Genomic DNA, 94,316 nt, shown 5'->3' on the forward strand with positions numbered 1-94,316 from the left:
GTGTCTGCGTGCCATGATTCGTGAATTTCCTCCTGTGCCCATTCTCGGACACGAAACTCACACAAACACTGGACTCCTTACCGGGGACCCAACCACCTGCCCAACTCCTCCCGGACCTGGACCCATAAGTCAGATGCACCCCGTGGATCATTCCGTGGGTATCCCGCCAGTTCGCGAAGAGAGGGAGAGTCATAGCCTTCAACAAGCAAATCAGCTGCTACATCCGGATACTTCTCGCTGGGTACCAACCCCACTTGGTCGCGCAAAAACATCAGGCGCACATTTCCGGTTTCCTGTTCCATGGAAAAACCCTAGTCCCGGCGTCGACCATCCCTCACCTCCGCAACGGACGTGCCACAGGGTGATCCTTTACCGGGAACTCAGAGGCGCGCGGTTGCTCAACTCCTATTTGATCCGCGATTTACAGTTGCCCGCCCCGAACGGTCCCTATTCGCCCGTCCGAGCCGCGCCAATGCTCCAGACGGTGGTCCTAAATCAAGCCGTCATGGTGGCCCTGAATCAGGTTGACATATTCACGCGGTGGTGGCTTGCTTGAAATGCCGCGGTTCTTAGCTCCTCTCCGCAAATGCTCCTGGCGTCGGCAGATTCGACTGCTGGTAATTCCGCTGCCCTGATGCTGGCCCAGCCGCAATGGCGCCGGGAAAAGGGCGGACCATGGGGCGGCGTTTCAGAGCTCAGCGCAGCCAGCTTGGGCCTGCAGCGGGGACGATGCGTAACCTGTCGAAGCCGTGGACAGCTGCCGTGGAGCGATGGGAGCCGGGCGCGCCCTGGCCGCCATGGGCGCGCCAGGGCGGCTCGGGCTACGATCCTCGCGCAGGCTCTGCGTCAAACTCCCCGGCCTGCCGCATCCTCTCAGCTGCAGTGCCCTCGCCGGCTGATGTCGAGGCCTGGCTATCGTCATGGGTCCCCGAGCTGGCCACACCGACGACCTCGGTCGTTGTCGAGAATGTGGACCAACTGTCCGCGTGGGCGGCGCAGGAGCTGCCAATCCAGGCCCTTCGGGCCCTGCGGTCGTTGCCCGGGAAGAATGCTGATGAGCAGGCACGACCCGTTTAGGGCCGTGAACTTGAATCCATCCCGCAACCCCTGGCAGGGATGATCGACACCCTGGTGTGTGTCCCGGCCCTGCGGGAACGAGGTGACGATGTCTTGAAGTTGGCCCGATACGCAGCAGCCAGAGCCCCTTTCAGGAAATTAGCCTCACAACCGCCGCGGAAAAGGCACTGATGGCCCATAGTTGGCTGGAGAATCTCGACGAGTTATTCACCGTGATCCACGCTGCGGCTGCGCGGACTGAAACCATTGACCTCAGCCAGCTCCCCGCCCTCCTCGTAGGCGCAGGAGCAGCGGCAGCTAAGCCGCACCAGGCCTTGGAACGGAACGAAATTGTCCGGCGCCTTTCCATCCCTGGATGACAGTAAGTGTGGCCGCAGAGCAGAACTTGGGATCAGTCGGCGACTATTTAGCGCCGAATGGCTCGGCTGGGGATCGCTTTTCCTAAGTAGTCTGCCCATTCGGAGGAGAGGGTGTGCCTGGCGGTAACAGCTCTGGTGTCTGCCGTTCGTTTTCTTGCTCTCTGAATCGAGCCGCCTCACGCACGCGCGGGGCCACGGTACCCCTGTCCGTGGAGACTGCGAGCCCGGAGCGCGGGGGCGAAGCAACCTCTCTCCCCCGCCCTGGCGCATCATCTGTATGCATTCCCGCAGTATCACCGGCGTTGCGGCTGCCCCGTGGAACCGCGTTACCAGGGCATTTGAATGTTTCCGGCAAGCACTTGAAGCGGGACGCCCAATGGTGTTAGATAAATCACAACCTGCATTTGTGATTTGCATTTGCACATAAGTGCAGATAGTTCCGGACAGGATCGTTCCGATTCACCCGGCTATTTTGATCCTCCATCTGTAGACGATGACGTCACTACGAAAGGAATACCGTGGGGATACAACTTCTGGCTCTCCAGGCCGCTAACGACCCGACACCCCCGCCCCCAGCCTCAGACAATCCAGTCCTTCAAGGGATGGAATGGGCAGCTTCGCACTTCATTGGTTACTTTGAGGCCGCCGGCAAGAACTTCACCGGTCTCATTACCGGAATCCTCCCGACCCTGATCGTCCTTCTGACGGCCATGTATGCCATTACCACCTGGATCGGGGAGGAACGCGTCACCAGGGCAGTTCAATGGTCGGGCAGGTATGCCATTACCCGCTATACCGTGATGCCCGTGTTGGCAGTGATCATGCTGACCAACCCCATGTGTTATTCGTTCGGCAAATTCCTTCCGGAGCGCCAAAAGCCCGCCTTCTACGACTCCGCGGTCTCCTTTGTGCATCCCGTCACTTCCTTCTTTCCACAGGCAAATGCGGGCGAGCTCTTCGTCTGGGTAGGGGTCTCGGCTGGTGTTCTGAAGGCAGCTCCTGAAAAGTATCCGCTCCTGGCGCTTCTCTATTTCCTGGTCGGCATTGTGGTGATCTTCCTGCGCGGAGTGACGACGGAGTGGATCACGAACATCATGATCAAGCGGACCGGCCAGGACGCTGTCTTTGACGAGTACGACAGGGCGTTCAAGGAAACCGGAACGCACGGGCACAAGTCGGGCAAAGCCGTTGCAGGAGGGGTGGCATAACCATGAGTCAGAAACAGTACAACGCGGTACGTGTCAGCGCAGGTAATGGAGGATGGGGCCCGGGCTTCGTGCTCACTCCTACTGACGAGAAGAACGTCGTCCTCTCGGTTACAGGTGGCGGAATACATCCTGTGGCTGCCCGGATTGCAGAGCTTACAGGGGCAGAAGCAGTCGATGGATTCGTGAACCACATGGATGACAGCCGCGTTCTTGCCGCTGTTATTAATTGCGGGGGGACTGCCCGCATCGGGGTGTATCCGCGCAAGAAGATCAGTACCGTGGACGTCTTTGCGGGGGAGCCCGGCGGCCCGCTGGCTCAATTCATCACCGAGGACCTGTTCGTGTCTGCAGTGGGTGTGCGGAACGTAGAGCTTGTGGGAGAGACGGCATCAGTGCAAGCCACCTCCGCAGCCGCAGAAGGGTCTGCTGGGGCGGCAGTGGAAGCAGGCGGTGCGGCTGCCTACGGATCCCGGGGTCACGGAAAACCTGCGGCCGGCTCGAGTCCGGCTGCTGGAGAGCGGGAGCGTGGTGCCGAGTCACGCCGCCCAGGAATTCTTGGTGCTTTCTCCAACATTGTCGTCAAATTCGGTGCTGCCATCGGGCACCTGATTACTACCCTCCTGTCGTCTGGTCGCCAGGCCGTCAACCTGACCATCTCGACGATCCTGCCGTTCATGGCGTATGTCAGTCTCCTGGTTGGATTCGTGACATACACCGGCATCTCGCAGTGGATCGCAGCGGGTGTCCAGCCGCTGGCCTCAAACCCGTTGGGTCTGATCCTTTTGGGAGTTATCACAGGCATACCGGTTCTTTCGCCCATTCTCGGCCCGGGCGCCGCAATCGCCCAGGTTGTAGGAGTGCTCATGGGCACGCAAATCGCTGCCGGGTCCCTGCCCATCCAGTACGCGCTTCCCACGCTTTTCGCCATCGACGGGCAGGTTGGCTGCGACTTCATCCCCGTGGGGCTCTCGCTGGGTGAGGCAAAACCGGAGACGGTTGCAGTAGGAACTCCCGCAGTCCTCTTCTCGAGACTCATCACCTCGCCGCTGGCAGTGGCAATCGCCTGGCTGGCCAGCTTCCTCCTGGTATGACCAGCCGTCTCACCGCGTGACTGACAGAAAGAACTACAAAAGGTGAATTCAACGTTGAATACCCAGACCCAAACGTATTTCCGCACCGAGGTCACTGCCGTGGCCGACGAAGCCAGGGACATGATCGAAGGTGGCGTGATGATTCTCTTCTCGCCACCCTGTCCTCCTGCGCTGGGCGACATTAGCGTTCTCCATAAGCCCGTCCAACCACTTGAACGGACGCCGCAGGTAGGTGACGTGCTGAAGGTTGGCGCCGAATCTGCCGAACTCGTCTCCGTAGGAGAAATTGCCGGCGACAACCTCAAAGAACTTGGTCACGTCGTGGTCTATTTCAACAAGGCCCCCGGGGACAAGATTCTCCCCGGCGCCCTCCATGTGGGAGTAGCTTTGACCGCTCCCGCTCCCGGGGATGTCATCGAACTGGTTCATGCCTCGGATATTGGTTCGCGGTGAACACGGAGTTCGCCCTCCTTCTCGGCGGAGCCTTAGTGCTCGGTGCGCTGTTGAGCTGGGTACAGCAAAAGGCATATGCAAGGACGGTCCGCCGTATGGCTGACCAGTACAGCGGGCAGCCGGTGGCACTTGTGTCCGGCCGAGGCAAGGGGTTCGGCCGTGGGGCAATTGTTGTACTCGCCGTTGATGAACGGTCCAAGCGTGTCGTCGCTGCACAGGCAATGAAGGGGTCGACCGTCTTTGCCCGGTTCCGGTCTCGCCCGGACCTGTTGGGCCCCCTCTCGAATGCCCCTTCCCGTGCCCACTCTGCCCTTATGGGCAAGGCATTGCAGGAAGCCCAGAAGCAATACAAGCAACTCAGCTCCAAGCCCTTGCCTCAGAAGACGGCTTAGGCGATACTTAAACACAAATGTGATTCTAGTTTGCACAAAAATGCAAACAGTGACTTGAGCAGAATTTGGAAAGGTTGGTATTCCAGATGGGATACGTAAAGAAACTGCAGGAGCGCGAACTTGCCGCAGGACGACCTGTTCGCGTCGGCCTGGTCGGTGCAGGACAAATGGGAACCGGCTTCGTGGCCCAGATTGCTCGTCAGAAGGGTGTGGACATCACGGTTATTGCTGATGTCCAGCTTGAGCGTGCTGTGAAGGCATTCAAGAACGCCGGCATCGAGGACGTCAGCCAGGCAGACGACGTCGCCGGGCTTTCAGCTGTCATCAATTCCGGCGGCCGCGCGGCAGTCAACGACGCACTCATTCTCCCGAAATTGCCCATCGACCTGGTCATTGAGTGTTCGGGGGTACCGGAGGTCGCGGCAAAGGTTGCGTTGGCGTCGCTGCTCGGCGGCAAGGACGTGGCACTGATGACTGTTGAAGCGGACGTCACCGTTGGTCTGCTTCTGGCCAAGATCGCCGCCCAGACGGGCCGGGTCTACACGGTTTGCCGCGGTGATGAGCCTGTCGAATGCCTCAAGCTTGTCGAATATGTCCAGGACATCGGCCTCGAGGTGGTATGCGCGGGCAAGGGAAAGAATAATCCGCTGAACCACGATGCCACACCGGACACCCTGAGCGACGAGGCGGCTTCCAAGGGGATGAACCCCCGCATGCTCTGCAGCTTTGTGGATGGAACGAAGACGATGATCGAGATGGCCGCACTGTCCAATGCCACTGGACTGCCGTTGTCACAGCGGTCCATGATCGGCGCGCCGAGCACGGTGCCTGAACTGCACGACACCTTCCGCCCCGAGTCTGTAGGCGGCGTTCTGCCCAAGGAAGGCGTCGTTGACTACGCCACCGGCCCGGTTGCCCCGGGCGTTTTCGTTGTGGGAAAGACCAACGACCCGGTTGTCAGGGAAGAACTCGAGTACCTCAAATTCGGTGAAGGACCCTACTACTCCTTCTACCGCCCCTACCACTTGGCAAGCATCGAGGCCGTCTTGTCGATCGGTGAGGCCGTTATTGACCGGACTCCCTCACTGGCCCCCGTCTGCTGGGAGGCAGAAGTCGTGGCGACGGCGAAGAAGGATCTGAAAGCCGGTGAAACCATCGATGGCATCGGCGGTTTCACCGTGTACGGCGATGCAGTGGCAGCTGAAACGGCCAGCGCGAATGGCGAATTGCCTATTGGGCTGGCTTACGGCGCAGTGCTCCGCCGCGACGTTCCCAAAGGCGCGGCCCTGACCTACGAGGACGTTGTTCTGGACGAACGCAAAACCATCGTCGCCTTGCGCCGCATGCAGGACGTCCTGCTCACCGAAGGAACCCTGGCCGGCGAGCTCCTCACAGCCCTGTGACGACCACAGCCTGCCCACCCCAGCTATCCGTTTCACCAGACGAGGGAAAATGACTGAAATAGCGAGCGATCCCACCCAGGCACGCGAAGTTCTCAGCACAATGTGGAAGATCCGCCGATTCGAAGAGGGCGTGGACGATCTTTTCGGCCGAGGACTGATGCACGGCACGATGCACCTGTCCATCGGACAGGAAGCCGTGCCAACCGCTGCCTGCCTTTCCCTTAACCGCGACGACTACATCACCTCCACCCACCGGGGCCACGGTCACTGCATCGCCAAGGGTGCCGACCTGGAAAAGATGATGGCCGAGCTGCTGGCCAAGGAAACCGGCTACTGCCGGGGACGGGGTGGGTCAATGCATATCGCAGACACCACCACCGGCAACCTCGGCGCGAACGGCATCGTCGCCGGCGGCGTACCCATCGCAGCCGGCGCAGCGCTCTCAGCGAAGATGAGAGGCACCTCGCAGGTTGCGGTCTGTTTTCACGGAGACGGTGCCATGGGTGAAGGCGCATGGCATGAAGGCGTTATTCTTGCCGCGATGTGGGATCTTCCGGTCATCTTCATCTGCGAAAACAACAAGTACGGCATGTCGATGAATTCAGAAGAAGCCTTCCGGCTCGAACAGCTCTCGGACCGGGCCAAGGGCTACGGAATCCCCGGCTACACCGTAGACGGCAATGACGTCCAGGCCGTATTCGAGGTCGTGAACGAGGCTGTCAAGCGGGCCCGCGCCGGGAACGGCCCCACATTCATTGAAGCGAAAACCTACCGCTGGAAAGGTCACTCCAAGAGCGACAAAAACCTGTACCGCACACGCGAAGAAATCGCCGAGTGGCGCGAGCGGGACCCCATCCTGGCGTTCGAACAGCAAGCTCTGGCAGCCGGCAGCCTTACCACCCAGGACATCGAGCAGGTCCGCAACGAAGCCCGCGACGAACTCCGCGACGCCGTGCAAAAAGCAAACGCAGCACCGGACGCATCCGCCGACGAGCTGCTTTCCGCCGTATACGCGAGCTGACAGAAAGTATGGAATAGCAGTGGCTAACGAAGCAGTAGAACAACACGACCAACAAGTCCAGACAATGACGTACGCCGAAGCGATCCGAAGTGCGCTCGGACAGGCCATGGACGAAGACCCCACTGTCTTCATGATGGGTGAAGACATCGGAGTGTACGGCGGTGCGTTCGGTGTTACCGGAGAGCTCATCAAGAAGGTCGGAAAAGAGCGCATACGAGACACCACCATCAGCGAGCTGGGTGCTGTGGGCGCCGGTGTCGGTGCGGCCATGACCGGTATGAAACCCATCGTTGAAATTCAATTCTCGGACTTCACGGCCCAGGCCATGGACCAGATCGCCAACCAGGCCGCGAAGATCCACTTCATGCTTGGGGGCGCGGTCAACGTGCCACTGGTCATCCGGGCGCCGGGCGGGTCGGGCACCGGCGCTGCAGCTCAGCACTCGCAAAGCCTTGAAGCGTGGTTCGCTCACATTCCTGGTCTCAAAGTGGCCATGCCGTCCACGCCGGCTGAGGCGAAGGGCCTGCTCCTGTCAGCGATTGACGACCCCAACCCGGTCATCATTATCGAACACAAACTGCTGTACCGGACCAGCGGGCCGGTGCCTGTCGCGGCAGAACGGGTCCCGCTGGGCGTCGCCAAAGTCCGCCGTCATGGTGCTGACCTCACAATCGTCGCAACCGGCATTGAAGTATCACGCGCCCTTGAGGCAGCGGAAGAACTTGCCGCCGCCGGCATCGAAGCGACCGTCATCGATCCCAGGACTCTGAAACCCCTTGATGAAGGCACCATTCTGAAGTCGGTTATGGAGACCGGACGTGTCCTCCTGGTCCAGGAAGCAGTACGGACGCTGGGTTTCATGTCCGAAGTCGCTGCCATCATTTCCGAGTCGGAAGCGTTCGTCCATCTCCGGGCACCCATCAAGAGACTCGCCGGACTGGACATCCCCATCCCTTACGCCCCACAGCTTGAAAAGGCGTCGGTGCCCCAAACCGACGACATCGTCAAGGCGGCGCTCCAGATGGTAAAGGAGTGGTGAAATGGCCGAGATGCCACTGACCATGCCCAAGATGTCCATGACCATGGAAGAAGGCATCATGGTCGCATGGTTCAAAGGTGCCGGGGATACCGTCGCCGCCGGGGAGCCCGTATGCGAAGTCACCACAGACAAGGTGGAGATGGAGGTTGAAAGCCCGGTAGACGGAACCCTAAGCCGGATCGTCGCCTCGCCCGAAGACGTCATCAAGGTCGGCGACCCGATCGCCTTTATCAACACCGAGGCCGAAGACTTGTTCGGAGACCTCCTGCGCGGCGAGCCAGAACCGACGGACTCAACTGATGCGGCTGACGCGGCTGACGGAGGGACTGTTCCAGACGCAGCCCCGGCACCAGTCCCCCAGCCCATGCCGGAAAACACGCCGGAGTCCGTCTCCCGCCCAACTGCCGTTCCCCTTGCCCGCCGGCTGGCTGAGCAGGACCGCCTTGATCTCTCGGCTGTAAAAGGTACCGGTCCTTGGGGCGCGGTCCGCGTCCAGGACGTCGAACAACTTACTGCTGACACGGTACAGCCACAGCAGGTCCAGCCCGCCGTGCCGGCGCGCCCAGCAAAGGAAGTTGTTTCGGTCTCGCAGATCGCTACTTCCGGGGTCGACCAAGGCTGGTTGAGGATGCGCACCCAGGTGGCGAAGGTAATGTCGGCGTCGGCCTTGATTCCCCAGTTCACGGCCTACGCGGATGTTGACCTCAGCAAATTGGCCAAGGTTCGCAAGACTGCCCTTGGTGGGGCAAGTTGGACGACTATCCTCATCAAGGCCCAGGCTCTCGCCCTGCGCACCCACCATCATCTGAATGACTACTGGGAAGACTCGAACGTTGTACGGAATCCGCATATCGGCATCGGCCTGGCCGTCGATTCCGAACGGGGCCTTCTGGCGCCAGTCCTTCACAATCCGGATCTGGTCCCGCTCTTGGAGCTGAACGAGCAAGTGCGCGCCACGGCCCAGGCAGTGCGAGAAGGAAAAACAAGCTTGGCCGCCCTGTCGGGAGGGACCGCTGTGTTCTCGAACCTGGGATCATACGGCGTCGATTCTTTCAACGCACTGCTAACCCCCCGGCAATCCAGTGCCATTTCCTGTGGCGCCGTTGGACCGAAAGTCATGGCCACAGGTGAGGACACTTTCGGTGTCCGAACCGGCTGCACAGTCGGGCTGACTGTCGACCATCGAATCGCCGACGGCGCCGACGCAGCCCGCTACCTAAACACGCTGCGCGAGATTCTGTCCGATCCAAGTCGGCTCGGCGCAATCAAGTAGCGACAACTGAGGGCCTCATGCTGGCCCATGAATGCTCTGTTTCCCTTCCGTATGAGACCGGACCAAGGGAAGGAAGATGGTGCACGTGACGCGGGGGCGCCATGTGCACCATCATCCGGAACAGAATCAACAGCTACTTGAATCCCGCACCCTGCTTCAAGCCCTCACGCAGTTCGACGGCTCAGCCTCGAACGTTCGAAACCGGAAAATGCGCAAAGAGGTAAGTAATTTGAACACCCAGACACAAAATCCGCCAAGCACTCGTGGACGGGCCACAGCGATCTCCCGCGGAAGACAGCCAGTAAGGGATTGGTCAAAAATCCCCCGGTCAACCCAAATTGCTCTGATCCACGGATACCAGCCGGTCGCAGCAGGGTGGATGGATGCCGTGATGCCCGATGGCAGCGGAATCTGGCTGGTCTGCAGTGAGGACGGTCAACGGCGGTTTTTCCTTCGCGAGAAGGGACTCTACGCCGTCCGCTGGGAGAGTGCATGATCAGCCGGACAGGCGTGCACCACGAGATCCTGGCAACAATGCGGCGCGTCGCAACCCGCGCGCGTCCTGAGGCCAGCTATCGACTTCACTCAGTGGTACCAACCACGTCCTATATCTCTAGGAGGATCTTCAATTGACTCGATTGATCAACGACGGCTGGCCGCCGCTGACAGGAGAACTTAGGGAATACCTCCAGAAGTGGCCCGGGGACCCGTCCTTGGCAGTAGTCGGTCAAGAAGGCCCTATCGCCGGCCACGACACCGGACAGACATATCGACTTGCCTCCGTCACCAAGCTCCTGACGGCACTCACTATCCTGGACGCCGCTGAGAGCGGTGAAATTTCACTACACGACCAGTCCGGGCCGAAGGGGGCCACCGTCCTCCACCTGTTGGCACACGCCTCTGGTATCAACTTCGAGGACGGGCGCGTGAAAGCACCGGTCGGTTCACGGAGGATCTACTCCAATGCCGGCATTGACCTTGCCGCCGAGCACCTCACCGCCGCGACAGGAAAGGACTTCAAAGACGAGATGCGGGACCGAGTGCTGGAGCCCCTGGGCATGCTGCATACAACGCTGCGCGGCGCCCCTTCCAAAGGCGCGGAAGGGACAATCACTGATATCGCGCTATTGGCACACGAACTGCTGCGCCCCAAGTTGTTTGCCGGACCCGTCGAGAAACTTGCAACCCTGGCCTACCCCAACTTATCCGGCTTCCTGCCCGGCTTCGGACACCACCTGAACAACGACTGGGGCGCAGGAGCGGAGATCCGCGGAACCAAATCGCCGCACTGGACCAGCCCAAATAACTCACCGGGAACCTTTGGGCATTTCGGCGTCAGTGGCAGCTTTTTATGGGTGGACCGTCAGGCGGGCATAGCCTGCGCAGCACTATCGACCGTAGATTTTGATGAATGGGCAACCCGCATGTGGCCCGAAACCTCAACTGTTGTGTTGAGCTCGTACTCCGGCCCCGGAGGTAAGCGCCCCGAAACTACAGGTACGGTCACACAAGCTCATGACCTGGTCGAAGCTGCGCCCTCGGGGGCAACTACTCAATTTGTCCCCGGAGCATGAAGTGAGCGTGGTGCCAGAAGGCCGGCGTCTGCTTCGCGTGGAAGCGCGAAATGCCGCAACACCCGTCGAACGAAAACCTGTATGGCTCAGGAGCAGAGTTCAAACCGGACCCAACTTCATAGAACTAAAAAAGCTCGTGAAAGAGGACGGCCTGAATACTGTCTGCGAAGAAGCGGGCTGCCCCAACATTTTCGAGTGCTGGGAGGACAAGGAAGCAACCTTCCTGATCGGCGGCGCACAGTGCACCAGACGTTGCGACTTTTGCCAAATTGATACCGGAAAGCCCGACCTGGTCGACATTACGGAACCCGTCAAAGTCGCCGAATCCGTGCAGGCCATGGGCCTGCGGTACGCCACAGTCACCGGAGTAGCGCGGGACGATCAAGAAGACGGAGGAGCCTGGCTATATGCAGAAACGGTGCGACAAATCCACATGTTGAACCCAGGAACGGGAGTAGAAATCCTCATCCCCGACTTCAACGGACAACAGCAGCTCGTCCAACAAGTCATCGATGCCAGCCCCGAGGTTTTCGCGCACAACCTGGAAACAGTGCCGAGGATCTTCAAGTCAATACGTCCCGGTTTCCGTTATGAACGCTCGCTCAACGTTATAAGCCAAGGGCGGGAAAACAACATGGTCACAAAATCCAACCTGATGTTAGGCATGGGCGAGACGCGGCAAGAAATCTCCACCGCTCTCAGGCATTTGCACGACGCGGGGTGCGATCTAGTCACCATCAACCAATACCTTCGCCCGAGCCCCAGGCACCATCCTGTTGACCGATGGGTCAAACCACAGGAATTTGTCGATCTTCAAAGAGAAGCCGAAGAGATCGGATTCTTAGGCGTCATGAGCGGTCCCTTGGTTCGCTCTTCCTACCGCGCCAGCAGGCTTTGGTCAGAAGCAGTGGCCAAGAAGAGCCAAAGAGCTTCTCCCCAACTTTCCGATCTTCCCGCGTAGCACAAACCAAACCAGCTGGCACCTGATACTGCGGACTCGAGTGGCATCGCTTCCAGGTGCGACTCACACCGGTGCCAGCCAGCACAAGCACATCGATCAATAAGGGCCCTAGCAATGACCGATACCATGACGGATCAGACTCCGAGTACCAACGATCAGCAGGCGCTCAACCTGAAATCGGCAGGCCACGTCATCGTCGACACACTTGTCACCCATGGAGTTAAAAGAGCTCATGTGGTGCCCGGGGAAAGCTTCCTGGACGTCCTCGATGGGCTCCACGATTCGAGGATCGAGACGATCGTCTGCCGGCACGAAGGCGGAGCAAGCTACATGGCTGAGGCTGACGGCAAGATGAACCAGCTTCCGGGCATTGCGATGGTCACCCGGGGTCCTGGAGCAGCCAACGCACATGTAGGACTCCATACAGCCTGGCAGGACTCCACTCCCATGGTTCTTTTCGTAGGGCTTATCCCCTTCGCCCACCGTGACCGAGAAGCATTCCAGGAATTTGATATTAAGGCTTGGTTCGATTCCGGCGCCAAGCGCGTGATGGTCCTTGACCACGCTGAGCGTGCTTCCGAAATCGTGGCCGAAGCTTTGTTTGCCGCCATGAGCGGACGACCGGGGCCTGTCATTGTCGGCCTACCTGAAGACGTCATCCGCCAGCAGATCCCAGCTACCCTGCATCCTCCTATTCCGGTAGCAACCGGCGGCATGACTGCCACGGATGCTGCCGCAATGGCTACAGCCCTCGCTGCTTCCACCAAACCGCTGTTCGTCACCGGCGGGAATGACTGGACGCAGGAAGGCGCCGACCAGCTGACCGCCTGGCTGGAGAGGCACTCTATTCCTGCCGCGGCAGAGTGGAGGACCGAGGGGACCGTCCCCTTCGATTCGCCTTCCTATGTTGGCCCCATCGGCTACGGACGCCCTCGCCCCACCTACGATCTGCTGGAAGAAACCGACCTGCTGGTGTTCGTGGGCACCGTGCCGGGCGATGTCATCACCGACGGGTTTCTCTGCCGCCAGGACTGGAGCAAGAAGAATTTCCTGATCACCATCGATCCGTCGCTCCGGGGCCGATCTGGTCCCGTCTCCTACCACATCGTGGCCAAACCCGACGTGTTCATCCGGGACCTCGCCAAGATCGAGCTCCCCGTAAAGAAAGAGTGGAAGGCCTGGACGGCCAAGATGCGCGGCGAGCAGGAAGCCTTTTCCGCACTCCCGCCAGCCACCCCGTCGGACGGCCCCGCACGCATGGATACGCTGATGGCCAACCTCGTGCCCACCCTGCCCGAAGACGCGATGGTCACCCTCGGCGCCGGCGAGCACACCAACTGGGCCCACCGCTATTTCCCCACCCAGCGCTATGCATCCATGATCAGCGCCCGCAACGGTTCCATGGGCTACTCCATTCCGTCGGCCGTCGCCGCCTCCCTGGAGTACCCGGGCCGGCGCGTGGTGACGATCGCCGGCGACGGGGAATTCCTCATGAATGGCCAGGAACTAGCCACCGCCGCCCAGTACGGCGCCACTCCCCTCATCGTCGTGATGGACAACCAGGAATACGGCACCATCCGAACACACCAGGAACGCCACTACCCACAACGAATCTCAGGAACCCAGCTAAAGAACCCGGAGTTCGCACTCATGGCGCAAGCCTTCGGCGGCTTCGGCATCAAGGTGGAACGCGATGCCGACATTCCCGCCGCCCTCACCGCAGCACTCAAAGCCATCGACGATGAGCACGTTTTCGCGCTCATCCACCTCGTGGTCGAGCAAAGGGTCAAAGCCTATTAACCCTGGGATTACACCGCTAATAACCGAGCAACTTCAAAATCACGGCGATTGAGCCTGCCGAAATCTCTGACACCCATAGGACTTGTAATGACCACTTCGCAAATTGCCCCTGCCGTCTCTTCCGAACGCGAAACCTCCCTGCTCGCATCTGTGCCGACCGGTCTGCTGATTAATGGTGAGTGGCGGGACGCGTCCGATGGCGGCACGTTCGATGTGCACGATCCCGCCACCGGACATGTACTAGCTACCCTCGCGTCCGCAACGAGCGAGGACGCGGTCGCCGCGCTCGACGCGGCCGATGCCGTCCAGTCCTCCTGGGCCCGCACCGCGCCACGGGTGCGGGCGGAGATCCTGCGCCGCGCCTTCGACCTGGTCACCGAACGTGCGGAGGACTTCGCCCTGCTCATGACGTTGGAGATGGGAAAACCGTTGGCCGAGGCCCGCGGCGAAGTCACCTACGGGGCGGAGTTCCTGCGCTGGTTCGCCGAGGAAACCGTCCGCGACTACGGCCGCTACCTCACCACCCCCGAGGGCAAAAACAAGATCCTGGTCCAGCACAAACCCGTGGGACCCTGCCTGCTCATCACCCCGTGGAACTTCCCGCTCGCGATGGCCACCCGCAAGGTCGCCCCCGCCATCGCCGCCGGCTGCACCATGGTCCTCAAACCCGCCAAACTCACCCCGCTTACCGCCCAGTACTTCGCCCAGACCATTCTCGACGCCGGACTCCCGCCCGGGGTCCTGAACGTCGTTGCCTCCTCCTCCGCCTCCGGGATCTCCGGGCCGCTGCTGCAGGACTCCCGGCTGCGGAAGGTCTCCTTCACCGGCTCCACCCCGGTGGGCAAGCGGCTGATGGCCGACGCGGCACAGAACGTGCTGCGGACCTCGATGGAACTCGGCGGGAACGCCCCCTTCATCGTCTTCGAAGACGCCGACCTCGACGCCGCCGTCGAGGGTGCGATGGCGGCGAAAATGCGGAACATGGGGGAGGCCTGCACTGCCGCCAACCGCTTCCTGGTCCACGAGTCCGTGGCCCAGGAATTTACCCGTAAGTTCGCCGCCGTCATGGGTGCGCTGACCACCGGGCGCGGCACCGACCCCGCGACCAAGGTGGGACCTTTGATTGACGGTGGTGCGCGGGATGACGTGCATGCCCTGGTGGCTGCCGCCGTCGATGCCGGTGCCGTTGCCGTGACCGGTGGCGCTCCCGTGGAAGGGCCCGGCTACTTTTACCAGCCCACGGTTCTGGGCAACGTACCGAACAACGCGGCGATCCTGGGCCAGGAAATCTTCGGCCCCGTCGCCCCCATCACTACCTTCGCGACCGAGCAAGAGGCCATCAAACTGGCCAACGCGAGTGAGTACGGCCTGGCGTCCTATCTCTACAGCCGTGACTTCAACCGCCTCCTGCGCGTCGCGGAACAGATTGAGTTCGGCATGGTCGGGTTCAACGCGGGCGTCATTTCCAACGCAGCCGCACCCTTCGGCGGCGTCAAACAATCGGGCCTCGGCCGCGAAGGCGGCTCCGAAGGCATCGCCGAATACACCACCACCCAATACATCGGTATCACCAACCCCTACGCGGGCTAGTCCGGAAGTTCTCCTTCTTCCGCCGGCCCAGTTCTAGCCGCTGCTAGGCTGGCGGATGCCCTTCACCCGTTCCTCTTCCAACTTTTACGGGTGAGGGGCCGGTGGGGAATGGCGACCTCTGAACCCGCCATTCCCCACCACTCCTTCGCGCCAGCGAGAGGTACACCCCAACCTGCCAGCAAGGGCTTTGTCGGCAATTTCGTTGACGGCACTTTGGGGTTGACCTTTGTCTAGCGCGAGGTTCAGTCATCAATGTCTACTTTTTTGCTGGTTCAGCGGTTCAGATGTCCGGTCGCTTTCAGGACCGAATCGAGCCATGAGACCCTGTTGGTGAATCGTGCGGCCTTGTGTGGCACTGTCCACTTGCAGGCCTCATGTTCCCAATCCAGGGACAGTCGTCGCTTTGAGGTGACTGCGGTGAAGGTATGGACTGTCCAGGTGGCTCCGGACTCGTCGTGGAGTATCAGTTTTTCGCCTGGCCCTAGCTCGAGGAGGTCGCCGTCGGTAAGGCCGGTTTCCTCGGCCAGTTCCAGCAAGGCTTGCTCCCGGGGTGATGCACCTGACTCGAGGTAGCCGGTGACACAGTGCCAGCGCCCGCGGTCGTGGCCCACACTGCGGCTTCGTTTTAGCATCGCGATTTTTCCATGCCGCTTGATGACAACAGCGACAACGCTGTGGCATGAAGACGATTTCCGCACCATGTTCACGTGGTCGTGCTCCTCGTCATAGGTTTTGTGCATTCTTTCGTGTTCGTGCCCGCGCCCCGGTTAGACCAGGGGTTTTAGCGACTTGAGGGCGGTGGAGTTCCGGACGGCGGCGGCGAGCTCCCACAGGGCTGCGCCGTGCGTCCGGCACTGCTCGACGGCGTCGGCGACCGTATTCCCTTCGCTGTCGAAATGCAGCGGGTGGAAGAACAGGCTGGGCGCCAGCACCTGGGTTCCGAAAAAGCCCCGCAGCACCCCTGCCAGGTCCTCCGTCCCGAGGAAATGCGCCATTGAACCTCCCGTCATCACCACAGCTGCGGGCGTGGCGAGCAGCGGCGCGTTTGCCCCGTCCCTGTCGATTTTTTCCAGCAGGACGCGTAGTGCCGAACTGTGTGAGGCCCGGTAGGTGGGGCTGCCGAAGACCACCGCATCAGCTTCGGCAATCCGGTTCACCGCATCAGGTGCCCCGCAGGTGATGAGATCGACGGCAGCCCCTTGCGACGCCGCGCCTTCCAGCACGTGGCCCACGACTTTCGCCGTCTTGCCGGGCCCGTGGGGGCTGCCGTCGATCCCGAGGATTTTCACCTGGCCAGTTCCATCATGGTGGCGTAGGAGCCCTTGAAGAAGAGCAGCGGCTCTGCATCGGAACGGGCTTGCATGGCCTTCACCAGGCCGAGCACGATGGTGTGGTCCCCACCGTCGTATTCCTCGTGAAGCTCGCAGTCGATCCACGCGAGGGCTTTGTCCAGGATCGGGTTTCCCAGCGGTGAGGTGTGGTGGTCCACGCCCTCGAATTTGTCCGTCCCGGAACGGGCGAACTTGTTGGACAGTGCCTGATGTTCGGCCGGGAGGATATTGACGCAGAAGCGTCCCACGTCGCGAAGGGCCGGCCAGGTGCTGGAGGTGCGGGCGGGGTTGAACGAGATCAGTGGCGGCTCCAGCGACAAGGAGGTGAATGACTGGCAGGTGAAACCGGCCGGCCCGTTTTCCGTTGCTGCGGTGATGACCGTCAGTCCCGAGCAGAAGTGGCCGAGGATTTCGCGCATGCGCTGGGGGGTGACTTCGTGGGCAGTGTTCATTGTGGTGTCCTTTCGATTTCAGACAGCGGTGGGGATGGATGCGTAGGTAAAGCCGATGCGCGGCGCGCACTTGCTGAGGGCGGAGTTGAGGCTGCGCCCCAGGAAGCCGGAGACCAGGGAGCCGGCGGCCGCCAGCTCCTCAAGGTCCAGTCCCGTGGAGACGCCGATGTCCTCCAGGAAATTGACCAGGTCTTCGGTGGCCAGGTTGCCGCTGGCTCCCGGGGCGAAGGGGCAGCCGCCCAGGCCGCCAACGGCGGCGTCGAAGTCAGTGACGCCGACCAGCAGCGCGGCCAGGACGTTCGCCATCGCGGTGTCGCGGGTGTTGTGCAGGTGGAGTCCGACGGCGGCTTCCGGGCAGAGCGGGCGCACCGTTTGGACCAGTGCCAGGACGCGGTCCGGGGTGGCTGTGCCGATGGTGTCCGCCAGGGTCAGGCGGTCGGCACCGGCGCCGAACAGTTTGGCGGTAATGCCGGCAACGGCTTCTGGCGGGGTGGGCCCGTCGAACGGGCAGTCAAAGGCCGTGGCGATGATCACTTCGCAGATACCGCCGGCGGCGTGGACCAGCTCGATAATCGCCTTGCCCGCTTCCACTGATTCCTGCACGCTCTTTCCGGCGTTGGCCCGGGCATGGCCCTCGGAGGCGGAGATGACGTACTGGAGGTGGTTGACTCCGGCGGCGAGTGCTCTTTTGGCCCCACCGTAGCCGGCCACCAGTGCGCAGAATTCGATTTCCGGCCAGCGGCGCAGTTCCCGGGCCAGTTCGGGGGCGTCCGCGAGGGCCGGGACGGCCGAGGGTGAGACGAAGCTGGTGACCTCGATCCGTTTTACCCCGGTCCTGGCCAGGGCGTCGATGAACTCGATCTTCTGCTGCAGGGTCAGGGGCTGCTCGAGTTGTAGGCCATCACGTGGGCCTACCTCCCGGATGTCCACGGCCCGCGGGAACTCATGTCCGGCGCTGGCGGCCAGTGATTCGAGGGTGATCATGGGTGTGGTTTCTTCTCTTCCTGTAATTCGCGGGGGGCTTGCTGGCTGCGGCTTAGATGATCCGCTGGCCGGCGAGGTTACTCAGGGCTTCGGGGTTCAGATCCAGCAGCTCGCCGTACACGTCGTCGTTGTCGTAACCGGGAGTTGCCCGGCCGGCCCAGCGGACACTCCCCGGTGAGCCGGCGAACTTGGGCACGACACCGGGTCCCAGGACGCTGCGGCCCAGCCGCTCGTCGTCGTGCTCCACGAACATGCGCCGGTGCCGCAACTGCGGGTCCTTGACCACCTCGGCGATGGTGTTGACGGGTCCGTTGACCACACCGGCTTCGTCGAGGAACTTCAAGAGATCGGCGGCGTCATAGGTGCGGGCCCAATCGCCGACCAGCTCGTCCAGGCTGTCTTGGTTAATCCCGCGGGAAACGTGGTCCACATAGCGCGGATCGGTAGCCAACTCGGGGCAGTTCATGGCCTGGCAGAGGCGCGCGAACAGCGTGTCCTGGTTGGCAGCAATGATCACCGGCAGCCCGTCCCGGCTCATGTAGACGTTGGATGGTGCGATCCCATCCAGCCGGGTCCCCGAGGGCTGCCGCACGACGCCGGCGCAGTCGTAATCGGGGATCGTGGACTCCAGGAGGGCAAGGCATGATTCCGTCAATGCCACATCAACGATGTCGCCATGGCCGCTCTCCTGGCGACGCACCAACGCTGCCAGGACACCCTGCACGGCGAACATGCCGGCAAACGAGTCACCAAGGGACAGTGCGATGCGTGGCGGCAGCTGGCCCGGGTAGCCGTTGAGCGCACGGAACCCGCTGATGCCCTCCGCGACGGAGGCGTATCCGGGTTTATGGGCATCCGGCCCGTCCTGCCCATACCCGGACACCCTCGCAATGACAAGGCGCGGATTGACTTCCTGCAGCACCGTGGGGCCTATCCCCCACTTCTCCAAGGTGCCGGGCTTGAAGTTCTCCACGATCACATCCGACTTCGCGGCCAGTTCCTTCAGCAGTTCCACGCCCTGAGGCGTTCGCAGGTTCAGCGTGATGCACTTCTTGTTCCGTGCATGCACGGTCCAGAACAACCGGTGCCCGTCCACCTCGCCCTGTCCCCAGGTGCGAAGGGGATCAGGCCGGTCCGGCGTCTCGATCTTGATGACCTCGGCGCCCATGTCGGCCAGGAGCCGGCCTGCAAAAGGACCGGCAACCAAGGTCCCCAGTTCCAGGACCCGGACGCCGGCCAGGGGCCCTCGGGCGGCTTCCGGGTCCTCATGCTCGTGGTGAATGTTTGGCATGTCTACTCCATCTCCCCGCCTGTGACGGGCTTCACATCTGATCTCGAGGCTCAACGCTAGGTGCCGGAAACAGGGTGCGGCCAGCCTCTGACGGCAGCCCGATAGCCAAAAAAAGCAGGAAGTGAAACGGTCCTCAGAGTCTGCAGTGAACGGATATCCGCGCGGCACTCAGCGGCTAGTGTGAGCTGGGCCATAGTTTGTAGTGTCTTTCATCAGCGCCGCCAAAGACGGTGGCAAACGCACTGAGAAAGGCACTTCATGTCAACCACTGCGCGGGAACAGTTTCCCCTATATATCGACGGCGAATTCCGCGAAGGCGCTGGCGGACAGACCTTCGAGACCGTCAACCCCTACACCGGACAGGTATGGGCCGACGTGGCCGAGGGTACGGTGGAGGACATCGACGCCGCCGTCGCCAGCGCACGCGCTGCACTGTCCGGCCCCTGGGGCCAGATGACAGGAAACCAGCGCAGTGCGCTCCTGCGCCGCCTCGGCGACCTCGTCGCCGAACACGCCGAAGAGCTCGCGACGCTTGAGGTCAACGACTCCGGCAAGCTCTATAAGGAAATGGTCGGCCAGACCCGTTTCCTGCCGCACTGGTACTACTACTTCGCCGGGCTGGCAGACAAGGTGGAGGGCCGTCAGATCCCCACCTCCAACCCCAACTACCTTGTCTACACGCGCCGCGAACCCGTAGGCGTGGTCGGCGCCATTACGCCCTGGAACTCCCCCCTGCTGCTGCTGACCTTCAAACTCGCACCGGCACTGGCCGCAGGCTGCACCTTCGTGGTCAAGCCCAGCGAGCACTCCCCCGCGTCCACGGCATACTTCGCCCGCCTGCTGGACGAGGCCGGCTTCCCCGCCGGCGTCTTCAATGTGGTCACCGGGGAAAGCCGGGAACTCGGCAAGGCACTCGCGGCCCACCCGGGAGTGGACAAAGTAGCCTTCACCGGCTCCACAGCCACCGGGGCGCGCGTGGCACAGGCCGCCGGTGCCAACATCAACAAAGTCACCCTTGAATTGGGCGGCAAGAGCCCGCAGGTGGTGTTCCCCGACGCCGACCTCAACGCAGCTGCCAACGGACTGCTGGCCGGCGTCTTCGCTGCCACCGGCCAGACCTGCATGGCCGGGTCCCGCCTGATCGTGCACGAATCAGTCCACGATGAACTCGTGGAACTGGTAGTCCAGCGCGCCAACAACATCAAGCTCGGCGACCCCACCGATCCGGAGACCCAAATGGGCCCGGTGGCCAACGGCCCGCAGTACGACAAGGTGATGGGCTACCTCAAGATCGCCCGCGACGAGGGCGGCACCATCGCCTGCGGCGGCGAAACCCCCGAGGACCTGGGCGGCTACTTCATCCGCCCCACGGTCATCACCGGCGTGAACAAGGACTCCACCGTCGTCAAGGAAGAAGTCTTTGGCCCGGTGCTGTCCGTCTACACCTTCAAGGACGAGGCAGAGGCCGTCGCCCTGGCCAACGACACCGAATACGGTCTCGCCGGGGCTGTCTGGACCAAGGACATCCACCGCGGCCACCGCGTCGCCGGCGCCATCAAAGCAGGCACCGTCTGGATCAACGCCTACCGCGTGGTGGCGCCGGAGGTTCCGTTCGGCGGCTTCGGCTCCTCCGGCGTCGGACGCGAAAACGGCATTGACGCCGTGAACGAATACACCGAATCAAAAGCCGTGTGGGTTGAACTCACAGGCGGCACCCGCGATCCCTTCAAGCTCGGCTAAACCACAAAGGAAACCATCATGACTGCAACCGCTGAACGCATAAAGAACGAAGAGGGCCTCTTCCCCACGGCCCCGCGGCCCGACTCCGAAACGAAGCCGGTGGCGGACCGCACTACCACCAACCCCATTTTCAACAATCAGAAACTCAAGCTGGGCCTCTTCGGCACCAACTGCTCCCACGGTCTGACCATCTCCCACGTGGAAACCACCTACGAAACCTCCTGGGAACACACCAAGGCCATCGCCCAGCAGGCCGACCGGATGGGATTCGAAGCCCTGGTCCCGATTGCCCGCTGGCGCGGATTCGGCGGCACCACCAACTTCAACGGCAACAGCTTCGAAACCTACACCTGGGCGGCCGGCCTGGCCGAGGCCACCAAGAACATCGGTGTCTTCGCCACGAGCCACCTTCCCACCGTGCACCCGGTGATGGCCGCCAAGATGGCCACCACCATCGACCGGATCTCCGGTGGCCGGTTCGGCGTCAACCTTGTGATGGGCTGGTTCGCCCCTGAAATGGAGATGTTCGGCCAGAAGCAGGGCGAGCACGACGACAAGTACCGCCAGGGCCAGGAGTGGGTGGACTTCGCCAAGAAGGCCTGGACCGAACCCGGCCTGTTCGACTTCGAAGGCGATTTTTACAACTCCCAGCGTGTGGAGTCCTACCCCAAACCGCACCAGGGCCCCTACCCGGCCCTGATCAACGCCGGGAACTCGTCCGCGGGCATGGCCTTCTCGGCCCGGAACGTGGACGTCAACTTCGCAGCGCTCGACACGATCGAGAACATGAAGAGCTACAGCGACGAGATTCGTGGCATGGCGCGCGAGGAGTTCAACCGGTCCCTGGACGTCATGACCTATGGACTGGTGGTGGTCCGGGACACCGAGAAGGAAGCCAAGGCGGCGTTCCAGGAGGTCCTCGACAAGGGCGACTACGATGCCGCGGAGAACGTCACCTCCCTCATGGGCATGCAGAGCCAGTCCTTCCGCGCCCAGATCGAACAGTTCAAGGAACGCTTCGTGGCAGGCTGGGCCGGCTACCCGATCGTCGGAACCCCCGACCAGGTCACCGAGCAGCTGGCGGCGGTTAACGACGCCGGCATGGGCGGCTTCATCATGGGAATGATCGATTACAACGAGGAACTGAAGTACTTCGATGAGAACGTCATGCCCCTGCTGAAGGAAGCCGGCCTGCGCCACTGAGCCTGTTGTGTCCGGGCTGCCCGGTTCGCCGGCAGCCCGGACCTTGCAGCAGGCCTCCCGATTACCCCGCCCATCCGCTTAAAATGGACCCGCAGCGCTCCCATCGAGCAACAGTGTCAATGAGGCCACTATGAACGCAACCTCCAAACCGCTGAACAACTTCCCCGTCCTCCACACCCGGGACCTTGATCAGGCCCGGGAAGCGGTCAGCGACGTCTACCTTCCGCATCAACTCACCCGCGCCTCCGCCGGACCCATGGAGATGACGCTGAACGCCTGCGGAAACCGTGGCGTGACGATCGGATACCTGACGTACCAGGCGGAAACGACTCTGCGTATGCCGGCGCCGGAAGAGTTCTACCACCTGAACCTGACGACGGCGGGCCACACCTTCGGAGCCCGCGAAGACGGCCGCCGCGCCGAGACAGGCGCCGGAGCAAGCGGTTTGCTGCTGATGCCGGACCGGGACTGCACCGTCACATGGTCTCCCGACGCTGAACAACTTATCCTGCGTTTTTCCCGGACACGGCTGGAAAACCATGCCGCGGACCTGCTGGGCCAGAATATTGGAGAACCTGTGGAATTCGACTTCGGCGTCGACCTCACAACGGCCCGCGGCCGAAGCCTGCTGGCCTCGGCCGAATTCATGGCGGCGGAGATGAACCGGGTCGGCGGGATCGCGGACAACCCGCTCATCGTCGAACAGCTGGAATCCTTTGTCATGAGCAACCTGCTGCTGGCGGTGCCAAACACCTACACGAACACCCTTGATGCGCCGGCCCCCACAGTGAACCTGGGAAGGCTGAAACCCGTGGTGGACTTCATGGAAGCCAACGCTGACGAGGCCATCAGCCCCGCCGAGCTGGCGCGCGTGGGGCACATGAGCATCCGCACCCTGCACGCCTCCTTCCAACAGGTGCTGCAAACCACCCCTATGGACTACCTCCGCAGGATACGCATGGAACGGGTACGCACCGAACTTATTTCCAACCCCGATCCCGAGCTGAAAATCACCGATCTTGCCGCCCGCTGGGGCTTCTACCACCCCAGCCGGTTCGCTGCCCGCTACCGCGAAACCTACGGCGAACTCCCCAGCGAAACCGTGCTCCGCCACCGGTAACCCACCTCCCCTCACCCGAAAGCGACATTAATGGGATACACCCTTGCCCAAAAAGTCTGGAACCGGCACATCGTCCGTCAGGAAGACGGAGCGCCGGACCTTCTCTACATCGACCTGCACCTGGTCAACGAGGTCACCAGCCCGCAGGCCTTCGAGGGCCTGCGCCTGTCCGGGCGCACGGTCCGGCGGCCCGACCTCACCCTGGCCATGGAAGACCACAACATCCCCACCACCGACCTCCTGAAACCCATCGCCGATCCGGTATCCGCTCTGCAGATCCAGACCCTCCGGCAGAACTGCCAGGAATTCGGCGTCCGGCTCTTCACCATGGGCCACCGGGAACAGGGCATCGTCCACGTGGTCGGGCCGCAGCTCGGACTGACCCAGCCAGGCATGACCATCGTCTGCGGCGACTCGCACACCTCCACCCACGGCGCCTTCGGAGCGTTGGCCTTCGGCATCGGAACCAGCGAAGCGGAACACGTCCTTGCCACGCAGACGCTTTCCGCCAAGCCGTTCAGGACCATGGCCGTAAACATCGACGGCGAACTCGCTCCAGGGGTCAGCTCCAAGGACGTGATCCTGGCCCTCATCGCACAGATCGGAACCGGTGGGGGCCAGGGCTACGTCCTGGAATACCGCGGTTCGGCCGTGGCCGCGATGTCCATGGAAGCCCGCATGACCATGTGCAACATGTCGATCGAAGCAGGGGCACGGGCCGGACTTATAGCCCCCGACCAGGTCACGCTGGACTATGTCCGGGGCCGCAAGCACGCCCCCGCCGGGCAGGACTGGGAAGAGGCCTCAGCCTACTGGCTCAGTCTGGCCAGTGATGCGGACGCCCGCTACGACGCGGAAGTGACCCTCCGGGCCGCGGACATCGCCCCCTTCGTCACGTGGGGCACAAACCCCGCCCAAGGGACACCCGTCTCCGGCTCGGTCCCCTTCCCCGAGAATTTCACCGATGCCAAGGAACAGGCGGCAGCCGAACGCGCCCTGGCCTACATGGGGCTCGAACCCGGAACGCTGATGCGGGACATCACGGTCGACTCCGTCTTCCTCGGCTCCTGCACCAACGGACGCATCGAAGACCTGCGCGCGGCGGCGGAAGTTCTTCGCGGGCGAAGCGTCAAGAGCGGGTTGCGGATGCTCGTGGTACCCGGCTCCATGAGGGTCAAGGTCCAGGCCGAAGCGGAAGGACTGGACCGGATCTTCCTGGATGCCGGCGCCGAATGGAGGTTCGCGGGCTGCTCCATGTGCCTGGGCATGAACCCTGACCAAGTGGGGCCGGGACAGCGCTGCGCGTCAACGTCCAACCGGAACTTCGAAGGCCGCCAAGGCCAGGGCAGCCGGACACACCTGGTGTCCCCTGTGGTTGCGGCAGCCACGGCAATCCGGGGAACCATATCCACCCCCGCCGACCTCAACTAAAGGACACCCGTGCAGAAGTTTTCAACACACACCGGGACCGGAATCCCGTTGCGCCGGACGAACGTGGACACCGACCAGATCATCCCCTCGACGTTCCTGAAGAGGATCACCCGAACCGGGTTTGAAGATGCCCTCTTCGCCCAATGGCGGAAAGACCCTTCCTTTGTCCTCAACCGGCCCGCCTACCGGTCAGGATCGGTCCTGGTGGCCGGAGCCGACTTCGGAACCGGATCATCCCGGGAGCACGCGGTCTGGGCTCTCCTGGACTACGGCATCAGGGTGGTCGTTTCTTCCCGGTTCGCGGATATCTTCCGCGGAAACTCGGGCAAGGCGGGGCTGCTGGCTGCCCAGGTGTCCGAAGCGGACCTTGCTCTTCTCTGGGATGCGCTGGAATCGTACCCCGGCGCGGAAGTCCGCGTGGACCTGCCGGACCAGCGCATCAACTGCGCGCACCTGACAGTCCCGTTCGACGTCGACCCTTATGTGAAGTGGCGGCTCGAAAGGGGCTATGACGACATCAGCCTGACCGAACAGCATTCCAGTCTCATCACGGCCTTCGAAACATCCCGCCCCAGTTTCATGCCCACCTGTTCGAGCTGAACACCATCCAAACCAACCAAACGACGGAGACCCCATAATGACCATGGCCGCCCATGAACTCGACACCTTCGGCAAGGGAGCCGTTGCCCTCGAGTCAACCCCCATAATGAATGACCAAAAGATGAAGCTCGGCCTGTTCGCCTTCAACTGCAGCGGCGGGATGGTGATGAGCAACGCGCCCACGACCTTTCGGGTGACGTGGGAGCAGCAAAAGAAAATCGCCCAACTCGCGGACCGTATCGGTTTCGAAGCACTGGTGCCGGTTGCACGCTGGCGCGGCTTTGGCGGGGAGACGAACTTCAACGGCGTCTGCTACGAAACGTTCACGTGGGCGGCGGGCCTTGCCGAAGCCACCGAAAACATCCAGATCTTCACCACCACCCACGTCCCGACCGTGCACCCCATCGTCGGGGCCAAGATGGCCACCACCATTGACCACATTTCCGAGGGCAGGTACGGCATCAACGTGGTCATGGGCTGGTTCCCGCCGGAAATGGAGATGTTTGGCGGCAAGCAGCGCGAGCACGACGACCGCTACCGCTTCGGCAGTGAGTGGCTTGATTTCGCCCAGGAACTGTGGACCAAGGATGGCTCGTTCGATTTCGAGGGCGAGTACTTCCAGGCGAACCGCGTGGAAGCCTACCCCAAGCCGTTGAGCGGCCCGCGCCCAGCGCTGATCAACGCCGGATCTTCGCCTGCCGGTCTGGAGTTTTCCGCAAAGTACGTGGATGTGAACCTTACCGCGCTGGACAGCCTCGAGAGCATGAAGGAACACTCGGACAAGATCAAGGGCGTCGCCCGGGACAAGTACAACCGCAACATCCAAGTGATGACCTATGCCCTGGTGGTGTGCCGCGATACCGAAGAAGAAGCCAAGGCCGTGCACCGGCGCATCATCGATGAAGGTGACTGGGACGGTGCCCGCAACGTCATGAGCGCTCTGGGAATGGAGAGCCAGTCATTCCAGGCGCAGATCGAGAAGTTCCAGGAACGGTTCATCGCAGGATGGGGCGGGATCAACATCGTGGGCACCCCGGAGCAGGTGGTTCAGCAGTTCCAGGAACTCTCCGATGCGGGCATGGACGGGGCGATCCTCGGCTTCCTCGACTACGCCGAGGAACTTGAGCACTTCAACGAGAAGGTCATGCCGCTGCTGCGCGAAGCAGGCCTCCGATACTAGCCGGCCTCCGCCTACACGCAGATGGGAAGGCCGCTCCGTCATGGAGTTGCCTTCCCATCTCTCAACTCACCAGAAAGGACCACTGATCCCCGCTAAGTCGTTATGAATCTCGGCCGTTGCCCCCGTATTGGTTCCCACTCCGAGACATATTTCGCCAGCCCTCTCGCGCAACCAGCTGCTTGTTAGAGAGCACCTCAGCTATCGGGAGGCTGAACTACAGCCCCAGCTGACACACGGCTTTCTTGCCTGGTCCTCGGAACAACGGGACGTATCTATCTCTGAAGGAGAAGTCAGGTCCGCAATTTTCATTGGTTATCCGCCGAGGCTGCTGCCAGGGGCCAACCCAGCCGCTCCCAATTTCGGCCGGGGATGACCTGAATTGACCCGAACCCTGGACGGATCATAGGCGCCCTAAGCTCCGATCGCCTGGCCAGCAAATATGGTCTTGTTCGGTTTGGGCGACGGCAGTGATGCGTCTCTGGCTCTGAGTGACGACGGGGTCTACGGCCTGGTCTCGAAGTCAGTGGGACAACGTGGATCGCCGATAGCGCCTTTTACTCTCTGCCGTCCTCGAGCGGGATAAGCATAGTGCGGAACGGACCGTCGACGGTGTGGAGGTCCCAAATGCGATCGGCGACGTCGCCGATGCCATTGACGAGCTGAAGCTTGGGAATGCCCCCGGGGATCACGAGTTGCGCCACACGTATGCCCTCAGCCTCGAGTGCGTCGTGGAGCATCTCACCGTAGGCGCTTTCGGCCGGGAACGCGATGGATGTGCCTGCGAAGTCGGGGCGCGCCTGCACCGAGGTTCCGCCGTTGATCAGGATGATGCTGCCGCGTCCTGCTTCGCGCATCGCTGGTAGCACTGTACGTACTGCGTGAATGAGTCCGAGGGCCGAGAACCGCACTGCTTCCAGCGCAAGCTCGGGAGTGATGTTGAGTACCGGCTTCAGGTAATCGCGCGACGGGAGTGGGCTGTATTGCAGCGTGGTGATGGGGCCAAGCTCTGCCGCCGCGCGTGCAAGGGCATCCTCAAGGGCTTCCGGTACCAACACGTCCGCGGCGTAACCACGCGCGTTCAAACCGCTGGCATTGAGCTCTGCAGCCATAGCGTCAAGTTTCGACTGGTTCCTCGAGATAAGTGCTATGGCGAAACCTTCGCGCCCAAACCGTCGCGCAACTGCCGCTCCGAGTCCGGGTCCCGCTCCGACGATAGCTATAACAGACACGGTGAGTTCCTTCGCTTGATTGATTATCTTAAGACTGGGGCCGCCAGGTCGCCCACCCCTTGTCGGCATCATCACACCCGACCCCTGTGACTCTAGTTCACGCCTTCACTGCTCGCGGGCGGCGTCCTCGGCCGTTGATGACTCGTTCGGCGGACAGGGCGCCTCGGCCTGCTAGTTTTGGGCGTTGACCCTGATAAGGGGAACCGGGCAGGCCGCTGCCCGGATGGGGTCGAGGGTGTCGTCAGTGATACCAGCAGTGAAGTCTTCGAATCCGAAGACTTTGAAGAGGGCTTCGCGGCCAAATTTGGTGCTGTCAGCAACGAAAAAGGCCTGTGCGGCGATGGACTTCATTTTGCGTTTGAGCTCGACTTGGTAGCTGGACATCGCGTATATGCCATCGTCGGAGACACCTTCTGCACCAAAGATTGCCACATTCACACGCAGGTTTTCGATCTGCTGCAAGGAGGTGGGTCCCCACATGGAGGTGGTTGCGGGTAGCAGTTCTCCGCCAACGAAGACGAGATTGACGTCCGGGTTCCCGGCCAGTTCGATCCCAACCCTAAGATCATGCGTTACGACAGTCAGTCGCATTCGTCGAAGGTGTCGGGCAACTTCGATGCAAGTTGTTCCGCCATCGAGTAGGACGGTCTGGTTCTCGTGCAGACGCTGTGCCATTGCTGCCCCGATGGCTCGCTTCTCCGCCAGATGAGACGCGCTGCCCGCTGGCTCCCTCTGCATCGCCCCGAAAGGTGCGGCCCCTCCGTGGGTACGCATTACCAAGCCTTTCGCTGCAAGGCGCTCCAGGTCGCGACGGATGGTTGAAGCGTCGACGTCAAACATGCCGGCCAAGCTCGCCACGCTTTGGAAGCCATGTTCTTCAACGAGTTCGACGATTCGTTCCCGACGCGTCATCACGTCCCCTTCTATTGGTTGATCCACAGATTAGCATTAGTTGCTGCACGCTATCGAGCAATCGGTTGCGCGTTTTATGCATGATTATGTGAGATGCACTCGACATCGTGTATCTGTAGGTGCTTAGATGTGCATCGGATCACACGAACGTGCATCCCAACGATTTCTCCGATCACAAGGAAGTGGCCATGAATTTCAAGCGGACCTCGACAGCGGTGGCGGCGTGTATGTCGATAGTGCTTCTCTCAGCGTGTGGCTCTGTTAACGGCGGCAGCTCTGCCACGGCGGGGGCCGGGTCAAAGGACCTGAAGCCTTCGGACATGAGCATGGTGACGGTTGTGAAGCTAAAGGGCATCGCCTGGTTCGACCGAATGGAAACAGGCGTCAAGGACTACGCGAAGCGCACCGGTATTGATGCACGCGAAGAAGGCGCAAGCGACGTCAGCCCGGAAAAGCAGATCCAGATCGTCCAGGACCTGATCGCGCAGAAGCCCACGGCCATCACGGTGGTGCCTAACTCCCCGGAAGCACTGTCCAATGTCCTCGCCGAGGCCAAAGCAAAAGGTATCGTCACCGTTTCCCACGAGGCCACCGGCATCAAGAACGTCGACGCGGACATTGAAGCGTTCGATAACGCCGCATACGGCCAGAAGATCATGAAGAGCCTGGGCGAGTGCATGAAGGGCCAGGGCGAATACGTACAGTTCGTCGGCGGCCTGACAGCTAAAACCCACATGGAATGGGTCGGTGCAGCGCACGACGTCCAGGTGAAGGACTTCCCCGACATGAAGAGGGTCGAGGATCCTATTGAGAGCACCGATAACGAAAACGCCGCCTACCAGAAGGCTAAGGAAGTCCTCGCCAAGCACCCTAACATCAAGGGATTCGAGGGTTCAGCCGGCAATGACGTACCCGGTATTGCGCGCGCCGTTGAGGAAGCCGGTTTGACCGGCAAGGTGTGCGTCATGGGCACTTCCATCCCGTCTGCTGCCGCCAAGTATCTGGCCAACGGCAGCATCCAGAAGATCTTCTTCTGGGACCCGGCTCTCGCCGGTCAGGCTCAGCTTGAGACTGCCCGTATCATCGCCACGGGCGGAAAGATCCAGGAAGGCACAGACCTGGGCATCGAGGGATACCACCACCTGACCAAGCTCAAGGGCTACGACAACGTCTACCTCGGTGACGCTGCCATCGAAGCCGATGCCCAGAGCGCGAAGCAATACAATTTCTGATCTCCGCGGTGTGGGCGGCACCACCGCCCACACCTCATGGAAAGGAACGAGTGCTTTGAACGCAGCAAAACCAGATCAACGCGTCCCCATCCTCTCGGTGCGTGACATCGTGAAGACCTTCGGCGGCGTGAAGGCTCTGGACAAGGTGTCGCTCGAGGTTTATCCGGGCGAAGTTCTCTGCCTGGCGGGTGAAAACGGGTGCGGCAAGTCCACACTCATCAAAATCATCTCCGGCGCCGAACGCCCTGATTCCGGCAGCATCACCATCGACGGGGTAACCCACACGGCTATGGACACGACCAATGCCATCAAACAGGGAATCCAGGTCATCTATCAGGACTTTTCGCTCTTCCCAAGCCTGAGCGTGGCTGAGAACATCGCGATAACGTCCTCCGTCGCCGGCCGGCGGAGGACCTTCAGCCCCCGGCAAGCACGTGAGGCTGCCGCGGCAGTCACAAACGATCTCGGCTTGGATATTGATCTGGACGCAACAGTTGACGAACTCTCCGTCGCTGACAAGCAACTCACAGCGATCTGCCGCGCCCTGAACAGCAACGCTCGCCTCCTCATCATGGATGAGCCCACGACGGCGCTGACGCACACTGAGGTTAACAGGCTGCTCGACGTTGTAGAGCGGTTGCGCGCGCGTCAGGTAGGGCTCATCTTTGTGTCGCACAAACTCGACGAGGTACTCCAGGTCTCTCAACGCGTCACGATCCTGCGGTCGGGCAAGCATGTGATTACTGCCCCGGCCGTAGGTCTGACACCCCGAGTCATTGCAGAACACATGACGGGACGGGAACTGGATGAGACGCGGAACGTCACCGAGCTGGACCCTGCTGCGGAAAGGGTCCTGGAAGTCGAGGGCCTCGAACTCGCGGGGGCATACACCTCCGTTTCGTTCTCGGTACGACGGGGTGAAATACTCGGTCTGACCGGTCTGCTGGGTTCAGGGCGCACCGAGATCGCCGAATCCCTCTTTGGAGCGCTTCCACCTGACGCCGGCACGGTGAAGGTGGCGGGAAAGCTGATACGCCTGCGCCGTATCCAGGATGCGATTACGGCAGGTATCGGTTACGTCCCAGAAGACCGCCTGACACAGGGTCTTTTCCTCGACAAGCCGATCGCCGACAACATCATCGCCAGTTCACCGGACCTTCACGTAAACCGGGGTCGACTACTGAACCGCCGCGCGGTCAAGGAGACGATCGACGGATTGTTCGCTCGGCTGCGGGTCAAGGCACCCAACGTCCAGGCACCCGTGAGAACACTGTCCGGAGGAAACGCCCAACGCGTCGTCCTGGCCAAATGGCTTGCCAGACAACCCCAGGTGCTCATCCTCAACGGACCGACCGTCGGAGTCGATGTGGGATCGAAAGCAGAAATCCTCAGCATCCTCCGGGCCGAGGCAGCCTCAGGGAAGGGAATCATGCTGATCTCCGATGACGCACCGGAGCTGGTAGCCAGCTGCCATCGTGTTCTGGTTGTTCGGCATGGCCGGATCACCGACGTCCTCGACGGCGACGCTGTCAGCATCGAATCGATCAGGGAGAAGGTAGCAGCGTGAACCCGGTCATCAGTTCCCTGCGGCGGCTCAGAGGAGCGAACAACGAGGGAATCCTCGCCCTCGTACTAATGGCCCTTGTTATCGGCATGTCCATAGCCAACGGAACCTTTTTTACACTTCCCACCGCTTTCGCCATCCTGCGCGGATCCATCGTTCCCTTGGTCTTTGCCCTCGGCGTCCTGGTGGTCATCATCTCCGGCGGCATCGACGTGTCATTCGCTGCCGTTGCTGTTTTCGCGGCCTATAGCACCACACGCATCCTGGCGAATGGGTTTGACGCGGCAGGCGTCATTGCTGCCTTCGGAATTGCGCTTCTGATCGGCGCAGTGCTGGGGGCGGTGAATGGAGTGGTCATCTCGCGGTTCCGGCTGCCAACACTGATCGTGACCCTCGGCACTCAAGGAATTTTTAAGGGAGCCCTGCTGACCTTTATTGGCTCCCAGTACATCGCGGACCTGCCATCCTCAATGGCAGCTCTGTCCACCACAAATGTGGCTGAAGTCAGCGCGCAAAACGGTCAAGCCTACCTGCACCTTTTCATTGTCCCCGCGCTTGCATTAGCACTCCTGCTCTCGTGGATCTTGCGTCGAACCATGTTTGGACGGGCCGTCTTCGCCGTCGGCGACGACGTCGAAGCGGCTCATAGGGCCGGGTTCCGGGTAGCCCGGACCCAAATGATTGTCTATGTGCTCGTGGGGGCGATGGCCGCCCTTGGCGGTATGTTTTACGTGATCATGGGCCGCAGCGCGAGCCCCCAGCTGCTGGTTGGCAGCGAACTCGATACTATCGCGGCGGTCATGCTTGGCGGCGCGTCTATCTTTGGAGGCAGAGGGTCCGTGCTGGGCACGGTTCTGGGTGTCCTCCTGGTGCAGGTCATCAATAACAGTCTCATTCTCGCTGGCGTTCCCAGTGCCTGGCAGCGCACAGCTGTCGGCCTGCTTCTGGTACTAGGTGTTGGCGTTCAAGCGGTGGCAGCACGCCGTCGCCGGTCGCGTCGCCCCCTCAGTGCACAACCGGTTCTCTCGGAGGCAATCGCATGATCACCAACGACACTCGCGCATCGTTGCAGGAAGCTAACGCAGCGGTCGGCTCCCGATGGAGTCAGCTGCTGCAGCAGACCCGTGTCGAATCCAGTGTGGGCCGGATGGTGATGCTCCTGGTCCTCGCATTCATTATTTTTGCGGCGCTGAAACCGGCCGTTTTCCTTAGCGGAACGAACCTGCAGAACCTCGCCCTCTCATCACCCGAGGTCGGGGTGATCGCCGTCGCTATGACCCTCGCGATGCTCACCGGGGGAATTGACCTGTCCGTGGTCGCAGTCGCCAACCTCAGTGCCATCACGATCTCCACCGCTTATACCGCGCTGGGTTCCCAAGGCGAACCGCTGATACCAGTCCTTGTGGTGCTCGGCCTTCTGGTAGGGGTGGCAGGAGGAGCAGTGAACGGGCTCCTGGTCTCCAGGGTCGGAATCACGCCTATCCTCGCAACGCTCGGAACCATGCAGATCTATAACGGCCTCGCGGTCGCCTGGACCGGCGGAAAAACCCTTTACGGGTCCCCGTCAGCCCTGACGGCACTCGGCGCAGCCACCGTCAGCGGCATCCCTGTATTGTTTCTGGCCTTCCTTGCCGTGGCAGCCGTTATGGGAATCCTGCTGACCCGCACCCCGCTGGGCCTTCGTATCCAGCTTCTTGGATCCAATCCGGTGGCGGCGCGGTACTCCGGCGTGCGATCCGCACGCGTATTGATGAGCACTTACTTGATCACCGGCGCGCTCGGAGGCATTGCGGGCTTGCTCTTCATCTCCCGCAATCCCACAGCATCGGCTGATTACGGCGCCTCTTACGTCTTGCTCGTCATCGTCATCGCCGTGCTTGGAGGAACCAACCCGAATGGCGGGTTTGCCACCATCTGGGGTGTGGTCCTCGCTACGCTGACTCTCCAGGTCGTCTCAAGCGGTTTCACTGCCATTCGACTTTCATCCTACGAGTACGCAATCGCCCAAGGCCTAATCCTCATCGCTGTCATGGTCCTCGGGAACAGCAAACTCAATCTAGGCCGGTACCTTCGCCGCCGCGCCCCGTTCAACCCGCTCAAAAGGAGCTGATGAAGTGAAGAAAATCATCAATCAGCCAGAGAACTTCGTCAACGAAATGATCGAAGGAATTCTGCTGGCACACCCTGACAAAGTACGCACCCCGGGCGATGACCCGCGGATTCTGGTCCGAGCGGATGCGCCAGTCAGCGGCAAGGTCGGTATCGTCACCGGTGGTGGGTCCGGTCACCTTCCGCTGTTCAAGGGGTACGTAGGGACCGGCCTCTGTTCTGCCGTGGCGATCGGGAACGTATTCAGCTCGCCAAGCTCCCAGCAGTGCTTCGAAGCCACCAAGGCCGTCGACGGAGGTGTGGGCGTGCTCTACCTTTACGGCAACTACGGCGGCGACGTCTTCAACTTCGATCTTGCCTCCGACCTCGCCGAACTCGACGACATTGAGACGCGCACCGTGCTCGGCCGTGACGACATCGCAAGCCAACCCAAGGAACGCAAGGAAGACCGACGCGGAGTGGCGGGCATTATCTTCGCCTACAAAGCTGCAGGCGCCGCAGCCGAACGCGGCGATACCCTCGACCAGGTGGCAACCGTTGCTGAAGACGTCGTCGAAAACACGGCAACGATGGGAATCGGAATCTCCCCCACGATCCTGCCGACCACCGGGGAAGAAAGCTTCACACTCAATGACGGCGAAATGGAAATCGGGATCGGTATCCACGGCGAACCTGGCGTGCACCGGGGGGAACTGGAAACAGCCGACCAAATTACCGACCGGATCGTTGACGCCCTCGCCCAGGATCTCGATCTGGCCGCGGGCGACCAGGTAGCCGTTCTCGTCAACGGGATGGGCGCCACCCCCCTTGAAGAGCTTTACGTCATGTACCGGCGCGTTCACCAGATCCTGACCGAACGGTCCATTGACATCGCCAAAAACTACGTCGGCGAATACGCAACAAGCCTCGAAATGGCGGGAGCCTCGATCTCCCTGCTGAAGCTGAACGATGAAAGGCTCGGGCTGCTTAACGCACCCGCGTCGTCCCCCTTCTTCTTGGAGCCCTGATCATATGCATTCCGAACTCATCAGCACCATCCAGAATTCCCTCAGGGAACTCACCACCTACGCAGACGAACTACGCGATCTTGACCAGGCACTCGGTGACGGTGACCTCGGAATCACCGTCACCCTCGGCGCGAATGCCGTCATCGAAGCCCTCGACGAGCTGCCGGAAGGAACCTCACCGGCCGACATCGCCCGGGCCTGTGCCAAAGCATTCGCCAACGCCAACCCCTCCACGATGGCCGCGCTCGTCGCAGGCGGCCTGCTGGCAGGCTCCAAAGCTTGGGCAACCGTCGAAACGGTGGACGTCCGAGCCGCGGCACGGTTCCTCGAAACAGCAGGCGCAAATATAGCCCAACGAGGCAAGACCCAGATCGGGGACAAGACGATTGTCGATGCAATCGTCCCCGCAGCGGAAGCCCTCGCCAACGCCGACAATGCCCGAACCGGACTCGACGCCGCCATCGAAGCTGCAGAAAAAGCAGTAGTCGACACGCGCGCACTGCAATCCAGGAGAGGCCGGGCAGCCTGGTTGCAGGAACGCAGCATCGGCCTGCAGGACCCCGGAGCCACAGCCATGTTGCGTTTCCTGCAGTCCTGGGCCAAAGCGAGCGTGACGGCATGACCCGGGTCAGCATCCTCGGAACCGGCACCATGGGCGCTGGAATGGCAACCAACATCGTTGCAGCGGGCCACGACCTCACCGTCTGGAACCGCACGCCGCGCCCGGAAGCAGTCCCGTCCGGCGCGAAAACCGCGACCTCGATCCTCAATGCGGTCAAGGACAGCGACGTCGTCATGTACTGCCTCAGTGACGATTCGGCAGTCGAACAGGTCGCGTTCGGTCCCGGCGGTGTGCTCCAAACCGTGGGAAAGGATACGGTCGTCATTGACCTGTCGACGATCTCAGTTGACCTCTCGCGCAGGGAACGCGACGCCTACGAACGACAGGGAGTCCGGTTCCTCGACGCACCCGTCTTCGGGTCGAAGGCAGAGGCAGCGGGGGGCGGGCTGTGGACCGTTGTCGGTGGCGAACACGATGTCTTTGATCACGTCCGGCCCGTCCTGGAAGCTATCAGCGAAAGCGTCCACTACATGGGCCCGGGCGGGTCCGGTATCAGGATGAAGCTCGTCGGAAACCTGCTCGTCGCAGCACAACTGCTTTCCCTCGCCGAAGCAATGAGTTTGGCTGCCGCAAGCGGCCTGGACCTGGACAAGATGCTTGAGGTCGTTGCCGTAACCGATTTCCGTACGCCTATATACAGCGGGGTGGGTGCAGCCATCCGCCAGGACGACTTCACCCCTTCCTTTGCTCTGAAGCTCATGCACAAAGATGCTGGCCTGATCCGCCAACTCTCTACCGAGGTCGGCGCCTCCATCCCGGGCACAGAGACCGCGGCAGACATTCTCGATGAAGCACTCGAGAAAGGCCTCGGCGACCTGAACGCCTCCGCACTGGCCCGCATCCTCGCTCAGCGAGCCGGCGTCAACCTCCACGCCTAAGTACGAGAGCCGCGCAGCGGCGGTAGCGGCCGCTCAAAGAGCCTGCGCTACCGCCGATGCCCGAATTCCAGCCCGGGCAACGACGATCTGAATCAGGAGGACCAATGGGCTCACCAGTCTATCTGGGGTTCGACGTAGGGACCTCCAGCAGCAAAGGAGTGCTCGTCAACGGCGACGGAACCGTTGTGCGCACGGCTATTCGCGAACACAACGTCCTTAGGCCTCGTCCGGGTCACGTTGAGATGCACGGCGAGATCTGGTGGGAAGAGTTCACCCAGGTCGCAGCAGAACTCACCTCACATGGCGATGGGGAGGTAGTCGCAGTCGGGGTCAGCGGCATGGGTCCCTGCGTACTCCTCACGGATACCCACGGGTCGCCGTTACGCCCTGCCATCCTCTACGGGGTCGACACCCGCTCAACAGAACAAATTGACGAACTCACCACCGAATTCGGAGCGGAGGAAATCCTCAGTCGTGGAGGCTCGGCCCTCACTACACAGGCCGTCGGCCCGAAGCTGGCATGGGTAAGCAAGCACGAGCCCGACATCTTCGTCCGCGCAAAGCGCCTCTTCATGCCGGCCTCCTTCTTGGCCTACCGGCTCACCGGTCAGTACGGGCTGGACTTCCACTCAGCCAGCCAGTGCTCGCCCCTCTTTGATGCCCAGAGCCTCTCGTGGTACCGACCATGGACCGAACGCATCTGTCCCGACCTGGAATTGCCGCCGCTGCTTTGGTCGGATTCTCCGATCGGGACGGTCAATGCGGACGTACCGGGAGTACCTCGCGGCACCCCGGTCACGGTGGGAACCATCGACGCGTGGTCAGAAGCGGTCAGCGTGGGGGCGCAAAACCCCGGAGACCTCATGCTGATGTACGGCACAACCATGTTTCTGATCTGCACGGTCGCCGAACCAATCCGCACTTCTTCCATGTGGGGCACGATTGGAGCGTTCGAAGGCACCCATAACCTCGCCGGAGGCATGGCTGCCTCGGGCGCCATCACCGCATGGCTGCACGAAATGTTCGGATCACCCGACTACAGCACCCTGCTCCAGGAAGCCGAAACGTCCGGCATCGGTGCAGATGGCCTGCTCATGCTCCCCTACTTCGCTGGCGAACGCACGCCGATCATCGACCCCAAGGCACGGGGCGCGATCCTAGGCCTGACACTCATGCACCGCCGCGGAGACCTATACCGGGCAGCACTTGAAGCCACCGCCTTCGGAATACGTCACAACGTCGAATCCATGCTCGCCGCCGGCGCACAAATCGACCGAGTTGTCGCGGTCGGCGGCGGCACCCAAGGGACGCTCTGGACCCAGATCGTCACCGACGTCACCGGTCTAAAGCAGACGATTCCCACCACCACGATCGGCGCCGCCTACGGGGCAGCACACCTGGCCGCACGACTCGTGGGCAACCCCGACATCGACGCATGGAACCCCCCAGAACGCCTCCTAGTACCCGACCCTGAAGCTAAGAGCCGCTACGACCAGCTCTACAAGCTCTATCTCGACTCCTACACGTCCACCAAGAACATCAGCCACCAACTCAGCAGCTACCAATCCTCAGCCAGAGAGACCGCATCCTCGAAAAGTAGCCCCGCCTCAACCGACAACGCCCTATCTCTCCGCAGCGGCGCCCAACATCTTCTCTGAATCCAGTTAGCGCACACCCCAACCTGACGTCGATGCCGTTCCTGTTTCAGGTGAGTGTTCGCAAACTCAATGGCGTTCAAATAGCCCGGACGATACTGCGACCGCGGCTGAAGTGCAGCGGGCCGGCCCAGTAAGAAGGCTGAAAACGCCTATGCGCTGCGAGCCTCGCCGACTGTTGAAGTGAGCGTCGGGCGTGCTTTGCATGATTGGCGTTCGATGAGTTCGACTGGCAGAACATTCTTACGCCGGAACCTCTTGGTAGGGGCAGCAATCCTGGCCAGGATGCGTTCGGCGGCGACCCGTCCAACATGGCGAGGGTCTTGGTCGATGACCGTGACGGAGGGCTGGAGAACATCAGCCATGGTGAAGTCGCCATAACTGATGAGTGCAATATCAGTTCGGTTCATTGTTTGCAGGGCCGGGAAGACGCCGATCGAGAATCGAGCGTTGGAGGAGAAGATGGCGGTCGGCGGGTCGGAAAGTTCCAGCAGCGTTTTGCATGAGTAGGCCGCGGAGTCTGGGCTGTATGAACCGAGCATGACCAGTTCCTCGTCGCGTCGCATTCCGGCGTCCTCCAGCGCCGCAAGGTAACCCTCCAGGCGCAGCCTTGTCGTGGGAACCTCTGTAGAATCGCCCACGATGGCGATGCGCGTATGTCCGTGTTTGATAAGGTGGCGCGTCGCCTCAAACGCTCCTCCGAAATCGTCTTCCACGAAGTAGTCAGCGTTGAACCTTGAGGGGGTTCGATCGATGAATACGATCGGGAAACTGTCTTGCCAGCGTGCGAGGTAGGACTGGTCGGCGGAGATCGGGGCAATGATGAGGCCGCCAATCTGGTGACGAGCAACCGTTTCGACGATGCCTCGCTCCAGTGCCGGATCAATTCCCAAGCTCGTCACTACGATGGCCATGTCCTTTTCACGTGCGGCCAGCTCAATTTCCTTCGTGATAGCCGCGAAAAAAGGGTCCGCCACGTCAGGTACGGCAATGCCAATGACGGTCGACTTGCCCTCGCGGAAGGTGCGCGCCATCATGTTCGGCACGTACTTCAGCTCCCGCATGGCTGCCTGCACGCGTTCGCGGGTGTCCTCGGTGACATGAGGATCGTCATTGAAGACCCGGGACACTGTCTTGGCACTCACGCCGGCCCGCGCGGCCACGTCCTGCATGGTAGTCACTCTTCGGCTCCTTCACCGTCCGCTCGGAATAGCCGCATCATCGTCAGGGCACCCAACGTTCGAAATTTCTTCGCCGGCACCTCAATGTCATCGGTGACAATGTCTGCATTCTCCATCCTGCCCCAATCTACGGGGAACTTCAAGCACTGCATGTCATCGATGACATGAATTCTGGGATAGTCCTTGACATCGATGACATGCGCATCGGAAGATTGCTGTCAGGCAGGTCACATTGGTCCTCTGCACTCAGGCAGGGCGCCGGCGCCAGGGACCTTCCCGAGTTATTTCAGGCAACGCTTCAAAGGTGTAGCAGCAGAGCTTCTTCACCGTGGACGACCAACGGAGGAGACGGCGATGACGACCGCAGAAGATCAGACGCAGGCCCGGTTCCAGGGGGCCCGACGACTGAACTGCACGCTGGACGAACTGGTGGACCGAGCCCGGCGCCTGGCTGTTAGCGGAACCCGGAGTCTGCTGGGTATCACCGGGGCGCCCGGGGTTGGAAAATCAACGGCTGCGCAGGCCATTACCGCCGCTCTGGGCGACCAAGCGGCGCTGGTGGGAATGGATGCGTTTCATCTGGCCAACGAGGTCCTTGCAGGCCACGGGTCCCGGGACCGCAAAGGGTCACCGGACACGTTCGATCCGTGGGGTTATGCACATTTGCTGCGGCGGCTGAAAGCCAACCAGGAACCAGTAGTTTATGCCCCGGTCTTTAACCGCGACCTGGAGGAATCCATCGGCTGCGCGGTCCCGGTGGATCGAGGGGTTCCACTGGTCATCACGGAAGGAAACTACCTTCTGTTGGATGGCGAGGGCTGGTGCGAGGGCAGGCAGTTCATTGACCACGTCTGGTACCTCGACGCCGCCATTGACGAACGGCAGCGCAGGCTCGTGCGGCGCCATGAGAGCTTCGGGAAACCGCCCGAAGAAGCAGCGAAATGGGCGCTGGGAAACGACCAGCGCAACGCGGCCATCGTAGAAGGCACCCGTGAACGTGCCGACCTGATCATCAACCTGACCGGCGCCCATGGCCGGAAATGAACGCTCAAGTGTGAAAGAGGAAGGCAAGAGTGACAGCACAACGACGTGTCCCCGGCCAGCCGGCCGGGATGCGGACAACCGACCACCATCTGACAGGTGCCAGACTATGACTACCATTCCGGTTCTTGAAGCCCGCGGCCTGACGCGCAGTTTCGGTAACGTACGCGCCCTCGACGGAGCTGACTTCGACGTCAATGCCGGGGAAGTTGTTGCCCTGATCGGCGATAACGGCGCTGGAAAATCAACGCTCGTCAAGGCACTCTCAGGCAATCTCGCCCTGGATTCGGGCAAGATCCTCTTCGCCGGTGGCGAAGTCGAACTGACCTCCCCCAGTCACGCCAACAGCCTCGGAATCGAGACCGTCTATCAGGACCTGGCTCTGGCGCCGCACTTGAACGCGGCGCAGAACATGTTCCTCGGCCGCGAGATTCCCAAAGCCGGACTTCAGGGACGGCTGGGATTCATGGACAACAAGACCATGCGGCTGAAATCCCGGGAAGCCTTTGACGAACTGGGCGCAACAGTGCGCAGCCTCACTGACCCGGTTGGCAGCATGTCCGGCGGTCAAAAGCAGGCAATCGCCATCGCTCGCGCCGTGGCCTGGGCCAAAGGGGTCATCTTCCTGGACGAACCTACGGCCGCCCTGGGCGTAGTGCAGACCCGGAACGTGCTTGACACCATCCGCCGTGTCCGCGACAAGGGCGTGGGTGTTGTCTTCATCAGCCACTCGATGCCGCACGTCATCGATGTCGCCGACCGTGTCCAGGTACTCCGGCTCGGACGGCGTGTTGCCACGTACGAGGCAAAAAAGACATCCGTGGAAGAACTAGTCGGCGCAATGACCGGCGCCCTTGATGGAGCACACTCATGACCACCACAGAAGCCACCCCCCGCGTGGCCGGGACACCCCGCGTACTTACCCGCACCCATTCACTTCGGCAGGTGCTGCAGGTCCAGTCGTTCCAAATTCTGCTCGTCCTGCTGGTCATCTTCCTGATCTTCGCCGCCATGGCGCCCGAAGTCTTCCCCTCCTGGGGCAACGTCCGACAGATCATCCAGAATGTCTCCATCCTTGGAGTCCTTGGTATTGGCATGACGTTTGTGATCGTGACCTCGGGCATTGACCTGTCAGTCGGGTCCAACCTCGTCTTCTCCGGCGTGGTCGCCGCCAAAGTCATGCAGGCCATGGGCGATACAGGGTGGGGAACGGCGTTCGTTGGCATCATCGTTTCTGTCGGCTGCGGACTCGGATGGGGCCTGCTCAACGGCCTCCTCATCGCCAAGGCCAAGGTCCCGCCCCTGATTGTCACGCTGGGTACCCTCGGCGCCGCGCTGGGCCTGGCTCAGGTCATCACCGGAGGTGTGGACATCCGTGAAGTTCCCGCGGTACTACAGGACACCATCGGTTACGGCAACGTTCCCGGAACCACCCTTCCGACAATCTCCTTGCTTGCCATGGTGCTGATCCTGATCTTCGGAATCGTGCTCCACCGCACTCGATTCGGTCTTTACACCTTCGCTGTCGGGTCCAACGAGGAATCCGCCCGCCGGGTCGGTGTGAAAGTCGACCGGCAACTCATTTCAATCTACGCGCTCTCCGGAGGCCTCGCCGGCTTCGGCGGAATCCTGTCCCTGTCCCAGTACGGCACGACCGCCATCGCTGGCCAGTCGGCCACCAACCTGAACGTGATCGCCGCCGTCGTGATTGGCGGGACCTCCCTGTTCGGCGGAGTCGGCACCATCTTTGGAACCGTCGTCGGGCTCTTCATCCCCGCCGTGCTGCAAAACGGATTCGTCATCGTCGGCGTCCAGCCGTTCTGGCAGCAGGTCGCCGTCGGAGCCGTCCTGGTCGCCGCAGTCTATGTCGATCAACGGCGCCGGGCCGCCGCTGCCCGAGGACACTCAGGCTCGGAAGACGGCAAGAAGAGACTCTTCGGGCGCCGAGTCAAATAGCCCTACCCACCCCCAACAAAAGAAACGTACGAGGAGCTAGACAATGAAGTTGACCCCTAAGATCACCTTGCTCGCGGCCGGCATGCTCGCCGCGACGTCCCTGACGGCGTGCGCGGGCGGCACCGCTTCCGGCGCGAGTTCCGCCAGCGGACAGCCAAAGATCGCATTCATCCAAGGTGTCGCCGGCGATGAATTCTACGTAAGCATGCAGTGCGGCATCGAGGCGGCAGCCAAGACGGCAGGCGCCACCATAAACACTCAGGGGCCAGCCAAGTTTGACCCGACGCTGCAGAAGCCCATCGTCGATTCCGTCGTCGCCTCGAAGCCGGACGCCATTCTTATCGCACCAACGGACGTTGCGGCGATGCAGGCTCCACTGAAGGCCGCGGCGGCTGCCGGCATCAAGGTCGTCCTCGTGGACACGACCGTTCAAGATCCGTCCTTCGCCTCTTCGTCAATCGCCTCGGACAACAAAGGCGGTGGCCTCGAAGCCTTCAAAGCAATCAAGAAACTCAACCCCAACGGCGGTAAAGTCCTCGTGATCTCCACAGATCCCGGTGTCTCTACAGCCGATGCCCGGGTGGCAGGTTTTGAGGAGGGCGCCAAGGCCGATCAGGCATTCCAATACCTCGGCGTGCAATACAGCCACAACGACCCCGCCGAAGCAGCCAAGCTGGTTTCCGCCGCCCTGGCCAAAGACCCAGACATTGTCGGCGTCTTCGCCGCCAACACGTTCGCTGCCGAGGGAACAGCCACCGGCATCCGCCAGGCCGGCAAACAGGACCAGGTCAAGATCGTCGGGTTCGACGCCGGACCCGCCCAGGTCAAGCAGCTCAAAGACGGCGTCGTCCAGGCACTGATCGCCCAGGAACCGGCATCCATCGGCACCCAGGGCGTGGAGCAGGCGATCAAGGCAATCAAGGGCGAATCCACCGAAAAGGACATCCAGACAGGGTTCCGGCAGATTACCGCGGACAACATCAGCGGTGACGGCGCGCAATACGTTTACAAGTCCTCCTGCTAGCAGCCGGGCTGCCGGTGCTGTTGCCCGTGACTACGGGCCGGGCAACAGCACCGGCAACCTCCCTCCCAAAGGAAAAGAAATGACCGTCCTAAATGATGCCGCCCTTCCCGGACTGGCCCACCGGCTGCAAGTACCTACCTACGACCGATCAGCAGTCAAGACCGGCATCGTCCACTTCGGCGTCGGAGGCTTTCACCGCTCGCATGAGGCCATGTTCATCGACAGGCTCTTGAACCGTGGCGGTCCCCAGGACTGGGGCATCTGCGGGGTGGGCGTCCTTCCCTCCGACGCAATGATGCGCGACGTCCTCAAAAACCAGGACGGCCTCTACACTCTGGTACTGCGGACTCCTGACGGCGCCGAGACCGCGCGCATTATCGGCTCCATCACCGAATACCTGTTCGCGCCCGCTGACCCCGGCGCAGTCATCGCCAAACTTGCCGCGCCGGAGACCCGCATCGTTTCCCTTTCTGTTACCGAGGGCGGCTACAGCATCAACGACAGCACCGGGAAATTCGATCCCCGCACCCCCGACATTCTCCATGACCTTGAGCCTCACACAATTCCGCGATCCGTGTTCGGCCTCATCACCGCCGCCCTCGCCCAGCGGCGCGCGGCCGGTACTCCCCCCTTCACCATCATGTCCTGCGACAACATTCAAGATAACGGAGGCGTCGCCCGCAAAGCACTTGTCTCCTTCGCCCGGCTCAAAGATGTGCACCTCGCAGGCTGGATCAGCGAAAACGTCGCCTTTCCAAACTCCATGATCGACCGCATCACCCCTGCCACCACAGATTCCGACCGCGAATCCGTCTCCAACACCTACGGACTAATGGACGCGTGGCCAGTCGTCGCCGAAAACTTCGAACAGTGGGTCCTGGAAGACGACTTCACCTACGGCCGTCCACCACTGGAAGACGTCGGCGTGCAAATCGTCAACGACGTTGAACCGTATGAGCTGATGAAGCTTCGGCTCCTCAATGCCAGCCACCAAGTCATGAGCTACCTTGGCTACCTCGCCGGCTACCGGTACGTGCACGAGGTCTGCTCAGATCCACAATTCGCCAAGTTCATCCTCGGCTACATGGAAGAAGAAGCAACGCCAACGCTGCAGCCCGTACCCGGTATCGACCTGGACACCTACCGGACAGAGCTACTACACCGCTTCTCCAACCCCGCCATCAAAGACACCCTTGCACGCCAAATGGTCGACGCCTCCGAACGGATTCCAAAATTCCTTCTACCCGTCCTCCGTGAACAGCTCGACCGCAAGAGCACCATCAACAGGACAGTCCTCGTCATCGCCGCCTGGTCACGATTCCTCGAAGGCACCGATGAACAAGGCAGAACCATCCAGATCACCGACCGGCGGCTGGACAAACTCCAAACGGCCGCCCGCGCGGACCGAGACCAGCCGGGCGCATTCCTCAAGCTGACCGAGGTCTTCGGCGACCTCGGCCAGAACGAACGCTTCATCAGCGCCTACCGTCAAGCCCGCGAAGCCCTGAACCACGCCAGCGCCCTCAGCGCCGTCCGAGAGCTCACCCACCAAGCAACACCAGCAAGGAGAACCTCATGAACCGCGCAATCACCGGCTCCGAACCACGAGCAGCCGTGACCGACTTCAACGGCCGCACGGTCCTCGTCACCGGAGCAAGCGGCGGCATCGGAGCTGCCACCGTCAGGCAACTCACCTCAGCCGGAGCCAAGGTTATCGCCAGCGCACGGACCCTCGAATCACTGGCCACCCTGTGTGACGAAACAGGAGCACAGCCCCTTGCCTTCGACCTGACAGATGAAGAAGGCATCAAGGACGCCATCGAAGGCCTGGACTTGTGGGGCGTCGTCAACTGCGGCGGCTTTGGCGGCGAAATCGCTACCCCGCAGGATACCGACATCGATATCTTCGACAAGGTCATCAGCATCAACGCCCGCGGCGCCCTCCTTGTCATCAAGTACGCCGTACCCTCCATGATCCGACAAGCCAACGGGGGCGCTATCGTCAACGTCTCCAGCCAGGCCAGCCTCGTCGCCCTCACGGGCCACATCTCCTACGGCTCATCCAAAGCCGCCCTGGACAACATCACCAGAGTCTCAGCACTGGAACTGGGCAGACACAACATCCGCGTCAACAGCGTCAACCCAACCGTTGTCATGACACCGATGTCCGCTTGGTACTGGGGAAGGCCCGACATTGAGGGCCCCTTCCTCGAGCAGATGCCTCTGGGCCGATGGGCAACCGTCGAGGAAATCGCCGCGCCCATCGTCTTTCTGCTCAGCGACGCCGCCTCCATGATCACGGGCGTCTCCCTGCCCATCGACGGCGGATACTCCACCCGCTGACGGTAGCAGCAGGCAACGCCCCGAAGCGACCCACCAGCAAAACCCGAACGGATCCCACCTCAATGACTGAAGTATCAACCGCCGAAGCGATCATCGTCTGCGGAGTTCCCGCCAGCGGCAAGACAACCTTCGCGCAGGGACTGGCCCGCGAACTTCGGTGGACCTACCTCGACCTCGACACACTCACCAACCCGTTGTTCGAATACATGGGCGGCGAATTCCTGGTCGACGTACCCACGTCCGAAGCGCCAGTGCGCGCGAGCGTCAACGACATCCGCTACACGTGCCTTTTCGATACCGCCCGAGAAAACTTGGGCTTGGGCAACAGCGTCGTGATTGTCGCCCCCTTCACCTCCGAACGCACCTTCCCGACCGCCTGGGCACGGCTCGTTGAACGTCTCGCCATCCCAGCCTCCCGCGTGCACCTGGCCTGGATGGACACCCCAGCAGAGGAGGTCGTAGTCCGCATGCAACTCCGCGGGGCAGCACGCGATCTCGAAAAGATCAAAGAACCCGAACGCTTCCTCTCCCCCGACGTAACACGCGCACCCGGCGTCCAGCACATCCGGATCAACGGACTGCTCGCCCCGCCGGACCAGATCAACGACTTCCTCGAGGACTTCGCCCTCCGCGAACCCGTGCACTAACAGCGCGCCCAAACCCTCCAAAACATTTCCTCATAGCGGGGCCATCACCTCAAGGGGCACCCGGCGATTCGGCACACCCGCAACCGGGCTCCGGCACGCGCAATGCCGGCCACCGACAAGACCACAACCACCAAACAGGAGAACACAATGAACGAGCTCACAACCCTTGAACGCCGCGGCATGGCCGCGATCTCGACCCCCGCCGGCAAAATGCTCATCGTGGCCGCCGACCAGCGCAATGGCATGAAGGCCGTCATGAACGCACCACAAGGACCAGAATCAATCACTGCCCAGCAGCTATCGGATGCAAAAGCGGACCTGGTCCGATACCTGGGCAACGCCGCGCCTGCGATCCTGCTCGATCCAGAAGTCGCGCTCCCCCGCGTAGCAGACGAGGGTGTTCTCTCCCGTGACACCGCCCTCGTCGTCGGCCTTGACGCTTCCGGCTTCGAAACAGTCGAGGGCCTGCGCTTCACGAAGTTCGTCCCCGGCATGTCCGCGCGCAAGGTGCGCGAACTCGGGGGCGACGTCGCCAAAATGCTCTGGTACATGCGCCCCGACCTCCAGGACACCACGTCCCGCGTCGCTGACGAGATCCGGGAACTCGTCAGCGAATGCTCAAAGGAAGGCCTCCTTCTCATCGTCGAAATCCTGGTTTACCGCCTCGAAGACGAAAGCGAGCAGGACTACGCCGCCGCATTCCCCCGCCTCGTCGCGGACGCAGCACGGATCTCCGTTGAATGCGGCGCTAAAGTCCTCAAGCTTCAGTACCCAGGATCTGCCGAGGCCAGCGCCGCCGTCACCGAAGCCGCAGCGGGGGTGCCATGGGCAGTACTCTCAGCCGGAGTCGACCACGAGACGTTCATCAGGCAGGTCGAGATCGCAGTCGCAAACGGAGCCGGCGGTGCCATGGCCGGCCGCTCACTGTGGAAGGATAGCCTCTCGGTCTCATCCGAAACCCGTGAGCAACTACTAACCACCCGCGCGCTGCCGCGCCTGCACGAACTCGAAGCCGTGGTGGACGGCACCCTGGTCACCTCGTAATCATCGACCCGGTGCCGGCAGCCGCGAAAATGACACTGCGGTCGCCGGCACCTAAGGTCGGTTCGGACAAACCGGACGTTACAACTCCTTATGGAGATGCCGGCGGCCCGAACTGGGTACTGCCCTAGCTTCTGTCTCAGAGGACGCTCCTCCAGCACGACGCCTCAGGCCGACTTCCCAATCGCGCTTCTTGCGCAAATCACGGGCTCCCAAAAGGCATGCCCGGGCCCACAACTGCGCCCAAATCGCTACAGCCTCGAGGCAGACGCGTGAGGGCCTAAGTTTTCTCGTGGCCTCTGGGGAAGCGGTGACCACCGGGGTGGGCTTCGATGTACACCCAAACCTGACGTCAGGCAGCAAGTATGAGAGCGTCAGAATAGGGCGCGCATAGCTTTTCTGCACACTCGGATGAAGGGGTCTTAGACTCCAACCGGACGGTCAGGCTGCCGAACGCTCTTACTTCAGACAACTATGCTGCGGTGTGCCCCTGACAGCGTGTAGCCCCTTGCCGCAGGTGAAGGAACAAAAGTCAGAGGGAGCTAATACGCGTTGCGCAATTTCAAACCTCCGCCCCCGGGCCGCGCTCTGCGAGCCCTATGCCGTGCCTATGCCGGCCCGCGCCGCAGCTAAGAGTGCGTCACCCGCTCTGCGATCTGCCCGGGCTTCATAACCAGAATGACAGAGCCCGTCGACCCACCTTTGGGGAATACTTGGAGGATCGGTCCACCTAGTAACGAGGAGAACAACGCGCCATGACATCCCGCGACCCTTACGAAGGACTTCCCCAGCTTCCGGAATTTCAGGTGACCAGCGCCGACATCGAGGACGGCCACACCCTTTCCCCGGCTCAGTGCAGCGGAAAGATGGGCATTGAAGGCGGCCAGGACCGGTCCCCGCAGCTTTCGTGGTCTGGCTTTCCAACGGAGACCAAAAGCTTCGCGGTCACGGTTCTGGACCCCGATGCCCCCACCGGGAGCGGTTTCTGGCACTGGGCTGTCTTCAACCTGCCGGCGTCGACCACCTCCCTGCCTTCCGGCGCAGCGGAAACCGGACTGCCAGAGGGTGCTGTGCAGTTGGCGAACGACGCAGGCTTCCCCGGCTTCGTGGGCGCAGCGCCGCCCGCCGGCCACGGCGTGCACCACTACCATGTGGTAGTACACGCGCTGGATGTGGAGAAGCTCGACATCCCCGCTGAAGCCAGCCCCGCCTACCTGGGGTTCAATATCTTTTCGCACGGCATCGGCCGCGCACGGCTGGTCGGTACTTTCGAGCAGCCCTGACCCAATTCCGCGCGACGCAGGTGCACGTCCGGCCCCTACGGGACATGCGCCTGCGGCGTTTCAGGTGGCAGTGGACCGTTTTCGTACGATGCCAAATGGTCGCTCCCCGGAGCCCACCCCAACGCCGGGCCCATCTTGCCGCCGTCTCCGTCAGGATCTGGACGTAGTCCTCACGCTCAAAGCTGAAGGGCAACGCGAATGCCACCTCGTCCACCTCCTGGAAGCTCGCTTGCGCGTACAACTGCTCGGCTATCTCCTCGCTTGTGCCAATCAGGTCTTGAGCGGATATCATGCCCCACGGCCCCTGAGAGGCAACAGTGCGCGGAGTTCGTTCATCCACATACCGCTGGTACTTGCGCTTGCCGCCGCCATCACCGCCACAAGGGAAGAGATGCCGAAGTGCAGATGGCGGTGCCGCAGCCAGGCACTGTCGAACCCCAGCTGCTCCCCAGCTCAATGATCTGCGGCGTCGACTCATGCCCGGCCGTTGGATCAAGAGGATCGAACAGCCCAATCGCGAGGAAGCCAAGCTTGCGTAATGGACAGGCGGGCTGCGGCATGGCTTCCTCCAGGAAGCCGGGCGGTGGCTGATGTTCAGCCCAGGCGCTGGGCCAGAGCATGAACCAACATGTCCCGACGGTCCCGAACCCTGACAAGACCTTGACGGCATCAACCTGCACATGGTTAGGCTCGCCAAGAGCCAGCGACGGCGCCGGCACGGGAGGAATCTATGTCACTGCAGGAAATCGAGTTCACGTCCGCCAACGGCCGCGACACCATCCAGGCGTGGGTCTACGAACCCATCGGCCAGCCCAAAGCCATTGTGCAGCTGGTCCACGGGCTCGGCGAGCACTCCCGCCGCTACCTCCACCTCATCTCCACCCTGGTGGACGCGGGTTTCATCGTGGTGGCGGGCGACCACTCCGGGCACGGGCGCACGGCCATGCAGCAGGGCACCTGGGGCGATGCCGGCGAAGACTCCGCCAGCGTGGTGGTCACGGACGAGGTCACCCTCCAGGCCAAGGCCAAGGAGGCACTCCCCCAGCTTCCCTACGTGGTGTTCGGCCACAGCTGGGGTTCCATGATCGCCCGCGGCATGGCCGTGGACCCGCAAACGGAGCTGTCAGGTTTGATTCTCTGCGGCATCGCCGCCCAGATGCGCGGCATCGAAAAGATGATCGACCGTCCCGAACTGGCCCGGCTTGCCTCCAGCGAGCGCGGTGCAGAGCCCGCGCCCCAGGAACTGGTGGCCCAGCTGTTCGACGGTTTCCTGGGCCGCTTAGGCGAGGGCGCCGGCCCCACCGCCTGGGTCGCTCTGGACGCAGACGTGGTTTCGAACCACGGCAGGGACCCCTTCAACAACTTCGGCGCACCGCTCAGCGCCCGCTTCCTGCAGGGTTTCGTGGACCTCTACGACCAGGTCGCCTCCGACGACTGGTACAAGCAGCTCCCCGCGGAACTCCCCGTCCTGATCCTCGCCGGCGACCAGGACCCCGTGACCAACTACGGCGAAGGCGCCTACCACGTGGCCAACCGCCTGGCTGATTCGGGCCACGCGGACGTCCGCACCCGCGTCTTCCCCGGCGTCCGGCACGAGGTGCACAACGAACCCACAACCCGCGCCGAGACGGAGCGCGAGACGGTCGAGTTCATCCAGCGCGTCGCCCAGCGGTAGGACTCCCCCACTGCCAGCTGCAGGCTGACGGTCCCGGACCAAAGAGCCGGGCCAAAGCAGCCCCGCACTAAGGTACGACGGCGGCACTCACCGCGCCGCCGTCGTCGTCCCTTCCAACAAAACGGGGCCGGACGTGGGGCTCGGCGCCGTGGTACGTTCGCCGGCATGGAATGTGTAGTGCTGTACACCGTGCGGGAGGGCGTGGACCGCTCCCGGATCATGGAAACCTTCCCGCGCCACAAGGCCTATTACGAGGCGTTCCACGCCGACGGCGGCGGACTCGTGGCCCTCGGCGCCTTCCAGGACCCTGACCCGGCTGCCAGCTCCATGGGGATTTTTACTTCCCGGCAGGAAGCCGAACGGTTCGTCGCCGGCGACCCCTTCGTCACCGAAGGGCTGGCCGAGCCGCGGCTCCTGGAGTGGAACGCCGTGCGCTTCGGGTAGGAGAAACAACACCCGGTGCGTCGTTCTTGCCGGGCCGACGGTACCAGCGTGCAAAGGCGGGCCCGGCCGCCGGTATTTGGCAGTGTGGGCACCCGGAGCCGGCAGCAGTCACGCGGAAGTTTGTAGTCAACGGGAAAGTCCATAATCCTCTTACTCAACTAAATTGATTTAGTGGCAAGTGTGGGCTAGATTACTTCTATCCAGCCCTGGCCCCTCTGGCAGTTCGACCCACCGGCGCACAGGGCCCCTATGACTTTTCCCTTTGGCGTTGCGAGGAGATCCCCTTGATTGCAGTTGCGGGTGCGCCCGTGAGTTTTGGCGTCTTTGATTTAGGCGCAAGCGCCGGAGGCCGTTTGCCCGGGCCGGACGAAGTGTGCTCCGTTTTGGAAAGAAACGGGTACACGGGGATCGATTTGGGCCCTGTCGGCTTCCTCGGCCGTGGCCCCAGGCTCCGTAGCCGTCTGGAGGAGTACGGGTTATCCCTCGCCGGCGGCTGGATCGATCTTCCCTTTACCGACGCCGACGCTTTTACGGCGGCGCTCCCGTCGCTTTCGGTGGTACTTGACGTGTTTGACGAAGCCTCGACCGGGCAGCAGGTGCCGCCGCCGTTGCCGACGTTGGCAGACAGCGGCTCCGACCGCCGTCGGGCGAATCCGGGAGGAGGCGCCGACGTGGCCCTCGACGCCGAGGGCTGGACCACGCTGGCCCGGAACGTGGCCACCGCCGCACGGCTTGTAAGGGACCGCGGGTATGAACCCACCTTCCACCACCATGCCTGCACGTACGTGGAAACACCCAAAGAGATCGAGGAGTTCCTCGATCGCACTGATGTCGGCCTCACGCTGGATACCGGCCACCTCATCCTGGGCGGCGGGGATCCGGTTGTGAGCCTCGAACAGTGGAAAGAACGGGTCAACCACATCCACATCAAGGATGCCCGCATGGACGTGCTGCAGTCAGTTGTCAGGAACAAGGGCGACATGCGTGACGTCTGGGCCGGTCAGGCATTCGTGCCTTTAGGCGACGGCGACCTGGACGTCAATGGGTTCATGGATGGCCTCGCCGGGACCGGCTACGACGGCTGGCTGGTGGTAGAGCAGGACTCCATCCCCAGGCCGCAAGACCCCCCACAGCTCGCAGACCAGCACCATGCCATCAACCGTAACGTACTCAGAAAGTGGATCCCGTAATGACTTTGCTTCGAATCGGAGTTGTGGGACTTGGCGCCGTCGCCCAGTCCGTTCACCTGCCCCTGATCACAAGGCGATGGGATCTGTTCGACCTTGCAGCCGTGGCAGACCTCTCCCCCGCCCTGCTTGGCCGGGTTGGCGCCCAATACGGCGTTCCCGCTGAACACCAGTACCAAAACCTGGCCGACATGCTGGACGGTGAGGAGCTGGACGCCGTCGTGTTGTTGACCTCCGGATCCCACGGCCAGCCCGCGCTGCAATGCATTGAAGCGGGGGTGGCTGTGCTCTGCGAGAAGCCGCTGGCGTTCTCCCTGGGGGAGATCGAGCTGCTGCGCAAAGCGGAGCAGGGCCAGGGCAGGGCAATGCTCCTGCTCGGCTACATGAAGGAGTACGACCCCGCCGTCCTCACCCTGAAGGAGCGGCTGCCCGGCCGGAAAGACACGCGGTTCGTCAACGTGGAGGTGCTCCACCCCGCCGGATCCGCCCAGCTGGCCTTCGCCAACCTCCACCCAGGCGCCCGGGACGTCCCCGCAGACGTGCTCTCCGGGCTGATCGAAGCCGACGAACAAAAGCTCGATGCGGCCCTGGGCAAAGACAGTCCCCGCCTGCTGCAGCGGCTCTACTCCAACGTCATCCTCGGCAGCCTGATTCACGACATCGCGGTGGTCCGGGCCCTGGTGGGTCCGCTGCAGGCAATTGATGCTGTCCATTACTGGGCAGAACAGGATGACCCGGGGTCCATCGAAATAACTGCGACAGCCGCTGACGGGGTCCGCGTCCACTTCAACTGGCATTTCCTTGCCGACTACCCCGTGTACCGCGAAACCGTGACCGTCCACCACACCAGGGGCAGCGGAAAACTGGAATTCACCGTCCCCTATCTCCTCAACGCCCCCACCAAGCTGCAAATAACTGAGAGAGCCGGCGCCGGGGTGTCCGACTCCCTGTTCGAAGACGTGACGGAAGCATTCGAGCAGGAACTCGTCGCCTTCCACCGCATGGTGGACGGCGGGGAGCAACCCCCCACCGGGATCGCGGAAGGTGAGGCGGACGTACGGGTCGCCCAGCTGATCGCCGCAGCCTTGGCCAATTCCCTGCAGGTCTCCATTGGCGGAGAGGCGGCTTCGGCATGACCCCGGCGGAGGAAACCGGCATCGTCCTGGTGCCCCACACGCACTGGGACCGGGAGTGGTACGAACCCTTCCAGGTGTTTCGCTTCAAGCTGGTCCAGATGTTCGACACCGTCCTGAAAATGGCTGAGGAAGACGCCAGATTCCGGTTCACCCTTGATGGCCAGACGGCCGCAATCGAGGACTACCTGGAAATCCGGCCAGAAAACGAAGACAGGGTCCGTGCCATCGTGGCCAGTGGCCAGCTCGCGCTGGGTCCGTGGCAGATCCTGCTCGACGAATTCCTGTGCTCGGGCGAGACCATCATCCGCAACCTTCAAATGGGCATGGCAGGCGCCCAGCGGCTGGGCGGATACATGAACGTGGGCTATCTTCCCGACATGTTTGGCCACGTCGCCCAAATGCCGCAAATCCTGAGCCGGGCCGGCATTGCGCACGCCTGCCTCTGGCGCGGAGTGCCCGCCAAAGTTTCCGGGCATTCATTCCGGTGGGAAGCGCCGGACGGATCATCCGTGCGGGTGGAATACCTCTTCGACGGGTACGGCAGCGCCCTGGACCTCCTGGCGATCCCGGAACATATCCCGCACGCGTTGAGTGAATACAGGCAACAAACCGCCGATCGATACCGCGGGGACCCCATCCTGGGAATGGTCGGCACCGACCACATGCCGCCCGACCAGGCACTCATGCACCACGTGGACACGTACGATTCTCCCGCCTTCCCGATAAGGGTCGGCACCCTGGAAGAGTACGTAGCGGCCTTCGACCCCAAAGACGAACGACTCGAGGCAGTCCGCGGGGAACTTCGCTCCCACGCCCGGGGCAACATCCTTCCGGGCGTCTTCTCGATCCGCCGCAACCTCAAGATCGCCATGGCCACGGCTGAACGCATGGCCCTGGACGCCGAACGGCTGGCAGCGGCCCATCTGGGCGTCGACTTTGAACCATTTATCAGCATGTCCTGGCGGCGGATCATCGAGTCCACCGCGCATGACTCCGTGGTCGGCTCCGGCACCGACGAAACCGTGGATCAGGTAGAGGCCCGGCTTCACGAAGCAGCCCAGATTGCCCGCGCCGCACGCGACGAAGTGGCCCTCTCAGTGGCCGGAAGCATTCCCAGCGACGCGTTCGTCGCGCTCAACACGTTGCCCGCGGACCGCAACGTCGTGGTCGAGCTCGACGTGCCGGCCCCAGCAGAGGGACTGCCCGTGGCCGCCATGACCGGTAACGGAACAATGCTGCCGGTGCAGGAAACCGGGCACGCCCCCACCATGCTCGGTGATGAAACCATGGACGCCTCCGTCATGGTGGAGCGCATGATGAACCGGATCCACGGCCGCGAACTGTTCGGCCAGCTCATTGAGCAGTACCGGGTGGCCCCCTATTCCCTTGAGTTCGATGTGGCGGAAGTGCCGTCAACGCCGGTGTTCGACGTCGTCACGTTCAAGGCCGAATTGGCGGCAGCCGTCGAGGCGCACCCGGGCGACTGGAAGGTTCGGATCGTCGCCGAACCCAGGCGCCGGGTCTTGGTCGATGTCCCGGTCGCGGCCATGGGTATCACCCCCTTTAAGGTCTTCCAGGCAGAACGCCCCGAACCGGAGCACATCACGTGCGACGACGGCACCTTGAGCAACGGACTCATTTCAGCGGCCATCGGCGAGGATGGGGAAATCACCCTGACAGGGGTGGACGGCACCGTCCTGCACGGTATCGGCAGGCTTGTCGACGGCGGCGACTGCGGTGACAGCTACAACTACGGCCCTCCCGCTCTGGACAGCATCGTCACTGAGCCTTCCCGGGTGACCGTGGAGGTTGTCGAACGCGGACCCGTACGCGCAGTAGTCAAGGTGACCAGGCACTATTCCATGCCGCGTTCCCTTGACCGCGGCATGGGGAGCCGGGACAACGAAACCGTCGATGTTCCGGTCCACACGTTCGTGGAGTTGCGCCGCGGTGAACCGTTCATCCGTCTTCGCGTTCAGTTCACGAATGAGGCGGCCGACCACCGGCTGCGGATGCACATCCCGCTTCCGAATGCCGTGGAATCCTCAGTGTCGGAAGGGCAGTTCTGCATCACCACCCGCTCACTCACCGCCGAAGGGGGAGGCGGCGAATTTCCGCTTCCGACGTTTCCCGCCTACACCTTCGTGTCCGCGGGACCTGCCACCGTGCTCCTGCATGATGCCACCGAGTATGAGGTGGTGGACGGAAAGGAACTGGCGCTCACGCTGTTGCGCGCCGTGGGCTCGATCAGCGTCAACGTGCACCCGCTGCGGGACGAACCGGCTGCCTCAGAGATCCCCATCCCGGGCGCCGAGGAAGCAGGAACCCAGGTGGACGTCGAATTCGCGGTCATGGCCTCCGCCCAGGGTTACCGCAACGCCGACGCGGTCCGGTTCGCGGACCACTTCAACGCTCCAGGCCTGGCCGTACGCGGCCGGGGCACCCCAGGCGCCTTGGTGCCGGAACCTGCCGAAGGCCTGCGGCTCAGGGGAGAGGGCATCCGGCTGAGCAGCATGCGCCAGGTGGGCGACGACGTCGAAATCCGCGTTGTGCTGCTGGCCGGGCAGACCACCGGGGGTGTCGTTACCGGCCCCTTCAGCGGCGTGTCCACGGTTGACCTGACGGGCCGGACGTTGGAATCGGAACAGGTTGACGGTGAGTACAAATTCGAGCTTGATCCGTGGGAGATACGCACACTGCGCCTGACTCCCCGCAAGTAATCACGGCAACAAGATATGCCCCGCTCCACCTAAAGCGGGGCATATCTGTTTTGGCAGTGCATTGGGGACGTCCCGCGCCACGCACGCCGGGTGCTTCCTACGTGGTGAGGGCGAGGATTTGGCGGTCAGACGTTTCGAGCCGGTACGGTCCGGCGCCCAGGGTATTTATGGCCGCATAGGAGTCGCGGATGAGCTGGCGGCGGCCTTCGAAGTCCACCAGGATGGTCCCTTCCGCGTCGAGGGCAAGCAGTTCGCCGTCGACGCGGAGCAGCAGCGGCGCGTCGATCCCCATGCTGAGGGCCGTCGGGCCGGTCTTGAGCGCAGCCAGGAGTCCTTCTTCCGTAGGTTCCGCGGACTGCACCCATGTGGTGGGCAGCCCTGTGGGATGCCCGTCCTCCAGGCGGTGGAAGTCCCCGCCACCGAGGGGAATGACAGGCTCGCCCCAGGCGCTTAGCCAGGCCCAGATGCTGGTATCGCGCCGGTTGGGCAGCCAGGTTTCATGCATGATTTCGGCGTGGGACGGCTTCCGGGACAGTTGCCACTGCCAGGAACAATCGGCTGCCACCGGGTGGTTGATGGACAGGAATCCGCCTTCTCCTTCAACCTGGTCAAGCCAGGCGTCAGGGTGGCACCGGAAGTCGACCCAATCAATGCGGCCGTAGGCGTTTGCATGGCCGCGGACGGTGGTCACTTCCTGTCCGGGCAGAAGGGCGATGCCATACTCGTGGCCCACACCCTGCAGGTGCGGGTAGTGGCTGACCGTGTTGTGGTCCGTTACGGCCAGGAAGTCCAGCCCGTTCCGTGCGGCCTCTCCCGCCAATTGGCGGAGGGAGAGGCTGCCGTCGGAGTGGAGGCTGTGTGCATGGCAATCCCCGGCAAGCCACCGCATCCCTGCCGCGGCAGGAAGATTTCGACGGCGGCTGGCCGGGACAGTGCTGACGGGCGAGGGGGCGGAAGGCTCGGCTTCCACTCCCCCTGTTGCCGGAGTATTGATGGTCAACTCGACCGTGACACCCTCGGCCGGGATCTGGTGAAGGCCCAGCACCACTTTCCACACGCCGGCTTCAAGTTCACCTGAGCAGTATCCCGTGGACGCCGCGGTCCTGCTGATCACAAAGCGCTTTTTGGCTCCGCCGGACCAGCCCCGCCAACCGTCAGGACCCATACAGCCCAGATCAATGACGGCCCGGGACCTGTCATAGTCCAGGAGCACCTCCAAAGATTCGCAGCGTCCCAGCTCGAAGGGAACGTCGAAGTAGAGGTTCCCTGCCCGGTCTTCCGGGGTCAGCGTCCGGCTGATACGCACCGTCAGTCTCCGATCCGCAGACCTTCAGCATCGAACAGCAGCGTCCGCCGGGGCTCAAACGTGACCCATACGCGTGTGCCGATTCCCGGCTCGTGGTCCTCACTGACCACAACCTGGACCGGCTCCCCGCTGCCCGTCAGTTCCACCGTGATCAGCGCAGAAGCGCCCAGGTTCTCAGATACGGTGACCGTTCCTTCGAGGCCGCCGTGCACTGGGTCCAGGGATATGTCCAGGTATTCAGGCCGCGCACCCCAGGTGATTTCCTGGCCATCGCCCACCCTTCCCACGGCATCTGCCGGCAGGGCCACCTTCTGGTGTCCGATCACCACCCCGCCATCAGCGACATTGCCCTTGAGCAGGTTCATGGAGGTGGATCCAACGAAGGACGCAACAAATGTGTTGGCCGGCCGCTGGAACACCTCCCGCGGGGTTCCGAGCTGCTGCATCTTGCCAGACCGCATGATCGCGATCCTGTCGGCGAGGGCAAGGGCTTCGGCCTGGTCGTGAGTGACGAAGACGGTGGTCACGCCCAGATCCAGCTGGAGCTTTTTCAGGAAGGTGCGCGCTTCGAGCCGGAGCCGGGCGTCCAGGTTGGACAGGGGTTCGTCGAACAGGAAGACGTCCGGCCGGCTCGTCACCGCCCTGGCCAAGGCGACGCGCTGCTGCTGTCCGCCGGACAGCTGCCCCGGGCGGCGCTCGAGCAACCCCTGCAGGGACAGCTTGTCCCCCACTTCTTCAGCCCGGGAATGGCGCTCGGCCTTGGCGACCTTCTGGATCTTCAGCGGGTAGGCGATATTGTCCGAAATGGACATGTGCGGGAACAATGCGTAGTCCTGGAAAACCATGGCTACGCGGCGCTGGCCCGGTTCCATATTGGTGACCTCCCGGTCGCCGATTTTGATGCTGCCCGAGGTGGACTTCTCCAGGCCGGCGATGGTGCGCAGCAAGGTGGTCTTGCCGCAGCCGGAGGGGCCCAGCAGGGCGAAGAACTCGCCGTCGTGGATCGTTACGTCCATCTCGTCCACGCCGCGGACCCCACCGGGATACTCCTTGATCAGGGAGCGGGTCGTAATGCTGGCCATTAGCTTTTGATACCTCCATGGAAGCGGAACCCGTAGCGCCTGTTAACGAAGAAATACATAGCGACGACAGGGATTGAGAAGAGCAGTGAGAAAGCGGAAATCAGGGCGAGGTTGGGTTGGCCGCCTTCGGTGTAGAAGGTGTACATCACCACCGCCGCGGGCGACTTGGACGGGGACCTCAGCAGGATGTACGGAACCAGGAAGTTGCCCCAGACCTGGACAACAGCCCACACGGCGATGGTGGCGAGCCCGGGCCGGGCCAGCGGGATGACAACGTCCCACAGGATCCGCAGGGGCTTGGCACCGTAAAGGCGCGCCGACTCCTCGTAGGACTTGGGGGTAGAGTCCATGAAGTCTTTGAGGATGAAGATCACCGTGGGGAGGATTCCGCCGCTGAGGACAAGAATCACGCCGAACTGCGAGTCGATGAGCCCCAGCTTCACCATCAGCAGGAAGGTGGGCACCATGGCGGCCGTGCCGGTAATGATCGAGGAGAGCAGCAGCAGCGTATAGAGGAGCAGGTCCCGTCCGGGGATCTTCACCCTTGACAATGAATACGAGGCCAGCGACCCGAGGACCAGCACCACCACCATCGACCCCAGTGCCAGGATCAGGGAATTGCCCAGGGAGGCGATGGCCGTGGGATTGTCCAGCAGAACCTTAAAATTGTTGAAGGTGAACTCCGGCAGCTTGACGTTCAGGCCGGGGTGGGCGTCAAAGGGTGCGAACACCAGCCACAGCACGGGGATGACAAAGAATGCCAGGACCAGGGCGGTGAAGACACTTTTGCCCATCAGCCCAAGGAAGTGCCGGAGCATCTGCCGGCTCTCCGGCCGGGTGGTGCTCGTGGAACCCTGCACGGCGGTCATGACTTTCTCTCCTTGAGCAGTCGCAGGTAGACGGTGGCAATGACCAGGTTGATGATGATCATGATCAGCGAGATCGCCGAGCCTTGCCCCAGCGCTCCGTCATTCAGCGCCAACCGGTAAATGAAGATCGGCAGGATGTTGGAGCGGTCATCGGGGCCGCCGGCCGTCAGCAGGTAGGGGGTGAACGTGTTGAACGTCCAGAGCGTGATGAGCAGCGTGTTGGTCAGGACGTGTCCGCGGATGTGGGGGAACACGACGTCGCGGAACTGTGCCCACGCGCCGGCACCGACCATGCGTGCGCTCTCAAGCTGTGACGGCGGTACCGAGGCGAGGGCGGAGCTGAACAGGAGCATCGAAAAGGCTGTGCCCACCCACGTGTTGAACACGATGATGCTCTGCAGCGGGTAATCCAGCAGCCACGCGGTGTTGCCCGTGGAGAGCATCGCGTTCAGCGTTCCGTTGCTTCGATCCAGCATCGCGTACCAAAGGAAGGTGGTCACCGAGCTGGGAATGATCCAGGCGAGCAGCACGAAGAATTCGACGACGGCCCGCACCGATTTCCTGACCCTGGTCATGGTCCAGGCAATGGCGAAACCCAGTGCGGACTGTCCGATGACGGCGGAACCGAAGACAAATAGGAGGGTCAACCCGAGAGAGTTGAAGAACCTGTCATCGGAGAGCGCATTGATGTAGTTGTCCACTCCGACGAACTGTGGGTTCTTGGCCGCAGAGCCGCTCAGGCGGTAATTCGTCAGGCCAAGATAGAGCGTCCACAGCGCCGGGAAGACGAGGAACAGGGAGATCAGCAGAAGGGCCGGGGCAAGAAATGCCATGGCCCTCGCCTTGCCAAGGCCGGCTACGTCACCATCGTCCACTACTGCCCGGGAGGGCCCGGTGCCCGCTGCAGGAGCGGGCACCGGGGCCTCCACTGGTGGCTTACTTGAAGGTTTTGTCGTTACCACCGACGATTCCCTCCAACGCCTTTTGATACGCACTGCCGGCATCCTGGGGCGACTTGCCCGCGGCCACCTGGCCGGTCGCGTCCTGCAGGGCTGCCGAGACCTGGGTGTAGTCCGCAAGGCCGGGACGGTACGCCGTCACCGGCAGGACCTCCGTGGAGATGTAGTTCAGCAGCGGGTCAGCCTTGAGGATTTCTCCGTTGACGTCGTCGCGGGCCGAGATCTGCGGAGTTGATCCGATGCGTGCCTTGATCGCGTCCGCCGAGGACATGAACTGAAGCAGTTCCCAGGCCTGCTGGGGGTACTTCGTTTTGGGGTTGATGACTTCGCCGGAACCGCCGGACATGCTGACAAAGTCTGCGCCGTTAGGACCCTTACCGCCCGCCTGGGCCGGAATTTTCGCCCATCCCACGGAGCTGTCCCGGTCGGCCATGGGAGAAACACCCTTCGAGGGGTTGATTACCGAACGCCACAGGTAGTCACTCTCAATCAGGATGCCCAGCTTGTTCTGCGAGAATTCCTGGAAGGACTTGTCCCGGCCCTTGGCGTCCTGCTGAAGCAGCGGGTCGCCAAGCTTTTCGGAACCGTAAACAGTCGAGTAGAAGCCCAGTACATCCTGGACGCCCTGGCTGTTGCCCTGCCACTTGCCGTCCTTGTTGATTGGCTGGCCGGTGCCCTGGAGCAACGGCAGGAATCCCTGCATCGTCGCGGCCTCTCCCATTGCCTTGCCCGCATTGATCTGCAGCGGGGTTACGTCAGGAAGTTTCTTGAGCTTGCGTGCGGCATCCAGGATGTCGTCCCAGCTCTTGGGTTGCCAGTCGGCCGGCAGACCGGCCTGGCTGAACAGCTTCTTGTTGAAGTAGATGACACGGCCATCCGTTCCGTCCGGAACGCCGTATTGCTTGCCCTCATAGGTGGTGAGCTGTTGAACCGCTGGCTTGATCTGCTTCCAGCCGTCCCAGGCCTGGACCTTGTCCTTGCCGACAATGTCCTCGAGAGGGCTGATGTATCCCGCGTCTGCGAACTCGCCCAGCCAGATGCCGTCGATCGACGTGATGTCCGCGCCTTGGCCCGTGGAAAGGTCAAGGGAGACTTTGGTCTTGTACGCCTGGTCATCCACGCCGTTGGGTTGGAAATTAACCTTGGCCGTGACGCCTTTCGCCTTTTGCGCCTCCACGAATTTGGGGATGACGTAGTTGGTGATCCAGTCAGCGCCGGCAGCGTTCTTTCCGCCGGAGACGGCGTTGGCCGTGATGGTCAGCGTCACCTCCTTGGCGTCCGCATTCTGGTCAGTTGCCTGGGATGGTGCAGATGAGCTGCCGCACGCGCTCAGGGCAACGGTGCCCGCGAGCAGACCTGCTGCAGCCGCGAAAAATCTCTTCCGAGTCATATCAGGGGTTCCCTTTGGGAGACAGAGCTCCGCCTCTGCGAAGCTACTTATTGGAGCGTCCGAACTATCTGACAGCCTGTGACACAGGCCACTATAGTCTAGGATTGAGCTTAGTCAAATAAATTGAGTTAGGGGTTTTGGATGCCGCGCGGATCGAATTTGGAGCGAGTGAGCGCCTTCAACCAGGCTGTTGTCCTGGACCTGATCCGCCGTTCGGAAGCCGGAATGAGCCGGGTTGAACTCATCGGCGCCACGGGCCTCTCGACGCAGACCGTGTCAAACATCGCCCGCCGGCTGCTGGACCTGGGACTGATCGTGGAGAGCGGAAAAGTCCACGTGCCCCAGGGGAAGCCGCGAACCACCCTCACCATCGATCCCAAGAGCAGATACGCCGTCGGCGCCCACCTTGATCCCTCCGTGCTCACCTTTGTGCTGCTGGATCTGGCAGGAACAGTAGTGCACCGCAAACACCTCCCCGTCGAGGCAGTTGCCGGACCGGAGGAGACTGTGGACAAAATTGCTACCGCCATCGAAGAGTTGATCAGCGAGACTGATACTCCCAGGGAGCGCGTTCTGGGAGTGGGAATCGCCGCACCGGGACCTATCGAATTCGACCAGGGTGCGGTTGTTGGTCCGCCGATGCTTACCGGCTGGAAGCGGGTGGAACTGCGGGAATCTCTGGGGAAAGCCACGGGCTACCCGGTATTCCTGGACAAGGATTCAGCCGCGGCAGCACACGCGGAACTTTGGGTGCGGGACAACAGGTCAGACGAGAATTTTGCCTTCGTTTACCTGGGCAGCGGCGTCGGCGCGGCAGTGGTCATGAATGGCGAAGTCGTGCGCGGATCGTCGAACAACGTGGGTGAGATCGGGCATTTTTCCACTGGCGACGGCGGCCGGGTATGCGGTTGCGGGCGCACAGGCTGCCTTGGTGTATCCGTCATGCCGGTCCAATTGGTCAATGACAGTGTCAACCGGGGAATCCTGCAAGGGCCCCTCGACACTGCGGATTTGCGCCAGGTCACTGACCACTTCCACAAACTTGCATCGCTGGCCGATGCCGGCGACGAAAAGGCGGGGGCACTCCTCCATGAGGCAGCCGGCCGGCTCGCCCGCGCCGTGGAGGACATCGCCAACCTGCTCGACGTCGACGGCATTGTCTTCGGCGGACCCTCCTGGCCGCCCATCGGGGATCGTTACCTGGAGGTACTTCACGCCGCCCTGGCCAACCGCCTGGCAATGGGGATGATCCACGAAGTCGAGCTTCTGGGATCGGCCCTCGGTGAGGACATCACCGCGGTAGGCGCTGCCTGCATCGTGCTGGATCACGCACTCTCCCCCCGGTCCGGAGGCCTGATGCTGGAGTAGACCGCAGTGCTTCGCCCAGACCGAACACGTCGTCTGACTTGGGCGTCGTGCGCCGTCGCATGCTCGGGACGCGCCGCCGTCGCCCCTTCCAGTAAAGCCGGCCCGCGCACCAGGCGTCGAAAAAAGCGAGGCGGGGCAGGCCCATTGGAGCCTGCCCCGCCTCTTTGCACCGGCTGATGCCCTGCGCCCGACTTTCGGGTTTCCTGTTGCGATGGAGTATGCAGGAACAGCAGCCGGCGGGCTTGTGAAGGAACGCTTCCGGGCCGTCGAGGCAGCCTAAAGCGTCCTGGGATCCTCGGCGTACATCTTCAGCCTGATATCCAAGGCGTCGGACATGTGGCGTGCGGCGATCTCGCCTGCACGGGCGGAGTCACCGTCCCCGATGGCGGCCAGCAGTTCGGCGTAGTCCGCCAGCACCACCGGCCACCGTCCCGGATAGGTCAGGGTAGTGAGCGTGTACCGGCGGACTTGCTGGTCCAGGCGTTCCAGCAGTCCGATCAGCGACGGGCTGTGGGTGGCACGCCACAGCTGCGCGTGGAAGGCGCGGTTTGTCTCCGCGAGCGAGCGGCCGTCGCTGGGGTCCAGTTGCTGCATCTGGGTCAGCAGCCCCGTGAGGAGCTGGCGGTCCAGCGCGGTCGCCTTGACGGCGGCCTTGGCGGCGGCGGCCTGCTCCAGGATGATCCTCGACTCGTAGATGTCGATGATTTCCTCGGCTGAATGCGTGCGGACAACCACCGCCTTGCCGCGCCTCTCGACCAGACCGTCCTGTTCCAGCCGCTGGAGTGCTTCCCGCACCGGTGTCCGGGAGGCCCCGTACCGCTCGGTGAGCTTGGCCTCCGTGAGCGGTTCGTCAGGAGCAAAGACGCTCGCGAGAACGTCTTCGCGGAGCCGCTGATGGATGGGACTGGCCACTTTTTCCTCTTTTCCGTTGCTGGCCGGGAGTGCTGTGTTGCCTAGGCGATGGACCCGGCCCGGCGTCCGAAGACGGCGCCTGCCGCAAGCCCGGATCCGCCGGGGTAGTTTCCGCTGAACAGGCCGCCCAGCGCTTCCCCGCAGGCGAAGAGCCCTTCGAGCGGCTCGGCGTCTTCGGTGAGCACGCGGCCCCACGTATCCGTCTTCAGGCCGCCGAAGGTGAAGGTGATGCCGCAGGTGACGGGGAACGCGTAGAACGGGCCGGTGGCGATGCTGCGGGCCCAGTTGCTCTTGGGCGGCTGGGTGTCGGCGCGGCGTCCGTCCTTGACGTTTGGGTCAAACGGCGCGTCCTCAGTGATCGAGTTGTTGAAGCTCTGCACCGTGTCCTCGAGGCCCTCGGGACTGATGCCGGCTTTCTGCGCCAGCTCGGCCAGAGTCGGCGCGGAGACCACCGAAACCCCCGGCATGTCGTACTCCTCAGTCCGCAGCATGGGGCGGGCGGAGGCGTCAAAGATCTGGAAGGCGGCCGATCCCGGCTGGGCAAGAATGTCCCGGCCGTACCTCGCGTACGTGTAGTTGCGGTAGTCGGCGCCCTCGTCCACAAACCGCTTGCCCTCGCTGTTCACCACGATGCCCAGCGGGTAACCGCCGCGGGTGAGCTGGTTGGTGAGCTCAAGGTTGCCCTCGTTCTCCGGGTGCCAGGCGTCCCAGGCGACGCTGTGGCAGGTGGACCAGTCCCCGCCTTTGGCCGCACCGGCGTCCAGGGCGGCGAGGATCATCTCGCCCGTGTTGCCGGGCGTGCCGCGTACTTTTGCGTTCTGCCAGCCCTCGCCCAGGTGTTGGCGCCGCAGGGCAGGTGAAGCCTCAAAGCCTCCCGAAGCGAGGATGACCGACTCCGCGCGGAGCTCACCTTCTCCGGTTGACGTGCGGTAACGGACTCCGCGCACGCGGCCGTCCTCCAGGATGAGCCCTGTCGCGGCGCAGTCATAGATGACCTCCACGCCCATCCGTTCAGCGGCTGCCCGGTGATCGGCCATGAGTCCCTTGCCGCCGCCCACGTTGCCCACGTGCAGTCCGCCCCAGAACAGGTAGCCGCCGTCCCGGGTCTGGTATGCCTGGCGCTCATACATCAGCCGGTACTTGAGTCCCATGCCCTGAAGCCAGCGCAGGGTCGGGTTGCTTTCGCTGACCAGGACCGCGGACAGTTCGGGATCGTTCCGGCCTTCAGAGACCTTGGACAGATCGGCAAGGTATTCGGCAGCGGTGTAGGCGGGGACTTCGCTGACGGCGTGCCGGCGGTCAGGCTCCACGAATTCGATGAGCTCCTGAAGCCCGTTATGGGAAATGCGGGTGGCGCCGGCGGTGTAGAAGCTGTTGCCGCCGGAACGGGCCTCCTGCGCCTTTTCCAGCAGGACAACCTTGCGTCCGCGCTCAGCGCCCGCAAGCGCTGCGGCAAATCCCGCGTTGCCGCCTCCGACAACCAGGACGTCGCTTTCGATCATCATCATTTCTCCTCAGCTCCATCGCTGTACACGATTGTATACATAGGTATGCCATTGCATGCAATGGACATGCTGAAGCACGGTGGAGAAGGGAGGGCCGCCGAGGGCGCTGAAGCGCTGGGTTACGGGGAGCGCGGGTGGCTGATTTCCTGCGCGTCGATGTACATCTGGATCCGGATGTTCTTCGCCTCGTCCATGTGGGCGCTGGCGATCCGGCCGGCTTCCTCGGCGTTCCGCCCGCGGATGGCAACCAGCAGCTCCTCATGCTCCTTCAGCACCCTGTCCCAGCGCTCCCGCGTGGAAAGCGTGGTGCCTGGGTAGCGGATGAAATGCACCAGGATCCGGTCCAGCAGGTCAAGGAGCGCCGCACTGTGGCTGGCAGCCCAGATGCGCTCGTGGAAGGTGCGGTTGGCAGCGGCCAGTTCAGCCGGCGTCGCAGCATCAAAATCGAGGGTGACCATCGCCTGGTGCGCACGGTCAATCAGCATCAGGTCCATGTCCGTATGCCGGAGAGCCGCGGTCTTTGCGGCCGCCTCCTCCAGGAAGGTGCGCACCTCGTAGAGGTCCAGCATCTCCTCCGGCCGGTACTCCCGCACCTGCATGCGCGAACCGTAGCGCTCCACGAGCCCCTCCGTTTCGAGGCGCCGCAACGCTTCGCGGATTGGAGTCCGGGAGACGTTGTACTTCTTGGCCAGGGCACTCTCAACGAGCTGGGCGCGGGGAGGCAGCTCCTGCGAGATGATGGCGTTCCTGATCATCAGGTAGGGGCTTGTCTCGGGTTGCGACGCCACGGGCGGCCTCCGGTCTTCATGGAACAAGCAGCAGGGCGCACCGGCGCCATACCTTTAGCCGCAATTCTAACGCACTGCATACCGTTTCCACCGGCTGTGAACACTGAATTCAGCAGACACCCGCTGCGCGTGGCGCAGCTGCACCCAGTCGGATCCAACTTGTATTCATTCGTTTCAGACTGTTGCTTAAGCACTTCAAACGGTATACCGTTTGTGACCAACGCCATACAGAACATGATTTACGGATTCCCGGGCTGTGCGGCTCTGAACATTTATCCACCGGTTGCATACGGCTCCTCGGTGCTTTCAGGAGAACCAATGACGCTTCTATTCAGGGAAGAGCCGCAGGCAGGCAGCCTCCCAGTCACCGCAGTCCCGGCAACCCTGGTCCGCGGAGGGACCAGCAAGTGCTGGATTTTCCGTGACGAGGACCTTCCCGCCGACCCCCAGGAAACGGAACGGCTCCTGATCCGCACGTTCGGCTCACCGGACCTTCGCCAAATCGACGGAGTAGGCGGCGCTTCCTCAACAACCAGCAAGGCGATCACCGTGGCCGGCACCGGCCCGGACGGAACGGTGCACTACCGGTTCGCCCAGGTTGCCATTGATAAGCCGGCGGTCGAATGGGCCAGCAACTGCGGAAACTGCGCCACCGCCCTTGGCCTTTACGCTCTCCACGCCGGGCTTGTCACCCCCACCGGTGACGTCACCCGGGTCCCCATCCTGAACACGGTGACCGGGCTGCGCCTCATTTGCGAGATCCCGACGCCGGGGTCCCAGGTTCCGGCGTACGGCGGCCGGCGCCTCGATGGCCAGCACTACCCCGGCGTCCCCATCGACGTCGTCTTCCAGAAAACCTCGTGGTCCAGCTACGGTGCACAGTTCCCCACCGGCAACGCGGTTGATGACATCGACGTTGACGGCCGGCAGTACCAGGCCACATTGATCGATGCCGGCGCGCCGGCTGCGCTCTTCGACGCAGCGGCCCTGGGACTGGAGGCGACCGGCAGCGAAGAAGCATTGGAGGCGCTGGTCCGGATTGCTCCGCAACTGCGCGCCGCGGCGGCCCGCAAGATGAACCTTCCGCAGAACCTCAGCTCCATTCCCAAGGTGGGCATCGTGGGGCCCCCGCCCGAAGGAACAACCGGAGTCTCGGCCCGGATGATCTCGATGAGCGCGCTGCACCCCGCCATCGGACTCACCAGCGCCGTCGCCGTCGCCGCCGCTTCCGGGACTGCGGGCAGCGTGGTGCAGCGCAGCATGGTTCCCGCGGCGGAGGACGGACTCTTTATCCACTTACTGAAGGGCAAGACCGCACTGGCGCTGGATGCAGCCGACCCCGCTGAGGTCTCCTTCCAACGCTCGGCCCGCGTCATCAGCGAAAGCACCATCCTGGTGCCAAGTGACTGAAGAAACCCCTAACGGAAAAACCCAGCCCAAGGAATCAGCCATGAAGATCAGCATTCAAAACCTGCAGCTGAAGTACGGAAGCTTCACTGCCATTGAAAACCTCAACCTCGACATCGAGGACGGCGAAGCCCTCGTCCTCCTGGGCCAATCGGGATGCGGCAAAACCAGCACCATGCGCTGCATCGCCGGCCTGGAGGAACCCACCTCAGGGCGGATCATCATCGACGACGTCGTGGTCTTCGACTCCGAAAAGGGCATCAACCTGCCCCCGAACAAGCGCAACGTGGGCATGGTCTTCCAGTCCTACGCCGTGTGGCCCCACATGACCGTGGCCCAGAACGTGGCCTACTCGCTCAAGCAGAAGAAGCTTCCCAAGAGCGAGATCGATGAGCGCGTCATGGAAGCCCTCACACTGGTGGGCCTGGAGCCCTATGCGGACCGCGGCGCCAGCCTGCTCAGCGGCGGCCAGATGCAGCGCGTCGCCCTGGCGCGCAGCCTGGTGATGCGGCCCAGCGTGCTCATGCTCGACGAACCCCTTTCCAACCTTGACGCCCGCCTGCGGGACCGACTCCGGGTGGAGCTGCGTGAAATCCAGCTCCAGCTCGGACTCACCTGCGTGTACGTCACCCACGACCAGCACGAAGCCTTCGCGCTGGCAGACCGCATCGCGCTGCTCCAGGGCGGCCGCATTGTGCAGATGGGTGCGCCCCAGCACATGTACGAAGCGCCCGCGAGCGCCTCGATCGCGCACTTCCTGGGCGTCTCCAACATCATGGACTGCACCACCGAGGGCACCGCATCCGGGTCCACCACCGCCCGCATCGCCAACAGCGGGCTCACGGTTCAGGCGGCACAGGAAATCAAGGATGCCGGCACCTCCCCCAAGGTCTGTATCCGCGCCGAGGACCTGCAGATCACGGCCGCGCCCACGGAACACCCCAACTCGTGGCCGGGAACTGTACGGGTGGCGGGATTCCAGGGGAACGACATCCGGTACGCGATCCAGTTGGAATCCGGGCCCGAGCTTGACGCCCTGGGCGGGCTGAGGCGCGGAGAGCAGCACAAGGTGGGCGACCGGGTCTGGGTGACCGTCAACCCCCGCGAAGTCCAGATCCTGCCCGCCGAGGTCCTCGCATGAGCCTCAAGACCGTAGCGACCAGCCGGGCCGAGGCCCGCCCCGCACCAAAGCCCGCGCCCCGGGACTACCGCTCTGCCCGGACCATCGCGGGCCTACGGAAGAACACGCCGGGCCTGATCGTCCTGGCCGTCCTCGGCATCCTGATCGTCCTCCCGCTCGCCCTGGTCCTGCTGGCCGCCTTCTCGGACAGCGTTCCCCGGCCGGGCAGCATTTCCCTGGGCGGACTCACGTTGTCCAACCTGGCTCTGCTGGCCACCCCGGAAGCACTCGGGGCGTTGGTCGACTCCCTCATGGTGGGAGCCGGCTCGGCCGTCATCGCCCTGCTCATCGGGGCGTTCCTTGCCTTCGTCTGCGCACGCTCCGACGCGCCCTGGCGGAAGTTCATCTTCTTCATCGGCATGGCACCGATGTTCATCCCCGCACTGGTGGGCGCCCTGGCCTGGTCCCTGCTGTGCTCGCCCAGCGCCGGCTACATCAACATCTTCCTCCGCGACCTGGGCATTGATGCAGCCATCAACATCTACAGCCTTCCGGGCCTGGTCTTCGTCCTGGGCATCTTCTACGCCCCGTACGCCTTCCTACTGCTGCACAGCTCACTGTCGATGATGAACGCAGACCTCGAAGAGGCTGCAACGGTCCACGGTGCCCCGCTCCGCACCATGCTGCGGACCGTCACCCTGCCCCTGGCCCTGCCGGCCATCCTGGGCTCCGCCGTCCTGGTCTTCGCACTGACGATGGAAAACTTCCCCGTGGCCCAGGTCATCGGCAACCCCGCCGGGGTGGACACGCTGCCCACCTACATTTACCGCCTCATGAGCGCGACACCGGCCAGGAGCAACCAGGCCGCCAGCGTCGCCGTCATCCTGACCGTTGCGCTGATGGCCGTGACCCTCATCCAGCAGCGCATCATCAACAAGCGCAAATTCACCACCATGACCGGCAAGGGCAACCGTCCCCGCCAGGTACCGCTGCGCAGGATGCGATGGCCCTTCACCATCATCGCGCTGGCCTACTTCGCAGTCTCGGTGGTCCTGCCCATGCTCGCCCTGCTCGCCGCTTCCATGCAGGCCACCCCGTTCGTGTCCTCCATGTCGCAGCTGCTCGAGGCGAATTCGCTCAGCTTTGCCAAGCTGATCGAAGTCCTCGGATCCAACGATTTCCAGCTCGCGCTCAAGAACAGCGTGCTGGTGGCCCTGATCGCGGCATTCGCCGGCACCACCCTCAGCTTCATCGCCTCCTACATCCGCTACCGCACCAAGTCCAAGGTGGGCCGCCTGATCGAACTGGTCGCGATGACCCCCCTTGCCGTCCCTGCGATCGTCATGGGCATCGGGCTGCTCTGGACCTGGCTGCTGCTGCCGCTGCCCATCTACGGGACGCTGGCCATCCTCGCCGTCGCCTGTGTTGCGGTGTTCATGCCCCAGGGCTACCGCGGTGTATCCGCGTCCATGCTCCAGATGGACCAGGACCTCGAGGACAGTGCCGTCATGCTGGGCGCCGGGAGGACAAGGTCCGTCCTGGACGTCACGCTGCCCCTGATGCGCGTGGGCATCATGTCCTCGTTCCTGCTGTTCCTCATGCTCTCCATGCGTGAGCTCAGCGCCTCCATCTTCCTCTTCACCTCCAACACCCGGATCCTGTCCATCCTCGTGTTCGACAACTTTGACAACGGCCAAAGCCAGGCAGCTGCGGCCGTCAGCGTCCTGTACTGCCTCGTCATCGGAATCCTCGCCGTCATCGCCCAAAAAGTCGGCGGCGAACGCAAGACCAAGCACTGAACCTCACACCCACCTTTGAAAGGGACACCCACAATGAAGTTAGCGTCCAAGCTCCCCGCCCTCACCGCCGCCGGAGTGCTCCTGGCCCTCAGCCTGACTGGCTGTGGAAGCGCTGCCCAGAGTGCCGGCGTCGTCACGGCCAGTGCCGCCGTGAAGACTGATGACGGGCTGGTCATCAACGGCGAATCCATCGCTGACAAGGCCACCTACGAAAAGGCCAAGACCCAGACGCTGTCCCTCTACTCCGGATACACCGATTCCTCTGAGAGCGCCCTGGTGGACGCCTTCACCAAGGACACCGGCATCAAGGTCAACGTCGTCCGCCTCACCCCCAACAAGCTCTCCGAACGCGTGCTCTCCGAGCAGGGCGCGGGCAAGCTCAGCGCCGACGTGATCCGCACCTCCGACTACCGGATCGCCAAGTCCATGGAGGACGCCAAAGTCTGGAAGGCCTACGACGTCCCCGGCGCCTCGGCCCTCAAGGACGTTTCCGTGGACGGTGGCCAGTTCACCCGCATGTTCAACTCGGTGTACACCCTGGGCTACAACACCCAGTTGGTGAAGGAAGCCGATGCCCCCAAGTCGTGGGCAGACGCGGTGGGCGGCAAGTGGCAGGGCAAGATCGGCATCGTGCAGGGCGGCTCGGGCGGCAGCACCGCCGCCCTGAACAGGTTCATGGAAACCAAGATGGGCGGCGACTACTTCGCCAAGTACGCCGCGCAGAAGCCCAAGATTTACGACTCCCTGGGCGCTGAGGCCACCGCCCTGGCCCGCGGTGAGGTGGCCGTGGGCACGGTGACCATCAGCGGTACCAACATCTCGGCCGTGCAGGACAAGGCGCCCGTCAAGTTCATCGTCCCGGAGGAAGGACTGGTCTCCTACGACTACTACCTGGGCATGACGGGCACGGCCGTGAACGTGGAAGCCGCGAAGGTCTTCATGAACTACAACCTTTCCAAGCAGGGCCAGCAGGTCTTCTCGCAGATCGGTGAATACCCGGTCCGCACCGACGTGGCACCGCCCACCATCATGGGCGTGACCCTCCCCGCCGTCGATTCCGGCAAGGTTTACCGGATGCAGAACAGCGACGCCACCACGTACGGCAAGGACGACCTGGCCAAGTGGAACCAGGTCTTCGGCTACACCAAGTAAGCCCGTCATCCCGTGCCTGGGGGCCCGGCCTCCGCCGGGTTCCCAGGCACGGTTTTTTCATCCACTCAACAGGAGCCCCGTGACCGCCCGTGCACTTGCGTTGCCCCGGAATACCTCGTCCCTGCTGGTCCTCCGGGACGGGCAGCGACGAGCATGCGTTTCCCGCGCGGGGCACCAAGGCGCCGGGGCAGTATTTCCTCTACAACAACTGGGATTTCAACGCCGCAGGCGCCATCTTCGCGAAGATCAGCGGGCTGTCCGTCTTCGACGCGTTCGGGAAATACCTGGCCGGTCCGCTGGGGTTTGAAGACTACGACCCCGCACGCCAGCTGATGCTCGGCGACGCCGGAAAGTCCGCCTTTCCGGCCTACCACCTCTTCCTCTCCGCACGGGACCTGGCAAAAATTGGGCTGCTGATGGCTGCTGAAGGGCAATGGGAGGGCGGTCAGCTCGTACCCCGGGAGTGGATCAGGGAAAGCGTGGCCACCCACGTCAGGCGGGCAGACATGGCACCGGGTACCGGTTTTGGCAACTGCGGCTACGGCTACCTCTGGTGGCTGCCGCGGGAGGAGAACCCACTGTGGGAGGGAGCCTTCCTGGCAGCGGGGAACTACGGCCAGTTCCTGCTGGTGCTCCCGGCCATCGGCAGCGTCATAGTGCACCGGCGCTTCGTCAGCGACAGCTTCGCCATCGCCCGGAACACGCGTCCGGCAGCTTCGACGGCGTCCCCGGCTCCGGTGACCCACGCCGAGTTCATGGACCTGGCACGTGCGCTGGTTGCCGGCCCGCTGGCCCGGTAGGCGCCAGGAAAGACGGTGCACGACGCCGGCCCCTCCTTTGTCAGGAAGCCGCGCCCTTGGCGATGGAACGGAACACCTTGGTCGCCTGCTGCGCGGCGGGGCTGAGCCTGCGGTTCGCCAGGTGGGCAAGGAGGATGCGCCGCTTCGGGGACCCGGCGAGCGGGACCGCCACGACGTCGGGGCGCAGGGCCGTCAGCGCCAGCCTGGGTGCCAGTGCGATCCCGATGCCTGCCGCCACCATGCCCTGTGTCTCCTGGTAATCGTTGGCCGCGAAGGCGATCCGCGGCTCGAACCCGGCATCGCGGCATACCCGGCTGAGGACGTCGGCCACGGGGTGCTCGTCGCGCACCACCCATTCCTGGTCGCTCAATGCGCCGATGCGGACCGAGCCCAGCTTCGCAATGGGGTGCTCCCGCGGCACCAGCAGCACTGTTGGATCGTTCGTCAGCCTGACCAGGGCGAGGTCAGGGTCCTCGATTTGCTGCCAGGGGTAGTCCCACAGCAGCGTCAGTTCGATCTCGCGCCGCCGCAGCCGTTCCAACAGGCCGTCCCTGCGGGCGCTGACAACCGTCACTGCCACCTCAGGGTGGCGGGCGCGGAACGCCAGCACAACGTCCGGCATCAGGGAGGCCCCGCCGGTGGGAAATGTTCCCAGCCGGAGCTGGCCCCGCCGAAGGCCCGCGAACTCCCCCATTTCCGCCCGGGCGGCTTCTACAGTCCTGTCGATGTCGTCGGCGTAGTGCAGCAGGGCGCGCCCCGCCTCGGTCAGGACCACGCCGCGGGGATGGCGCTCGATGAGGACTACACCCATCTCCTGCTCGAGTTTCGCGATCTGCTGCGAGACCGCCGAGGTGGTGAAGGAAAGTGCGGCAGCAGCGGAGGTCAGGGAGCCGGAACGGCCCACCTCGCGAAGCACATGGAGCCGGTGGAGATCGAGGATTGCCATGCACTGAGTTTAGCAAAACTAGATAGTTGTCCATTTATTTGCGATTGTGCTGAAGGCAACAATCCCGGATCGTAGAAGTACAAGGTGCTGTGAAGTAGAGCACCTGCAAGTTACGAGGGAGAAATACAGTGGGACTCAAAGGACATTGGTACCGGGGCGGCACCAGCAAGTGCTGGCTCTTCGATGCCAGGGACGTGGCCCTCCACGCCCCCACCCGCGAGGAAATCCCCGCACTGCTGTCCGCCGCCTTCGGCGCAGCGGACGCGCGGCAGCTGGACGGCGTCGGCGGCGGAACGTCCACCACGTCAAAGGCTGCAGTCATCTGGGCAACGCCGGGTGCCGAGGCAGACCTTGACTACCTCTTCGCCCAGGTGGGGATCGGTGACCCTACCGTTGAACTCGGCTCCAACTGCGGCAACTGCGCCACCGCCATTGCCCTGTTCGCAGTTCAGACAGGCATCGTTGAAGCCCAGGACGGCATGACGAAGGTCCGCATGCGCCACGTCACCTCCGGCGCAGTGCTCAGCGGAACGGTTCCCACCCCCGGCCGGCACATTCCCAAGTCCGGCCTGGCCAGGGTTCCGGGCAGCAGCGCGGCCGGCGTTCCCGTCAGCCTCTCGTTCCATGGCCCCTGGGGCCAGAACACGGGTGCACTCCTGCCCACCGGCAACGCGGTGGACCAGCTCGAGGTGAACGGCGCCACGCTCAGCGCCACGATGGTGGACGCAGGCGCCCCCGCCGTACTGCTCGCAGCCGACGAGGCCGGCGTCGATCTTTCCTCAATGACGGACACCCTCAACGGCCAGCTGCCCGCCCTCATTGCGGCACGGGCATCAGCGGGCCTCATCATGGGCCTGCGGAAGCCTGAGGATCCGCCCCAGAACGCTGTTCCGAAAGTGGGTGTTGTGGCGCCCGCCGGTGACTACACGGCAGCAGACGGAACAACCATCACCGCCGACAGCCATGACGTCCGGGTGCGGATGCTGTCAATGCTCGCGCCCCACCCGGCCATCGGCCTGACATCAGCCGTGGCGGTTTCCCTGGCAGCCTCGCTCCAGTCGTCCGTCGTGGCAAGCGCGGCAGGCCAGGCACCCACCAGCCCCGGTAGCCCCCGCGTGCTGCGGATAGGAACGCCGGCCGGCGTCATCACCGCCGAAATCATCTCCGATGACGCCGGCACCGCCAGCGAAGTGGCTCTCCACCGGGCAGCCCGCCACATCGCTACCGCAGATATCGATGTGGCCGCGGCCGCTGAGCTGTCCGCCTAACCACCCTCTCTTTGCCCCATCATTAATGGGGCCGCACTAAGCAGGAAGTTGTTCAATGAAGATCAAATCCATCCTCGGACACCTGTATGTCCAGGTACTTATCGGAGTTGCCCTCGGCGTCGTTGTAGGCGCCCTGTGGCCGGACCTCGGCGCATCGCTCAAGCCCATCGGCGACGGTTTCGTGAAACTTGTGAAGTTCATGATCGCCCCCATCGTGTTCTGCACCATCGTCGGCGGCATCACCTCCCTGCGGGACACCAAGAAGGTGGGCCCCACCCTGGTCCGTTCGCTTGGACTGTTCTACGCCCTGACGGCGCTCGCCCTGGCCCTGGGCCTGGGAGCCGTGATGCTGTTCCAGCCGGGAGCGGGCATGCACATCGACCCGACCCACCTTGATTCATCGGTGGCCCAGAAGTACACCACCCAGCTGCCGAGCAGCAACCCTGTGGACTTCATCCTGAGCATCATCCCCACCACGTTCGTGGGCGCCTTCGCCGACGGTGAAGTCCTGCCCGTGCTGGTGATTGCGCTGCTCTGCGGATTCGCCTTCAGCAAGCTCGGCGCACCGGGCCAGCTGGCCCTGAACGTTGTCAACAGCTTCAACAAGCTGCTCTTCATCATGTTCGGCTACATCATGAAGGTGGCTCCGCTGGGAGCCTTCGGCGCCATGGCATTCACCGTGGGCAAGTACGGCGCCCACTCCATCGGAAACCTCGGCATGCTGATCCTGGCCTTCTACGCCGCCTGCATCGTCTTCGTGGTGGTCGGCCTGGGCATTCTGGCAAAGGTGACCGGCTTCAGCCTGTGGCAGATCCTGCGCTACTTCAAGGACGAATTCCTGATCGTCCTCGCCACGTCCTCCAGCGAGCCGGTGCTGCCGCGCCTGCTGTCCAAGCTTGAGCGGATCGGCTGCGACCGCAGCGTTGTGGGCCTGGTGGTCCCCACCGGCTACTCCTTCAACCTCACCGGCACCGCCATCTATCTCACGCTCGCCTCCATGTTCATTGCCCAGGCCTGCGACATCCACCTGAGCTGGGGCCAGATCCTGCTGATGCTCGGCATGATGCTGCTGACCTCCAAGGGCGCGGCCGGCGTCACCGGAAGTGGTTTCGTGGCCCTGGTGGCGACCCTGACGGTCATGCCCACCCTTCCCGTGGCCGGCGTGGCCCTCATCGTTGGCATCGACCGCTTCATGAGCGAGGCCCGCGCCCTGACCAGCACGGTCTGCAACATCGTCTCCTGCGTGGCAATCGCCAAATGGCAGGGTGAGCTGGACATGGCCACGCTGCGCTCCGAGCTTCAGGCAGGCTTCGTGCCCACCGAAGCGGAGAAGGTGCAGCTCGCCGAGCCGGCCCTGGTGCACTAGCCAGACCGCAGGCCACCGCCCCCAACGTTTGCCCGGGACCCCAGCGGGGGTCCCGGGCAAACGTTTGAAGGGGGTACTACTTCAAAATCCCACGGAAAGGACCCGGAAATGAGTGAGCGCCAAACGGAGCAGGAGTCAGCAGAGGACTGCGACGCCGGCACCTGCTTTTACTGCCAAAGCCCCGAAACCGATTAGGGGCTTATTGCCCGCCGGACAGCCTGCGCCAGGGCGCGTTGTCAGTGCATCCTCTTCCGTGTTCCTTCCGCCAAAACCCCTTCCTGGTGCCCGTCCTGCGGGGTGCCGCCTCTCACCGGCCTGTCGCCGCCGCGCCGCAGGCTCAGCATCACCAGGCCGGCAGCGAGCAGGCAACAGGCCAGGAAGATGGACGTGGCAAGGAAGCTGCCGTGCGTCAGGTCCTGCAGGTACCCTCCCACGTAGGGTCCGACGAAGCCGCCGAGGTTGCCCACCGCATTGATCAGGCCCATGGCGGTGCCGGCCACAGCCACCGGCATCGCACGGGACGCGGAAGCCCAGAACGGGCCGTCGTAGGCCAGGGCGCCGGCGACCGCGATGCTGATCAGGGTGACCGCAAGGAACGGAATGTTATCCCCGGTTGCCACCGAGAGCACCAGCGTGACAGCACCCACGGCCATCGAGAGGAGCACGTGGGTGGAGTAGCGGCCCGTGCGGTCGGCTGCCTTGGCGTTGTACCAGAGGCCCACCATGGCCAGCACATACGGGATGGCGGTGATGAGGCCAACCTCCATTGAGGACCCGGAAGTGATCGTCTTGATCACGTGGGGGAGCCAGATATTGATGCCGTAGAAGCCAATTTGGATGAGGAAGTACACCAGGGTCAGCCGCCACACCACTGAATTGGATATGACGTGGCGCAGTCCCAGCTTTTCCTGCTGTGGATGTGCCGCCGCATCAGCAGCAAGTCCGTTTTCGATGTACTCCCGTTCCTGGACGGAGCACCACTTGGCTTCCCGCGGGTGGTCGGCGATCAGGGCCCACCACAGTGGTGCGGCGATGACGAACGGGAAGATACCTTCGATGATGAAGAGCCACCGCCAATCCGAAAAGGACAGGATCCAGCCCGAGAGGGGCGCGGTGATGATGGAGGCGATGGCGATGTTCATCATCCAGAACGCGTAGGCCCGGGCGCGTTCAGCGGCCGGGAACCAGTGACTGATCAGGACAAGGATGGCAGGCCAGATCCCGGCCTCGGCGACACCGAGGAAGAAGCGCACCACCAGAAGTTGGGTGAAGTCCTGGATGAATCCGGAAAGGACAGCCAGCACGCCCCAGATGAGCACCATGATGCCGACGAACTTCTTCGCACTCCAATGTTCGGCAAGGTGACCGCCTGGTATCTGCAGCACCAGGTAGCCGATGAAGAAGATGCCGGCCGCCAGTCCCTGCTGGGCGGCATCAATGCCCAGGTCCTGGTGGAGGCCGTTGAGGGCGAACCCGATATTGGTCCTGTCCATGAACGAGATGATGTAGACGATGATTGCGACGGGAATCAGCCGCTTCCACCGTGCATTGCCCACCGCAGGGGCGGACGTCACGCTGCGTGCCATCAGAATTGCTCCTTCGCAATATGTGGCTTATCAGATCGCGCCCCAGCACGCTGTTGCTCTCCCGCGGACCCCGGCGGGCCCGCATTCCGCCAGCGGACGGAACGAGCAGGACTTTGCGGGGCCACCATGAGCACGGCGGCGGCGGAACATCCAGCGCCGCCGGCCAACCGGCGGTCCCCGCAGCGGACTACGCTTTTTATTTAATTGCAACTATTGCGTTTTAGCAAGGGATGGATGCTCACCGTGAAGGCATTCCACTCCTGGGGAAGAAGCACGTGGGCCGCTTGGCCCCATTCCAGTTCTTGCGTATGCGCAATCAACCTCGCTCCACCCCGCCGTGGATGGCCACCATTCCTTACATCCACTGCTCCCACACCGTCAGGTGCAGGATGACCGTTCCCGACGAAGCAGCCCCCGCGGAAGGGTCGACGACGGCACCCGGCCCGCCGCCGTCGTCGTTCCTCCCAGCGAACCTGGCCCAGCGCATCACGCCCCGGCCGCCTCAACAGCCTCATCGGCAGTGCGCCCCGGTGTTTCCAAGCCCAGGTGTTCGCGGAGCGTGCTGCCGCCGTACTCCGTGGGATACACACCGCGTTCCTGCAGCTCCGGCACCAGGTGGTTCACGATGTCATCCAGGCCGGTGGGAATGAGCCAGGGCGAGATGTTGAACCCGTCCACCGCGCCCACCCGGGCGTACTCGGTCAGCTGGTCCGCCACGGCCGTGTAGGAGCCAGTGAACGTGGCATCGATCCGCGCGGTCTTGGAGGTGACGAATTGCCGGATGGACAGCCCCTTGTCCTTGGCCTCCGCACGCCACTGGTCCGCCAGCTGCCGGGCCTTGGCGCCGTGGAAGCCGCTGCCTCGGGTCTCGGACGTCTCCTCCACCACCGGATCGATGTCCGGCAGCGGGCCGTCCGGATCGTAGTTCGATAGTTCGCGGCCCCAGAACTGCTCCAGGTAGGCAATGGCCTGCTGCGGCCCGATCTGCAGGCTCCGCACCCACTCCTTCTTCTCCGCCGCCTCCGCAGCTGTCGGCGCCAGGATGAACTCGCTGGCCGGCATGATCTGCACGGCGTTCGCCCCCCGGCCAGCGGCCACGGACCGCTGCACCAGGTCCTTGCGGAACTCCACGGCGTCATCGAACTTCGGATGCGCCGAGAAGATCACGTCCGCCTGGCGGGCGGCGAAGTTCCGCCCCTCCGGCGAATCCCCGGCTTGGAACAGCACCGGCCGGTACTGCCCGCTCCGCGGCAGCCTCGGCGTCACGTCCACCGTGTAGTGCCGGCCCTGATGAAGCACCCGGCGGCCCGGACCGTCCGGCTTCTCCCAGGAATCCCAGATCCGCTTGGCCGTCTCCACGAAGGCCTCCGCGTGCCTGTAGCGGTCCGCGTGGTCCAGGTAGCCGCCGCGGCGGAAGTTCGCCCCGGTCCAGGCGTTGTCCGTGGTCACGATGTTCCACGCGGCACGGCCGCCCGAGATCAGGTCCAGCGAGGCGAGCCGGTGCGCCAGGTCCGCGGGGTCGTTGTACGTGGTGTTCTGGGTGGCCACCAGGCCGATGTTCCTGGTGACCGAGGCCAGGGCGGCGAGCATGGTCTGCGCGTCCGGGCGGCCCGCCACATCCAGCGCGTGCGGGCGGCCCAGATGTTCCCGCAGGCGGAGCCCCTCGCCCAGGAAGAACGCGGCGAAGAGCCCCCGCTCCGCGGTCTGGGCGATGCGGCGGAACGATTCGAAGTCCGTCTGCGAACCCGATTCCGCCGCTTTCCAGATGGTGCCGGAGTTGACCCCCTGGAAGAAGACACCGAACTGGATCTGGCCGGACGGCGTGAAGGCTTCGGATTTAGCACGGGTGTGCTGTGTCATGGTTTTCCCCTTAGTGTCGTACGCCGGCGGGCGCTGCGGAGGCGGGTGCATAGCGGCTGGCCGGGCGCTCCAGGCCCAGCAGGTCGCGGAGCGTGCCGTCCCGCACCACAGGCCGGAGCGCCCCGCGGCGGCGGAGTTCCGGCAGGACCAGCCGTCCCAGTTCTTCCAGGTCCACAACGAGCGACGCCGGGTGCAGCCGCACGCCGTCGGCCTCCTTCAGAAGTTCTGCCAGGAAGTCGGTGAGACCGGCTGCAGAACCGGCAAAAGCCGCGCGGCCGCCGTCGAGCACGGCAACGCGCGAGGCCGCAGCCTGCCCGCGGGCGTCCAGGACCACGTCGAGTTCGGCAACAACCGCAACGCCAACGCCCACCCGATCGCGGACGTCACGGACCTCGGCAGCCAGCAGCTCGGGCGTCGGTGCGGACACCAGCACGCCGTCCACGGCGTCAGCCGACACTTCACCGAGCAGCGACGCCGGCACCAGCACCGGCAACTGCCCCTGCAGCGGCCGCGGAATAATGGAGGGCCCCTTCACCGAGTACCCGGCACCGGCAAAATCGGCAGGCGTCTCAAAATCGACGTAGTGCAGCTTATCCACGTCGATGTACCGGCCGGTGGCAACATCGCGGATCACGGCGTCGTCCTCCCAGGAGTCCCACAGCCGGCGGGACACCTCGATGGACGCCGCGGCTTCCTGGCCCAGTGCCGCACCCGTCACGGAAGAGCGTCCGACGGCGGCGGCTGCTTCAGGCGATTCGGCCGCGGTGACGACCCACCCGGCCCTGCCGCCGGACACGTAGTCCAGGCTGGCCAGCTGGGTGGAGATGTGGAACGGCTCGGTGTACACCGTGTCCACCTCCGGGACCAGCGCAATGCTGCGCGTCACCGGCGCCGCGAAGGCCGCCCGCTGGAGCGCGTTGGCCCGGCCAGGCGCAGGAGCGTCGGTAAACGTGGCCGCGTGGAAGCCCGCCGACTCGGCGGCCAGCACTGCGCGGGTGATGTCCGCGCCCGCCCAGCCGGTGCCGTCGAGCTCGATGGCAAGGAAACCCGGCCGGCTTGTGTGTTCTGCGTTCATGATGCCTTTCCTGACGGTGACGCGGCAGCCGTGGCCGTTGCCTGTGTGGCCGCGTAGTTTTCCGCTGTGATGGTCCTGGACTCCGGCAGCGCTTCCTCGGACAGGCCCCAGCGCTCCAGCACCTTCCCGTAGGAGCCGTCCTTGATGACCTCGTTGAGGGCCTCGGAGATCACCGGCGCCAGCCCGTTCCCGCGCAGGGTGGTGGCGGCCACCAGGGTTTCGGACGGCCAGCCGGCGTTGACCTTGCCCACCACCTTCAGGTCGTCCCGGGTGTTTTCCCGGTACACGGTGGACGGGTACGGCGCGATGTTGAGATCCGTCCGGCCGGAGGAGAGCGCCAGGATGGTGTCGGCGTCGGACGAGTAGTACTGCAGCGTGGCCGGCGCCTTGCCCCTGGCCTCGAGCTCCTTGTTCCAGGCCAGCAGGATCTTCTCCTGGTTGGTGCCCGAGCCTACGGAGACCTTCAGGCCGGAGATGTCATCCGCGCCCTTGATGTCATAGGTGGAGGACTCTTTCGCCTCAAAGCCCATGTAGGCGGCCCGGTAGCTGGCGAAGTCGAACAGCTTCACCCGGTCCTTGTTCACGCCCACGTTGGAGAACACAGCCTCGAAGTCGCCGGACTGGGTCTTCAGCGGCCAGTTCTCCCAGGACGTCACCTGGACATCCAGCTCCAGGCCCAGCTTGTCCGCCACCAGCTGGGCGATGTCCAGCTCGGAGCCGATCGGCGTCTTATCGTCCGTGGCGTGGAAGGACAGCGGGATGGACCCTGCCGTGGTGGCCACGGTCAGCTTGCCGTCCTTGCTGATCAGCGCGGGAACCTTGGCGGCGAGCGCCGGGTCCTTATCAGCCCGGATGCGCTGCTGGTCCGGTGAGGTGTTGTAGACCACGCCGTTGCGGGCCGCCGTCGTCTGCGTGCCGCCGCTGGGGTTGCCCGCGGCGGAGGCACCGGGGTCTGCGCAGCCGGCCAGCGCGGCGGAACCAAAGAGTGCGGTGCCAAGGAGTACGACGGCGGGACGCACCGGGAGTGCGCGGCTGCGGCCGGGGCCGCTGGGAGGGAAAGCCATGGGGATTCCTTAGATGTTGAAAGCCGGTTCGAGCACTTTGGAGAAGAAGCTCCGGGTGCGCGGTTCCTGCGGGTTGCTGAAAATCTGTTGCGGTGTGCCCTGTTCCACGATCTGGCCCTGGTCCATGAACACCACGGTGTCCGCCACGTCGCGGGCAAAGCCCATCTCATGGGTGACGATGATGAGCGTGGTGCCGGACGTGGCGAGTTCCCGGATCACATCCAACACCTCGTTGACCAGCTCGGGGTCCAGGGCGGAGGTGGGCTCGTCGAACAGCAGGATCTTGGGGTCCAGTGCCAGGGCGCGGGCAATCGCGACACGCTGCTGCTGGCCGCCGGAGAGTTGCCGGGGATAGGCGTCGGAGCGGTCCTTGAGGCCCACGCGGTCCAGGAGTTCCAGGCCGCGGCGGCGGGCTTCCTCCTTGGAGCGTCCCTGCGCCACGACGGGGGCTTCGGCCACGTTCTCCAGCGCGGTGAGGTGCGGGAACAGGTTGAAGTTCTGGAACACCATACCGATCCCGGTGCGCTGCTTCAGGATCTCCTTTTCGCGCAGTTCGTACAGCCGGTCGCCGCGGACCTCGTAGCCCACCAGCTGTCCGTCGATGGTGATGTGGCCGCCGTCCACTTTCTCCAGGTGGTTGATGGTACGCAGCAGGGTGGACTTGCCGGAGCCGGAGGGCCCGACAATCACGGCCACTCCCCCGGGTTCCACGGTGAGGCTGACGCCCTTCAGGACTTCCGTGGCACCGAAGGATTTGCGGACCCCGGTGATCTCCACCAGGCCGCGGGTGGCTCTGGGGGCGGTGAGGGTGTTCGTCATCAGAGGTTCCTCCGGTTGGGGACTGCCGCGTGGGTGGCGAAGAATTTGCGGGCCTTCTGCAGGGGCGTCAGCGGCAGGTTCCGCACCGCGCCTCTGGAGTAGTGCCGTTCGATGTAGTACTGGAAGACGCTCAGCACGGAGGTGATCGCGATGTACCAGAGCGTGGCCACCAGCAGCAGCGGCAGGACCTGCTGCGTGCGGTTGTAGATGACCTGGACGGTGTAGAAGAGCTCGGAGTAGGCCAGGACGTAGACGATCGAGGTGCCCTTGACCAGGCCGATGATCTCGTTGAACGCGGTGGGCAGAATGGCGCGCATGGCCTGCGGCAGGACGATCCGGGTGGAACGGCGCCAGGCCGGGATGCCCAGCGCGGCCGCGGCCTCCAGCTGGCCCTGGTCCACGGACAGGATGCCGCCGCGGATGATCTCCGCCGAGTAGGCGGCCTGGTTCAGGGTCAGCCCCAGCACTGCTGCCGCAAACTGGCTGATCAGCGTGGTGGTCTGGACCTCGAAGAACCGGACATCGGTGAACGGGATCCCCAGGCTGATCTTTTCGTACAGGTAGCCCAGGTTGTACCAAAGGAGCATCTGCACCAGCAGCGGCGTGGATCGGAAGATCCAGGAGAACGTCCAGGACACCGAGACCAGCAGCGGCGACGCGGACAGCCGCATCAGTGCCAGGATGAAGCCGAGCACAAACCCGAGGATGCCGGAGATGGCAGTCAGCTTCAGCGTCTCCACGAGGCCGTTCACCACGGACTGGGCGGTGAACCATTGCGCCACCACGCCCCACTCCCAGCGCGGGTTGGTGGCCAGCGACCACGCCACCGCCAGGACGCCAAGCGCGACGGCGGCAGTCCCCACCCAGCGCCACGGATGCTTTGCTGCCACCACCGGGTAGGACGAGTAGTCCTTTGCCACCCGGGCCGCGTCCTTTGCCGGGGGCACTTCCGCCGCCGCCGGCTGCGGTTGTTGTGACTGCGCCACTTTGGTTGCTGCTGAACTCATGCGCCACCTCGCTTCTCGTCGTGGGTTTGATGTTTCGGGCCGCTCCGGCCCCGGGGTTGGCTGCAAATCTAGGACCGGCCGGAACGGGCCAGCAAGGCGGGAGGTTGCATATGTTCACGGGGCTTCGCGCGGCGTCATGAGTCCATTTCTTGCGTCTTTTGACCTGCCGTGACGCGGGATTAACGGCCGTGACCAGGGCCTCGACCCCCGTCGTCACGGCTGCCTAGCATGGGCACTCAATCCCATCCCCCACCGTCAGGAGCACCCATGCCAGCGAATGTCCCGGCCGTCGTCTTCATCGGCGGCGGACCGCGCACCGCCGGACTCCTGGAACGGATCGCGGCCAACCGTCCGGACGTCTTCGCGGGCCCGCTGCGGATCCACGTGGCGGACATCACCATGTTCACGGACGAATCGGTGGACTGCGAGGGTCCCGCGGTGCCAGGACCAGGCCTGGCCGGGTGGGCCGCCGGCGTGCTGGACGCTTCCATCATCGATGTTCCGGATTTCCCGCGGCCGCTGTGGAAGCAGCTCCGCACCCTGACCGGCAGCACCTTCCCCACCCGCCAACTGCAGAGCCAGTACCTCGAGTGGTTCTTCCGCCGCGCGTCCCGGTCGCTGGGCCGCAGCGTGACGGTGCACCGGACCACAGCGGTGGGCATTGCCGCTGCGGATGGCGGCGGGCACGTGGTGGAGCTCGCCACTGGCCGGACACTCCACGCCGACATTGTCGTCTGCGCCCTGGGGCACACGGACTCCCGCCCTGACGCCGTTTCCGCCAGGTTCGCGGACTTCGCCGCCCGGCACGGCGGCTACCACGCGGCACCCAGCTACACCACCGACGTCGACTACTCCCCGATTGCCCCGGGGCAGGACGTGATTGTCTCGGGCATGGGACTGGCGTTCGTGGACCTGCTGGCCCTCCTTATGGAGGGACGCGGCGGCAGGTTCCAGGAAACGTCCGACGGCAGGCTGCGCTATCTGCCGTCCGGACGGGAACCACGGCTGTGGGCCGGGTCGCGGCGCGGGGTGCCGTACCACTCCAAGATCTCCACCACGCTGCGCGGCCAGGTGCCCGGGCCGTTGCGGTTCTTCACGGCTGCTGCCGCGGACGCCCTCCTGCTGCAGCACGGAGAGCTGGACTTCCGGGAGCACCTCTGGCCGCTCATCGCGAAGGAAGCCGGGCACTGGTACTACCGGGAGCTCCTCACCGGCAGCCCTGAACGGGCAGCCATGGAATGGGAGGTGTTTGCCGCCCGTTATTCGGAGATGGACTGGTACAGCGGCGAGCGCGCGGACCTCGTTTCCGCTGCGGTTCCCGAGGCCGGGCTGCACCTGGACCTGGAGCGGCTGGACCAGCCCTTCGACGGACTCCGCTTTGCCGGCCACCAGGAAGTGCAGGACGCGGTGGCCGGCTACATCGAACACGACCTCGCGCTCCGGGACAGGCCGGACCACCCGGAAACCCTGGCCTTGTTCCTCGCCCTGCTGCACGTATACATGGAGGTGGGACGCGTGGTCCCGCCGGAACGGTTGAACGCCCGCTCCCAGCAATTGATCCATGGCTGGTGGCACGGCTTCTTCAGCTTCGTCGACTCCGGTCCACCGCCGCACCGCCTCCGCCAGATGCTGGCACTGCACCGGGCGGGCCTGCTGCAGTTCCTTGGCCCCGGCCTGGAGGTCGCCCTGGATGAGGCAACCGGGACCTTCCGGGCCACCTCGCGGCAGTCTGATGTCTCCGTGACTGCCACGGCCCTGGTCGAGGCGCGGTTGCCGTCCACCTCGGCGGCCCGCTCACTCAACCCCGCGCTTGCCTCGCTGCATGAGAGCGGGTTGGGGAGCGAACAGCAGCTGCTGACCTCCGATGGCATCCACGCCACCGGCAAGCTGCTGGTCTCCGCGCAGCACCACGTGGTGGACGCCAACGGAGAGCCGCAGGCTACCCTCTTCGGCATCGGCCCCGGAACATCCGGTTGGGGCGCCGGCGCCTTCGCCCGGCCCAACACCAATGCCGCGCCGTTCCGGGAAAACGACGCGCTGGCACGCACCATCCTCGGCGTTGCCCGGGACATCGCCGTAGTTTCAGAACCAGCCGCCGCCGGAAGAAATTGACCAGTGACAAGGAAGAACCAGTGACCGCAGAACCGGACCTCCGTCCCAGCCCTCTCCACACAGAACCCCTTGGCCCCAAACCCCTCGATCCCGCCAGGCTCGCGGTCCTCAGCCTGCCCATGCACGATCCGCGGGTCCGCCCGCTCTTGGATGAGCTCGCCGTCGAATACGACACCCGCTACGGGGACCTGTTCGGGCGCAGCGCCGCCGCGGACGAACTGAACCGCTACCCGGCCGCGGAATTCGAGGAACCCAACGGGGCGCTCCTGGTGGTCCAGGAGGACGGCGAGTCGATCGCGGGCGGCGCGTTCCGCCGGTACGACCACACCACCGCGGAACTGAAGCGGATCTGGACCCACTCGGGCCACCGCCGTCGTGGTTTGGCCCGCCTGGTGCTGGCCGAGCTCGAAGCGCTCGCCACCGCCCGGGGCTACACCCGTCTGTACCTCACCACGGGGCCACGGCAGCCGGAAGCCAAGCAGCTCTACCTGGCCACGGGTTACCAGGCGCTGTTCGACGTCGACGCCGATCCGGAGAGCATCGGGCCGCTGGCGTTCACCAAGGAACTCCCGGCAAGCTGACCGGTCCGGATCCGGGACGGCCGGGGCCGCCGCCGCTAAGCTGGCGCCATGGCCACGAAAACCACAGCAGAGAAGCTTGCCACCATCCAGAAGGGCTACACGCTGGAAGGTGCCACCATCGAACTGGGAGCCGCCATCATCGACGGCGAACTCCACAAGGACGCGCCGGTGCGGCTGCCGCTGGCCATGATGAACCGCCACGGCCTGGTGGCCGGAGCCACCGGTACGGGCAAGACCGTCACCCTGCACATGATGGCCGAGCAGCTGTCCACAGCCGGCGTTCCCGTGTTCCTGGCCGACATCAAAGGCGACCTGTCCGGGCTGGCGACTGCCGCCGTCGGCAGCGACAAGCTCAAGGCCCGCACAGACAGCATCGGCCAGGCCTGGGAGGGCAAGGCGTTCCCGGTGGAGTTCCTGGCACTGGGCGGCGACGGCAACGGTGTGCCGGTCCGCGCCACCGTCACCTCCTTCGGGCCCATCCTGCTCTCGCGGATCATGGAACTGAATGACACGCAGGAATCAAGCCTGCAGCTGGTCTTCTATTTTGCCGACAGGAACGGCCTGGAACTGACCGACCTCAAGGACCTGCGAGCCGTCATCCAGTTCCTCACTTCGGACGAGGGCAAGGACAAACTCGAGGAACTCGGCGGCCTGTCCAAGGCAACGGCCGGCGTAATCCTGCGCAAGATCGTGAACCTGGAGGCGCAGGGGCTGGAAAAGTTCTTCGGGGAGCCGGAGTTTGATACCGCCGAACTGCTGCGCACCGCCCCTGACGGCCGCGGAGTGGTCACCTGCCTGGAGCTGCCCACCCTCCAGACCAAGCCAATGCTGTTCTCCACCTTCCTGATGTGGCTGCTCGCCGATCTGTTCGAAGACCTCCCCGAGGCCGGCGACCTGGACAAGCCCAAGCTGGTGTTCTTCCTGGACGAGGCACACCTGCTCTTCAATGGCGCCACCAAAGCCTTCCTGGACGCCATCACCACCACCGTCCGGCTGATCCGGTCCAAGGGTGTGGGCATCTTCTTCGTCACCCAGACCCCCAAGGACGTCCCCGCCGATGTCCTCGGCCAGCTGGCCAACCGGGTGCAGCACGCCCTGCGCGCGTTCACCCCGGAGGATGCCAAGGCGCTCAAGGCCACGGTCTCCACCTTCCCGCTCAGCGATTACGACCTGGAAGAGACGCTGACCTCGGCGGGGATCGGCGAGGCCGTCATCACCGTCATGAACGAAAAAGGCGCCCCCACGCCGGTTGCCCTTACCAGGCTGCGCGCACCGGAGTCCCTGATGGGCCCCAGCGATGAGGCCCTGGTCCGCAGCACGGTGGCCGGCTCCGCCCTTCTGGGGAAATACGGAACTGCTGTGGACAACGTGTCGGCGTACGAGAAGCTCACCGGCAAGGCCGCGGCACCCACTGGTCCGGCAGCCCCTGGGTCTGCTGCCGGCACGCCCGCCTCCGAGGCGCCTGCTGCCTCGCCTTATGACGTGGACGCCGAGGCCCGGCGGATCGAGGAGGAAATCCTGGGCCGTCCCAGCAGCAGGCCGCCGCGGACGTCCCAGCCCCGGCAGCCGGAGCCGCAATCCGGCGGCATGATGGGTGACCTGGGTGGTGTACTTGGTGGCGCCCTGGGCGGCGGGTTGAAGAGCATGGCCCGGTCCATGGGTACCCAGCTGGGCCGCGAACTGCTGCGCGGGGTGTTCGGCACCTCGTCCAGGCGACGTCGCCGCTGACCCTGCCGCCGGTGCCCCCGGAGGCGGCCCAAGGCTGCGGCTGACGCCGTCCCCGCGGGCCGTCGTCGGGCATTAGTCGGGTGGTGCCCCGCACAATAGGGGGGACACCAACTTTAGAGTGCGTCCGCACTGACGTTACTGTGTAGAACGTGCAGATGAGTCAAGCGTTGGTGAGGATCGCAGCCGGATGGCTGCTGGGCCTCATGCTTGCCGTTGCCGGAGCCATCGTGGCCATCAACGTCGTGAACAATACGGTGGCCAGCCCGCAGCAGCCGGTCCGGGAGTATCTGGATGCCCTGAAGAGCGGCGACGGTGGCCGGGCGCTGGGCCTCCTGCGGGCGGCGGTCCCGCCCAGCAACGCAGCCATGCTTGACGGTGCCGGGCTGCAGACAGCGGCATCGCGCGTGACCAACGTGGACATCGGCGACCCCGAGGAGCGCCCGGGCAACCAGGTGATGGTGCCTATGGAATACACCATCGACGGCAGCCGCCTGCACAGTGAATTCCTGCTGCAGAAAACCGGCACCGAATGGCTCTTCTTCAATACGTGGGCCTTCGTCCCGTCGCGGCTGCCCACCGTGGACATCACCGTGGTCAACGGGAACGAGGCCCAGGTCAACGGTGTCCCGGTGAACATGCCCAACGGCCGCAACTCTTTTGCCGTGTTCTACCCCGGCGAATACGAGGCGTCCCTGGACGGACAGTACTTCTCCGCACCCGCCACCCGGGCCACCGTCACCTCCAAGGACACCCCCGTGGCCCCGCTCAACCTGCTCACCCAGGCCACCGACAAGCTGAAAACGGATGTTGGGGCCAAGGTCCGGGAATTCCTGGACGGCTGCGCGGCGGAGGCCGTCAAGGAACAGAAGCTCCAGCCGGACTGCCCCTTCTATTACGCCAGCAACAACCGGGTCCAGGACGGCACCATCAAGTGGACCGTGACCGAATACCCCAATGTCTCCGTGGAGCCGTTCGACGGCCGCTGGGTGGTGGCCCCGTTGGACGGCAAGGCCAAGGTGGAAGCCCTCCAGCAGAACGCCTTCACCGGGGCCTGGTACCCGCTGGACGCAGAGGTGGACTTCAGCTTCACAACCCGCCTGGACGTATCGGGCGACACGGTCAAGGTCACCCCGCAGCTGAGCTTCTAGGCCCGGCACCCCTGAACGCAGCCGGTAGGCTTCGCGCGTCACGCAGGGCACGCTTTGATCGGGACCGGACACCGCAGCCCTTGACCCTGCAGGACTGATTCGTTGTTCCGACGGTGGTCCTTCTGTACCTGCTTCCACTCAGCGTGGTGCCGTCCATCAAGTTCCACAACCAGCCAGCCGTCCAGCAGCAGATCAACGTACCCAACCCTGTCCAGGTACACCTGCGCCTGGACATGGATGCCGGCTTGGCGGAAGTACGTCCGGGCCAGCGTTTCCAGAAGCGGATCCGCCCCGCCGTCCACCCACCGCAGGACTCCCCGGGCCTTCCCGTTCCGGTTCCCCGGCAACCGCTGACGCAGGAAATCGAGGGTCATCTCACCCGCGATACGGCACACTCCACCATGACCAGTGACTCCGGAAAGGGCAGACAGCGCATGGCATGAATCAAGACATCTGCCAGGGCCGCCACCGGCTGGAAGTGTGGGGGCGGGAGCACGCTCCCCCGCCCACGCCGACAGCAAGGCCGGAACCTATGTGGACAGCGGAGGAACAAGGCAAGTGTCACGCAGGGCATGCTTTCGCGGGCAGCAGGTCACCACATGCCCGGAATTCCAGGGTCGCCGGCAGGCCGGAGACGCGAAAGGCTGCTGCCCGTGACGCGGGGTCACAGGGGCAGCAGCCTTTCAGCAGGTGGGAACGGGCTCAGTCCATGCCGCGGAGGTCCAGGACCAGTTCGGTGTCGCCGTCGGCCTGCAGCACCACCGGGATGCCCCAGTCCTGCTGGTAGAGGTGGCAGGCGGCGTGGTCCGGGATCTCGCCGTCCTCGGTTTCGGGTCCGTCGCAGGCAGCGGCGCGGGCGGTAATGTGCAGCACGCCCTCGAGCACGTCGGGGGAGAGCTCCAGGGTCCGCAGCAGGCCCACCGAGGTTCCGCCGCCGGACACCAGCAGCTCAGGAGGGGTGGAGGAGATCTTCAGCTGGGTGGGGTCGCCCCAGCGGTCATCGAGCTTCTGTCCCGTGGGGGCGGTGAAGCGGACGGTCAGCTCCAGCGCGCCGGGAGCCACGGGGCTCTTGGGCCGGTGGGTCTGGGAGGCGCCCTCGTCCACCTGCTGCGCTTCCTTGGGGATGGGCACGTACACCAGCTGGTGCTTGTTGGCTTCAACCACTACCAGCAGCGGCTCCGAGCCCACGGACTGCGTGTGGTCCACAATCACGTCGGACGGCTCGGCGAGGCCGCGGGCCAGCGTGGACACGGTGCCGGACGCGGGGTCGTAGCGGCGCACGGCTCCGTTGTAGGTGTCCGCGATGGCCACGGAGCCGTCGGGCAGGACGGTGACGCCCAGCGGATGCTGGAGGCGGGCTTCGGCGGCGGGGCCGTCGCGGAAGCCAAAGTCGAACAGGCCCTTGCCCACGGCGGACTCCACGGTGATGGACGCGTCGTCAGCGATGACCAGCTTGCGGAGGGCTGAGGTTTCGGAGTCCGCCACCCAGATGTTGCCGTCCGCGTCCTCGGCCAGGCCGGAGGACTGGGCGAACCAGGCCTCGTGGGCGGGACCGTCCAACAGCCCTTCCAGGCCGTTGCCGGCGATGATGGACACCGCGCCGGTGAGGGGGTCGAAGCTGAAGATCTGGTGCGTGCCGGCCATCGCCACCACCACGGCATTCAGCTTGCGTGACCACACCACGTCCCACGGCGAGCTCAGCGCCACGTCCAGCGGGTCGTTGCCCAGGGAGCCGCTGAAGCCGGCGCCTTCCTCGTCAACGCGCGCCGGACCGGTCTCCAGCAGGCGCTGGATGCCGTTGCCGGCCAGGGTGGAAGCCTTGCCGTCCGTGAGCGAGAGTCCGCGCAGGCGGTGGTTGACCGAGTCGGCAATGACGACGTCGTAGCCCGCCTTGGCTGCCACGTCTTCAGGCAGCAGGACCAGGCCCTGCGGCTCGTTGAACTGCGCGCTGGCGGTATCCCCTGCTGCCGGGCCGTCGGCGTAGCCTTTGGTGCCCGAACCGAAGGTGGCCAGGACGGTGTCGAAGTCGGTGCCGAGTTCCACCAGGCGGTGGTGGCCGGTGTCGGTGACCAGCCAGGACCCCTTCTCCGCAGCAGCGTTGGCCGGTGCACCTGCTGGCGAGCCGCCGTCGGCCGTTCCAGCCAAGGAAGCCGAACCGCGGCCCGGCGGCAGGAACAGTGCCTTGCCGGGGAAGCGGAGGGTGCCGGACGTCGCCTCGGGGGCCACGTATGGGCCGGACCCGCGGTGGAGGGTGCCCTTTGCCTCATGCTCGGCGATCAGTTCAGGGATCAGCACGGCGAGTCCGTCGGCGTGCCCCTCGCCGGAAAGGTGCGCAACGATGTAGCCCTCAGGGTCGATGACCACCAGGGTGGGCCAGGCGCGGGCGGTGTACGCCTTCCAGGTGTCCAGCTCGGGATCGTCCAGGACGGGGTGGTGGATCTCGTAGCGCTCCACGGCAGCGGCCAGCGCCACCGGGTCTGCCTCGTGCTCGAACTTGGGCGAGTGGACGCCCACGGTAACCAGCACGTCCGAGTACTGCTGCTCAAGCGGGCGCAGCTCATCCAGTACGTGAAGGCAGTTGATGCAGCAGAAGGTCCAGAAATCGAGCAGGACGATCTTGCCGCGCAGGGCTTCGAGATCCAGGCTCTTGCCGCCGGTGTTCAACCAGTTGCGGCCCACGAGTTCGGAGGCCCGGACCCGGGCATGGGTGCGTACGGTTTCGCTCATCAGCGTCCTTCCAGCTTGTTGCGTTCAGCCAGCCTGGCATCGCGTTCGGCCAATTTGGCAAACATATCGTTGTAAGCGGTCAGATCGGCGTCATTATTCCTGTCCGCCGCCCGGTCCACGCGTGTGGCCTCCCGCTGGCTTGACCTGGACCACATGACGGCCACGCCGATCGCCACCAGCAGCGTGGGCACCTCGCCGATGCCCCACGCCACGGCGCCGCCGGCCTGCTGGTCCGCCAGGGCCGACGGTCCCCAGGCACGGCCCAGGTTGCCGAAGTAATCCGCGGCCAGCAGCCCGGTACCGCCCATGATGGAGACGCCGAAGAACGCGTGGAAGCCCATGGTGGCCAGGAGCAGCAGCAGCCGCATGGGGTACGGCGCTCGTCGGGGCAGCGGGTCCGTGCCGATCATCGTCAGCACAAAGATGTAGCCGGTCAGCAGGAAGTGCAGGTTCATCAACTCGTGGCCCACGTGATCGCGCATCGCGTAACCGAAGAGGTCCGAGTAGTAGAACAGGATGATGGAACCGGCAAAGTTGGCTGCGGCGAACAGCGGGTGGGTCACCAGCTGCGAGAACTTCGAATGCACGAAGACCAGGATCCATTCGCGCATACCGCGTGAACCGTCCCCGCGGGCGGGCAGTGCACGCAGGGCCAGCGTCACCGGTGCACCAAGCACCAGGAAGATGGGCGCCACCATGGTCAGGGCCATGTGGTCCATCATGTGCGCGGAGAACAGGATGCGGCCGTATACCGACGGCGGCCCGGAGGTGATGTACGTCAGCACCACCAGGCCGATCACCCAGTTCACCGACCGGAACCACTGCCAGGAGTCGCCACGGCGGCGCACCTTGGCCACTCCCATGAAATAGGTGACCAGGCCGAACAGGGCCACGCCGGCCCAGATCCAGTCCAGCCGCCATTCGGTCAGCCACCTTTCGGGCGTCAGTTCCGGGGGCAGCTCGTAGCCGCTGAGGATGAAGGCCGGTGAGGCGTCCGGCGCCAGTTCGGTGGGCTGGGGCGGAGCTGAACGCCCCAGGGCCACCGCGATGCCGGAGGTGACGCCCATGATGAGGAGTTCGGCCAGGATGAGCTGCCACAGAACGCGCCTGGAGGACATGGTGGAGCCCTTGCGGCCCAACTGCGGGATAACCCACTGCCGGTGCATGAAGCCCACCCCGCCCAGCACCACCGCGGCTGCGGTCTTGGCCAGGATCAATTGGCCGTAGGCCGAACCGAAAAGATCTGACCAGCTGGTGACGCGGATGCTGGCGTTGATGACGCCGGAGGCAAAGACCAGGACGAACGCGAAGCCGGCGAGGGTAGAGAACCGGCGGAGCGTGGGTTCGGTGATGTCTGCTGCTGCCCCGGGCTTGGGGCCGGCCAGGATCCCGGACAGCAGGGCCAGGACGATGATGCCGCCCACCCACGTACTGACGCCCACCAGGTGCAGGCCGAGTGAGTTGATGGCACCTTCATGGTCCGACGAACTCGAGGAGTGCCCGATCAGCGCCGTGGGTACCAGCCCACTGAGGGCAAGGATGAGGGTAAGGGCCAGGCCGCCAAGGGAGCGGACGCCGAAGAGGGCTGTTGTCACCACTGCGGCAATGATGACGACGGCGAGCCAGGCCCGGCCCGTTTCGATGTCCGTCATGAAGTACACGAGCGCCTGGGTGAAGGCGGGATCGCTGGACAGCCCCTGCCCCGCTACGTCGGCGTAAGTGAGAACCAGGACAGCGATGGCGGACAACGTCCACACCGCGCCGGCCACGGCTGCCACGGCCAGGGCCCGGGTGAAGGCGGGATGCTCCGGCTCCGCGCCGCCCTGGGTTTCCTTTCCCCGCGGGCTGGGGTTGCGGCCCTTGAGGTTCCTGGGCAGGATTCCGACGGCGAAGATCAGGCCTCCGACGACGGTCGCCAGGGACACGTTGTGGATGGCCTTGCTGACGGGAAGCCCCCAGCGGACCAGGGCGCCGGGATCGGCCACGCTGCGGGCTGCTGCCGCGCCGGAGAAGATCAGCGCGGCTGCGAGGCCCAAGAAGAGCGCTGCAAGCCCTGCCAGCTGCCACGGCAGCGTGATCCCCCGGGCTCCGGCGTCCGGGACCGCAGCTCCCTTGCCGGGATCGGACCGGGGAGGGGTGGAACGAGGTTTTGCGGCAGAAGACACCACTCCATTGTCCGCTACGCCTGCCCGGGCCGCGAATCCGGGTTAAACGCCAAGGAGCGGCAACCAGCTGGTTGCCGCTCCTTTTCCATCCGGCTGCCTGCCGGACGGACGGGTTCTACTTCTTGGAGACAGCAGCCTTCAGCTTGGAGCCGGCGGTCAGCTTGACGCTGTGGCCTGCTGCGATCTGGATGGTCTCGCCGGTCTGCGGGTTGCGGCCGGTACGTGCTGCACGGTCGGTGCGCTCGACGGCAAGCCAGCCCGGGATGGTGATCTTCTCGCCCGCGGCGACAGAAGTCTCGAAAACCTCGAACAGTGCATCGAGGACGGAGTTGACGGCAGCCTGGCTGGTGCCGGCCTTGCCTGCTACCTCTGCAACAAGTTCACTACGGTTCTTAGCCATTTATGTCCTCCTGGACGGTTCTGATTCTGAAGCCCGCACGCGGTGTGCGCACAAGCCACTGTCCGAAAACTTACCAGCTTGGGCGGTTCGGGGCCGCAAATTCCGCGTGTTTCCGGGACTTTTTGAGGTTAATCACCGAATCCGGGACCTATTCGCGACCAGTCAGGGCCACTTTTGGGCCCTGTCCGGTTTTGACCTTTGCTGGTTGGTTGTTAAATGTGGGAGGCCCCAACCGGTGTGGTTGGGGCCTCGACCTAATGTGTGTTCGGCGGTGACCTACTCTCCCACACCCTCCCGGGTGCAGTACCATCGGCGCTGTGGGTCTTAGCTTCCGGGTTCGGAATGGGACCGGGCGTTTCCCCCACGCTATGACCGCCGTAACCCTTTCACCCGCTCCCCCGTGAATCGTGCCTGGGGGTGGGAAGACTGTGGTTACAACTCGCTGTCCCCTTTGGGGGGCAGCATGGTGGTGTTGTTATTCAGTTGTTTGGTTCCGCCAACGGGTTGTTGGTTGGGAACCACATAGTGGACGCAAGCAGAATGTGTTT

80 protein-coding genes, 1 rRNA gene and 1 pseudogene are annotated in these 94,316 nt (G+C 63.6%); 54 read left to right on the forward strand and 28 right to left on the reverse strand.

The window, feature by feature from the left end; genetic code table 11:
* The first annotated feature begins 1,247 nt into the window (after positions 1–1,247).
* The 13 genes from AB0313_RS15215 to AB0313_RS15275 all read left to right on the forward strand — a co-directional run bounded on the left by AB0313_RS15215 (position 1,248) and on the right by AB0313_RS15275 (position 15,241).
* Positions 1,248–1,436, forward strand: a complete 189-nt coding sequence (locus AB0313_RS15215; protein ID WP_366306501.1) for a hypothetical protein — start codon at positions 1,248–1,250, stop codon at positions 1,434–1,436.
* Between the two features lie 602 nt (positions 1,437–2,038).
* Positions 2,039–2,644, forward strand: a complete 606-nt coding sequence (locus tag AB0313_RS15220) for a PTS glucitol/sorbitol transporter subunit IIC (protein ID WP_366306503.1) — start codon at positions 2,039–2,041, stop codon at positions 2,642–2,644.
* Positions 2,645–2,646: 2 nt separating this feature from the next.
* Complete coding sequence (locus AB0313_RS15225; RefSeq protein ID WP_366306505.1) at positions 2,647–3,735, forward strand: PTS sorbitol transporter subunit IIB; 1,089 nt, start codon at positions 2,647–2,649, stop codon at positions 3,733–3,735.
* 42 nt (positions 3,736–3,777) lie between these two features.
* Positions 3,778–4,188, forward strand: coding sequence for a PTS glucitol/sorbitol transporter subunit IIA (locus AB0313_RS15230; protein ID WP_366306506.1), 411 nt, complete (start codon positions 3,778–3,780; stop codon positions 4,186–4,188).
* Positions 4,185–4,580: a transcriptional regulator GutM gene (locus tag AB0313_RS15235; RefSeq protein WP_366306508.1), complete on the forward strand. Its 396-nt coding sequence runs from the start codon at positions 4,185–4,187 to the stop codon at positions 4,578–4,580. The genes AB0313_RS15230 and AB0313_RS15235 overlap by 4 nt, the downstream gene beginning before the upstream one ends.
* Before the next feature lie 86 nt (positions 4,581–4,666).
* Entirely contained in the window at positions 4,667–5,983 is a 1,317-nt protein-coding gene (locus AB0313_RS15240; RefSeq protein ID WP_366306510.1) for an SAF domain-containing protein, read from the forward strand.
* Between the two features lie 49 nt (positions 5,984–6,032).
* Positions 6,033–7,004, forward strand: coding sequence for a thiamine pyrophosphate-dependent dehydrogenase E1 component subunit alpha (locus AB0313_RS15245; RefSeq protein WP_366306512.1), 972 nt, complete (start codon positions 6,033–6,035; stop codon positions 7,002–7,004).
* A gap of 64 nt (positions 7,005–7,068) precedes the next feature.
* The gene (locus AB0313_RS15250; RefSeq protein ID WP_366306633.1) at positions 7,069–8,043 is read left to right on the forward strand and encodes an alpha-ketoacid dehydrogenase subunit beta; all 975 of its coding nucleotides are present in this window, start codon (positions 7,069–7,071) and stop codon (positions 8,041–8,043) included.
* Position 8,044: 1 nt separating this feature from the next.
* Entirely contained in the window at positions 8,045–9,316 is a 1,272-nt protein-coding gene (locus tag AB0313_RS15255; RefSeq protein ID WP_366306514.1) for a dihydrolipoamide acetyltransferase family protein, read from the forward strand.
* Positions 9,317–9,945: 629 nt separating this feature from the next.
* Positions 9,946–10,890 carry a serine hydrolase domain-containing protein gene (locus AB0313_RS15260; RefSeq protein ID WP_366306516.1) on the forward strand — a complete coding sequence of 315 codons (945 nt, stop codon included), beginning with the start codon at positions 9,946–9,948 and terminating at the stop codon, positions 10,888–10,890.
* Position 10,891: 1 nt separating this feature from the next.
* Entirely contained in the window at positions 10,892–11,851 is a 960-nt protein-coding gene (lipA, locus tag AB0313_RS15265) for a lipoyl synthase (RefSeq protein WP_366306518.1), read from the forward strand.
* Between the two features lie 126 nt (positions 11,852–11,977).
* Complete coding sequence (locus AB0313_RS15270) at positions 11,978–13,651, forward strand: thiamine pyrophosphate-dependent enzyme (protein ID WP_366306520.1); 1,674 nt, start codon at positions 11,978–11,980, stop codon at positions 13,649–13,651.
* Positions 13,652–13,738: 87 nt separating this feature from the next.
* Entirely contained in the window at positions 13,739–15,241 is a 1,503-nt protein-coding gene (locus tag AB0313_RS15275; RefSeq protein WP_366306522.1) for an NAD-dependent succinate-semialdehyde dehydrogenase, read from the forward strand.
* A gap of 272 nt (positions 15,242–15,513) precedes the next feature.
* Here the strand turns inward: AB0313_RS15275 and AB0313_RS15280 are convergent, their stop codons facing one another.
* Genes AB0313_RS15280 through AB0313_RS15300 form a run of 5 tightly spaced genes read right to left on the reverse strand, consistent with a single transcriptional unit; the run spans position 15,514 to position 19,299 of the window.
* Positions 15,514–15,981, reverse strand: a complete 468-nt coding sequence (locus AB0313_RS15280; RefSeq protein WP_366306524.1) for an NUDIX domain-containing protein — start codon at positions 15,979–15,981, stop codon at positions 15,514–15,516.
* Between the two features lie 27 nt (positions 15,982–16,008).
* Positions 16,009–16,530: an NAD(P)H-dependent oxidoreductase gene (locus AB0313_RS15285; protein WP_366306526.1), complete on the reverse strand. Its 522-nt coding sequence runs from the start codon at positions 16,528–16,530 to the stop codon at positions 16,009–16,011.
* Positions 16,527–17,024, reverse strand: a complete 498-nt coding sequence (locus AB0313_RS15290; protein ID WP_366306528.1) for a flavin reductase family protein — start codon at positions 17,022–17,024, stop codon at positions 16,527–16,529. The genes AB0313_RS15285 and AB0313_RS15290 overlap by 4 nt, the downstream gene beginning before the upstream one ends.
* A gap of 18 nt (positions 17,025–17,042) precedes the next feature.
* On the reverse strand, positions 17,043–18,008 hold the full coding sequence (locus AB0313_RS15295) for a hydroxymethylglutaryl-CoA lyase (protein ID WP_366306530.1): 966 nt from the start codon (positions 18,006–18,008) through the stop codon (positions 17,043–17,045).
* 52 nt (positions 18,009–18,060) lie between these two features.
* On the reverse strand, positions 18,061–19,299 hold the full coding sequence (locus tag AB0313_RS15300; protein ID WP_366306532.1) for a CoA transferase: 1,239 nt from the start codon (positions 19,297–19,299) through the stop codon (positions 18,061–18,063).
* A gap of 258 nt (positions 19,300–19,557) precedes the next feature.
* On the opposite strand from AB0313_RS15300, the gene AB0313_RS15305 reads away from it, so the two are divergent.
* From AB0313_RS15305 to AB0313_RS15330, 6 genes are all read left to right on the forward strand, one after another.
* Positions 19,558–21,039: an aldehyde dehydrogenase gene (locus AB0313_RS15305; protein WP_366306534.1), complete on the forward strand. Its 1,482-nt coding sequence runs from the start codon at positions 19,558–19,560 to the stop codon at positions 21,037–21,039.
* 18 nt (positions 21,040–21,057) lie between these two features.
* Positions 21,058–22,242, forward strand: coding sequence for an LLM class flavin-dependent oxidoreductase (locus tag AB0313_RS15310; RefSeq protein ID WP_366306536.1), 1,185 nt, complete (start codon positions 21,058–21,060; stop codon positions 22,240–22,242).
* A 130-nt stretch (positions 22,243–22,372) separates the two neighbouring features.
* Positions 22,373–23,362, forward strand: a complete 990-nt coding sequence (locus tag AB0313_RS15315; protein WP_307311382.1) for an AraC family transcriptional regulator — start codon at positions 22,373–22,375, stop codon at positions 23,360–23,362.
* 30 nt (positions 23,363–23,392) lie between these two features.
* A complete protein-coding gene (gene leuC, locus AB0313_RS15320; RefSeq protein WP_366306538.1) occupies positions 23,393–24,793 on the forward strand; it encodes a 3-isopropylmalate dehydratase large subunit in 1,401 nt (466 codons plus the stop codon).
* Positions 24,794–24,802: 9 nt separating this feature from the next.
* Positions 24,803–25,393, forward strand: a complete 591-nt coding sequence (gene leuD, locus AB0313_RS15325; protein ID WP_366306540.1) for a 3-isopropylmalate dehydratase small subunit — start codon at positions 24,803–24,805, stop codon at positions 25,391–25,393.
* Between the two features lie 37 nt (positions 25,394–25,430).
* Complete coding sequence (locus tag AB0313_RS15330) at positions 25,431–26,573, forward strand: LLM class flavin-dependent oxidoreductase (protein WP_366306542.1); 1,143 nt, start codon at positions 25,431–25,433, stop codon at positions 26,571–26,573.
* 554 nt (positions 26,574–27,127) lie between these two features.
* On the opposite strand, the gene AB0313_RS15335 is transcribed toward AB0313_RS15330, so the two are convergent.
* The gene (locus AB0313_RS15335; RefSeq protein ID WP_366306544.1) at positions 27,128–27,802 is read right to left on the reverse strand and encodes an SDR family NAD(P)-dependent oxidoreductase; all 675 of its coding nucleotides are present in this window, start codon (positions 27,800–27,802) and stop codon (positions 27,128–27,130) included.
* 171 nt (positions 27,803–27,973) lie between these two features.
* Positions 27,974–28,714, reverse strand: a complete 741-nt coding sequence (locus tag AB0313_RS15340; RefSeq protein ID WP_366306546.1) for a DeoR/GlpR family DNA-binding transcription regulator — start codon at positions 28,712–28,714, stop codon at positions 27,974–27,976.
* A 320-nt stretch (positions 28,715–29,034) separates the two neighbouring features.
* On the opposite strand from AB0313_RS15340, the gene AB0313_RS15345 reads away from it, so the two are divergent.
* The 8 genes from AB0313_RS15345 (at position 29,035) to AB0313_RS15380 (ending at position 37,784) form a co-directional block, all read left to right on the forward strand.
* Entirely contained in the window at positions 29,035–29,946 is a 912-nt protein-coding gene (locus tag AB0313_RS15345; protein ID WP_366306548.1) for an autoinducer 2 ABC transporter substrate-binding protein, read from the forward strand.
* Between the two features lie 10 nt (positions 29,947–29,956).
* Positions 29,957–31,513 carry a sugar ABC transporter ATP-binding protein gene (locus AB0313_RS15350; protein WP_366306550.1) on the forward strand — a complete coding sequence of 519 codons (1,557 nt, stop codon included), beginning with the start codon at positions 29,957–29,959 and terminating at the stop codon, positions 31,511–31,513.
* Positions 31,510–32,553, forward strand: a complete 1,044-nt coding sequence (locus AB0313_RS15355; RefSeq protein WP_366306552.1) for an ABC transporter permease — start codon at positions 31,510–31,512, stop codon at positions 32,551–32,553. Before AB0313_RS15350 ends, AB0313_RS15355 begins: the two co-directional genes overlap by 4 nt.
* Entirely contained in the window at positions 32,550–33,620 is a 1,071-nt protein-coding gene (locus AB0313_RS15360; protein WP_366306554.1) for an ABC transporter permease, read from the forward strand. Before AB0313_RS15355 ends, AB0313_RS15360 begins: the two co-directional genes overlap by 4 nt.
* Before the next feature lie 4 nt (positions 33,621–33,624).
* Entirely contained in the window at positions 33,625–34,626 is a 1,002-nt protein-coding gene (locus AB0313_RS15365) for a dihydroxyacetone kinase subunit DhaK (protein ID WP_366306556.1), read from the forward strand.
* Positions 34,627–34,630: 4 nt separating this feature from the next.
* Positions 34,631–35,248 (forward strand): dihydroxyacetone kinase subunit L, encoded by a 618-nt coding sequence (locus AB0313_RS15370; protein ID WP_366306558.1) that lies wholly within the window; start codon positions 34,631–34,633, stop codon positions 35,246–35,248.
* Positions 35,245–36,126 (forward strand): NAD(P)-dependent oxidoreductase, encoded by an 882-nt coding sequence (locus AB0313_RS15375; RefSeq protein WP_366306560.1) that lies wholly within the window; start codon positions 35,245–35,247, stop codon positions 36,124–36,126. Before AB0313_RS15370 ends, AB0313_RS15375 begins: the two co-directional genes overlap by 4 nt.
* A gap of 104 nt (positions 36,127–36,230) precedes the next feature.
* A complete protein-coding gene (locus AB0313_RS15380; protein WP_366306562.1) occupies positions 36,231–37,784 on the forward strand; it encodes an FGGY family carbohydrate kinase in 1,554 nt (517 codons plus the stop codon).
* A 149-nt stretch (positions 37,785–37,933) separates the two neighbouring features.
* Here the strand turns inward: AB0313_RS15380 and AB0313_RS15385 are convergent, their stop codons facing one another.
* Positions 37,934–38,953, reverse strand: a complete 1,020-nt coding sequence (locus AB0313_RS15385; RefSeq protein WP_366306635.1) for a LacI family DNA-binding transcriptional regulator — start codon at positions 38,951–38,953, stop codon at positions 37,934–37,936.
* Positions 38,954–39,316: 363 nt separating this feature from the next.
* Here AB0313_RS15385 and AB0313_RS15390 point away from each other — a divergent pair, with 363 nt between their 5' ends.
* The 9 genes from AB0313_RS15390 to AB0313_RS15430 all read left to right on the forward strand — a co-directional run bounded on the left by AB0313_RS15390 (position 39,317) and on the right by AB0313_RS15430 (position 48,297).
* Entirely contained in the window at positions 39,317–40,006 is a 690-nt protein-coding gene (locus tag AB0313_RS15390) for a nucleoside/nucleotide kinase family protein (RefSeq protein WP_366306564.1), read from the forward strand.
* Positions 40,007–40,112: 106 nt separating this feature from the next.
* Positions 40,113–40,877, forward strand: coding sequence for an ATP-binding cassette domain-containing protein (locus tag AB0313_RS15395; RefSeq protein ID WP_366306566.1), 765 nt, complete (start codon positions 40,113–40,115; stop codon positions 40,875–40,877).
* Positions 40,874–41,959 (forward strand): ABC transporter permease, encoded by a 1,086-nt coding sequence (locus AB0313_RS15400; protein WP_366306568.1) that lies wholly within the window; start codon positions 40,874–40,876, stop codon positions 41,957–41,959. The genes AB0313_RS15395 and AB0313_RS15400 overlap by 4 nt, the downstream gene beginning before the upstream one ends.
* Positions 41,960–42,002: 43 nt before the next feature.
* A complete protein-coding gene (locus tag AB0313_RS15405; protein WP_366306570.1) occupies positions 42,003–42,983 on the forward strand; it encodes an ABC transporter substrate-binding protein in 981 nt (326 codons plus the stop codon).
* Between the two features lie 79 nt (positions 42,984–43,062).
* On the forward strand, positions 43,063–44,562 hold the full coding sequence (locus AB0313_RS15410; protein WP_366306572.1) for a mannitol dehydrogenase family protein: 1,500 nt from the start codon (positions 43,063–43,065) through the stop codon (positions 44,560–44,562).
* Positions 44,559–45,326 carry an SDR family oxidoreductase gene (locus AB0313_RS15415; protein WP_366306574.1) on the forward strand — a complete coding sequence of 256 codons (768 nt, stop codon included), beginning with the start codon at positions 44,559–44,561 and terminating at the stop codon, positions 45,324–45,326. The genes AB0313_RS15410 and AB0313_RS15415 overlap by 4 nt, the downstream gene beginning before the upstream one ends.
* 62 nt (positions 45,327–45,388) lie before the next feature.
* Positions 45,389–45,973, forward strand: coding sequence for an ATP-binding protein (locus AB0313_RS15420; RefSeq protein WP_366306576.1), 585 nt, complete (start codon positions 45,389–45,391; stop codon positions 45,971–45,973).
* Between the two features lie 147 nt (positions 45,974–46,120).
* The gene (locus AB0313_RS15425) at positions 46,121–47,017 is read left to right on the forward strand and encodes a hypothetical protein (RefSeq protein WP_366306578.1); all 897 of its coding nucleotides are present in this window, start codon (positions 46,121–46,123) and stop codon (positions 47,015–47,017) included.
* A 752-nt stretch (positions 47,018–47,769) separates the two neighbouring features.
* Positions 47,770–48,297 (forward strand): YbhB/YbcL family Raf kinase inhibitor-like protein, encoded by a 528-nt coding sequence (locus tag AB0313_RS15430; RefSeq protein WP_307311369.1) that lies wholly within the window; start codon positions 47,770–47,772, stop codon positions 48,295–48,297.
* A 35-nt stretch (positions 48,298–48,332) separates the two neighbouring features.
* On the opposite strand, the pseudogene AB0313_RS15435 reads toward AB0313_RS15430, so the two are convergent.
* Positions 48,333–48,857: pseudogene (locus AB0313_RS15435) on the reverse strand (hypothetical protein).
* Between the two features lie 170 nt (positions 48,858–49,027).
* On the opposite strand from AB0313_RS15435, the gene AB0313_RS15440 reads away from it, so the two are divergent.
* From AB0313_RS15440 to AB0313_RS15460, 5 genes are all read left to right on the forward strand, one after another.
* Entirely contained in the window at positions 49,028–49,972 is a 945-nt protein-coding gene (locus tag AB0313_RS15440; RefSeq protein WP_366306580.1) for an alpha/beta fold hydrolase, read from the forward strand.
* Between the two features lie 177 nt (positions 49,973–50,149).
* Positions 50,150–50,416 (forward strand): YciI family protein, encoded by a 267-nt coding sequence (locus AB0313_RS15445; protein WP_366306582.1) that lies wholly within the window; start codon positions 50,150–50,152, stop codon positions 50,414–50,416.
* Positions 50,417–50,724: 308 nt separating this feature from the next.
* Positions 50,725–51,606, forward strand: coding sequence for a TIM barrel protein (locus AB0313_RS15450; RefSeq protein ID WP_366306584.1), 882 nt, complete (start codon positions 50,725–50,727; stop codon positions 51,604–51,606).
* Complete coding sequence (locus AB0313_RS15455) at positions 51,606–52,739, forward strand: Gfo/Idh/MocA family oxidoreductase (RefSeq protein WP_366306586.1); 1,134 nt, start codon at positions 51,606–51,608, stop codon at positions 52,737–52,739. The genes AB0313_RS15450 and AB0313_RS15455 overlap by 1 nt, the downstream gene beginning before the upstream one ends.
* Positions 52,736–55,459 carry a hypothetical protein gene (locus AB0313_RS15460; protein ID WP_366306588.1) on the forward strand — a complete coding sequence of 908 codons (2,724 nt, stop codon included), beginning with the start codon at positions 52,736–52,738 and terminating at the stop codon, positions 55,457–55,459. Before AB0313_RS15455 ends, AB0313_RS15460 begins: the two co-directional genes overlap by 4 nt.
* Positions 55,460–55,556: 97 nt before the next feature.
* On the opposite strand, the gene AB0313_RS15465 is transcribed toward AB0313_RS15460, so the two are convergent.
* The 5 genes from AB0313_RS15465 to AB0313_RS15485 form a co-directional block, all read right to left on the reverse strand.
* Positions 55,557–56,765, reverse strand: a complete 1,209-nt coding sequence (locus AB0313_RS15465; protein WP_366306590.1) for a CehA/McbA family metallohydrolase — start codon at positions 56,763–56,765, stop codon at positions 55,557–55,559.
* Between the two features lie 2 nt (positions 56,766–56,767).
* Positions 56,768–57,847, reverse strand: coding sequence for an ABC transporter ATP-binding protein (locus AB0313_RS15470; RefSeq protein WP_366306592.1), 1,080 nt, complete (start codon positions 57,845–57,847; stop codon positions 56,768–56,770).
* The gene (locus AB0313_RS15475) at positions 57,847–58,716 is read right to left on the reverse strand and encodes a carbohydrate ABC transporter permease (protein ID WP_141945192.1); all 870 of its coding nucleotides are present in this window, start codon (positions 58,714–58,716) and stop codon (positions 57,847–57,849) included. Before AB0313_RS15475 ends, AB0313_RS15470 begins: the two co-directional genes overlap by 1 nt.
* The gene (locus AB0313_RS15480; RefSeq protein ID WP_222116106.1) at positions 58,713–59,549 is read right to left on the reverse strand and encodes a sugar ABC transporter permease; all 837 of its coding nucleotides are present in this window, start codon (positions 59,547–59,549) and stop codon (positions 58,713–58,715) included. Before AB0313_RS15480 ends, AB0313_RS15475 begins: the two co-directional genes overlap by 4 nt.
* 103 nt (positions 59,550–59,652) lie before the next feature.
* Positions 59,653–61,065 (reverse strand): extracellular solute-binding protein, encoded by a 1,413-nt coding sequence (locus tag AB0313_RS15485; protein ID WP_366306595.1) that lies wholly within the window; start codon positions 61,063–61,065, stop codon positions 59,653–59,655.
* Between the two features lie 168 nt (positions 61,066–61,233).
* Here AB0313_RS15485 and AB0313_RS15490 point away from each other — a divergent pair, with 168 nt between their 5' ends.
* Entirely contained in the window at positions 61,234–62,433 is a 1,200-nt protein-coding gene (locus AB0313_RS15490; protein WP_366306597.1) for an ROK family transcriptional regulator, read from the forward strand.
* A 276-nt stretch (positions 62,434–62,709) separates the two neighbouring features.
* Here the strand turns inward: AB0313_RS15490 and AB0313_RS15495 are convergent, their stop codons facing one another.
* The 3 genes from AB0313_RS15495 to AB0313_RS15505 form a co-directional block, all read right to left on the reverse strand.
* Complete coding sequence (locus tag AB0313_RS15495) at positions 62,710–63,345, reverse strand: GntR family transcriptional regulator (protein WP_366306599.1); 636 nt, start codon at positions 63,343–63,345, stop codon at positions 62,710–62,712.
* A gap of 41 nt (positions 63,346–63,386) precedes the next feature.
* Positions 63,387–64,853: an FAD-dependent tricarballylate dehydrogenase TcuA gene (gene tcuA / locus AB0313_RS15500; protein ID WP_366306601.1), complete on the reverse strand. Its 1,467-nt coding sequence runs from the start codon at positions 64,851–64,853 to the stop codon at positions 63,387–63,389.
* A gap of 116 nt (positions 64,854–64,969) precedes the next feature.
* Positions 64,970–65,638: a GntR family transcriptional regulator gene (locus tag AB0313_RS15505; protein ID WP_366306603.1), complete on the reverse strand. Its 669-nt coding sequence runs from the start codon at positions 65,636–65,638 to the stop codon at positions 64,970–64,972.
* Positions 65,639–65,956: 318 nt separating this feature from the next.
* Here AB0313_RS15505 and AB0313_RS15510 point away from each other — a divergent pair, with 318 nt between their 5' ends.
* The 5 genes from AB0313_RS15510 to AB0313_RS15530 all read left to right on the forward strand — a co-directional run bounded on the left by AB0313_RS15510 (position 65,957) and on the right by AB0313_RS15530 (position 71,916).
* Positions 65,957–67,048: a PrpF domain-containing protein gene (locus AB0313_RS15510; protein WP_366306605.1), complete on the forward strand. Its 1,092-nt coding sequence runs from the start codon at positions 65,957–65,959 to the stop codon at positions 67,046–67,048.
* A 40-nt stretch (positions 67,049–67,088) separates the two neighbouring features.
* Complete coding sequence (locus AB0313_RS15515) at positions 67,089–68,186, forward strand: ABC transporter ATP-binding protein (RefSeq protein ID WP_141945177.1); 1,098 nt, start codon at positions 67,089–67,091, stop codon at positions 68,184–68,186.
* Positions 68,183–69,964 (forward strand): iron ABC transporter permease, encoded by a 1,782-nt coding sequence (locus AB0313_RS15520; protein ID WP_366306607.1) that lies wholly within the window; start codon positions 68,183–68,185, stop codon positions 69,962–69,964. The genes AB0313_RS15515 and AB0313_RS15520 overlap by 4 nt, the downstream gene beginning before the upstream one ends.
* Positions 69,965–69,997: 33 nt before the next feature.
* The gene (locus tag AB0313_RS15525) at positions 69,998–71,116 is read left to right on the forward strand and encodes an extracellular solute-binding protein (RefSeq protein WP_141945173.1); all 1,119 of its coding nucleotides are present in this window, start codon (positions 69,998–70,000) and stop codon (positions 71,114–71,116) included.
* 89 nt (positions 71,117–71,205) lie between these two features.
* A complete protein-coding gene (locus AB0313_RS15530; protein WP_366306609.1) occupies positions 71,206–71,916 on the forward strand; it encodes a serine hydrolase in 711 nt (236 codons plus the stop codon).
* A 40-nt stretch (positions 71,917–71,956) separates the two neighbouring features.
* Here the strand turns inward: AB0313_RS15530 and AB0313_RS15535 are convergent, their stop codons facing one another.
* Entirely contained in the window at positions 71,957–72,862 is a 906-nt protein-coding gene (locus tag AB0313_RS15535) for a LysR family transcriptional regulator (RefSeq protein ID WP_366306611.1), read from the reverse strand.
* A gap of 128 nt (positions 72,863–72,990) precedes the next feature.
* Here AB0313_RS15535 and AB0313_RS15540 point away from each other — a divergent pair, with 128 nt between their 5' ends.
* Positions 72,991–74,130 carry a PrpF domain-containing protein gene (locus AB0313_RS15540; RefSeq protein WP_141945168.1) on the forward strand — a complete coding sequence of 380 codons (1,140 nt, stop codon included), beginning with the start codon at positions 72,991–72,993 and terminating at the stop codon, positions 74,128–74,130.
* Positions 74,131–74,185: 55 nt separating this feature from the next.
* Positions 74,186–75,496 (forward strand): C4-dicarboxylate transporter DctA, encoded by a 1,311-nt coding sequence (gene dctA / locus AB0313_RS15545; protein WP_141945165.1) that lies wholly within the window; start codon positions 74,186–74,188, stop codon positions 75,494–75,496.
* A 236-nt stretch (positions 75,497–75,732) separates the two neighbouring features.
* Here the strand turns inward: dctA and AB0313_RS15550 are convergent, their stop codons facing one another.
* From AB0313_RS15550 to AB0313_RS15575, 6 genes are all read right to left on the reverse strand, one after another.
* Positions 75,733–77,082: an MFS transporter gene (locus AB0313_RS15550; RefSeq protein WP_307311306.1), complete on the reverse strand. Its 1,350-nt coding sequence runs from the start codon at positions 77,080–77,082 to the stop codon at positions 75,733–75,735.
* Between the two features lie 486 nt (positions 77,083–77,568).
* Positions 77,569–78,942: an NtaA/DmoA family FMN-dependent monooxygenase gene (locus AB0313_RS15555; RefSeq protein ID WP_366306614.1), complete on the reverse strand. Its 1,374-nt coding sequence runs from the start codon at positions 78,940–78,942 to the stop codon at positions 77,569–77,571.
* A 10-nt stretch (positions 78,943–78,952) separates the two neighbouring features.
* The gene (locus tag AB0313_RS15560) at positions 78,953–80,017 is read right to left on the reverse strand and encodes an LLM class flavin-dependent oxidoreductase (protein ID WP_366306616.1); all 1,065 of its coding nucleotides are present in this window, start codon (positions 80,015–80,017) and stop codon (positions 78,953–78,955) included.
* The gene (locus AB0313_RS15565) at positions 80,014–81,081 is read right to left on the reverse strand and encodes a transporter substrate-binding domain-containing protein (protein ID WP_366306618.1); all 1,068 of its coding nucleotides are present in this window, start codon (positions 81,079–81,081) and stop codon (positions 80,014–80,016) included. Before AB0313_RS15565 ends, AB0313_RS15560 begins: the two co-directional genes overlap by 4 nt.
* A 9-nt stretch (positions 81,082–81,090) precedes the next feature.
* Positions 81,091–81,900 (reverse strand): amino acid ABC transporter ATP-binding protein, encoded by an 810-nt coding sequence (locus AB0313_RS15570; protein ID WP_366306620.1) that lies wholly within the window; start codon positions 81,898–81,900, stop codon positions 81,091–81,093.
* Positions 81,900–82,907, reverse strand: coding sequence for an amino acid ABC transporter permease (locus AB0313_RS15575; RefSeq protein WP_366306622.1), 1,008 nt, complete (start codon positions 82,905–82,907; stop codon positions 81,900–81,902). The genes AB0313_RS15570 and AB0313_RS15575 overlap by 1 nt, the downstream gene beginning before the upstream one ends.
* A 267-nt stretch (positions 82,908–83,174) precedes the next feature.
* Between AB0313_RS15575 and AB0313_RS15580 the strand changes: the two genes are divergently transcribed.
* The 5 genes from AB0313_RS15580 to AB0313_RS15600 all read left to right on the forward strand — a co-directional run bounded on the left by AB0313_RS15580 (position 83,175) and on the right by AB0313_RS15600 (position 88,919).
* Complete coding sequence (locus tag AB0313_RS15580; protein WP_366306624.1) at positions 83,175–85,019, forward strand: FAD/NAD(P)-binding protein; 1,845 nt, start codon at positions 83,175–83,177, stop codon at positions 85,017–85,019.
* Between the two features lie 119 nt (positions 85,020–85,138).
* The gene (locus AB0313_RS15585; RefSeq protein WP_366306637.1) at positions 85,139–85,600 is read left to right on the forward strand and encodes a GNAT family N-acetyltransferase; all 462 of its coding nucleotides are present in this window, start codon (positions 85,139–85,141) and stop codon (positions 85,598–85,600) included.
* 48 nt (positions 85,601–85,648) lie between these two features.
* Positions 85,649–87,328: a helicase HerA-like domain-containing protein gene (locus AB0313_RS15590; RefSeq protein ID WP_366306626.1), complete on the forward strand. Its 1,680-nt coding sequence runs from the start codon at positions 85,649–85,651 to the stop codon at positions 87,326–87,328.
* 155 nt (positions 87,329–87,483) lie between these two features.
* On the forward strand, positions 87,484–88,476 hold the full coding sequence (locus tag AB0313_RS15595; RefSeq protein ID WP_174237561.1) for a hypothetical protein: 993 nt from the start codon (positions 87,484–87,486) through the stop codon (positions 88,474–88,476).
* A gap of 113 nt (positions 88,477–88,589) precedes the next feature.
* The gene (locus AB0313_RS15600; protein ID WP_366306628.1) at positions 88,590–88,919 is read left to right on the forward strand and encodes a hypothetical protein; all 330 of its coding nucleotides are present in this window, start codon (positions 88,590–88,592) and stop codon (positions 88,917–88,919) included.
* Between the two features lie 259 nt (positions 88,920–89,178).
* Here AB0313_RS15600 and AB0313_RS15605 read toward each other — a convergent pair whose 3' ends face one another.
* From AB0313_RS15605 to rrf, 4 genes are all read right to left on the reverse strand, one after another.
* Positions 89,179–91,203, reverse strand: coding sequence for an NHL domain-containing thioredoxin family protein (locus AB0313_RS15605; protein ID WP_366306629.1), 2,025 nt, complete (start codon positions 91,201–91,203; stop codon positions 89,179–89,181).
* Positions 91,203–93,371, reverse strand: coding sequence for a cytochrome c oxidase assembly protein (locus AB0313_RS15610; RefSeq protein WP_366306631.1), 2,169 nt, complete (start codon positions 93,369–93,371; stop codon positions 91,203–91,205). The genes AB0313_RS15605 and AB0313_RS15610 overlap by 1 nt, the downstream gene beginning before the upstream one ends.
* Before the next feature lie 112 nt (positions 93,372–93,483).
* Positions 93,484–93,768: an HU family DNA-binding protein gene (locus AB0313_RS15615; protein ID WP_011693739.1), complete on the reverse strand. Its 285-nt coding sequence runs from the start codon at positions 93,766–93,768 to the stop codon at positions 93,484–93,486.
* Between the two features lie 263 nt (positions 93,769–94,031).
* Positions 94,032–94,148 (reverse strand): 5S ribosomal RNA (rrf, locus tag AB0313_RS15620).
* Positions 94,149–94,316: the final 168 nt, after the last annotated feature.

Source organism: Pseudarthrobacter sp. NPDC080039, from assembly GCF_040702335.1.
GTDB classification, from domain to species: Bacteria; Actinomycetota; Actinomycetes; order Actinomycetales; family Micrococcaceae; genus Arthrobacter; species Arthrobacter enclensis_A.

Excerpts from the sequence above, each read along its gene's own strand:
- AB0313_RS15215 (WP_366306501.1), top strand. The coding sequence starts at position 1,248 with ATGGCCCATAGTTGGCTGGAGAATCTCGACGAGTTATTCACCGTGATC.
- AB0313_RS15220 (WP_366306503.1), top strand. The coding sequence starts at position 2,039 with ATGGAATGGGCAGCTTCGCACTTCATTGGTTACTTTGAGGCCGCCGGC.
- AB0313_RS15225 (WP_366306505.1), top strand. The coding sequence starts at position 2,647 with ATGAGTCAGAAACAGTACAACGCGGTACGTGTCAGCGCAGGTAATGGA.
- AB0313_RS15240 (WP_366306510.1), top strand. The coding sequence starts at position 4,667 with ATGGGATACGTAAAGAAACTGCAGGAGCGCGAACTTGCCGCAGGACGA.
- AB0313_RS15245 (WP_366306512.1), top strand. The coding sequence starts at position 6,033 with ATGACTGAAATAGCGAGCGATCCCACCCAGGCACGCGAAGTTCTCAGC.
- AB0313_RS15250 (WP_366306633.1), top strand. The coding sequence starts at position 7,069 with ATGACGTACGCCGAAGCGATCCGAAGTGCGCTCGGACAGGCCATGGAC.
- AB0313_RS15255 (WP_366306514.1), top strand. The coding sequence starts at position 8,045 with ATGGCCGAGATGCCACTGACCATGCCCAAGATGTCCATGACCATGGAA.
- AB0313_RS15270 (WP_366306520.1), top strand. The coding sequence starts at position 11,978 with ATGACGGATCAGACTCCGAGTACCAACGATCAGCAGGCGCTCAACCTG.
- AB0313_RS15275 (WP_366306522.1), top strand. The coding sequence starts at position 13,739 with ATGACCACTTCGCAAATTGCCCCTGCCGTCTCTTCCGAACGCGAAACC.
- AB0313_RS15280 (WP_366306524.1), bottom strand. The coding sequence starts at position 15,981 with ATGCACAAAACCTATGACGAGGAGCACGACCACGTGAACATGGTGCGG.
- AB0313_RS15290 (WP_366306528.1), bottom strand. The coding sequence starts at position 17,024 with ATGAACACTGCCCACGAAGTCACCCCCCAGCGCATGCGCGAAATCCTC.
- AB0313_RS15295 (WP_366306530.1), bottom strand. The coding sequence starts at position 18,008 with ATGATCACCCTCGAATCACTGGCCGCCAGCGCCGGACATGAGTTCCCG.
- AB0313_RS15300 (WP_366306532.1), bottom strand. The coding sequence starts at position 19,299 with ATGCCAAACATTCACCACGAGCATGAGGACCCGGAAGCCGCCCGAGGG.
- AB0313_RS15305 (WP_366306534.1), top strand. The coding sequence starts at position 19,558 with ATGTCAACCACTGCGCGGGAACAGTTTCCCCTATATATCGACGGCGAA.
- AB0313_RS15310 (WP_366306536.1), top strand. The coding sequence starts at position 21,058 with ATGACTGCAACCGCTGAACGCATAAAGAACGAAGAGGGCCTCTTCCCC.
- AB0313_RS15315 (WP_307311382.1), top strand. The coding sequence starts at position 22,373 with ATGAACGCAACCTCCAAACCGCTGAACAACTTCCCCGTCCTCCACACC.
- leuC (WP_366306538.1), top strand. The coding sequence starts at position 23,393 with ATGGGATACACCCTTGCCCAAAAAGTCTGGAACCGGCACATCGTCCGT.
- AB0313_RS15330 (WP_366306542.1), top strand. The coding sequence starts at position 25,431 with ATGACCATGGCCGCCCATGAACTCGACACCTTCGGCAAGGGAGCCGTT.
- AB0313_RS15340 (WP_366306546.1), bottom strand. The coding sequence starts at position 28,714 with ATGACGCGTCGGGAACGAATCGTCGAACTCGTTGAAGAACATGGCTTC.
- AB0313_RS15345 (WP_366306548.1), top strand. The coding sequence starts at position 29,035 with ATGAGCATGGTGACGGTTGTGAAGCTAAAGGGCATCGCCTGGTTCGAC.
- AB0313_RS15360 (WP_366306554.1), top strand. The coding sequence starts at position 32,550 with ATGATCACCAACGACACTCGCGCATCGTTGCAGGAAGCTAACGCAGCG.
- AB0313_RS15370 (WP_366306558.1), top strand. The coding sequence starts at position 34,631 with ATGCATTCCGAACTCATCAGCACCATCCAGAATTCCCTCAGGGAACTC.
- AB0313_RS15375 (WP_366306560.1), top strand. The coding sequence starts at position 35,245 with ATGACCCGGGTCAGCATCCTCGGAACCGGCACCATGGGCGCTGGAATG.
- AB0313_RS15380 (WP_366306562.1), top strand. The coding sequence starts at position 36,231 with ATGGGCTCACCAGTCTATCTGGGGTTCGACGTAGGGACCTCCAGCAGC.
- AB0313_RS15385 (WP_366306635.1), bottom strand. The coding sequence starts at position 38,953 with ATGCAGGACGTGGCCGCGCGGGCCGGCGTGAGTGCCAAGACAGTGTCC.
- AB0313_RS15390 (WP_366306564.1), top strand. The coding sequence starts at position 39,317 with ATGACGACCGCAGAAGATCAGACGCAGGCCCGGTTCCAGGGGGCCCGA.
- AB0313_RS15395 (WP_366306566.1), top strand. The coding sequence starts at position 40,113 with ATGACTACCATTCCGGTTCTTGAAGCCCGCGGCCTGACGCGCAGTTTC.
- AB0313_RS15400 (WP_366306568.1), top strand. The coding sequence starts at position 40,874 with ATGACCACCACAGAAGCCACCCCCCGCGTGGCCGGGACACCCCGCGTA.
- AB0313_RS15405 (WP_366306570.1), top strand. The coding sequence starts at position 42,003 with ATGAAGTTGACCCCTAAGATCACCTTGCTCGCGGCCGGCATGCTCGCC.
- AB0313_RS15410 (WP_366306572.1), top strand. The coding sequence starts at position 43,063 with ATGACCGTCCTAAATGATGCCGCCCTTCCCGGACTGGCCCACCGGCTG.
- AB0313_RS15415 (WP_366306574.1), top strand. The coding sequence starts at position 44,559 with ATGAACCGCGCAATCACCGGCTCCGAACCACGAGCAGCCGTGACCGAC.
- AB0313_RS15420 (WP_366306576.1), top strand. The coding sequence starts at position 45,389 with ATGACTGAAGTATCAACCGCCGAAGCGATCATCGTCTGCGGAGTTCCC.
- AB0313_RS15425 (WP_366306578.1), top strand. The coding sequence starts at position 46,121 with ATGAACGAGCTCACAACCCTTGAACGCCGCGGCATGGCCGCGATCTCG.
- AB0313_RS15430 (WP_307311369.1), top strand. The coding sequence starts at position 47,770 with ATGACATCCCGCGACCCTTACGAAGGACTTCCCCAGCTTCCGGAATTT.
- AB0313_RS15440 (WP_366306580.1), top strand. The coding sequence starts at position 49,028 with ATGTCACTGCAGGAAATCGAGTTCACGTCCGCCAACGGCCGCGACACC.
- AB0313_RS15455 (WP_366306586.1), top strand. The coding sequence starts at position 51,606 with ATGACTTTGCTTCGAATCGGAGTTGTGGGACTTGGCGCCGTCGCCCAG.
- AB0313_RS15460 (WP_366306588.1), top strand. The coding sequence starts at position 52,736 with ATGACCCCGGCGGAGGAAACCGGCATCGTCCTGGTGCCCCACACGCAC.
- AB0313_RS15470 (WP_366306592.1), bottom strand. The coding sequence starts at position 57,847 with ATGGCCAGCATTACGACCCGCTCCCTGATCAAGGAGTATCCCGGTGGG.
- AB0313_RS15475 (WP_141945192.1), bottom strand. The coding sequence starts at position 58,716 with ATGACCGCCGTGCAGGGTTCCACGAGCACCACCCGGCCGGAGAGCCGG.
- AB0313_RS15480 (WP_222116106.1), bottom strand. The coding sequence starts at position 59,549 with ATGGCATTTCTTGCCCCGGCCCTTCTGCTGATCTCCCTGTTCCTCGTC.
- AB0313_RS15485 (WP_366306595.1), bottom strand. The coding sequence starts at position 61,065 with ATGACTCGGAAGAGATTTTTCGCGGCTGCAGCAGGTCTGCTCGCGGGC.
- tcuA (WP_366306601.1), bottom strand. The coding sequence starts at position 64,853 with ATGATGATGATCGAAAGCGACGTCCTGGTTGTCGGAGGCGGCAACGCG.
- AB0313_RS15510 (WP_366306605.1), top strand. The coding sequence starts at position 65,957 with ATGACGCTTCTATTCAGGGAAGAGCCGCAGGCAGGCAGCCTCCCAGTC.
- AB0313_RS15515 (WP_141945177.1), top strand. The coding sequence starts at position 67,089 with ATGAAGATCAGCATTCAAAACCTGCAGCTGAAGTACGGAAGCTTCACT.
- AB0313_RS15520 (WP_366306607.1), top strand. The coding sequence starts at position 68,183 with ATGAGCCTCAAGACCGTAGCGACCAGCCGGGCCGAGGCCCGCCCCGCA.
- AB0313_RS15525 (WP_141945173.1), top strand. The coding sequence starts at position 69,998 with ATGAAGTTAGCGTCCAAGCTCCCCGCCCTCACCGCCGCCGGAGTGCTC.
- AB0313_RS15535 (WP_366306611.1), bottom strand. The coding sequence starts at position 72,862 with ATGGCAATCCTCGATCTCCACCGGCTCCATGTGCTTCGCGAGGTGGGC.
- dctA (WP_141945165.1), top strand. The coding sequence starts at position 74,186 with ATGAAGATCAAATCCATCCTCGGACACCTGTATGTCCAGGTACTTATC.
- AB0313_RS15550 (WP_307311306.1), bottom strand. The coding sequence starts at position 77,082 with ATGGCACGCAGCGTGACGTCCGCCCCTGCGGTGGGCAATGCACGGTGG.
- AB0313_RS15555 (WP_366306614.1), bottom strand. The coding sequence starts at position 78,942 with ATGACACAGCACACCCGTGCTAAATCCGAAGCCTTCACGCCGTCCGGC.
- AB0313_RS15560 (WP_366306616.1), bottom strand. The coding sequence starts at position 80,017 with ATGAACGCAGAACACACAAGCCGGCCGGGTTTCCTTGCCATCGAGCTC.
- AB0313_RS15565 (WP_366306618.1), bottom strand. The coding sequence starts at position 81,081 with ATGGCTTTCCCTCCCAGCGGCCCCGGCCGCAGCCGCGCACTCCCGGTG.
- AB0313_RS15570 (WP_366306620.1), bottom strand. The coding sequence starts at position 81,900 with ATGACGAACACCCTCACCGCCCCCAGAGCCACCCGCGGCCTGGTGGAG.
- AB0313_RS15575 (WP_366306622.1), bottom strand. The coding sequence starts at position 82,907 with ATGAGTTCAGCAGCAACCAAAGTGGCGCAGTCACAACAACCGCAGCCG.
- AB0313_RS15580 (WP_366306624.1), top strand. The coding sequence starts at position 83,175 with ATGCCAGCGAATGTCCCGGCCGTCGTCTTCATCGGCGGCGGACCGCGC.
- AB0313_RS15585 (WP_366306637.1), top strand. The coding sequence starts at position 85,139 with ATGCACGATCCGCGGGTCCGCCCGCTCTTGGATGAGCTCGCCGTCGAA.
- AB0313_RS15590 (WP_366306626.1), top strand. The coding sequence starts at position 85,649 with ATGGCCACGAAAACCACAGCAGAGAAGCTTGCCACCATCCAGAAGGGC.
- AB0313_RS15595 (WP_174237561.1), top strand. The coding sequence starts at position 87,484 with ATGAGTCAAGCGTTGGTGAGGATCGCAGCCGGATGGCTGCTGGGCCTC.
- AB0313_RS15605 (WP_366306629.1), bottom strand. The coding sequence starts at position 91,203 with ATGAGCGAAACCGTACGCACCCATGCCCGGGTCCGGGCCTCCGAACTC.
- AB0313_RS15615 (WP_011693739.1), bottom strand. The coding sequence starts at position 93,768 with ATGGCTAAGAACCGTAGTGAACTTGTTGCAGAGGTAGCAGGCAAGGCC.